The organism is Streptomyces sp. BK340 (genome assembly GCF_007827595.1).
Taxonomy (GTDB): Bacteria; Actinomycetota; Actinomycetes; order Streptomycetales; family Streptomycetaceae; genus Streptomyces.
On record NZ_VISR01000002.1, the window covers coordinates 1 to 109,487 of the forward strand.

Consider the following 109,487-nt stretch of genomic DNA (forward strand, 5'->3'; position numbering starts at 1 on the left):
GGTTGATAGGCCAGATATGGAAGCCCGGTAACGGGTGGAGTTGACTGGTACTAATAGGCCGAGGGCTTGTCCATTGATGCTCGCGTTCACTGTGTTGGTTCTGAAACCACGAACAGCCCCGCTGTGACAGGCGGTGTGGCGTTCACAGTTTCATAGTGTTTCGGTGGTCATAGCGTGAGGGAAACGCCCGGTTACATTCCGAACCCGGAAGCTAAGCCTCACAGCGCCGATGGTACTGCAGGGGGGACCCTGTGGGAGAGTAGGACGCCGCCGAACAAATTTTGAGAAAACCCCCGCATCTTCGGATGCGGGGGTTTTCTGCGTTTATGGCCGGCTAGGTTTACGGTCGGCTAGAAGGTCACCTCAGCCGCCTTGGCGGTCCCGCCCTGACGACCGGGTGCGCTGTGCCAGCTCCAGTAGAGATTGGTGTGGGCGATGACCTGTTCCGGGGCGGGAGCGCCGTACTTGGACAGGTCCTCGGTGGTGTGGGCGTCGGCGACCAGCGTCGCGTCGTACCCGCGGACGATCGCGCCGTGCAGGGTCGAGCGGATGCACACGTCCGTCTGCGCGCCCGTGACGAGGAGCCGGCCCACCTTCCGGTCGGCAAGCACCGTCTCCAGTTCGGTGTCCTCGAAGGAGTCCGGGTACTTCTTGTGGACCAGGGACTCGCCGTCCTGGCGGGTCAGCTCCGGTACGTACTGCCAGGTCTCACTGCCGTACGTCAGTTCCTCGTCGGAGTGCTGCACCCAGATGACCGGCACGTCCGCCGTGCGGGCCTTGTCGATCAGGGTGTTGATGTTCGCGATGACGCCGTCGCGGTCGTGGGAGTTCGCCACCACACCGTTCTGGACGTCGATGACGAGCACTGCGGTGTTGGGTCGATCGGGAAGTGTGGTCATGGGGTCACACTAGGACCGGCCACTGACAGCGGGGCCTGAATATCGGGTGAGGCGGGTGGGGGGTGCGGGCTACCGTGGCTCCATGAGTAGCCCGACCAGCGATGACTACGTCGTCCGAGCGATACGACCCGACGAGTGGGCCGCCGTGAAGCAGTTGCGTCTGGACGCGCTGCGGGATCCGGTCGCGTCCATCGCCTTCCTGGAGACCTACGAGGACGCCATGGAAAGGCCGGACTCCTTCTACCAGGCGAGGGCCGTCGGATCCGCCGAGGAGACCGGCTCCGCACGGCAGTTCATCGCGGAGGCGCCGGACGGGAGCTGGGCCGGCACCGTCACCGTGCTCCTGGAGGAGCCCGGGACGAAGGACTGGGCCGGGTATCCGGTCGAGCGCCGGCAGGGACACGTGGTCGGTGTGTTCGTACGGCCGGAGCACCGTGGGAACGGGCTGATCAAGACCCTGTTCGACGCGGGTGTGTCCTGGGCGTGGGAGCGGGGTGCCGAGCGGGTACGGCTGTTCGTCCACACGGACAACGCGCGGGCGCAGGGTGCGTACCGCAAGGTGGGGTTCGCGCCGAGCGGGCTGGTCGTGTCCTTCGAGAAGGACGAGGCCGAGAACGAGCTGGAGTTCGTTCTGGAGCGGTAGTTCCGGAGCGGCTCTCGGGAGCCGGGGTCAGGCCGGCAGTTCCTGGTGGGGCCAGCGGGACCTGGCCTGCTCGCGGGAGCGGAGCAGGGCGAGGGTGGGCATGCCCCGGTCGGCGCCGGTGGCCAGCAGCTCCGGCAGCTGGGGGAGCGGCGCCACGGCTCCGACGTCGTCGAGGACCAGGGTGAGTGGTGGGTCGAGCCGACCGGAGGATGACCGTGCGGCCATGCGCCGGCCGTGCTCGACCACGCTGGAGACGAGGGCCGTCAGGAGGGGCATCGCACCAGGGTTGGTCCTGGGGTCCTCGATGGATTCACCTACCAGATAAAGCGTGCCCCCTTCGTCCACGAAGGAATCCAAGGCGAGCGCATCATTTCGGTTTGGTGTGCATGCTTCGCGGATGTTGACCGTGAAGAGGGCGGCGAGGGCCCGGCTGGTCAACTCCTGGGCCATGTCTCGGCGTTCCGGGTGCGCGGTGAGCGCGGCCTCGAGTTCGCCCGCGGCGCCGGGAGCGGCCTTGGGGTTGGTACGGAGGGTTCGTACGGCGTCCTGGACCTGGGTGCCCTGGGACCAGCGGTGGACGTGGCGGATGGTGCGGGACTCGAGGGCGGCGGCGTGCAGGTAGCTCCGCAGGAGCGTCGTCGCCGTGTCGGCGACCGCCTGGTCGATCCTGGCTGTGGGCTGGACGGGGCTGAGGAGGGCGGTGGCTCTCTGCACGGCCGTCTGCTTGTCCTCGCAGCCTGTGGTGGGGGACCAGTGGAGGCGGGCCGGGGTGTCGCAGAGGTGGGCGGGGTCGTAGAGGAGGGTGGGGCCCAGTTTGGCCCGGGCGTCCTTCGTGCCCTGCCAGAGGGCGGGGTTCGAGGTGACGACCAGAGTGGGGCCGGGGGCGTCCTGGATGGCCCTGGCTGCGGCTGAGTGGCGGCTTTCCCGTGTGCCGTAGTGCACCCCGCGTTCGGCGCGGCTCGTTTCCCACCCACCCACCTGTTCGCCGTCGGCTGGGAGGTGCTCCAACGACGCTGGCTCGGGCGCGGGTTCCGGTTCCGGCTCTGTGCGGGGCACCGGGACCTCGTGACGCTGTTCCGGTGCAGGAGATGGCGTCGGAGAGGGTGTCGGCGACTGGGCTCGCCCCTTCGCCGCCCCCCGGTCGAACGCCCGCCGTACCTTCCCGGCCCGCCACCGTGCCACCGTCCCCATCACGAACAGGGCCAGGACGAAGAGGACCATCAGCTGGCCGATGAACAGGCCCCAGAAGAGGCCCCAGCCGGAGAGTTGGCCGGCGGGGGTGTCCGGCCAGGCGCCGGTGATGTCGTGGGGCCTGCCGATGAGGTGGCGCATGGCCAGGGGGGTGTGGGTGAAGGTGACGCCCTCGGGCCAGGCGCCCTTGGTGAAGAGGCCTGCCAGACCCGTGGCCGTCCACACCAGCAGGGTCATGCCGAGGAGGAAGCCGAGTATGCCGATCAGCAGGCCGTCGGGGATGCCGCCCTGGCCTTCCCGACGGCTGTCACGGCTGTCGCGACGGTCGCGGTCGTCCGGTCTCACGCTCTCCCCCTACGCCACCGTCGATTCGGAGTCGCCCAGGTGCTGCTCCACGAAGGCCGCCGCCCGCTGCTCGGCCTCCAGTTCGGCCGCGTGCAGGGCGTCGTCGGCCACCAGGTCGCTGGAGGACTCGGTCATGGCGCGGTCGGTGAAGACCAGTGGGCGTTCCGTCTCCGTGACCAGGTGTTTGACCACCTGGACGTTGCCGTTGACGTCCCAGACGGCGATGCCGGGGGTGAGGGTGGGGATGATCTCCACGGCCCAGCGCGGGAGGCCCAGAACCCGGCCCGTGGCCCTCGCCTCGTCCGCCTTCTGGGCGTAGATGGTCCGGGTCGAGGCCATCTTCAGGATCGCCGCCGCCTCCTTCGCCGCCGCGCCGTCCACCACGTCGGACAGATGGTGGACGACCGCCACGAAGGACAGGCCCAGCCGTCGGCCGAACTTCAGCAGACGCTGGAACAGCTGTGCCACGAAGGGGCTGTTGATGATGTGCCAGGCCTCTTCGACGAGGAAGATGCGCTTCTTGCGGTCCGGGCGGATCCAGGTGTGCTCCAGCCACACACCGACGATCGCCATCAGGATCGGCATGGCGATGGAGTTGCGGTCGATGTGGGACAGGTCGAAGACGATCAGCGGGGCGTCGAGGTCGATGCCGACGGTCGTCGGGCCGTCGAACATGCCGCGCAGGTCACCGTCGACCAGGCGGTCCAGGACCAGGGCCACGTCCAGGCCCCATGCCCGTACGTCGTCTATGGCGACGTTCATCGCCTCCGCCGACTCCGGCTCCGGGTGCCGCAGCTGTTCCACGATGTCGGTGAGGACCGGCTGACGGTCGAGGATCGACTCGTTGACGTAGGAGTGGGCGACCTTGAGGGCGAAGCCGGAGCGTTCGTCCAGGCCGTGGCCCATGGCGACCTCGATGATGGTGCGCAGCAGCGCCAGCTGGCCCGTCGTCGTGATCGCGGGGTCCAGGGGGTTCAGACGGATGCCGTGGTTCAGGGCCGCCGTCGGGTCCAGGCGGATGGGAGTTATCCCCAGCTCCTCGGCGATGAGGTTCCATTCGCCGACCCCGTCCTCGCCCTGGGCGTCGAGGACGACGACCTGGCGGTCACGGAAGCGCAGCTGCCGTAGGACGTACGTCTTCTCCAGGGCCGACTTGCCGTTGCCGGACTCGCCGAGGACCAGCCAGTGCGGCGCCGGCAGCTGCTGGCCGTACAGCTGGAAGGGGTCGTAGATGTAGCCCTTCCCGGAGTACACCTCGCGGCCGATGATGACGCCGGAGTCGCCGAGGCCGGGCGCGGCGGTCGGCAGGTAGACCGCCTGGGCCTGGCCCGTGGAGGTGCGGACCGGCAGACGGGTCGTCTCGACCTTGCCGAAGAGGAAGGACGTGAAGGCGTCGGTGAGGACGGACAGCGGGTCCCGCATCAGCGCATCAGCCCCTACCTTCGAATGCCGGTGGCGAAGGGAAGTGTGTTCACGAAGGCCCGGTGGTGCTCACGGTCGCACCACTCCAGTTTCAGGTACGACTTTCCGGCGGAGGCCCTTATGGTCCGCTTGTCGCGGTTGAGGGCCTCCGGGGAGCGCGAGGACACGGTGATGTAGCCGACGAGGTTCACTCCCGCCGCGCCGCTCGCCAGGTCCTCGCCGCGCTGGTCGAGGCGGTTGTGGGCGGCGATGTCGCGCGGGTCGACGGTGCGGTTCATCTTGGCGGCGCGGGAGGCCTCGGCCTCGTCGTTGGTCTTCTCGGTCAGCATGCGTTCGATGGCCACCTCGGTGGGTTCGAGATCCATCGTCACGGCGACCGTGCGGATGACGTCCGGGGTGTGGACGAGCAGGGGTGCCAGGAAGTTGACGCCGACCGGGGTCATCGGCCACTCCTTCACCCAGGCGGTGGCGTGGCACCAGGGGGCGCGGGTGGCGGACTCGCGGGTCTTGGCCTGGAGGTAGGTGGGCTCCATGGCGTCCAGCTCGGCCGGCCAGGCGTTGCGCCGGGTCATCGCCTGGATGTGGTCGATGGGGTGGTCCGGGTCGTACATGGAGTGGATGAGGGAGGCGAGCCTGCCCTGCCCGAGGGGCTGGCGGACGCGGATGTCGGCCTCCTGGAGGCGTGAGCAGATGTCGGTCAGCTCACGGGCCATGACGACGGCCAGGCCCGCGTCCCGGTCCAGCTTGCGGCCGGCCTGGGGCCGCGCGGCCCGTGCCATGGCCTGGGCCTCGGAGGCCAGTTCGCGGGTGTAGTGCATGCAGGCGACGAGGTAGGCGCGGTGCTGCTCGCTGCTGGTGGACACCATGGACTGGAGCTGGTCGTAGGACCGTGACAGCCAGTCGGGTGCCTTCTCGTCGCCGCGCAGCGTGACGTCCTTGGCGTGGGCGTCGGGGTCGGCGGGGAGCGTGCGGGCGAGCATCTGCAGGCGGGTGACGAAGCCGTCGCCGTTGGCCACGTGCTTGAGGAGCGTGCCGAAGCGGTCGACGAGGGCTTCCTGGTCCTCGGAGTCGCGCAGGCCGACGCCGGGGCCCTCGATCTCGATGGCGGCCGTGACCGTCCTGCGGTCGGCGTGCAGGAGTACGGCGATCTCGTCGGGGCCGAAGGGCGCGGCGAGCCAGCTGATCCGCCCGATGCCCGGCGGCGGCCCGATCTCGACCTCGCGCCCGTCGAGCCGGGTTCCGGCCTCGACGGCACCGGAGCGGTATGCGGCGCCGCGCTTGACGGTCCGCTTGTACGAGCGGTTGATCTCGAACCACTTGTAGAACGTGCGGCGCTTGTACGGCACGTATACCGCGGCGAGCGCGAGCAGCGGGAAGCCCGTCAGGAGCACGATCCGCAGGGACAGGACCGGGACGAGGAGGCCGCACATCATGCCGAGGAACGCACCGGCGATGATCAGCGCGATCTCGCCGGACTCACGGTTCCGGCCGACGATCGCGTTCGGCCGGGCGCGGCCGATGAGATACGTACGGCGGGGCGTGACCGGATGGGACAGGTGGGACTCGGTCGTCAACGCCCTTCACCTCCCGAGCGGTTGCTGTTGCGGGTGTTGCTGGCGTGCGGGGTGTTGGCCGGGCTGGGTGCGCGCGGCGCGGGCGCGGCGGAGGGGACTGCTCCGCCGCCGCCCTGGGGGGTACGGCTGCTGTGGGCGGCGACGCCGCCGGAGGCGGGGTTGGCGGGGCGGGCGCTGCTGGAGCCGCCTCCGCCTCCTCCGTTGTTGTCGGCGCGGGTGCTGTGGGTCTTGATGCCCTGGGCGACCAGGGTGGCGGGCGAGCTGATGACGGCCGCTGCCTTGCCCTCGGCGCCCTGCATGATGCGGTTGTTGCGGCCGTTCGCGATCTCGTCGCCGAAGCCGGGGACGAAGCGGTAGATCATCGCGCTGGCGAAGATGGCGAGCAGGATGATGGCGAGGCCGGAGACGACGGCGGAGAAGGCGTCGGGGCCGCTGTCGCCGGAGAGGGCGCCGGCGAGGCCGAGCACGATGACGATCACCGGTTTGACCAGGATGACGGCGATCATGATCCCGGCCCAGCGCCTGACGTGCCCCCACAGGTTCTTGTCGACCAGGCCCGCGTAGACGACGGTGCCGAGGAGGGCGCCGACGTAGAGCAGGGCGGCGCGGATGACCAGCTCCAGCCAGAGGACGCCGGCGGCGAGGATGCTGACCAGGGAGACGACGATCAGCATGATCGGGCCGCCGCCGATGTTGTTTCCCTTGTTGAGGGCGCCGGAGAAGGTGCCGAAGAAGGTGTCCGTCTGGTCACCGGTTGTCTTCGCGAGTACGTCCGTCACGCCGTCCGTCGCCGATACGACGGTGTAGAGGATCAGCGGGGTGAAGGCGGAGGCGAGCACCGTCAGCCACAGGAAGCCGACGGCTTCGCCGATCGCGGTGGTCAGGGGCACCCCCCGCACGGCCCTCTTGGCCACGGCCAGCAGCCACAGCAGCAGGGTGAGGACCGTGGACGCCGCGAACACCACCGCGTACTGCTGCAGGAACTTCGTGTTCGTGAAGTCGACGTTCGCCGTCTCCTTCACGGCACCACTGAGCTTCCCGATGGTCCAGGAGGCGGCATCCGCACAGCCTTTGGCCAGGGAGGCGAGGGGGTCGAGGGTGGAGCCGAGGGGGCTGTCGGAGGTGAGGCCGGAGGAGCCTCCCTTCGAGCCGCTGTCCTTCTCACAGAACTGTTTTGCAGGGCCGACGATGAGGTCGCAGTTGTTGGACGATGGTGACGGTGTGGGGGCGGCGACGGCTCGAGTGGCCAGCAGGAGGACAGCGCCCTGCAGGGCGGAGACGGCGGCAGCGATCTTGAGTACTCGGCGCGGACTACCGGGCATAAGTGAAGCCTCCGTACTCCTCTACGGCCTTGGCCATCTGGTCGGCGCTGGATGCCTTGCTGTCACCGGGGACGGGAGCGGGACCGTCCTTCTGGGAGAAGCTGTTGACCTTCCAGTCACCGTTCTCCCAGCGCAGCTGGAGGGTCATGGTGAACCAGTCGCTGGTGACCGGATTGGTCGAGTCGTCACCGGCGGTGCCGAACACACCGGTGCACCAGACTTCGATCGTGGCGGTGGAGTCCGAGTAGTTCGTGAGCTTGGTGCCGAGGGGCGCCGTGCGTGAGACATAGGTGCGTCCGGCGGGTGCGTTGCCGTTCGCGTCCAGGCCGATGCTGCTCAGGAACTGCTTGCTGTACGCCTTGTTGAACTTTTCGGCCAGGGGAGCCTGCTGATCGGTGGTGAACACCTGCTTGACGATCTCGCTCCGCTGCGAAGGCTTGAGAATGTCGGCCGAAACCAGCACCACCGCATAATTGGCCGCCGCACTCTCCGCCCCCTGCCCGCTGTGCGCGAACCCGGAGGGAATGCCTGCGTTCTTCGTCCCCACCGGCTTCGTGCCGCTTGCTGCGGTGGCGGACGTTCGGGGCCGGTCGCTCTTGTCGGACGTGTTGTCGGCGGACGAACCGTCACCGCGGTTCGCGAAGGCGATCGCCGCGATGAGGAGGACGACCACGCCGACCACCGTGACCAGGCTCCGCGAGGAGGAGCGGCCGGTTCTGCGGGGTGCGCCGCCGTACGGGTCGCCGCCGGGCAGGCGGGTTCGGGTCTGGCCCGCTTCGGGGTAATCCTGCTCGTCTGTGGGACTCATGCCGCGTACGCCCCCTCCACCTTGTATACATACGACGGTAGCCGTGCTGGTTCCCGCGCGGGCGCGGTGTGGTGACTCGACATCAGGGAAACGCAACCTCTGCCGGTGGGCACGACGGGTGGGTGGGGTGGAGGGGACGACCGGGCGCGCCCGGGAGCAGAAGGGGCGTCAGACCGCCATGCCGTACACGATCGTGAACAGCGTGCCGAGGGAGCCGATGATGAAGACCCCGGTGAGGCCGGCGATGATCAGGCCCTTGCCCTGCTCCGCGCTGAAGGTGTCGCGCAAGGCTGTCGCGCCGATCCGCTGTTTGGCCGCACCCCAGACCGCGATGCCGAGGCAGAGCAGGATGGCCACGGCCATCACCACCTCGATCATCACTTTGGCCTCGTTGCCCAGGCTGCCGAAGGGGCCCCAGTCCGGAGCGATCCCGCCGATGATGGTGTTGATGTCTCCCTTGTCGGCCGCAAAGAGCATGTAAGTCACCGCCCCTGGTGGGTAGTTCCGCTGGACCCCGCGGTGTGCAGAGGTCAGGCATCATTCTCGCTGACAACGTCGCCGTCGTATGTCGACTTGACGTCATTGACTGGCGGGTTTCGTACGAATACCTCGTACGGTCACTCTGTGTATCACGGCAGGTCACGCCGGGCAACGAGGCCTGAGCGGAACCTGTCGTGTGGTTCCGTCGTTGACCCCCTTACGGCCTGGCAGGGTTTCTGACGGCCGGTCGGACAGGCAACGGTTGGCCGCGGTCGGCCGTCATCCCCCTCGGACGGGTGAATGGGGCCTGGCCGCGTTTATGGCAAGTGCTACGAAGGTACCGCTCGCTGCGTCCGGCCGCGCGGCCCCCCGGCCCGGTGAGCGTCTCCACCCGCACAACACGCTTCAGCCCTGGGCCGGGAACACGAAGAAGCCCTTCTGTGTGCTGATGTAGCCGTACCCCGACGGCTGCGAGAAGAGCGGGATGTTCTCCTCGGGCAGGCTCTTGGCGAGCACCTTCTTGGTACGGCCGTCGACTGCGAGGAACACGCTCGGGCTGAAGTCGTCCTTCGTGTTGCCGTAGAGGATGCCGTTCGGTGAGAAGCGCAGCGGCTGCATCGCCTTCTCGCCCTCCTTCTGTGCCCAGACCTCCTTGCCGTCGGCGGGCTGCCACACGGCGGTGCCCTGCTCCGTGTGAGCGGCGGCCAGAGAGTGGTCGGGCGTGAAGACGGAAGAGCCCTCGGTGTTGACGGTGTCGGCAGGGCTGTCCTCGTACGAGTACTTCGAGGAGCCGTCGACCTGTTTGCCGCTCGCGATGTCGTACGTCGCCGTCACCCAGGTGTCGGGAGAGAAGGCGCCCGCACCCCAGGCGGTGAGGACACGGCCGTCGCGCACGTCGAGGACCCGGAGGGCGCCGCTGGTGCGCTTCCCGTCCTCGTCCAGCTCCACGCCCGCCGGCGGGGTGACGTCCGCGGTGCTCCAGGCCTTCTTGCCGGTGGTGAGGTCCGTCCTGACGAGCTGTTCGGGATCGTTCTCGTAGGTGGACGCGTTCTCCACGTGGAAGGCGTACTTGCCGGTGATCAGGGGCGCGTGGGCCTGCCCGCCGTCGATCTCGTTGGTGCGCGCGTCGAAGGAGCAGTGCGCCAGCTGTCCGGTGCAGGTGACCTTGCGGGCGGCGCCGCCGTCGATGGGTGTGAGCTTCAGGCTCTCGTCACCGTCCTGCTCGATGATGTACCCCTCGTGGGTCGTCGGTGAAGTGGAGGGTGCCGACCGAGCCGTCGGCCGGCTCCCACGCGTATCCGTGACCGATGGGGTACTTGCCCTGGGCGTCCTTGGCGAACAGGAGGGTGTCACCGAGGTCGATGGCGTCGGCGGGCGGCAGGCTCCACGCGGGCCGGGCGGCAAGGCCGGGTATCGCGGGTCCGCTGTACGCGGGGCCTGTGGGCCGCGCGCCGGCCGGGCCGGCCGGGCCGGCCGGTGTCCGGCCGAGCCCGGCCAGCAGGCTCCGGAGATCTGCACGGGCTCGGCGCACACGGGACCGAGCGGGCCTGATGCAGAGCCGTTAGCGCGTGGTGCACTTGGGGTAGCGCGAACCCTCGGCGCAGTTGCCGTAGGCGCCGCTGCTGACGTCGACCTCTTCCTCGTCGCCGCTCTTCGTACGGACCGTCAACTCGTACTCGGTATGGCAGCTGCGGGTCTTCTTCCTGCCCTTCTTCTTCGTCGAGCACTCGTGGTCCGTGTCCTTGCTGACGACAGTGCCGGTGACGGTCTTCGGCTTACTGCTGCAACCGGCCAGCGGAGCGGTGAGTACGGCGACGGTGGCCAGGACCGCGAGAGTGCGCTTCATGTGGTCTTCCCCCAGGGCATCGTGGGTCAGGCGGCGTTCTCCGATGGTGCCCTGTGCACCGTCACGCCCGGAAGGCCGGGGGTCCGCACCGGTCGAGCCGGCAACGAGAACGGAAAAACGGGCCGCGGCCGGATGCCGTGGCCCGTCTTCCTCTTCCTTGCCGCCGAAGGGACCCACGTCCCCCTCGGACGGCGGCTCCCCGCGACCCGACGGGGTGGTTCGTGTGCGTGTCAGCCGGTGAAGGCATCCGTGCCCTGCGGGGTGGTCGCTGGAGCCCGGGGTGCCGGCCAGGGCGTAGACGCCGGCGATGATCGGGGCCGAGGCGCTGGTGCCGCCGTAGGTGTTCCAGCCGGTGCCGTAGATGGTCAGTTGCTCACCTGGGCCTGAGGCCGTGCAGCAGCAGATGGACGTGTTCGTCCAGGCCGGCCAGGGCCTCCTCCGCCTCCAGGGCGCAGCTGGCGATCAGGGCGGCGAGTCCGTGCAGGCTCGCGGCGGCGACCATCGTGAGGCGCTCGGGGTCGCCCTGGATGATCTCGCCCTGCTCCTGGGCGTCCGCCATCATCCGGGCGAAGGAGCCGAGGGACTCGTCGACGGCCGCCGCGAGCTGTGCGGAGCTGTCGGGGTCGTGCTTGCGCGCGAACATCAGCTCCAGGAGTTCCGGGTTCTCGACGGCGAAGCCGAGGTAGGCGCGGGCGAGCGCGGTCATCCGCTGCTCGAAGGTGAGGCCGGGCTGCCCGGCGGCGGCGCCCAGGGACTGGTTGAGGCGCTCGTACCCGTCCAGTGCGAGAGCGTCGAGCAGGGCCTGCTTGTCCTTGAAGTGCCGTCCCGGGGCGGCGTGACTCACGCCGATGTCGCGGGCCAGCTCGCGCAGCGACAGCGTGCCGACCCCCTTCTCCCGCAGGGTGCGCTCGGCGCTCCTGAGCAGGGCGGCGCGCAGATCTCCGTGGTGGTAGGGGCGGCTCGAGGGTGACGGGGACATGCGCGACATGGGCACCATCGTATCCCGATGTAGACGGCGTCAATTTAGTTGGCATCGCCATCATTGTTGTCATTGACAGCATTGTTGTCGATGCCTACATTGAGGGTATGACTGATACGAGCAAGACCACGCGCCCTGCGCACAAGTGGAACGCGACCCACCTGCCCGACCTCTCCGGCCGTACGGCCGTGATCACCGGCGCCAACAGCGGCCTCGGCCTCGCGACCGCCGAGGCGCTGGCCCGGGCCGGGGCGCATGTGGTGTTCGCCGTACGGGACCCCGCGCGCGGCGGCGCCGCGGCGGCGAACGTGAGCGGCAGCGTCGAGGTGCGCCGCCTGGACCTGGCGGACCTGGCCTCGGTACGGGAGTTCGCCGCCGGATGGCAGGGGCCGATCGACCTGCTGATCAACAACGCGGGCGTGATGATGCTGCCGGAGCAGCGCACCAAGGACGGCTTCGAGATGCAGTTCGGCACGAACCACCTCGGGCACTTCGCGCTCACCAACCTGCTGCTGCCGTACGTCACGGACCGAGTGGTGACGGTGTCCTCGGGCCTCCACCGCAGCGGCGACGGAGTGATCCACTTCGAGGACGTGAACCTGCGGGGGCGCTACTCCCCGACCCGCGCCTACGCCCAGTCCAAGCTGGCCAACCTCCTGTTCACCCTGGAACTCCAGCGCCGGCTGACCGAGGCGGGCTCCGCCGTACGTGCCCTGGCGGCCCACCCCGGTTACGCGGCGACCAACCTGCAGAGCCACACGGCGAACCCCTTCATGCGGGCGTTCATGGCCGTCGGCAACAAGGTCCTGGCCCAGGACGACCGGTCCGGCGCCCTGCCGACGCTCTACGCGGCCGGGCAGGATCTGCCGGGGGCTGCGTACGTGGGCCCGGACGGGCTGGGCGAGATGCGGGGCGCGCCGACGCTGGTGGGCCGCAGCGCGGCGGCGAGCGATCCCGAGGCGGCGCGGAGGCTGTGGACGCTGTCGGAGGAGATGACCGGGGTCGAGTGGGGCCTCGCCGCGGTGGCGGGGCCGTCCGGGGCGGAGGGGCTGCGCCAGGGCTGAGGGAGCACGTCAGGGCCGGTCCGTACGGGCGGCGGAACCGGGTCCCACGGAGTCCTGCGGAACCGAGTCCTACGGCCCGTTGGGCCCCTGCCCCGACTGGGTCTATCGTCGGAATCCTGGGGTCAGGACGAGGAGGACGGCCGGTGATGCCGCAGGACGAGGCCGTGATCGGCTGCACGGGAAAAGTACTCATCGGAACGCGTGGATCCGCGGGCCCCGGTGAGGTCCTGGTGCGGGTCAGAGGAGGCTCCGAGACCTTCCTCGCGTGGTCGGAGCAACCCCTGCCGACGGGCGCGACGGTACTCGTGATCGAATCCCGTGGATGCCGCGAGGTCGGTGTCATCGAGTGGGTGGATCCGTTGGATGCGCTCGGCGGCGACACCGCCGGCGCCGGCTGAGGAGTACAGGATGTTCGGATACCGCGTTCCCGCACCCGACGAGGCGATGTTGATCTCGGGCGGCAGGCGGGGACTGGGGGGCGCGCCGTTCCGAGTGGTCACGGGGCACGGGAAGTTCGTGCTGCCGGTCTTCCGGAAGGTCCGGTTCCTCACGCTGTCCATGTGCGAGTCCGAGGTCACCGAGACCTGTGTGACCCGCCAGGGCATCGCGTTGCACGTCCGCGCGGTCATCGCCTTCAAGGTCGGCAACGACCACGAGAGCATCATCAACGCGGGCCAGCGGTTCCTCTCCGACCAGGAGCAGATGTCGGTGCTGACCGGCCGGATCTTCGCCGGTCACCTGCGGGCCATCATCGGCTCGATGACGGTCGAGGAGATCGTCACCGAGCGGCAGAAGCTCGCCGCGGAGGTGCTGGACACCTCGAAGACGGAGATGGCGAAGATCGGCCTGATCGTCGACTCGCTGCAGATCCAGTCGATCGACGACGGTGACACCGGCTACATCGACGCGATGTCCGCGCCGCACAAGGCGGCCATCCAGCGGCAGGCGCAGATCGCTCAGGCGCAGGCCACCCAGGCCTCGGTCGAGGCGGAGCAGGTGGCGGCCCGCAACCAGGCCGAGTACGCCCGGCAGACCGCCATCGTCAAGGCGGAGTACTCGGCCGAGGTGGACCGTGCGCAGGCACAGGCCGCGCAGGCCGGACCGCTGGCGCAGGCGCACGCCCAGCAGGAGGTGCTCGCCGCCCAGACGGAGCTGGCCCAGCGTCAGGCCAAGCTGCGCCAGCAGCAGCTGGTGGCCGAGGTCGTGAAGCCCGCCGAGGCCGAGGCCGAGCGGGTCAGGATCCTCGCCGCCGCCGAGGCACAGCGGATGAAGATCCAGGCGGAGGCGGCGGCCTCGTACGACCGGGTCGCGCTCGACCGGATGCTGATCGACCAGCTCCCGCAGATCGTGAAGGAGGCCGCCGGTGGCCTCGCCGGTGCCAACGTCAACGTCCTCAACGGCGCGGACGGTCTCGGCGAGATCGCCGCGGGCCTGGTGTCCCAGGGCCTGACCATCCTCGACTCGGTCCGGCAGAACCTGCACGGACAGGACTCCGAGGGCCAGGACCGCCGCCCCGAGGAGAACAAGCTCAAGGGCCTGATCCAGCTGCCCGCGCGGAGCGAGAAGAAGTCGGACGACGGTCCGGTGGACGTCGACTAGGAGCCCTCTCCGGACGCCCGTTGACGGTCAGCGCTCCGTCAGCGGGCTGTCAGCGCCTCCGGGCACTCTTGTACTTGTGAACGGCACGGGAAACCGGAAGCCGGTCACGGGGAGAGGTGCCCGGAGTGGTTGATCGGGGACCAGCGAGCACGCCTCGAGGTCGGGCCCCGCAGGGGCCCACGCAGGTTCGAATCCTGCCCTCTCCGCCGGTACGGATCGTCGGCTCACCTTGATGGGTCGGTCCGTCTTGAGCTGCGCACGGCCGTCCTCTCCGAACGCAGGAAGCCGCCCGCAGCCTCATCGCCGTCCGGGACACCGACCCCCAGGGCTCAGGAGGGACCACGGGGGCATGTGCGGAGCGTGACGGATAGGCGGCGGAGGGTGTTGCGCAGTACGGTGGGGTCGGCGCCGAGTGGGATGTCGGGCTGCCACCGGGATCACCGGGACGTCCCGGTCCATGGACACGCCCAGCGGCCATAGGGACGGTTCACAGGAAAATCTCAGTGAAGTCGGGACGGGTTTCTCACCTTCATGGGAGAGAGTGACGCCTGATGAAGCGCATCTCACGCATCTGGCTCACTTCGCGTCCCGCCTTGCTGTGCGGCGTGGTGACGCTCGGCCTGACGTCGGCGTCCGTGGCCTCCGCGTCCGACGGGCCGGGGCCCTTCGGGGTCACCGCCGCCACGGCCGCATCGCGGCAGAGCGCGCGGGTCGGCGCGCTGTTCGGCGCGGACCGGGTCGGCAAGCTGGCCGGCGGGCACTTCTGCACCGCCTCGGTCGTGCACAGCCGGCAGCGGTATCTCATCGTCACGGCGGCGCATTGCGTGGACGGTGATTCCGGGGACCTGGTGTTCGCGCCGGGGTACCGGGACGGGCATGCGCCGTACGGGGTGTGGAAGGTGGGGAAGCGGTTCCTGCCCGACGGGTGGGCCAAGGGGCAGAACGAGGACAGCGACATCGCCTTCGCCTACGTCGACGAGCTGGGCGGCAAGCGGGTCGAGGACGTGGTGGGCGGGAACCGGTTCGTCACCGGGACCGCCACCGGCGCCACCGCCGTGACCGTCACCGGGTATCCGGACGAGCGCGAGGTGCCGATCACCTGCACCAACAAGCCGGCCCTGCACAGCCGTAGCCAGCAGCGGATCAACTGTCCCGAGTTCACCGGAGGGACCAGTGGCAGTCCCTGGGTGAACGGGGCCAGGCAGATCGTCGGGGTGCTGGGCGGGCATGAGCACGGCGGGGCCACCGCCGACATCTCCTACAGCGTGGTGCTGGGCGCGGAGGCGGCGGAGTTGTACAAGGACGCCACTGCCGGTCCGTGAGCCCGGCGGAGGCGGCAGCCGTGTCCGTTCGCGGCGAGCCGGGTCGGCGTGCCGGTGCCACCCCGCGTCCGGCCGCCCGGGTCCGGCGCCGCCGGGTCTTCGTCTCCGCGTTCTTCGGTGCTCAGCACGTCTCGGGCGTGCTCAGCCGGCCCTCCGATCTCGCCCAGCGGTACGTCGAGTTGCCACGGCCGTGCCGGAGGGGCCGCGCGATTAGGCGGGATCCCGACTGGACAGGGGCTTGACCAGGACCGGTTGCGGCCGCCTCGGGGACTCCCGGCCGTAGACTGACCCCCGGCGTACTCCCGGTCGGCGAGGGGCGGTTGACGGTGCGTAAGGCATGGATCGCGGCGGGGGCCGGTCTCGGTGCCGGGCTCGCGTTCGTGATGCTGCTGGTCGTCGGCGTGTACATCGTCGCCGGAAACCTCGTCAACACCGTGACCACAGGCAGCCGCGGGCTCGCCAAGGGAGCCGTGCCGGCCGCCTACAAGCAGCTCGTGCAGCAGTGGGGGAACCTCTGCCCCGCGCTCAGCCCGGCGCTGCTCGCCGCCCAGCTGTACCAGGAGAGCGGCTGGAACCCGACGATCGTCAGCCCCGCCGACGCGCGCGGCATCGCCCAGTTCATCCCGAGCACCTGGGCGACGCACGGCATCGACGGCAACGGCGACGGCAAGCGCGACATCTGGGACCCGAGTGACGCGATCCCGTCGGCCGCGTCGTACGACTGCGAACTCGCCAAGTACGTCAAGGACGTTCCCGGCAACGTCTCCGACAACATGCTCGCCGCCTACAACGCGGGTGCCTACCGGGTCATCAAGGCGGGCGGCGTCCCGGGCATCAGCGAGACGCAGAACTACGTCCAGCGGATCCGCAGCCTGGAGAAGAGCTTTGCCGCGCCGGTCCGGCGGATCGACCCCACCCGGCAGGCCGCGGGCGCCATCGCCTTCGCCCAGAGCAAGCTCGGCACGCCCTACCTGTGGGGCGGCAACGGCACCGCCGACCAGGGGGGACGCTTCGACTGCTCGGGTCTGACCAAGGCCGCGTACGAGAAGGTCGGCATCACCCTGCCCCGGGTCGCCAACGACCAGTACAACGCGGGCCCGCACCCCTCGCGCGACCAACTGCTCCCCGGTGACCTCGTCTTCTTCTCCGACAACCTCACCGACTCACGGGCCATCCGGCACGTGGGAATCTATGTGGGCGGCGGGTACATGATCGACGCGCCGCGGTCGGGCGCCGTGATCCGGTTCGACCCGGTCGACACCCCCGACTACTTCGGTGCCACTCGGGTCACCGAAGATGGCGCGAAAGCGCTCCCGACCGCGGTGTGAACCGAGCGTGAACCAACCCCCTGAGCTGCGGTGATGAGTCTCTCTTCGATAACGTCTGAGTGATCATTCGGTGGAGAGTGGAACGTATCAATGGGGGCTGTGCGTTCCTGTTGACGTAGCCGAGCGGACGTCAGCTGCAGTGCAGCGGAAGCGGATCTACGAACCACGGGGGGCTGGAGCGACGCACACGAGGTGCGTCCGGGAAAACGACGAAGGGGCCGCAGCACGATGGCTGTACTCGCCGAATCCGGATCGAACCCCGACGTCGACCTGCTCTACGACATCAACGGCCTGGCCAAGGACGCGCCGCACTGGTTCGACCGGGTCATGGAGTTCGTCGGTGAGTACGGACTGCTTCTGGCCATGGTGCTGCTCGTGCTGTGGTGCTGGTGGTCGGTGCGCCGCCGGTCCGAGGAGGACGCCGCGTCCTCCGTCGCCGCGCTGGTGTGGGCGCCGCTCGCGGCCGGTATCGCGGTGCTGGTGAACGTACCGATCCGCGGCTTCGTCGAACGCCCGCGCCCCTTCGTCGACCACCGGGGCCTGGACGTCCTGGTCACCGGCAAGACCGACTTCTCCTTCGTCAGCGACCACGCGACGATCACCATGGCCCTCGGCGTCGGCCTCTTCGTGGCCAACCGCCGCTTCGGCCTCGCGGGCATCGGCCTGGCGCTGCTGGAGGGTTTCTGCCGGGTGTACATGGGCGTCCACTACCCGACCGACGTGGTCGGCGGCTTCGCCCTGGGCACGGCGGTCGTACTGCTCCTCTCCCCGCTGGCCTCGGCCCTGCTGACCCCGCTGATGAAGGCGGTCGAGCGGTCGCCGCGGGCGGGGTGGATCGTCCGCCGCCGGCCGGCGAGCGGGGCTCAGGACGATGCGCTGGTGTCCGGTGCGCGCCGACCGGTGGAGTCCGAGGAGAAGGACCTGGCCGCGTAGCCCGGTACGGCTGCCGGGCGGGCGCGGGGGCCTGCGGGCCGGCTCTCACCGGCCCGCAGGTACCCGCGATCCCTCATCGCCCCCGTTACAGCCCCTGCGCGTAGGAGAAGAACCTCTCCGGGTCGTACTGCTTCTTCACCTTGCCGAGGCGGGTCGCCGCGTCGCCGTAGTACGCCTTGCGCCAGTTCGTCAGCGTCGGGTCGGTGTAGTTCTGGTAGGCGGCGCCGGAGGCGTACGGCTTCATCGCGTCGTGCGCGGACGTGAGCCACGACTGGGCCGTGCTGCCGGAGGCACCCGCGCCCCAGGAGGCTATGTACTGGGTCAGCATGCGGGAGCGGCGGTGCACGAAGGCCGTCGCCGTGGGGCTGACCCGGTTGACCGCGCCGCCGAGGGCGGTGAAGGCGATGCTGCCCCCGCCGCCCCGGACGGAACCGATCTGCTTCAGCAGGGTCTGGATGCCCGCCGCGGACAGGGAGTGGTCGAAGAAGTCGGACCGGGCCGCGTAGGTCTCCCGGCCCAGCCGGCCCTGGGGCGAGCGGCCGGGGGTGGAGCCCGGCAGGTGGCACTGGGCGTCCGTGGAGAAGGAGGAGCAGCCGGCGTAGATCTCCATCGCCTCCTCGTAGCCGCGACGGCGCAGGGAGACGCTCCGGGCGTTCGCCCCCGCCTGGTGCGCGAGGCGGTCCACCGCGTTCTGGAGTTCGCCGTAGGTGCCGAGGGAGAAGCAGGCCACGGAGATCGTCGGCGTGCCGCCCGGGGTGTTCGACAGGTGGAGGGAGGACCAGATCTCGTCCGGCTGGCTCGGCCCCCACTCCTGCCAGGCCTTGATCACCGTGGCCGCCTTGGACCAGGACCACGTCATGTACGCGGTCACCGCCTGCGGCGCCGCGTGGGTCTTGAACTGCAGCTCGGTGACGACACCGAAGTTGCCGTTGCCCGCGCCGCGCAGTGCCCAGAAGAGGTCGGAGTGGGAGGTGGCGTTCGCGGTGACCTGGGTGCCGTCCGCCGTGATCACCGTCGCCTGGGTGAGGCTGTCGCAGGTCAGGCCGTAGGCGCGGGAGGCGACCCCGTGGCCGCCGCCGAGGACCAGGCCGGAGACGCCGACCGTGGGGCAGGAGCCCGCGGGTATGGTCACGCCCTTCGCGCCCAGCGCCCGGTAGACGTCGATCAGCTTGGAGCCGGCGCCGACCACCGCCGTCCCGCCGCTCACGCGGACGCGGTTCAGCTTGGACACGTCGAGGATCAGCCGGTTGTCGCCCGAGGAGTAGCCGGCGTAGGAGTGGCCGCCGTTGCGGATCGACACGCGTATCCCGTGGGACTGGGCGTAGGACAGGGTCGTGCGGATGTCGTCGGCGTGGGCGACATAGGCGACCGCGGCCGGCTTCAGGCCGTCGAAGCGGGTGTTGTACAGCTGGTGGGCGGTCTTCCAGGTCGCGTCCCCGGGGCGCACCAGGGGGCCGTCGAGGTCGCGGGCGAGGGCCGCCCAGTTCGCGGCGGCCGCCTGGCTGGTGGTCTTCAGTGCCGTACCGGACGATGTCAGGGTGTGGGCCGAGGACCTGGCGGAGGCGCCCGAGCCGGTGCTGCACCCGGCCAGCGCGGTCGCCGCCACAGCGGCCGCGCCGCCCGAGATGAACGTACGCCGTTCCATGTGTTCGTCGCCTTTCCTCGGCTCTCCTGGAACGAGACGACGCCATGCGCACAGGGGTTCCAGCCGACAGAGGAACGAGTCTCGAATATCCGTCCGGTTAACCTGGCTGTCGGAACCTGCGCGTGCCCTCCCCGTAAGCATTCCGTGACCTCACCGCACCGACGGCAGGGGTTCACCCGCCGTTCACTTCTGGCCATCGGCCGCTTCATCTCATCTGCCTAATTTCGGCCTTACCCGGTGCGGGGGCGGTTCAGGAATGCCTCGCGCACAAAGTGCTTCGCACGCCGCCGACTGCCTGCGGCGGCTCCTGGAAGGAACTCCCGAAAGTGATGCTTCAGCGCAAGAACCGGCTGCGCGCCCTGTCTCTCGGTGCTCTCGCCGTCTCCGGCGCCCTGGCCCTGACGGCGTGCGGCTCGGACGACAACGGCAACAACACGGGCTCCGGCAAGCCGGCCTCCTCGGCCAGCGCGGGCTCCATCAAGTGCGACAACGCCAAGGGCCAGCTGCTCGCCGACGGCTCCTCCGCGCAGAAGAACGCGATCGACGCCTGGGTCAAGAACTTCTCGCAGGCCTGTGGCGTGCAGATCAACTACAAGGGTGGCGGCTCCGGTGCCGGTGTCACCGCGTTCACCCAGGGCCAGGTGGCCTTCGCCGGTTCCGACTCGGCGCTGAAGCCCGAAGAGGTCGCCGCCTCCAAGAAGATCTGCAACGGCGGCCAGGGCATCGACCTCCCGATGGTCGGCGGCCCGATCGCGCTCGGCTACAACGTCCCGGGTGTCGACAACCTGGTTCTGGACGCCCCGACGCTCGCCAAGATCTTCGACAGCAAGATCACCAACTGGAACGACAAGGCGATCGCCAAGCTCAACCCGGGCGTCAAGCTGCCCAACCTGAAGATCCAGGCGTTCCACCGCTCGGACGAGTCCGGCACCACGGACAACTTCACCAAGTACCTGATCGCCACCACCCCGGGCAACTGGAAGTACTCCGGCGGCAAGGCCTGGCAGGCGAAGGGCGGCCAGTCCGCTCCGCAGTCCGCGGGTGTCGCCCAGCAGGTCAAGCAGACCTCCGGCGCCATCGGCTACTTCGAGCTGTCCTACGTCAAGGACGGCATCAAGGCCGTCTCCATCAACACGGGTGCCAGCAAGCCGGTCGCCCCCAGCACCGAGAGCGCCACCGCCGACATCGCCGCCGCGAAGGTCGTCGGCACCGGCAAGGACCTCACGCTCCAGCTGGACTACAAGACCAAGGCCGACGGCGCCTACCCGATCACCCTGGTCACCTACGAGATCGCCTGTGACAAGGGCAACAAGGCGGACACCCTGCCCGCCACCAAGGCGTTCCTGCGCTACATCGCCAGCGAGGACGGCCAGAAGATCCTCTCCACGATCGACTACGCGCCCGTCCCCGACGAGATCATCGCCAAGGTCCGCACCACCATCGAGGGCCTGAGCTGACCTGATCCGAGAGTGCGGCCCGGTTCTCATCGATCCGGGCCGCACCGTCCGGTGCACCGCCGCCCGGAGTCGCTCCCCGTACCTTTGGGGGAGCGTCTCCATGGAGCCGCCCACCGCGCGGCTCCGCAGACCGGAGAACCCGATGGACATATCGACGCAGACAACAGACGCATCTCCTCCCACCCCCCAGCCGAAAGCGGCCCAGCACAAGAGCAGGTCCCGCTCCGCGAACCGCGCCGGTGACCGCATCTTCCTCGGTCTGTCGCGCGGCTCGGGCATCCTGCTGCTCGCGATCATGGCTGCGATCGCGATCTTCCTCGCCTATCGCGCCTCGCTCGCGATCAGCAAGGACCACGGCAACTTCCTGACCACCTTCGAGTGGAACACCAACATCCTCCCGCCGACCTTCGGCATCGCGGTGCTGGCCTTCGGCACGATCGTCTCCTCGATCATCGCCATGGCCCTCGCGGTCCCGGTCGCGGTCTCCATCGCGCTGTTCATCACGCACTACGCACCGCGCCGGATGGCCGGCCCCGTCGCGTACGTGATCGACCTGCTCGCCGCCGTGCCCTCCATCGTGTACGGCCTGTGGGGCGCGCTGATCCTCGTGCCGCACATGAACGGCCTCTACGGCTGGCTCAACGACTTCTTCGGCTGGACCGGCCTCTTCTCCTGGGACCAGGGCGCCCCGCGCTCGATGCTCACGGTCGGCATCCTGCTCGCGATCATGATCCTGCCGATCATCACCAACGTGAGCCGTGAGGTCTTCCGTCAGGTCCCGCGGATGCACGAGGAGGCGGCCCTGGCCCTCGGCGCCACGCGCTGGGAGGTCATCCGCATGGCCGTGCTGCCCTTCGGCCGCTCCGGCGTGATCTCCGCGTCGATGCTCGGCCTCGGCCGCGCGCTCGGCGAGACGATGGCCGTGGCCACCGTGCTCTCCCCGTCCTTCGACATCCAGGCCAGCCTGCTCAACCCGGGCGGCGGCACCTTCGCCCAGAACATCGCCAGCAAGTTCAGCGAGGCGAACGAGTTCGGCCGGGACGCGCTCATCGCGTCCGGTCTCGTCCTGTTCGTCATCACACTGCTGGTCAACGGCGCGGCCCGGCTGATCATCGCCCGTCGCGCGGAGTACTCGGGGGCCAACGCATGAGCACCGCAGCCGTCACCGACAAGCGCCCCAGCACGCTGCGCGCCGCCAACCTGCCCAAGTGGTCCCCGTGGGCGATCGCCGCGGGCTCCATCGCCCTGGGCATCGGCATCTCGCTGGCCGCCGGTCTCGACAGCAAGATCCAGTGGGGTCTGATCGCCGCGGTCCTGTTCGTCCTCGGCACGTATGTGATCGCCGCGAGCGTCGAGGGCCGCCGGCAGGCCAAGGACCGCATCGCGACCAGCCTGGTCTGGGTCGCCTTCGTGATCGCCGTGGTGCCGCTGGTCTCCCTGATCTGGGTGACCGTCGCGCGCGGTGTGAAGGTCCTGAACGTCTACTTCCTGACCCACTCGATGGGCGTCGTCGCCGACACCGAGCCCGGCGGCGGCATCTACCACGCCATCATCGGCAGCCTGGAGCAGGTCGGCCTCGCCACCCTGATCGGCGCCCCGATCGGCGTGATGACCGCGATCTACCTCGTGGAGTACGGGCGGGGCAAGCTCGCCAAGTCGGTCACCTTCTTCGTCGACGTCATGACGGGCATCCCGTCGATCGTCGCGGGTCTGTTCATCCTCAGCCTGATGCTCATCTTCAAGATGCAGCCGTTCGGCTTCGCCGGTTCGCTGGCCCTGGCCATCCTGATGATGCCGGTCGTCGTCCGGTCCACCGAGGAGATGCTCAAGCTCGTTCCGAACGAGCTGCGCGAGGCGTCCCTGGCGCTCGGCGTGCCGAAGTGGCGCACCATCCTGAAGGTGGTCCTGCCGACCTCCATCGGCGGCATCACCACCGGTGTCATGCTGGCAGTGGCCCGCATCGCCGGTGAGACCGCGCCGGTGCTGCTGCTGGTGTTCGGCAACCCGTTCATCAACAACAACCCCTTCGAGGGTGCGCAGGCTTCGCTGCCGCTGTACATCTACCAGCAGTTCGCGAACAGCGCGGGTTCCGGAGCGGCGTACGACAGGGCTTGGGCGGCATCGCTCACGCTGATCGCCTTCGTGATGATCCTCAACCTGGTGGCCCGGGCGATCGCCCGCTGGAAGGCCCCGAAGACCGGTCGCTAAAGCATCGATTAGCGGCTAACGCCGCGTGGCGGCCCACACAGCGACCGAGCTTGAATTTCTGGAAGTGAAGTAGACATGGCCAAGCGAATCGACGTAAGCGGACTCACCGCCTACTACGGCTCCCACAAGGCGATCGAAGACATCTCGATGACCGTCGAGCCCCGCTCGGTGACGGCGTTCATCGGCCCCTCCGGCTGTGGCAAGTCGACGTTCCTGCGCACGCTGAACCGTATGCACGAGGTCACGCCCGGTGGCCGCGTCGAGGGCAAGGTGCTGCTCGACGACGAGGACCTGTACGGCGCCGGCGTCGACCCGGTGTCGGTGCGCCGCGAGGTCGGCATGGTCTTCCAGCGCCCGAACCCGTTCCCGACGATGTCGATCTTCGAGAACGTGGCGGCGGGGCTGCGGCTGAACGGCAGCTACAAGAAGTCCCAGCTGAACGAGATCGTCGAGAAGTCCCTCAAGGGCGCGAACCTCTGGAACGAGGTGAAGGACCGCCTGAACAAGCCGGGCTCCGGTCTGTCCGGCGGTCAGCAGCAGCGGCTCTGCATCGCCCGTGCGATCGCGGTCGAGCCGAAGGTGCTGCTCATGGACGAGCCGTGCTCGGCCCTGGACCCGATCTCGACGCTCGCGATCGAGGACCTGATCGGTGAGCTGAAGGAACGGTTCACGATCGTCATCGTGACGCACAACATGCAGCAGGCCGCGCGTGTGTCCGACCGTACGGCGTTCTTCAACCTCGCCGCGGTCGGTCAGCCGGGCCGGCTGATCGAGATCGACGACACCGAGCGGATCTTCTCGAACCCCTCGGTCCAGGCTACGGAGGACTACATCTCGGGCCGCTTCGGCTGAGCCTCCCCAGTCCCCTCGCGGTGCTGCATGGCGGTGCCACCGCGAGGATGCAAGAGGGCCCGCCCCTGGTTCCCGGGGGCGGGCCCACTGCGTTCGGCTTCGGCGGCGGTTCCGGGTGGCTCCGCCTGTCAGGCCATGGCCGTCCGGCCGGCCCGCTGCCCGCCCACCTCGAACCACAGCAGTTTGCCTGCGTGGCGGTCCAGCGGGCTGTCCCCGAGGGCCAGGCCGCCCCATGAGTCGGCGTATTCCTGTACGAGGTGCAGCCCACGCCCTTGCTCAGTGTCGACCGGCGCGGGCGGAACCCGATCCCAGGGCGGTTCTCCGAAGGGCGCGGGAATCCGCGGATGCCGGTCCCACACCCCGACCCGAAGTCGCCCGTCCGCGAGGGCGGTGAGTCGTAGGGAGGCGGGGCCGTTGGTGTGCCGATAGGTGTTGCTCACCAGCTCGGACGTCAACAACTCGACTGAGTCCAGGTCTTCGTGTCTCCCGTGACTGTTCAGCGCCGCTCGTACGGTCATACGTGCGACGCGTGCCGCGCGGGGATCATGGGGCAGACGAAGGGCGTACACCCAGGTGTCGGGCAGGGATACGGTGCCCATGAAAACCTCCGTCGAGAGAAGGGACTCGGGCTCGCTCAACTGATCACGCCGGGCGGTGGCTCTGCCTGGGAGAGGTGCGCTTCCGGCTTACTGACGTGGGGAGTTGGGCGGCTGACGCAGTTAAGGTAGCGAGGGTCTTGGTAGTTCTTCCATGGAACTGGGGAAGATCTACCAATAGCCACCCGTGTGAGTGACACAGAAGGTCCGCGTCGAGGAGAGAACCCCGCCATGCCACCCGCCCCTACCGCGACCCTGCGTCAGCAGCGCCTCGGCGCCGAGCTGCGCAAGCTCCGTGAGCGCGCCGGGCTCACGTCAACCGCGGCCGCCGCGCTGCTCGGCGCGCCACAGGCCCGACTCAGCAACATCGAGGCCGGGCGCTATGCGGTGAGTGCCGACCGTGTGCGCACGCTGGCCCGTAACTACAGTTGCGCGGACGAGCCTTACGTCGACGCCCTGGCCGGCATGACGGGCGCACGGCAACGGGGCTGGTGGGAGGAATACCGCGACAACCTTCCATCCGGTCTGCTGGACCTCGCCGAACTCGAACACCATGCCCATGCGATGCGGGTGGCTGTCACCGTCCACATGCCGGGCCTGCTCCAGACGCTGGAGCACGCCCGTGCCACCATGCGCGAAGCCGTACCGCCGCTACGTCCGCACGAGATCGAGCACCGCGTCTCCTACCGGGTGAAGCGCCAGGCCGTCCTGTTCGAGGACGCGCCGACTCCGTACACGGCCATCGTCCATGAGGCGGCCCTGCGGATGGGGTTCGGCGGCCAGGATGTCGCCCGCGCCCAGCTCCACCATCTCCTGAAAATGAGCGAGGAGCCCACGATCACCTTGCTTGCCTTGCCCTTCGGGCAGACAGGTTTTCCCGCCTCCGGCCAGCCCATCACCTACGCGACCGGGCCGGTCCCGCAACTCGACACGGTCGTCCTGGACACCGATCACGGCTGCGAATTCCTGGATGCCGAGGCGCAGTTGCACCGCTACCGCTCCGTGCTGGACCGCATGGATTCGCGCGCCTTGCCCGAACCCGCGTCCCGGGATCTCATCCACCGCATCGCCAAAGAACTCTGAGGAGCCCGTCATGCCCGAGACCAACTGGCAGAGGTCCACGTACAGCGCGGAAGCCGCCAACTGTGTCGAGATAGCGGCCAGCCCTACCGCGATCCACATCCGCGACTCGAAGATCCCTGCCAACCCCCACCTCACCGTCACACCCGCCACCTGGACGGACTTCCTCTCGTACGCGACCGAAGCCGGAGGCACTTCCGCTTCGTGTTGACGGTTTCCAGAAGCGGAAACCAGGAACTCTTGCCGACCGCGCGGCACGATCGGGACGATCAGTGGTGACGACCGGTCCACGTGTGGGAGGAGTCTGCGGTGGTAAAGCTGACGCGGCTGGTGGGTGAGTGCGACGAGGGCGAGTGCCCGACGCTGTACGCCACCGACCGGGGGACCTTAGTTGTGCAGGGAGACCTTCTGGCCGACCACGGCCGGGAAATCCCGGAGCACGAAGCCCTCGTCGAAATCCCTGTCGAACTGATCCGAAAGGCTGTCCGTGGCGACCTCATCTAGCTGGACGTTGGGGGAGTGGCTCACGGCGTTCGAGCGCGAAGCGTTCCGGCTGGAGACGTTGGACGACTACAGCCAGTCGGGGGGAACCGACGCCTATCTGGCGTTCCTGGCAGGGCGGGAGCAGCCGGAGTCGTACAAGACAGCCGCATGGCTGACGACAGTGGGCGACGCCACCAAGGCCGGGAAGCGCGTGTATCGCGTACATGTTCTGTCCCGCCCGCTCACGGACTATCTCCGGTTCGAGCTGTCCTGGGGGTATCGGCGCAACATGACCGTCGGTGAGGAGTTCTTCATCCTCGACACCACCGAGCAGGCGAACCCGATCCCTGACGCGCCCGACTTCTGGATGTTCGACGGTACGGCTGCGGCTGTGATGGCGTACGACGGTGCCGGGAAGTACCTCGGGAGCCAATTCGCAGAGGAAGGCCGGCTGGCCGAGTTCCGGGCTTACCGAGACACGGCGCTCGCGCACGCCGTGCCGTTCGCGGAATGGTGGGTACGGCACGGGGAGTGAACAAGGCTGAGCTGGGGTCCGCGTTGCGGGCGCTGCGGCAGGCATCCGGAAAGGAAGCCAAGACCGTCGCCCGCAGGGCGGCCATGTCCAGTTCGAAGCTGTCCAAAATCGAGAACGGCAGCGTCATGCCGAGCGTCGTGGACGTGGAACAGATCCTGACCGCCATAGGGGTTTCCGAAGACGTCAAGGCCGAGTACATGTCGGTCGCTCGGGCGGCGGCGACCGAGGCGACGGCCTGGCGCCTTTACCGGCGGCTCGGATACCACCGGAAACAACAGCAGATCCAGGCGATCGAATCCCGTACGACTCTGTTGCGGCTCTTTCAACCCGCGCTCGTACCCGGCCTGCTGCAGACGCCGGAATATATCCAGGCAGTCCTTGGCCGCAAGAACCTCACCGCGGACCAACTCGCACGAGCAGTAGGTGCCCGGCTTGCGAGGCAGAGCATCCTGTACGAGCCGGGGCGGCAGCTTCGCTTCATTGTTACTGAGCCAGTGCTGCGGTGGAGAATCGTCCCGCCTCTTGTGATGGCCGGGCAACTCGACAAGCTCATTTCTGTTTCCCGGCTTCCTGGCGTCGACCTCCGCGTTGTTCCGTTGTCGGTTCGGCAGGCCGATTTTCCCAGTCATTCATTCTCGATCAAGGATGATCGCATGGTGACGGTAGAAACCGTTCACGCAGAGCTGGCAGTGACCGATCCGCGAGATGTCGCCCTTTACGTCGAAAAATTTGAAGGGTTTGCGGACGTTTCCGTTTCCGGAGATGTCATGCGAGGCATGGTCGAGGAAATCCGGGATGAATTCTTGCTGGAACAGGAAACCGGCTAGATCGGCATCTGTGGTCTTCCGAAGATAGGGCCTTGGAGGATTTCAATGTGCTGCTGCGCCGACCCCAGGCACAGGCGCACTGGCGGACCTGAGAGGACTTCCGAATGACTGTGGCACCTGAAACGCCGGCCATCGCACTGCGGCACGGCCGGGACCTCATGTCGCCCGAGCTGTTCGCGCGGCTGGCGGACTTCTGCGCCGAGGAGTACGGGCACGAGCGGTCCATGGCCGAGCGGATCATGAACGAGGCCATCACCCTGTGCTACGTGATGGGCAGCACCAACGCGGGCGACGTGATGGCCCCGAGCAAGGCTGTGGACCCCGGTTGGCACACGTTCATGCTCCACACCGAGGACTACGCCAAGTGGTGCACCGAGAACTTCGGCTACTTCCTGCATCACCGGCCGAACAGCAAGGTCCGTACGCAGGGCCTCATGGTCGACGTCGTCGGGCGCATCAGGGCCGAGGGCTTCGAGATCGACGAGCGTCTCTGGGGCACCGCGGCGGAGTGCAACGCGCCGACGTGCTGCGGCGACGGTCCTTGCTGCTGATACCGGCCACTGTCAGTGCCAGCCGCTAGAGTCCCGGCCCTCACGGTCCGGGACTCTAGGCGCAAAAGGGAGTTTTCATGGCAACTGCCGAAGGAACCAAGGGGCGGGGGCGGGTAACCGTCTTCTCCCGTGTTCGGGCCCGTCTTCGGCTACGCAACCACTCTCGTGGATGATCAGCAGCTTGCCCACGTGGGGCCGCTGACTCCCGGTGTCGGGTGGCGCCTGCTCTGGAAGATGGCGGAGAGGTGCCACAACGACGGGGCGACGGAAGCCAGAAAGGCCGAGTGGATCGTCTCGCAGGCATCCCGAGCGTTCATCTGTGGCAGCGGCGTTGTCGTGAAGCTCTCCGACGCTGATTGGGAGATGGAACCTGGTGGCTGGCTCGTGGAGCTTGGCGGCTCCTGGTGCAACCAAGACGTGTTGGTCACTGGCAACCTCACGGTGCCGGCACTCACGGCCGAGCAGACGGGCCCGAAGCACACCTACTACCCGCAGTACGCGGACTGACGACCCACTCGATCGGCCGGGCTCACTCCCGGCGGCCAAGCAACGAGGGAGCCAACAGAACACGCCGCGCTGAGCTGAGCGGCGCCGATCCGGCCCCGGCCACCTCCCCTGCTGAAGATGGCCGGGGTCTCGCCGCGCTCCCGGGAGACCGGGCCGTTGGCCGGAGGCGGGGTGGTGGGGCGGGGAGGGCTCGCTTGTCGGCGAGCCGAGGCGGGTGGGCGGAACGGGGCTACAGCGCCACCAGCTTGACGACGCCGAAAGCGAGCGCCGCGACCAGTGCGGCTGCCGGCATCGTGATGAACCAGCCCATGACGATGTTCTTGGCCACGCCCCAGCGGACGGCGTTCACACGCTTTGTCGCGCCGACACCCATGATCGCCGAGGTGATCACGTGAGTGGTCGAGATCGGCGCCTTGAAGAGGTACGCCGTCGCGAACATGATCGACGCGCCGGTCGTCTCGGCGGCGAAACCCTGCGGGGGATCGAGTTCGATGATCTTGCGGCCCAGCGTGCGCATGATGCGCCAGCCGCCCGCGTAGGTGCCGAGGGACAGCATCACCGCCGACACGATCTTCACCCACACCGGGATCGGCTCGCCGAACGTCTCGTGGCCGGAAATCACCAGGGCCATGACCACCACGCCCATGGTCTTCTGGGCGTCCTGGAGGCCGTGGCCCAGTGCCATGCCCGCCGCCGAGACCGTCTGCGCTATACGGAAGCCCCGCTTGGCCTTGTGCGGGTTGGCCCGGCGGAAGATCCACATGATCGCCAGCATGACCAGGTAGCCGACGATCAGGCCCACGACCGGCGACAGGAACATCGGGATGACGACCTTGTCGAGGACGCCGTTCCAGAGGACGTCCGTACCGCCCGCCAGCGCCGCCCCTACCAGGCCGCCGAACAGTGCATGGGAGGAGGAAGAGGGCAGACCGAAGTACCAGGTGATCAGGTTCCAGGTGATCGCGCCAGTCAGGGCCGCGAAGAGGATCCCCATCCCGGTCGACCCCGAGGGCGTCTCGATCAGGCCCTCACTGACGGTCTTGGCGACCCCGGTTCCGAAGAACGCGCCGGCCATGTTCATGACCGCGGCCATGGCGAGCGCCGCCCGCGGGGTCAGCGCCCGCGTCGACACCGACGTCGCGATCGCGTTCGCGGAGTCGTGGAAACCGTTCGTGTACGTGAAGAAGAGCGCGACCGCGATGGTCACGATGAGAGCGAGGGTGTCCATCGACGCCTCAGGACTCCTTGACGGCGATGGTCTCCACCGTGTTCGCCACGTGCTCGAACGCGTCCGCGGCCTCTTCCAGGACGTCCACGATCTGCTTGAGCTTGAGCACCTCGATCGCGTCGTACTTGCCGTTGAAGAGGTGGGCCAGCAGCTTGCGGTGGATCTGGTCCGCCTGGTTCTCCAGACGGTTCACCTCGATCCAGTACTCGGTGAGGTTGTCCATCGTGCGCAGGTTGGGCATCGCTTCGGCCGTCAGCTCGGCAGCACGCGCCAGCACCTCGATCTGCTGCTCGACACCCTTCGGCAGCTCTTCGACGTTGTAGAGGACGACGAGGTCGACGGCCTCCTCCATGAAGTCCATGATGTCGTCCAGGGACCCGGCGAGGGCGTAGATGTCCTCGCGGTCGAACGGCGTGATGAACGAGGAGTTCAGCTGGTGGAAGATCGCGTGCGTGGCGTCGTCACCTGCGTGTTCCGCGGCCCGCATACGCTCTGCGATCTCGGCCCGGGCAGACGCGTCCGCCCCGAGCAGTTCCATCAGGAGTTTCGAGCCGGTGACGATGTTGTCCGCGGATGCGGCGAACATGTCGTAGAAGCTCGTCTCCCTGGGGGTCAGACGAAAGCGCACGTGTGGTCCTCGGGGTGCTTCGGTTTCGGTCAGGCTGATGCTAGGCGCAACATCCGGCCACGGCTATCGGGTCGTCCCCCAGTGTCACCCATCGGGCATGGTGATCAGCACCGGGGCGTACCAAGGGCCCTCTACCCAGCAAAATTCGTTACCATATACCCACCAGGGGTATATTTCCTCAGTTCGTCCCGAGATGGAGGCCCGCGATGACGACGACCGAGGCCGGCGCCACGCACGGTTACCACAAGCAGAAGGACGAGCACCTCAAGCGGCTGCGCCGGATCGAGGGGCAGATCCGCGGTCTGCAGCGCATGGTCGACGAGGACACCTACTGCATCGACATACTCACCCAGGTGTCCGCCTCCACCAAGGCCCTGCAGTCCTTCGCCCTGCAGCTGCTGGAGGAGCACCTGCGGCACTGTGTCGCGGACGCGGCCCTCAAGGGCGGGGACGAGATCGACGCGAAGGTGGACGAGGCCACGAAGGCGATCGGCCGGCTCCTGCGCACCTGACCCGAGCCGGCGGGGCGTGATCAGGTCCGGCAGGACCCGATCAGACTTCGGCGGACTCCCGTTCCTCGGCCACCCGCAGCACCTCGTCGATGCTCGCCAGGCTCAGCCGGTCCTCGGCGGCCGAGGCAGCGATGATCAGCTCTCCGCACAGCTCGATCTCGGCGAGGGCCACGTGGTCCTGAACTGCCGTACCGCCGACCGGAGCCACGTGCATCACCTCTTCTCAACCGTCACCGACTTCCTAGAGTAGGGAGCGGTCTACACACCGCGCATGGCACGGACGGGCTAGTTCGTGGGTGGCGACCCGGACTAGTGCGCCGGCCGGTTTTCGGCCGCGCTGTCGGCGATGCGGCCCGCGTAGATGTCCTTCGGGCTCGGCAGGCGCACGTCCACGGGGGCGCCGAAGTCGTACAGCAGGGTCGTCGAGGCGACCGCCACGGCGGTCTTCTCGCGGCCGTTGACGAAGCTGAAGTGCTGGCGCAGCTTGCGGATGCGGCCCGCGTCGTCCAGATAGGCGTCGAACGGAACCTCGGCCGTGGCGAACCCTTTCGCTGCCGCCGCCAGGGACGCCCGGTCGTCGGCCGAGGCGTGCTTCGACGCGTGGGACAGATCGGCCGTCCCGCGGTAGTGCCGCACCTGTGTGCCGCCGACCTCGGTCCGCCCCATGTACGTCGCCGTACGCGTCCCGCGCAGCACCTCCGCGGCGGCGTACGGGTCCGTCGCGCCGCCCGTGACGAGGTTGCCGTCGGACAGGCTCGCGGTGTCCACCCGCACCCACTTGTCGGTGGGCACCCCCGCGCCCCGGTTCTTCATGAAGAGGGCGCCGGGGGCGAGGAGTTCGGTGATGGGCCGGTGCTCGGAGGTGCCCGCGGGGTCCTCCGGCAGGATCACGGTCAGCTGTCCGAGCCGGTGCCGGTAGTCGTAGACGCCCCTGCCGCGGATGGTGACCCGGGTGCCGCCGGTCGCCATCTCCATGGATGTGGTGGCCTTGGAGCTGCCCGCGCCGCGCAGGGTGTCGGCGGCCCGCTGCAGGGTGGTCACGGGGTCGCCGCCCGCGCCGTTCACGCCCTCGGCCGCGGCCCCGCTGCTGGAGCACCCCGCGGCACCCGCGCCGAGCCCGATCATGATCCCCACCGTGACGGCCGTCCTGCCCGCGCGCCTCTGCTGCCGCCGATCCATCGCCTGCCTACCCCCAGCCGGTACGTCCGTCACGGGCCCCCTGTCGTTCCGGTTAACGACGAGTAGGGAGTGCCGTCACGCACTGCGGAAGGCTGGGAAAGGGCATACAAACGTTTTAACCGGGATGTCGGTAACGTTGTCGGCGTGGCGCAGCAGGAGGGGTCGGAGCGATTCCGGCAGGGGCAGGAGCACCTCACGACGACGATGGAGCAGGGGCGCTTCTGCGTGGCCCGCTGCACCTGCGGCTGGCGCGGCCCGGCCCGACGCGCGCGCAGCCAGGCCAGAACGGACGCGGAGGGCCACTCGGCGGCCGTGTGAGGGCCCGGCCGCTACCTGTGCTCGAACTCCCGCACGAGGGTGTCCACGAGGTCGCGGTCGCGGGGCTGGGTCAGCCGGCCCCGGGCCGCGGTGGGGGAGAGCCACAGGATGCGGTCCACCTCGTTGTTCGGGGCGAACCGCCCGGTGACCGCCTCGGCCGCCCAGTAACGCACCTGCTTGGGGCGGCCGTTGGCCAGGTAGTGCAGGGTCGGCAGTTCGTTGCCGGGCTCGGCGGCGTAACCCGTCTCCTCGGCGACCTCGCGCAGGGCACCCGCGAGCGCGTCCTCACCCCGCTTGAGCTTGCCCTTCGGGTGGGACCAGTCGTCGTACTTCGGCCGGTGGACCAGACAGACCTCCAGCTCGTCGTCCACCGGTGAGCGGCGCCACAGCACGCAGCCCGCGGCCAGGACCAAGGTGTCGTTCACACCGTCTCCTCCGGAGGGTTCAGGGTGCGTTGACCGTCTGCTTCTGCCACGCCTGCTGGAAGGCGAACCGGGCCGCCTCGACCTCGTGCCGCTGGTCGGCGTGGAGCACGCCGAGCGCGTACGCGGTCGCCGGTGCGATGCGGGGCGTACGGGCCGCCTGCGCGGCCGCGGCCGCCGCCTCCGAGGCGTCCCGGTGCCGGTTCAGGGCCTGGCCCGCCGCCAGCAGACGTACGTCCACGGGGATGCTGCCTCCGCACAGCACCTCGACGGCGTAGCGGTGCAGGCGCAGCAGCAGGCGGACCTGGTGCCAGGGGCCGTCCTGGGGGTGCGGGGACGGGTCCGGGGACAGGCCGTGGACGAGGGCCTCCGCGTTGTAGGGGTGGCCTGCGGTGAGCAGGGGGAGGGCGGCGACGGCGTCCGAGAGGCGTTCCTCGGCGGCGGCCGCGAGGGGGCGCAGCCCGGTGGTGGGGGCGGCCGGGGTGAGGGGGACCTCGCTGGCGAGTACGGCGACCTTGTCGGCGACGGCGTGGAAGCGGCTCGATCCCAGGGCCTGGAGGGCCGTGGAGTGGGCGCGGGTCCGGGCCAGGGTCAGCTGGCGGTCCAGCAGGGCGCCCGCCTTTGCCGCGCCGACCGTGAGGTTGCCGCGTTCCACGGTGGGCGCCGGGCGGGCCGGACCACCGGCGTTGGACGGCGCCGTCACCCGTGCCGCCCCGCCGGCTCGACCGCCCGCAGCCACGTCGACGGCGCCCACCGACGTCACCTGCGCGGGCAGCGCCGTGGAGCCGGACAATCGCTGCAGCGCCTGCAACAGCCGTTCCAGCCGGGACTCGTAGGCGTGTTCAAGGCCCAACGTGCCGGACAGCCAGGCCAGTTCGGGGCGCATCTCCTCCGACCAGCCGGCGTCGAGGAGAGGGCGGAACGTGTGCAGGCTGCCGCTGATGCGGCGGGCCGAGCGGCGCAGCGCCCGGGCCGCGTCGACGGACTCCTCCGCGCCGCCTGCCGCGCCCCCGTTCTCCCGCTGCAGGCGCAGCGCGCGGAGGAACTCCGTCGCCTGGGCGCGCAGATAGCCCGCCAGGGCGTCCCCCGTCACCTCCGTGGCGGTGGGGTCCGTCGGGTCAAGGTGTTGCTGTGCCACGCCGGCGCCTCCGGGCGTCTATGAGCATCTCCTGAACGTTGCGCAGGGGCTGTCCGTCCGCGTCGGTCGCGTGCCGGGTCCACTCGCCGTCGGGGCCGAGGTGCCAGGAGGCGGTGGTGTCGGACATGCCGGTGTCGAGCAGCCGGTTGAGGGCTGCCCGGTGGCCGGGGTCGGTGACCCGGACCAGGGCCTCTATCCGGCGGTCGAGGTTGCGGTGCATCATGTCGGCGCTGCCGATCCACACCTCGGGCTCGCCGCCGTTGCCGAAGGCGAACACCCGGGAGTGTTCGAGGAACCGGCCGAGGATCGAGCGGACCCGGACGTTCTCCGACAGACCCGCGACGCCGGGGCGGACGGCACAGATGCCACGCACCCAGATGTCGACCGGCACGCCCGCCTGGGACGCCCGGTAGCAGGCGTCGATGAGCGCCTCGTCGACTATCGAGTTGACCTTTATGCGGACGAAGGCCGGACGGCCCGCCCGGTGGTGCTGGACCTCCTTGTCGATCCGCGAGATCAGGCCGTCCCGCAGGGACTTGGGGGCGACCAGCAGCCGGCGGTACGTCTCGCGGCGGGAGTAGCCGGAGAGACGGTTGAAGAGGTCGGAGAGGTCCGCGCCGACCTGCGGGTCGGCGGTGAGCAGGCCGAGGTCCTCGTACAGGCGTGCCGTCTTCGGGTGGTAGTTGCCCGTGCCGACATGGCTGTAGCGCCGCAGTGTCTCGCCCTCCTGGCGGACCACCAGGGACAGCTTGCAGTGGGTCTTCAGACCGACCAGGCCGTACACGACGTGGCAGCCGGCCTCCTCCAGCCGCTTCGCCCACTTGATGTTGGCGTGCTCGTCGAAGCGGGCCTTGATCTCGACCAGGACCAGGACCTGCTTGCCGGCCTCGGCGGCGTCGATGAGCGCGTTGACTATCGGGGAGTCGCCGGAGGTCCGGTAGAGGGTCTGCTTGATCGCGAGGACGTCCGGGTCCTCGGCCGCCTGCTCGACGAAGGCCTGCACGGACGTCGAGAAGGAGTCGTACGGGTGGTGCAGCAGGACGTCCCGGCTGCGCAGGGCCGCGAAGATGTCGGGCGCGGACGCCGACTCGACCTCGGCGAGGTCACGGTGGGTGCCCGCGATGAACTTCGGGTACTTCAGCTCGGGACGGTCGATGCCGGCGATGCGGAAGAGACCGGTGAGGTCCAGGGGACCCGGCAGCGGGTACACCTCGGCCTCGCTGATCTTCAGCTCGCGCACCAGCAGGTCCAGCACCTCGCGGTCGATGGACTCCTCGACCTCCAGGCGCACCGGCGGCCCGAAGCGGCGCCGCATGAGCTCCTTCTCCAGGGCCTGGAGCAGGTTCTCGGCGTCGTCCTCCTCGACCTCCAGGTCCTCGTTCCTGGTCAGCCGGAAGGCGTGGTGCTCCACCACCTCCATGCCCGGGAACAGCTCCTCAAGGTGCGCGGCGATGACGTCCTCCAGCGGGACGTACCGGCCGGGCGCGGCCTCCAGGAAGCGGGACAGCAGCGGCGGCACCTTCACCCGGGCGAAGTGCTTGTGGCCGCTGACCGGGTTGCGTACGACGACGGCCAGGTTCAGGGAGAGGCCGGAGATGTACGGGAACGGGTGCGCGGGGTCCACGGCCAGCGGGGTGAGGACCGGGAAGATCTGGTGCCGGAAGAGCGTGAAGAGGCGCGCCTGCTCCTTCTCGGTCAGCTCGTTCCAGCGGACCAGGTGGATGCCCTCCTCCGCGAGCGCGGGGGCGACGTCCTCGTGGTAACAGGCGGCGTGCCGGGCCATCAGCTCGCGGGAGCGGGCCCAGATCATCTCCAGGACCTCGCGCGGCTGCAGTCCGGAGGCCGAACGGGTGGCGACGCCCGTCGCGATCCGGCGCTTCAGACCGGCCACCCGGACCATGAAGAACTCGTCCAGGTTGCTGGCGAAGATCGCGAGGAAGTTGGCGCGCTCCAGCAGGGGTGTGTTCGGGTCCTCGGCCAGCTCCAGGACGCGCTCGTTGAACGCGAGCCAGCTGCGCTCCCGGTCGAGGAAACGCCCCTGCGGCAGAGGTGCCCCCTCACCCGGTGCCTCCTCGTACGCGTCGAGGTCCGCATCGATGTCGGGCTCGAGGTCGGATACGTTCGCCGCCACGGTGTGTGGCCGGTGCGCGGCGATGGAGCCCACGGAGGGCTGGACGTGCTGGACCTCTGCCTGGGTGTCTTGCTGACTCATGAACCCATTCTTCCGCGCCAGGGGCGAGACAGGCGCGTCGGAACGTGCGGGAGGGAGCTTCACGGTCCCGTTTCCCGCGAGCCCCTCGGGGGGCGGCGAAGGCTCTGGCACGGCGGGGTTCATTGACTGAGCGTCGCAAGACCGTCTGAATCGATGGTTACGGAGACATGACGTGCGGGATATCGGGGGGCGGCTCGAAGGGGTCCGCGGTGGGCAGATGATGATCCGGTGGGCATGAGATCGACGTTTTGCCGGCGAGAACGACGGTCCCGTGCCGGCGAGAACGACGGTCCCGTACGTCACTCCCCCCGTGGAAGGGACGTACGGGACCGAAGGGGCGTACGGAGCCCCGGTTCGTCCCGGTGTCAGGCCGCCCGGCGGCGCAGTACCGCGTACGCGGCGGCGGTGGTCAGCGCCGCCGCGGTCAGGACGATGCCGGTCTCCACCCACTGGAGTGCCCAGAAGTGGGACGCGGGGTGGTAGACGGTGAAATAGCCGTCGGCGTTCCGTCCCCAGTTCACGCGCCAGACGTTGTAGGCCAGGTCCGGCTCGCTCGGCGAGGTGCGGGTGACCGCCGGCCACAGGTCGGCGCGGTAGCGGGTGAGCAGGAAGTTGAGCAGCCACATCGCGGCGAAGGCGGCGCCGAGCGCGGCCAGGGTGCGGCGCAGCAGCAGCGCGGCGAGCGCGCCGACGGCGAGGGCGCACAGGCCGTACGCCACCGTGAGCGGGCCGCGGGCCACGATGATGTCGCTCTGGTACCAGGTGGTGATGGGGATCAGGTCCTCGTTGGCCGACCAGCTCCAGCGGAACGCGAGGACCAGGGTCAGTCCCCCGGCGGCGACGGCAACGGCCGACAGGGCCAGTTTGGCGGTCAGCCAGCGCACCGGGGTGACGCCCTGCGTCCAGGCCAGCCGCGCCGTACCGGACTCCAGTTCGCGGCCGACGAGCGCGCCGCCCGCGAAGGCGGCGACGGCGAGGAAGGTGTAGCAGATGAGGGTGCCGATCCAGCCGACCGTGTTGCCGTAGTCGAAGCTGTCGAAGGCGTCGATGCACACGTCCGCGTGGGCGCAGGCCCGCTCGGCCCTGCGGGTGGCGGGCGCGGTGACCTCGTTGAGGTACACCAGCCAGCCGATCAGGCCGGCGACGACGGCGGCCCAGGCCAGCAGGGCGGTGCGGTGCAGCCGCAGCACGGTGCGGGGCAGGCCCTGGACGGCGGCGCTCATGCGGCGGCCTCCGGGGCGAGCCGGAGTGCGCCGGTGAGGCGGCGGAGCGCGAGGAACGCGGCCACCGTGAACAGTCCGGCGAGGGCCAGGACCAGGGCGCTGGTGGTCAGCTGGAGCGGCCAGTAGTGCGTGTCGGGGTGGTAGGTGTAGTAGAAGCCGACGCCACCCCGCTTCTCGAAGAGCCTCCGGCAGCCCTCCCACGTGTTCGCGTGGCAGCGGGGCTCGGGGATGTGGCCTCCGGTGCGCGTGACCAGGCCCTGGTCGACGCCCAGGCCGCCGGAGGAGTCGCCGAAGGCGTGCCCGAAGCCCGTCACGCGGGTGACGGTCGGCCACAGGTACGGCATGACCCACTGGGCGAGCCCCCACAGGCCCGCGACGGCGACGACGGCGGTGGCCAGCGCGGGCAGGGCGCGGCGCAGGACAAGGCCCGCCAGGGCGCCCACGGTCAGGGCGGCCAGCGCCAGGGCGACGATGGTGGGGCCGTTGGTCTGGAAGGTCCACACGTCCCACTGGCTCTTGACCGTGTCGACGCGGCCGCGAGCGGCCACCCACGCCCGGTCGTGCAGGAACGCCAGCAGGCCCGTCCCCGCGGTGACCGCGGCGGCCGGCAGCGCCAGCCTGGTCGCCAGCCAGCGGGCCGGGGTGACGCCCTGGGCCCAGGCCAGCTGCGCAGTGCCGGACTCCAGCTCGCGGCCGGTGAGGGCGGCGCCCGCCCAGGCCGCGACCAGGAGCGGCAGCGCGGCGAGGGAGAACGTGAGGTAGTTGTACACGTCCTTGTAGCGCAGGATCGCGTCCTGGTCGTAGGCGCACTTCTCGGACCAGTGGCAGGCCTTGTACTGCCGCCAGCCGTCCGCCGCCGCGTCGGTGAGCGGTCCCCCGAGCCACAGCAGCAGGGCGGCGCCGAGGACGGCCAGGCCTGCCCAGACGAGCAGCTCCGGCCGGTGCAGGCGCAGGACCCAGCGGGCGAGGTGCGGGCGGCGGACGGCCGCCGGTGTCGTCGCGGCGGTCACGCGGCACTCTCCTGGGTGACGGCCGGTGCGGCGCCGAGCGCGGGCGCCCCGGGGTTGCGCAGGTGGGCGAGGACCAGTTCCTCCAGCGAGGGCGTCGAGGTGCGCAGGTCGCCGGGGAGCGGTCCGGCCGGGCGGACCAGCGCGGTCAGCTGGCGGCCGGTGACCCGGGACTCGACCACGGTGTGCCCGCTCAGATCGGTGGACTCGGCGGCCCCGCTGACCCTCAGGTGGGCGGCGAGCAGGTCGTCGATCTCGCCGGCGAGGCGGATGCGGCCGCCGCCGACCAGCAGCAGGTGGTCGCAGGAGTCCTCCAGCTCGGCCACCACGTGCGAGGACATGACAATGGTGGTGCCGTGCTGCGCGGCCTCGGCCATCAGGGTGCCCATCAGCTCGTGCCGGGCCAGCGGGTCGAGATCGGCCATCGGCTCGTCCAGCAGCAGCAGTTCGGGCCGCTTGCCGAGCGCGAGGGCGAGCGCGACGCGGGTGCGCTGCCCGCCGGACAGGGATCGTATGCGGGACCTCGGGTTCAGGTCGCCGTCGGTCACGATCTGCTCGGCGGTGGCCGCGTCCCAGCGCTCGGGGTTGAGGTCGGCGCCCATCCGCAGCGTCTCGGCGACGGTGAGCTGCGGGTACAGCGGCTTGTCCTGGGCGACGAAGCCGACCCGGGCGCGGGCCCCGGCGGGCGTGCTGCCCAGTACCGTCAGCCGGCCCTCGGTGGGCGGGAGCAGTCCGGCGGCGAGGGCGAGCAGCGTCGACTTGCCGGCGCCGTTGGGTCCGACGAGGGCGCACACCCGCCCGGCGGGCAGCCGGAACGCGAACTCGCGCAGCGCCCAGCCTCCCCTGCGCCCGAAGCGCTTGCCGAGGCCGGTGGCCTCGAGAGCCGTGTCGCTCATGAACGTTCTCCCTGGAAGTGCGTGTCGAGTACGGCGGTGAAGAGGGCCGCCACGTCGTCCCGGTCCAGCCCCGCCTCGACGGCCCGCGCCGCCCACCCCTCCAGCTCCGCCCGCAGGGGGGAGTCGGCCGGGGCGGCGCCCAGGGACCGTCGGACGAAGGTGCCGAGCCCGCGCCGCGCCTCGACCAGACCCTCCCGCTCCAGCTCGCGGTAGGCCTTGAGGACGGTGTTGGGGTTGATGGCGGTGGCCTCGACGACCTCGCGGGCCGTCGGCAGCCGGTCGCCGGGCTGCAGCAGGCCCAGGCGGAGGGCCTGTTTGGTCTGCTGGACGATCTGGACGTAGGTGGCGACACCGCTGTGCCGGTCGATGCGGAATTCGACCACGCGCTGAACCACCCTTTCACTAATTGAGTAGTGAAAGGGTGATGCAAGAGAGGGGCGGCCGTCAAGACGGCCGCCCCTCGTGTGGGGTCATGTCACGTTTCTGCGCGGTACATCAGGTCGGTCTCGTGCGTGCCGAACCCCAGCCGCTCGTACACCGACACCGCGGCCTTGTTGTCCGCGTCGACGTACAGCATCGCCGTCGGCAGTCCCTGGGCGGCCAGATGGCGCAGGCCGATCGTGGTCAGGGCCTTGCCGAGGCCGCCGCCCTGCTCGCCCGGGCGGACCCCGAGCACGTACACCTCGCCGAGCCCCTCCTCGGCGTGCACCTTGGTCCAGTGGAAGCCGACCAGCTCCCCGGCCCGCTCGGCGAGGAAGAACCCGGCCGGGTCGAACCACGGTTCGGCCTTGCGGTCGTCCAGGTCGCGCTGGGTCAGCGAGCCCTGCTCCGGGTGGTGCGCGAAGGCGGCCGCGTTGACGGCGAGCCAGGCCGCGTCGTCCTTGCCGGACTCGAAGGCGCGCACGCTCACGCCCGGCGGCAGCACCGGATCGGGCAGTTCCAGATCGGTCAACGACCGCCGCATCTGCCGCAGTTCGCGGAAGAGGGTCAGTCCGAGCACCTGGGCGAGATGCCGGGCGGCGGAGTGCCCGCCGTGCGCCCACACCCGCAGCCGCTTGCCCGAGGCGGCGAGCAGGGCCGAGCCCAGCGCCCGCCCGTGCCCGTGCCCGCGATGCGCGGGGTGGACGACCAGTTCGGCGGCCGGTGCCTCGACCGGGTCGGTGTCCTCCAGCTGGGCGTAGCCGACGAGTTCGTCCCCGACGGTCAGCAGCAGATGCGACACTCCGGGGCGGGCGCCCCCGCGCAGCTGCAACCGCCCCTGCTCGGACACGGGCTGCTGTCCGTCGACACGGGCGGCCTCGGAGAGCAGCCCGAGCACGGCCTCGGCCCGGTCCGGGTCGAGTGCGGAGAAGGTCTCGATGGAGCGGGAGGGGAAGGGCCGTACGGCGTCGTCGCTGCTCATGCGTACGAGGGTACGGGGCGGGCGGGCCGAAGTGCCGACAGCGAAGCACGTAAAGGAATCACCAAAGGGAAACCAGGACGTAACCACGAACCCCCTGTCGCGCTACGCGCGTTGACCCTAGGCTGCGCCGGAACGGCCACTCGCCACAGCCGACCCACAGGGGGCCCCATGCCAGCCGCGCCCCGGCGCACCAGACGTCGTACCTACGCCTTCCTCGGCGCGACCGCGGCTCTCGCCACGGCCGCCGCCCTGGCCGCCGCGCTGCCCGCGCAGGCCCACGGTGGCAGGGGTCATCACCCGCTGCCGAGCCGCTACCAGGACGTTCAGCTCCTGTCCTTCAACGACCTGCACGGCAACCTCGAACCCCCGTCGGGCTCCTCCGGCCGGGTCACCGAACTCCAGCCGGACGGTACGACGAAGACGGTCGACGCGGGGGGCGTCGAGTACCTCGCCACGCACCTGCGCAAGGCCCGCCAGGGGCACCCGTACTCCATCACCGCGGCCGGCGGCGACATGGTCGGTGCCTCCCCGTTGCTGTCCGGTCTCTTCCACGACGAGCCCACCGTCGAGGCCCTCAACAAGCTGGACCTGGACGTCACCTCGGTCGGCAACCACGAGTTCGACGAGGGCGCACGGGAACTGGCCCGCCTGCAGAACGGCGGCTGCCACCCCACGGACGGCTGTTACAACGACGAGGAGTTCGAGGGCGCGGACTTCCCGTACCTGGCCGCGAACGTCCAGGACGAGAAGACCGGCAAGCCGATCCTGAAGCCGTACTGGGTCTGGAAGAAGAAGGACGTACGGATCGGCTTCATCGGCGTCACGCTCGAGGGCACCCCGGACATCGTCTCCGCCGACGGCGTCAAGGGGCTCGCCTTCAAGGACGAGGTCGAGACGATCAACAAGTACGCCAAGGTGCTGCAGCGCCAGGGCGTCCAGTCGATCGTGGCCCTGATCCACGAGGGCGGCTTCCCGGCCTCGGGCGCGTACAACTACGACTGTGACTCCGCGGGTGCGGGCTCGGGCATCTCGGGCCCGATCGTCGACATCGCGAAGAACGTGACCCCGGCGGTCGACGCCCTGGTCACCGGCCACACCCACCAGGCCTACGTCTGCACGGTCCCTGACCCGTCGGGCAAGCCCCGCACGGTCACCTCGGCGGCCTCCTTCGGCCGTCTGTACACCGACACCACGCTGACGTACGACCGCTTCACCGGCGACATCGCGCGTACGGCCGTGAAGTCCGCGAACCACGTGGTCACCCGGGACGTCCCGAAGGCCCCGGACATGACGGACCTGATCTCCCGCTGGAACACCCTGGCGGCCCCCATCGGCAACCGCGCCATCGGCTACATCTCGGCCGACATCAACAACACCGGCACCGAGTCCCCGATGGGCGACCTGATCGCCGACGCGCAGCTCGCCCACGGCCGGGAGCTGGACCCGAGGACCAGCCTCGCCCTGATGAACCCGGGCGGCGTGCGGGCGGGTCTGACCTACCAGGCCAAGGGCGCCGAGGGCGACGGGGTCGTCACCTACGCCGAGGGCTTCACCGTCCAGCCCTTCGCCAACACCGTGAACCTCCAGGACTTCACCGGCGCCCAGCTGATCCAGGTGCTCAAGGAGCAGGTGAGCGGGGCGAACGCGGCGGTCCCGAAGATCCTGCAGCCGTCGGCGGGTCTGACGTACACGCTGGACATGACGAAGACCGGCGCCGACCGCGTGGTCACCGGCTCCATCCGGCTGAACGGCGCGCCGGTCGACCCGGCGGCCACCTACCGCGTCGCCACCAACAGCTTCCTGGCGGGCGGCGGCGACGGCTTCCCGACCCTCGGTCAGGGCACCGACGACCTGGTGGGCGGGGACGACCTGGCCGCGCTGGAGAAGTACCTGACGGCGCACTCGTCGGCCGGCTCGCCCCTCGCGCCTCCGGCCGCGGACCGGATCACCGTCGTGCAGTAAAACCTGTGCGAATGGCACCGCGGTTCCGGAACAGCCCTGAGAATTTCTCTCAGGGCTGTTGCTGCGCCTCGGGGACCTGGGACTCCCAGCGCCAGTTCAGCAGTGCGGCGAGCACCGCGAACGTGCCCAGCGGAAGCCACAGGAACAGCAGGAACGTGGGCGGGTGGTCCGTGGTGAACAGGAACGCCACCCACAGCAGGAAGCCGCAGAAAAGGGCGACCATGCCGCCGATGGACGCCCGCTCCCACGCCTTGCGGTGCCCGGCCCGCCGCCGGATCAGCGCCTCCACCTGCGGCCGTCGCTCCCAGCCGGCGCCGCGGTGCAGGGCTGCGGCCTCGCGCAGCGCGGCGACCTCGGCGGGCACGTCGTCCAGCTGCCAGTCGTCCAGATGCGGCAGCACGAACCGGCGGCCTTCGGTGTCGTACAGGTACGTGAGCCACTTGCGGGCGGACGCGGGGGCCTTCGGAATCGGCTCGGCCCGGATGTCGTAGATCTCGTGCCAGGCCCGGCCGCGCTCGGTCACCGCCCGCCGTGCGGTGATCCCCCGGGCCCCGACGAGTGTGCGGCCGCGCCGCAGGTACAGGCCCATCTTGACGAACAGCACGACGTACAGCACGGCGAACGACACCGGAACCCAAGAGGGCGTGCTGTGCTGCCGCGCCATATGGAAGACGCTGGTCAGACCCAGCACCCCCATGCCGAGGGCGAAGGAGCGCGGTGTCTTCCTCCGCTTGCGGTACTCGCGTTCGATCCCGCCGCCGTACGTGTCCACGCCCCGCCCGCCTTCGTGTGCCGCCTCAGGTCCGCTTCCGCCGGTCGAACCAGATCGTGGCCGCCGTCGGCACCAGCCCCGCCCAGAAGATGATCTGCGGCACGGCCCGGTCCGTCCATGGGATCTGCGTGAGAAGCAGGGCACAGAACATCGCCCAGGCGGCCTGGCCCAGGACGATGCGGGGCCAGCGGCGGCGGTTGATCAGGGAGCGGAGGTGGTAGCGGACTCCCCTGCGCAGCCGGCGGCAGCGCAGCAGGGCACCCAGAGGTCGAGTCCGGCGGCGGCGAGGCAGACGCACAGCCCGGCGAGCCAGCGCACTCCGCGCAGCAGCCGGTACGAGGCGTCGTCCAGGCCCTGCAGTTCGGCCGACTCCTGGAGGAAGCGGTCCATGGCCTCCCGGGTGACCTCCCCGCCGTTGGCCTGCGGCGGGCCGGGCGGTGGCGGACGCCTTCGGCCGGGTGCCGGCACCGGAAGAGGCCGCAGGTCTTACCGGGCGGCGGTTTCCGGCGGAGCCGTGGGCGCGCCCGGCAGCCGCACCGTCGCCACCGTGCCGCCGCCGTCCGCCCGGGCGAGGGTGACCTCGCCGCCGGCCTGCTGGACCGTGCGGGCCACGATGGACAGGCCCAGGCCCGAGCCCGGCAGGGCCCGCGCGCTCGGCGAGCGCCAGAACCGGTCGAAGACGTGCGGCAGTTCGTCGGCGGGGATGCCGGGGCCGTGGTCGCGGACGGTCAGGACGCCGTCGGTCAGCTGGACGTCGATCGCACCGCCGTCCGGGCTGAACTTCACCGCGTTGTCGAGGACGTTGACGATCGCCCGCTCCAGGGCGGAGGGCTCCGCGCGTACGAACCAGGGCTTCAGGTCCGCCGTGATCGTCAGCTCCGGTCCGCGCAGCCGGGCCCGGTGCAGGGCGGCCTCGACGGTGTCCTGGAAGGCGACGACCTGGACGCGTTCGCCGCGCTGGCCCTCCGAGCGGGACAGCTCCTGCAGGTCGCCGATCAGGGCGGCCAGCTCCGTCATCTGCGCCTTCACCGAGGCGAGGAGCGCCTTGCGGTCCTCCGGCGGGATCGGGCGGCCCGTCTCCTCGCTGCGGGTGAGCAGTTCGATGTTGGTGCGCAGGGAGGTGAGGGGGGTGCGCAGTTCATGGCCGGCGTCCGCGATGAGCTGCTGCTGCAGGTCGCGGGAGCCGGCCAGGGCGGTGGTCATCGAGTTGAAGGACCGGGAGAGCCGGGCGACCTCGTCCTCGCTGTCGTCCTCCACGGGGATGCGGACACTCAGGTCCTCGGTCCGTGCGACGTGCTCGACGGCCTCGGTGAGCTTGTCGACCGGCCGCAGTCCCGCACGGGCCACCGCGAGACCCGCCGCACCGGCCCCGACCACTCCGATGCCGGAGACGGCGAGGAGGATCAGGGCGAGGTCGTTGAGCGTGTTCTGGGTGTTCTTCAGCGGTATCGCGACCTGGAGAGCAGTGTCCGGAACCAGCGTCGGCGGAGAGCCCAGACCGCTGGTGACGGTCAGGGGCTGGGTCAGCACGCGTACGGCGTTGCCCTCGGCGTCGGTGCCGTTGCGCATGAGCAACTTCTGGTGCAGGAGGCCGTCGTGGGCGGCCGCGTCGGTGATGACGGTGATGTCGGAAGCGGTGGTCCGCACCCGGCCCGCGGAGTTCGCGAACACACAGGCGGTGCCGTCGCGCTTCATGAGCTGGTAGTAGCTGCTGTGGATGTGGAAGCCGCCGAGGTCGGACCCGCTCGGCTTCTGCGGGCACGACTCCAGCGTGGACATCGCGTCCCCCGGCCGCTGCGGCGAGGAGGCCTTCTGCAGGTCGCTGTCGACCTGGTCGTAGAGCTTGCGCTCCACGATGAACCAGCACGTGACCGAGACCGCGGCCACCGCGAACGCCACCGCCGACGCCACCAGCATCGCCAGTCGCGCCCGGATCGGCAGGGCCCGGTACCTGCGGACCAGCTTGTTCACTCCGCGCCGCCCTGACGAAGGACGTACCCCACGCCCCGGACCGTGTGCACGAGCCGCGGCTCGCCGTCGGCCTCCGTCTTGCGGCGCAGGTACATGACATAGACGTCCAGGGAGTTGGACGACGGCTCGAAGTCGAAGCCCCACACCGCCTTGAGGATCTGCTCGCGGGTGAGGACCTGGCGCGGGTGGGCCATGAACATCTCCAGCAGGGTGAACTCCGTGCGGGTCAGTCCGACCTGGCGGCCGCCCCGGGTGACCTCGCGCGTCGCGAGGTCCATGCGCAGGTCGGCGAAGGTCAGCGCCTCGTCCTCCTGGGCCTCGGCGGACACGGACGACGCATAGGTGCTGCGGCGCAGCAGGGCGCGGATGCGGGCGAAGAGTTCGTCCAGCTCGAAGGGCTTGACCAGGTAGTCGTCGGCCCCGGCGTCCAGGCCCGTCACCCGGTCGCCGACCGTGTCGCGGGCCGTGAGCATGAGGATCGGGGTCGTGTCGCCGGCGCCCCGGATGCGGCGGGCGGCGGTCAGGCCGTCCATGCGGGGCATCTGGATGTCCAGGACGACCAGGTCGGGCCGGTAGGCCTGGGCCTTGTCCAGCGCGTCCGCGCCGTCGACGGCGACCTGCGTGTCGTACCCCTCGAACGCGAGGCTGCGCTGGAGTGCCTCGCGGACGGCGGGCTCGTCGTCGACGATCAGGATGCGCTGGGGGTCACGGTCGCCTTCGGCGGGGCTCATCGCTCGCGTTCCTCGGGGTGCGGTGGGTCGTGGACGGGTGTCTCTCAGCCTCGCACGAGTCGGGGCCGCCGGGCAGGTGCGCCGGGCTCAGACGCCCAGCGTGCTCAGCTCGCTGATCGCGGTGAGGCGGCGCAGCGGCACCTTGTGGCGGTGCGGGCGGCCGGCCGAGGTGCGCAGGCCCATCAGCTGGGGGACGGGCGGTACCTCCGGGGCGCGCGGGGCCGGCGTGTGCGGGGCCGGCGTGTGCAGTGCGTGCGCGACCGAGAGGGCCAGGACGAGGTCGGCCGGACCGGTGCTGGCGGCCTGGTGGGAAACCTGCTTGATCATGACGTACTCCCTCGTGCCCCGCGGGGGCTCAGCTGGTGGAGCCCGCCCGCAGCTTGGCCAGGTCGGACTTGACGGTGTTGACGGGGATCGCGAAGCCCAGGCCGATGCTGCCCGCGTCCGAGGACGACGAGGACTGCGAACTCGACGAGTACATCGCGGAGTTGATGCCGATGATGTGGCCGCTCGCGTCGATCAGCGCGCCACCGGAGTTGCCGGGGTTCAGCGAGGCGTCCGTCTGGATCGCCTTGTAGGTGGTCGTGGACGAGCCGGTGTCGCCGTTGAACTGGCGGCCGCCGAACTGGAACGGCCACTGTCCGTCGCCGCCCTGGTTCTGGCCCTGGTTCTCGTCCGTGGAGACGGTCACGTCACGGGCGAGCGCGGAGACGATGCCGCTGGTGACGGTGCCGGTCAGGCCCTCGGGGGAGCCGATCGCCACGACCGAGTCGCCGACCTGGACGCCGGAGGAGTCGCCGAGCGAGGCGGCCTTCAGACCGGAGGCGCCCTTCAGCTTGATCAGGGCGAGGTCCTTGGAGCTGTCGGTGCCGACGATCTCGGCGGTGTAGCTCTCGCCGTCGCTGGTGCGCACCTTGACGGAGGTGGCGCCGGAGACGACGTGGTTGTTGGTGACGATCTCGCCGTCACCGGTGATGACCACGCCGGAGCCGGTGGACGAGCCGCTGCCCAGCGTCGCCTGGATCTCGACCACGCTCGGGCTGACCGCGGCGGCGATCGCGGCGACGTCGCCCTTCTTGCTGGAGGGGACCACCGTGGTGGTCGTACCGGTGGAGGCGACCGTGTCCTTGCCGGTCAGCTCCTGGAAGGCGTAGGCCGTGCCGCCGCCGACCGCGGCGGCGACGATCGCCACCGCCGCGAGCAGCCCCATCGGGCCTCGGGTGCGCTTGCGCCTCGGCGCGGGGCCGGGCTCGGGAGCCGGCATCGTGGCCGTCGGGGGCTCGTACGGCGGCGGGGGCGGCCATTCGGGGTTCACGGGAGCGGAGTAGCTGTGCTGCTGCGGGCTGTACGCGCCCTGGCTCTCGGTCATGACAAGAGGATGTCCCGCAACCATGAGAGCTTCCTGAGTGCTCCCTGAGAAGCCCGGCAGAACCTCGTTTGCCCGATATAAAGAGACCTCTCGTGCCTGGGCCGGGCTCTCATGAGCCCTTCATGAAGGGCTCAGGCGCAGCCGCAGCTCGTGCGGACCACCAGCCGGGACGGGAAGGTCTTCAGCCGCTCGCGCCGCGAGCCCGGCACCCTGAGCCCGTCGTCCAGGACCAGGTCCACCGCGGCCCGGGCCATCGCCGAGCGGTCCGAGGCGATCGTCGTCAGCGGCGGGTCGGCGAGTGCCGCCTCCTTGATGTCGTCGAACCCGGCCACCGCCAGCTCGCCGGGCACGTCGATGCGCAGCTCGCGGGCGGCCCGCAGCAGGCCGATCGCCTGGTCGTCGGTGGAGCAGAAGACCGCGGGCGGGCGGTTCGGACCGGACAGGACCTCCAGGGCCACGCGGTAGGCGTCGTAGCGGTTGTACGGCGCCTCGAACAGCCGGCCCTCGGTGGAGATGCCCGCCTCGGCCATGGCCCGCTTCCAGCCCTCGACGTGGTCGGAGACCGGGTCGCCCACGGCCGGTGTCTCGGCCATGCCGCCCATACAGGCGACGTACTCGTAGCCGTGCTCCAGCAGGTGCCGTACGGCGAGCTGGGCGCCGCCCAGGTCGTCGGTGACGACGGCGACGTCGTCGATGGCCTCCGGGCGCTCGTGCAGCAGCACCACCCGGGCGTCCCAGGCCTCGATCTCGGCGGCCGCGAGGTCGTTCAGCGCGTGGCTGACCAGGATCAGGCCCGACACCCGCATACCGAGGAACGCGCGCAGGTAGTGCACCTCGCGTTCGCCGATGTAATCGGTGTTGCCGACGAGCACCATCTTTCCGCGCTCGGACGCGGCCTGCTCGACCGCGTGCGCCATCTCGCCGAAGAAGGGCTGGCGGGCGTCCGGGATGATCAGGCCTATGAGGTCGGTGCGCCTGGACGCCATCGCCTGGGCGACCCGGTCGGGCCGGTACCCCAGCTCCTTGATCGCGGCGAGGACACGCTCGCGCGTGGCCGGGGCGACCGGCCGGGGTCCGTTGTTGATGACATAACTGACGACGGCGGTGGAGGTCCCAGCCAGCCGTGCCACATCATCCCGAGTCACCTTGGCCACGCGCGGAGTCTACGCGGATGGACCCGCTCTGGGCAGGGCGTATCGCATGCCGACTGTGCGGTAGCAATGCCCTGCACAAGCGGTTCCCGTGCCTCCGCTATGCGTCCGCGTGGACCTCGGAGCCGTCCAGGACGGCGGATGCGCCCGCATCTTCCGCCTTTGCCCGGTCCGCCTTGGCCTTCGAGTCGTCACCGGACCGGTCGCCTTTTTCAGGCGTAACGAATCGATAACCGACGTTCCGGACGGTCCCGATCAGCGACTCGTGCTCGGGGCCGAGCTTGGCGCGCAGCCGCCGTACGTGCACGTCGACGGTCCGGGTGCCACCGAAGTAGTCGTAGCCCCACACCTCCTGCAGCAGCTGGGCGCGGGTGAAGACCCGGCCCGGGTGCTGGGCGAGGTACTTGAGGAGTTCGAACTCCTTGAAGGTGAGGTCCAGGACCCGGCCCTTGAGCTTGGCCGAGTAGGTCGCCTCGTCCACGGACAGGTCGCCGTTGCGGATCTCCATCGGGGAGTCGTCGTTGACGATCTGCTGCCGGCCCATCGCGAGCCGGAGCCGGGCCTCGACCTCGGCCGGGCCCGCGGTGTCGAGCAGCACGTCGTCGATGCCCCAGTCGGCGGTGACGGCGGCCAGGCCGCCCTCGGTGACGACGAGGAGAAGGGGGCAGCCGGGGCCGGTCGAGCGCAGCAGCTGACAGAGGCTGCGCACCTGTGGCAGGTCGCGGCGGCCGTCGATGAGGATGACGTCGGCGCCCGGGGTGTCGACCAGGGCGGGGCCCTCGGCCGGGGCGACCCGCACGTTGTGCAGGAGCAGACCGAGCGCGGGCAGCACCTCCGTCGACGGCTGGAGGGCGTTGGTCAGGAGCAGCAGAGAACTCATACGTCTGGTTCCTCCTCGGTCCCTGCGAGGACGTGTGCGGTACGGCACTGCGTCTGCGATCCCGAAGGCCCGTACACCCACGGTCACCTGAGGTTTCCCGCTTCGTATACAACGCTTCCGAAAGCACAAAAGGACCCGGGGGCTACGCTGCCCGAGTCCTCTGCCCAGCAGAATAGCCCACATGAGCAACCGTCCGGCAGGTCATACGGCACGTTCCACCGATCGTCCGAATCCCGAGACAGGCACACGGGGCTCTAACAGGACGTTTCTGCACACGGCCGACGGAGTTCCGGTCGATTCCGTATACAACCCGGCCGCGGTCGTATACGAAGCGGCGCCCGACACCTCATGTCCACCCTCCCGCGACCTGGTGTTCGTGATCGCCCACGGCTTCACCGGGGACGTGGACCGGCCGCATGTACGAAGGGTGGCGGGCGTGCTCGCCCGTTACGGCGCCGTCGTCACCTTCTCCTTCCGGGGCCACGGCGCCTCGGGCGGCCGGTCCACGGTCGGCGACAAGGAGGTGCTGGACCTGGCCGCCGCGGTGGAGTGGGCGCGCGGCCACGGGCACGCGCGCCTGGTGACCGTCGGCTTCTCCATGGGCGGCTCGGTGGTGCTGCGGCACGCGGCCCTGTACCCGGGCGCGGCCGACGCGGTGGTCTCGGTCAGTGCCCCCGCGCGCTGGTACTACCGGGGCACCGCCCCCATGCGCCGGCTGCACTGGCTGGTCACCCGCCCCGAGGGCCGCCTGGTCGGCCGCTACGGCCTGCGCACCCGCATCCACCACCGCGAGTGGGACCCGGTCCCGCTCTCCCCGGTGCAGGCGGTCCCGCGGATCGCGCCCACCCCGCTGCTCATCGTGCACGGCGACCGCGACGGCTACTTCCCGCTCGACCACCCCCGGATGCTCGCCGAGGCCGCCGGGGACCACGCCGAACTCTGGCTGGAGCCCGGCATGGGCCACGCCGAGCACGCGACGGGCGAGGCCCTGCTGGCCCGGATCGGCGACTGGGCCGTCGGGCACGCGCGTTCCGGCGCCGCCGGGGTGCCTTAGCCTGACACCGTCCGTCCCCAGTCTCTTGTCAGTTCTCCTGCCGTCGAGTGAGGAACCAGATGCCCAAGGTCACGGTCCGCTACTGGGCCGCTGCCAAGGCCGCGGCCCAGGTCGCCGAGGAGCCGTACGACGCGGCCACCCTCGCCGACGCGCTCGCCGCGGTGCGTGAGCAACACCCCGGTGAACTCACGCGCGTCCTGCAGCGATGCTCCTTCATCGTCGACGGTCACCCCGTGGGAACCCGCGCACATGAGACGGTACGGCTGGCCGAGGGCGGCACGGTCGAGGTGCTCCCGCCGTTCGCAGGAGGATGAGGCGTTGAGCGACCAGCCGTATCAGGGCGGGCCGTACGAGGGGTACGAGGGTTACGACCCGTACGGACAGCACCAGAACCAGAACCAGCAGCACCAGGCGGCTGCGCAGGCCTGGCCCGGGCAGCAGCCCCAGGCCGGGTACGACCAGTACGGCAACGGGCAGTACGGCGACGGGCAGGGCCAGTACGCCGACGCGTACCCGCACACGGGGTACGACCCGCAGGACACCCAGCAGTGGCAGGGCCAGACCTGGGAGACGCAGACGCACGGACACGTGCACGCGGCGGAGACGGCGTACCTGCCGGCGCAGGAGCCGCTCGCCTCGCAGGCACCGGCCGCCGAGCCCCGGCAGTACCAGCAGCAGCCCGCGCAGCAGCAGTACCAGCAGCAGCCCGCGCAGCAGCAGCAGCCCACGCCCACGCCCACGCCTGGGCCCGAGGCCGAGGCGGATCCCGCCTACGGCCCCGCCACCCTCGCCGGGAACTCCCGCATCACCGACGCGCAGCGGGCCCGTCTGGAGGGCCGCTCCCCGGTCATCGAGCCCGGTATGCAGCCGGCGCTGCTCACCGCCGGGCTCGGCCTGCTCCTGGCCGCGACGGCCCCCGTCGCCCCGTACGCCCTCGTCGTACCGCTGGTGCTGCTTCAGGCCGTGACGGCGGCGGGCTGGTTCCGGCTGAACGGCATGTGGCCCGCCCGCCAGGGCATCGCGCTGGCCTTCCTGGGCGCGCTCACCGCGGACGTGGCGGTCCTGGCCGCGGGCCGCGAGAACGCGCCGGCGGCGATCCTCGGCCCCCTCGGCCTCTGGGTCCTGCTGTCCCTGGTCCTCCAGCTGCGCTCGCACGCCTCGCCGGACGAGCGGATGTACGGCCTGATGGCGACCGTCGCCTCCTCGTCCCTCGCGGTCCTGGCGACGGGTTATCTCGCTGCCGACCCGCACGCGGTCTCGGTGGGCGCGGCGTCGGTCGCCGTGGCGATCCTGGCCCGCGCGCTGCCGCTGCCGACCCCGGCGTCCGTCGTGGTCTCGGTGCTGGCCGCAGCCGGCGCGGGCATCGCGGTGGGCGGTATGACGGGCCTCGGCGCGAAGGGCTCCGCCCTGGGAGCGGCGGCCGCGGTCTGCGCCCTGATCGGCCACAGGGTCGCCGGCTACGACTACCCGTCCCGCTTCGTCCACTTCACGGCGGGCGTGGCGCTTCCCCTGTCGGCGGCGGCGCCGGTGGTGTGGGTGCTGGGGCGCGCCCTGGGCTAGGCGCCGTTGGGTGTGGGAACCGTCGCCCGGCCGCGAGTGCGTGGGGGTTGCTCGCGCAGTTCCCCGCGCCCCTCAAGGTCGGTCAGCGCAAGCTACCTGAGGGGCGCGGGGAAGTGCGCGACCAGCCACAACGCACCCGTACCCGGCATGGAACCCCGACTCCCACGGCGCAACTCCGCACCCAGCCCCACCCCAGGGTGCCTGTCACAAGTGATCCACAATCCGGACCGGCCGAGCCCCGCAGGGTTACCGTGGCGTAGCTGGACACCGTCGCCGACCCGGGGGAACCTCCACATGCGCGCCCTGCGAATAATCCTGATCCTCGTCGTGATCCTGGGCGGGCTCTTCGTGATCGCCGACCGCGTCGCCGTGCACTTCGCCGAGGGGGAGGCCGCGGACAAGCTGAGGGCGACCGAGAACCTGACGTCGACCCCGGACGTGGACATCAAGGGCTTCCCCTTCCTCACCCAGGTCGCGGGCGGCTCCCTGGACGACGTCGAGGTCGGCATCAAGGACTACGAGGCGGCCACCGGCACCAACGGCAAGACCATCCGCATCGACGACCTCAAGGCCGACATGAAGGGCGTGGACTTCTCCGGCGACTACAGCTCCGCCACCGCGGCGACCGCCACCGGTACCGCGACGATCTCGTACGACGAGCTGCTGAAGACCGCCAAGTCCGAGCCCACCGAGGTCGCCCCGGGGATCACCGCCCGGGTCGTGGGCCTCTCCGACGGCGGCAACGGCAAGATCAAGGTCATGGTGGAGGGGACCGTCGCGTCGGTCGGGCTCAAGCAGACGGTGCCCGTCCTCAGCTCGGTGACCGTCGAGAACGACAAGGTCCGGGTGCACGCGGACAGCCTGCCCAAGCTGGGCGCCGCCGCGATCGCCGAGAACCGCATCCGCCAGATCACCGACTTCCAGCAGGCCGTCGACCAGCTGCCCGGCGGCATCAAGCTGGACAAGGTGCAGGCCGCCGAGGACGGCGTGGAGATCAGCGTGAAGGGTTCGAACGTCCGGCTGGCTGGGTAGTACGACAGCCGACCGAACGACGGGGTGTCCGACAGGCGAGACGCCCCCGTCCGCACCGTAGATGCACTGACCGGGACAAGCGCCCGGAGGCCGTCCCACGACGCCCCGGGCGCTTTCCATATCCCAACATCCGGACGATCTCGTCTCACAGTCCGACACGCCGGTGACACGCCCGCCCGTACGTCCCTACGATCGGGGCCATGAAGCGACAGGCGGATCTCACGAAGCGGCGGGCAGTCGACCTGTGCCGCGTTGCCGCCATGCTCTGTCGCCCCTTCTGAGCGAAAGTCCCCGACTTCCGCATCTCACCCCTGCCCTGCTGGAAGGGCACCCGTGCGCCTCCGGACGAACCGGAGCCGTACCCGTACGCACTCGCACGCCTCGCCGTAACTGCCCCGGAGGAGAGAAGAGCATGAGCCGCAGCGACGTCCTCGTCGACGCCGACTGGGTCCAGGACAACCTGGACAACCCCGGCATCGCGATCGTGGAGGTGGACGAGGACACGTCCGCCTACGAGAAGAACCACATCAAGAACGCGATCCGCATCGACTGGACCAAGGATCTGCAGGACCCGGTCCGCCGCGACTTCATCGACCAGGAGGGCTTCGAGAAGCTCCTGTCGAAGAAGGGCATCGCCAACGACACGCTGGTGATCCTCTACGGCGGCAACAACAACTGGTTCGCGTCGTACGCCTACTGGTACTTCAAGCTCTACGGCCACGAGAACGTCAAGCTCCTCGACGGCGGCCGCAAGAAGTGGGAGCTGGACGCCCGCGAGCTGGTCGACGGCGCCGACGTGCCCGAGCGCGCCGCGACCGACTACCGGGCCAAGGCCCAGGACACCTCGATCCGCGCCTTCCGCGACGACGTCGTGGCGGCCATCGGCTCGCAGAACCTCGTCGACGTCCGCTCGCCCGACGAGTTCTCCGGCAAGCTGCTCGCCCCGGCCCACCTCCCGCAGGAGCAGTCGCAGCGCCCGGGCCACGTCCCGACCGCCCGCAACATCCCGTGGTCGAAGAACGCCAACGACGACGGCACCTTCAAGTCGGACGACGCGCTCAAGGAGCTCTACGCCGCCGAGCAGGTGGACCTCGCCAAGGACACGATCGCCTACTGCCGTATCGGTGAGCGCTCGGCCCTGACCTGGTTCGTGCTGCACGAGCTGCTCGGCGTCCAGAACGTCAAGAACTACGACGGCTCCTGGACCGAGTACGGCTCCCTCGTCGGCGTGCCGATCGAGCTCGGCGCCAACAAGTAACCCACCGACCGACCTTCTGGTCAGACCCCTCTGGAGAAAGACATGTGTGGAGCGAAGGCCGGCGGCCCGGACGCCTCGACGATCAAGCCCGGTGAGACCACGATCCAGGGTCAGGTGACCCGCGACGGCGAGCCGGTGACCGGCTACGTCCGTCTGCTGGACTCGACCGGCGAGTTCACCGCGGAGGTCCCCACCTCCGCCACGGGACAGTTCCGCTTCTACGCGGCCGAGGGCACCTGGACCCTGCGTGCCCTCGTCCCCGGCGCCACCGCCGACCGCACGGTCGTGGCCCAGAAGGGCGGCCTCGCGGAGGTCGCGATCGCGGTCTGAGCAACCTCAGAACCGGCCGAAGGGCCGCACCCCCGGGTTGGACGCCTGGGGTGCGGCCCTTCGGCCTGTCCGGACCTACCCTGGAACCGTGCTCTCGAGGCGACGTCATCTGTACTTCGCCATGATGGGGACCTGCATCGGTCTCTTCGTCCTGGCGTGGGCGGTCGTGCGCCTCTGGTCGATCCCCGCGGCGGTCGGCATGTGCGTGGTCGCCATGGTCATCCCGCCCGTGGCCGCGATGGTGGCCAACCGGCGCGGCCCCGAGGACCGCTGGTGGGACGACCCCTCGGGGGACCCGCAGTCCGACGAGTGGTGGGACGAGCTGGACGGGAAGAAGCGGCCCAGGTCGTGAGACGGGCTGCTCAGTAGACGAGCGCCTGCGTCTCGTCCCCCAGCGCCTCCTGCACGAAGACCTGCGCGCCCGCGATCCGTACGCCCTCCAGGACGTCCTTCTCGGTGATCTCGCGCCGGGCGGCGCACTGCGTGCACAGCGTGATGCGGCCGGCCGCGAGGATCGAGTCGATCAGGTCCGGCAACGGCGCCGCGTGCGGCAGCTCGAACTCGGCGGCCCGCCCCGGCAGTGCGAACCAGGACGACTCCCCGGTCAGCCACAACGAGACCTCGACCCCGCTGGCCACGGCCACCGCCGCCACCGTGAACGCCTGTGAGCAGCGCTCGGGTGCGTCGGCCCCGGCGGTCACCTTGATCACGAGCTTCTTCGCCATGGCCGAATCGTAATCCTTTCCCCTGCAACTACATGCGCATGCCATGAGTCTCCTGTGCGCGCGGATGACGGAATCCACGCTTCCCGTGATCAGGGAGACGTCTTGGAAGCAACAGAAGAGAGATCCGACGCGCCGGTCGTGCCGGATGCGTCCGACCCGTCCCGGCCCCGCCGGCGCGGCCGTACGCCCCGGCTGGCCGGTGCCGCCGCCCTGCTCGGTGTGGTCGCCGGCACCTGCGCGGGGTATCTCGTGCAGGCCGACCGCGAGCCCACGAAGCTGCCGTCGCTCTCCCAGTCGGTGATCGAGCAGGCCAAGGGCGAGGTCGAACCGCTCTCGGCCGCGCAGGACCGCAAGGTCAGGACCGACGGCGACCTGCGCAAGCTGCTGCTGGCGAAGCCGCGCGGCACCCGGACGGCGGACTGGCTGCCCCGGGACGGCTGGATGGACCTGGCCGCGTACGCCGGCGACTACACCGACGCGGGCGCGGAGTTCAGCTCGCTCGTCACGGACCAGTTCCGCCGGGCGGCCGTCACCGGCTGGCGGGTCGGCCACGCGTACAGCGTGGAGATCCGGCTGGTCCAGTTCCGCCAGGAGGACTCCATGGCGGCCACCGACTCCAGCCACAACCTCCAGGACGACGCGGAGTCCGTGTCGCCGACCGACAGCTGGAGCATTCCCGGCACCGGGGACGGCAGGGCGTACGTGCACAACCACGCGCCGCTCTACAACGCCGAGGCGCATGCCTGGCGCGGGGACATAGCGATGGAGATCTGGGCCTACAGCTCCAAGCCGATCACCAGGAAGACGATCACGGACCTGGCCGAGCGGCAGATGGAGCGGCTGTGACCGAGAACCGGAACGAGCCCCGCCGCCGGGGCCGGGTCGCCGCCGTCGTCGGTTCCGTGCTGCTGGCCGGGGCCGTCGTCGCCGGGGTCGGCTACACCGTCGTGACCGTGCAGGGCGCCGACCGCGACGCGGGTGCTCCCGCGTGGAAGTTCCCCAGGGCCAAGGTCGACCAGGGCCGGGCGGAGTCGCGCAAGGGGCTCGCCGGCCTGCTCGTGCCGTACGGGACCGACAACTGGACCCGCGGCCCCGACATCGGACAGTTCGGTGCCGACGCACAGCTGAGCGGCGCGCAGGCCACGGCCCTGCGGAAGGAGTCGGTGAGCAGCCTGCCGCGGTCCCTGCGCAAGCGGATGGAGCAGCAGATCGACCGGCAGCACCTCAAGGGCATGGCGATGCGCAGCTACTACAGCGACCAGTCCAAGGCCTACCTGTGGAACGAGCAGATCTACTCGGTGAACATCGTGCTGGCCGAGATGGAGGACACGGCCGCGGTGCGCTCCGCCTCCAGGCTCCAGAACACGTTCCTCGACACCCTGGGCGTCCTGCGCGCGGGCCCGGGGATCAAGGGCCACGAGAACGCCAAGTGCTTCCGCTCGCCCAAGGCCTCCGACGAGGACCTCGGCATGATGCTGTGCTCCGGCTATGTCGGCGACATCCTGGTCAACGCCACCGCGTACGGCCCGAAGTCGCTCGACGCCGACGGAGTCGCGAAGCTCATGACCACCCAACTCGACCGCATCGCCGAACCGGGGAAGGCCGTATGAGCGAGCAGGAGACAACCGTCCCCCCGGAGCAGCCCGTGGCACAGGTCTTCTCCCCGGCCGCCGCCGGGGCCGAGGGCGGGCTCCAGACTCCGGCCCCCGGCAAGGACCGCCGCGCCCTGCGGGCCGTGCTGCGCTGGACCGCGGCCGTCGCGGTCTTCGCGGTGGCCGGGGCGGGAACGGCGTACGGGATCACCCGGATGGACCGGACGGACGTCCCCGGACTGGCCACCGCCTCGGACGGCCGCTGGGAGTACCCGGAGCTGACCAGGCCGCCGCTGCCCTCGGGCAGCCCCGGTCCGTTCGCCGACGGGAACCCGGCCGGCGCCCACTACGCCGACCTGCGCGCCCTGCTCCTGCCCGCGCCCGGGGGCGCGAGGGAGGACAAGGCGTTGCGCGGCTCGGACGGCTGGCTGGCGACGGAGGACTACCTGGCGGAGTACGCCGTCGAGGAGGAGCGGGACGAACTGCGGCAGAAGCTGGTCGACAACGGCCTGCGGCACATCGCGGCCCGCGGCTGGACCACCCCGGACGGCACCCGGACCCGTGTCTACCTGCTGCAGTTCGGCACGGCGAACGTCGTGGACAACCAGTTCGCGAGCGACAACGTCGCCTACGGCACCCCGGCCTACCAGGTGCGCGGCTCCGGCGCGGCCGTCTACGACGAGGGCTTCCCCGAGCGGGCCGCCGTCTCCGGGGTCGAGCGCACCGCCTACGTCGAGTCGAAGCCGTACGGCGCCGAGCAGGTCCGGCAGGCCTACGTCGCCGCCGGGGACGTCTTCGCGGTGATCCTGCAGTCCCGGAGGGGGACCGCCCCCGCCGTTCCCTTCCAGCAGACGGTCGTCCTGCAGAGCCAGCTGCTCGGCTGATCCCGAAGGGACGCCGGAGGGCGTACCTGACCGGGAGCTCCGGGCCCCGGACGCGTAAGCTGGGGCCCGGCTCTGTCGTACGCCCACCCTCGCTCAAGGAGCACCCGTGGAGATCTTCTTCGAAACCCTGCTGGTCCTGGTCTGCGTCGGCGTCCTCGCCTTCGCCGGGCTGACCGTGAAGAAGCTGTACCAGGGCCAGCGCTGACCCCCACCTAGGAACTGCCGCTCATGATCGAGATCCCGTCCGACCTCCACAAGGACCTGGTTCCCCTCGCCTTCCTGCTCGGGAACTGGGCCGGTGCGGGCGTCCACGACTTCCCCGGCTCGGAGAAGTGCAACTTCGGCCAGGAGGTCACCTTCACCCACGACGGCCGGGACTTCCTGGAGTACCGCTCCCACACCTGGGTGCTGGACAACGACGGGAACAAGGTCCGTCCGCTGGAGTCGGAGTCCGGCTTCTGGCGGATCGACGCGGGCCGCAAGGTCGAGGTCACGATGACCCGCGACGACGGTGTCATCGAGATCTGGTACGGCGAGCTGGCCGACAAGAAGCCCCAGATCGACCTGGTCACGGACGCCGTGGCGCGTACGGCCGCCTCGCAGCCCTACACCGGCGGCAAGCGCCTGTACGGCTACGTCAAGAGCGACCTCATGTGGGTCGGCGAGAAGCAGACCCCCGAGGTCGAGCTGCGCCCCTACATGTCGGCGCACCTGAAGAAGGTCGTCACCCCGGAGGAGGTCGAGCGCTGGGCCAAGGCCCTCCCGGACGACCTGCCCGACGACGGCATCGCGTTCTTCAAGTAGGCCTTCCACCGGGTGGCTCTAGACTTTCCAGTGTGGTGAGCACCGACTGGAAGAGCGACCTCAGGCAGCGCGGCTACCGGCTGACGCCGCAGCGGCAACTCGTGCTCGAAGCCGTGGACACCCTTGAGCACGCGACCCCCGACGACATCCTCGGTGAAGTGAGGAAGACCGCGTCGGGGGTCAACATTTCCACCGTGTACCGCACGCTGGAGCTGCTGGAGGAGCTGGGCCTGGTCAGCCACGCCCACCTCGGCCACGGTGCGCCCACGTACCACCTCGCCGACCGCCACCACCATCTGCACCTGGTGTGCCGCGACTGCGAGAACGTCATCGAGGCGGACGTGGACGTGGCCGCGGAGTTCACGGCCAAACTGCGGGGGCAGTTCGGCTTCGACACCGACATGAAGCACTTCGCGATCTTCGGGCGCTGCCAGGACTGTTCGCTCAAGGGTTCAAGTACCAAGTCGTAGGCTTACCCGTATGAAGAGCCCTCTGCTGTCCCTGCCCGGCGCCGTCCCCGCCGAGGGTGTGGACGAAGACGTCGCCGCCCACTACGGCGACCTGTTCCGCGAGCAGCGCGCCCTCGCCGACGGCACCGGATTCGTCGACCTCTCCCACCGCGGGGTCCTCACCGTGACCGGTGAGGACCGCCTCAGCTGGCTGCATCTCCTGCTCACCCAGCACGTCAGCGATCTGCCCGCGGGCGAGGCCACCGAGGCACTGATCCTCTCCGCGCACGGCCACATCGAGCACGCGCTGTATCTGGTGGACGACGGGACGACGGTCTGGGCCCATGTGGAGCCCGGCACCCAGGAGGCGCTGCTCGCGTACCTGGAGTCGATGAAGTTCTTCTACCGGGTCGACGTCGCCGACCGCACCGACGACTTCGCGGTCGTCAGCCTGCCGGCCGGCTCGATCGCCGAGGTGCCGGAGGGTGTCGTCGTACGCGAGACGGCGTACGGCCGTGACCTCTTCCTGCCCCGTGCCGACCTGGAGCCCTTCGCCGCCGCTGCCGGCCCCGCCGCCGGTCTGCTGGCCCACGAGGCGCTGCGCGTCGAGCACCACCGGCCCCGCGTCGGCTTCGAGACCGACCACCGCACGATCCCGCACGAGCTGGGCTGGATCGGCACCGCGGTCCACCTCCAGAAGGGCTGCTACCGAGGCCAGGAGACGGTGGCCCGCGTGCAGAACCTGGGCAAGCCGCCGCGCCGTCTGGTCTTCCTGCACCTGGACGGCAGCGACGTCCACCTGCCGGTCCACGGCACCGAGATCCACCTCGCGGACGAGGGCCCCGACGGCCGCAAGATCGGCTTCGTGACGACGTCGGTACGCCACCACGAACTGGGCCCGATCGCCCTGGCCCTGGTGAAGCGCAACGTCCCGACCGACGCGAGGCTCCTGGCCGGAGACACGGCCGCCGCGCAGGAGGTCGTGGTCAAGCCGTAGCTCACGGCCCCTGTGAAGGTGCGGCGCCGTCGGTTTTCGCGGCGCTAGATCTCCACCAGCACCGTGAACGGCCCGTCATTTGTCAACGACACCCGCATCCGGGCCCCGAACCGGCCCGTCGCCACCGTCGCGCCCAGGGCACGCAGCTGGGCGACGACCTCGTCGACCAGGGGCTCGGCGACGTCGCCGGGGGCCGCCGCGTTCCAGGTGGGGCGGCGGCCCTTGCGGGCGTCGCCGTAGAGGGTGAACTGGCTGATGACGAGCAGCGGGGCGTCGATGTCCGAGCAGGACTTCTCGTCGTGCAGCATGCGGATCGACCAGAGCTTGCGGGCCAGTTGGGCCGCCTTCTCCTTGGTGTCCTCGTGGGTCACCCCCACCAGGACGCACAGGCCCTCGCCCTCGATCGCGCCCACCGTCTCGCCGTCCACGACGACACTCGCGCCGTCCACTCTCTGCACCACCGCACGCATGCGCACCATCATGCCGGGTGCCCGGGACCCGGTCACAGGCGGTCCATTATTGCTCCTTAAGCCCCCATCTGGGGCCGTTCGGGGGCACTCGGTCACATAGTGGCCACTTGGGGTGGCACGATGCTTCCACACGCCGGTCGAGGGGACGGTCACACGCACATGAGCACACCGATTACCGGGTGGCTGGAGACGCACCGGCCGCCCGTGCAGCGCGGCGACGGCCCGTCCGGCCCGTCGCTGCCCGCGGAACCGCCCGAGCACGACCTGGCCCGGCTGAGCCTGCCCGAACTGCGCGTCCTGCGCCGTGACGCGCAGCGCGACGAGGCGGACCTCAGCTATGTGCGGCGGCTGCTGCAGGGCCGGATCGACATCCTGCGCGCGGAACTGGCCCGGCGCGGCCGGGCGTCCGTGCCGGCGCCCGCGGACGCCTCCGTGGTGGAGCGGCTCCCGGAGATCCTCACCGACGCCCCGGCCCGGCAGCGCTCCTCGGCCCGCCATGTCACACTCGGCACCCCGCACAACGAGGAGTACCGGCTGCTGGCCGCGGAGATGCTCGGCGAGGTCGAGCTGTCGGACCTCAAGGCCCGCACCGATCTGGAGCTGACCACCGCCATGGGCCGCCTGGTCCGCTACGAGCAGGAGGTCTCCCGGCGCCGCCAGCGCCTGCAGCGGGTCACCGACGACTGCAGCGGGGAGATCGCCCGCCGCTACCGGGTGGGCGAGGCGCAGGTGGACGATCTCCTGACCTGACGGGACCGGCCTTGCCGACCCCACGGGACCCGAGGGGGAGGCGGGCGAAATCCGGGCGACACGGCTCGGGAGGCGCGCCTACCGTGACCCCATGACCAACGACGTCCGCACCGTGACCGAGGCCGACTTCGCGGACTGGCACCGCGCTCTGAGAACCGGTTTCCTGAATGAGCCGGTGCTGACGGCCGAGCAGTTGGAGGCGCGCCGCCGGCAGTTCGTCGAGGGCCGGCTGCTGGGCGCCTTCGACAACGGCCGCTGTGTGGCGACGTACCGCTCCTTCGCCCAGGAGGTCACCGCGGTGGGCGGCGCCCCCGTCCCCGCGAACGCCGTCTCCAACGTCACCGTCACCCCCACGCACCGCCGCCGCGGCCTGCTGACCCGCATGATGAACCGGGACCTGGCGGCGGCCAGGGAACGCGGCGACGTCGTCGCGACCCTGATCGCCGCCGAGTACCCGATCTACGGCCGCTACGGCTTCGGCCCGGCGACCTGGACGACCCGGTGGACCGTCGAGGTGCCCCGCGCGGGTCTCGATCCGCGCTGGTCCGGTCCGCAGGACGGCGGCCGGATCGATCTCGTGGACGGCGAGGACGTCCGCAAGCTCGGCCCCGAGCTGTACGAGCGCATCCGCCGCGCCCAGCCCGGCGCCGTCAGCCGGGACGAGCTGTACTGGCAGGCGAACACCGGCGTCGTCCGCTTCGGCGGCGAGTGGACCGAGCCGTTCTACGGGGTCTACCGCTCCGCCTCCGGCGAGGTGGAGGGCCTGGTGTCGTACGAGTCCGACGACAACTGGCACGACAAGCAGCCGCACAACACCGCCGACGTCAACTGGCTGATCGCCGCGACCCCGGCGGCCGAGGGCGCCCTGTGGCGGTACCTGTGCTCGATCGACTGGATCACCAGGGTCAAGAGCGGCTGGCGCGGCCCGGACGACCTGCTGCCGTTCTTCCTGCCCGACCCGCGCGCCGCCAGGGTCACCGATCACGCGGACTGGCTGTGGGTACGGATCCTGGACGTCGTACGGGCCCTGGAGGCGCGGACGTACGAGGGGACCGGCTCGCTGGTGCTGGAGGTCGTGGACCCGGGAGGACCGGCCGGGGGCCGGTTCCGGCTGGAGGCCTCGCCGGAGGGTGCGTCCTGCACTCCGGCGGGCGGCACCGCCGTCGATCTCACGCTGCCGGTGGCCGAGTTGGCCACGGTCTGGCTCGGGGACGAGTCCCTGGTGCGGCTCACGGCGCTCGGCCGGGTCCGGGAAGAACGAGAGGGCGCCGCCCGGAAGGCCGACGCCCTGTTTCGCACGTCCGGGCGACCGTGGTGCCCGGACATCTTCTGAGGCTCCCCTCGTCCGGCCGACGCTGACTGTGCATCCGTAGCTAACTGTTCAGTTGTGGCTGTGCCATGACCTTGTTCAGTTGTGGCTGTGCCGGCTGTTCAGTTGTGACTGTGCGCTCCGGTGGCCGCCCCCTGCCCGGGCTCCCGGCTCCCCTCCGGAAGGGAGCCCGGTCGGCCAACCACTGGGGAAGCTCGACCATGTTGTTCAAGTTGGCTACCAACTTCACTTTACTTATCTCCGCCTGGATGCGGCTCATAACCACCTTTCCGTGAACTGCCGCAAGATGGCGGGAAGTTGTAGTGTTTGTTCGTGGACCCGGAACACGCCTCCGCCAGTGAACGGAAGAGGCCACAGCGGTCACGCACGTCACATCGCGAGGTGGCCGACGAACTGCGCGCCCGGATCCGTTCCGGTGTGCTGCGACCGGGCCAGCGCATGCCCACCCAGGCCAAGCTGGCGGACGAGTTCGGCGTGGAGCGCGGTGCCGTACGGGAGGCCCTGCGCATCCTGCACTCGGAGCGCCTGCTCACCAATGTGTCCAAGGGCAGCCCCGCCACCGTGGCCGCGCCCGGGGGGCACGTCCGCCCCGTGACCGTCCCGGCGGTGCCGCAGCCCACCATGGTGGGCCTCGCCCCGCGCATCGCGGCCGCCTTCGCCGCCCCGCACGTCGAGATAGACGCCCTCTGCCTGACCTCGGTCTCGCTCACGCTGGCCCTGGGCGTCGCGCTGCGCCAGATCCATGCCGGCAAGCTGAAACCGGCCAAGATCGACGTCCGGGTGCTGCTGCCCAGCCGGGACATCGACCTCGCCTTCCCGGCGCCGGTGGACGCCGCCGACGGCGCCCTGCTGCACCGGCGCTGGCTGTCCCAGCGCAACGCCCAGGGCCAGGTGCTGCGGCACAACCTGGAGGCATTGCGCACCACGCACCGCATCGACGTGCGTGTCTCCTTCCGCGCGCTGCCGTTCACGCCGCCGGTCAAGCTGTATCTGCTCAACGGGTCCGAGGCGCTGTTCGCGTACTACACGCTCAGCCGCCGCGAGCGGGAGATCGACCACGAGCAGCTGCAGCTCTACGACGCGGAGGGCACGCGGTCGCTGCTGTTCGCCTTCGAACAGGGCGGCGAGCCGCGCGACACCACGTTCGTGGAGCAGTCCCAGCTGTGGTTCAACGCGCTGTGGGAGACGATCAGTTCGGAGCTGGTGCTGACGTAGCCAAGGCTCGTGATCAGAGGGCGGGACCCGCGAGGAGCACCGCGAGCAGCACGGCTCCGGCGGAGCTGACCGCCGGGCTCTTGGCCTTGATGCCGACGGAGAGCAGGAGCAGGCCGACGATGCCGGCGGCGCCGTACTTCCACTGGACGAGCTGCTCGAAGCCGACGACGAAGGCGGCGCAGAGGAGTGCGAGGACGGGCATGGTGGTTCCCCCTTTCGGCCTGCCAACTCGACCAAGTTGGCAACCAACTCTAATTAGGTTGTCCCCACTTGGTCGCTACTCGCAAACAACTTCGGAACAACTCCCCTTAGATGGATCAGGGTTGTAGCGTTTGGTTGTGACCCAGGAGAACGTGGCAGCGAACGGCAGCAGAAGGCTCACGCCCCGCGAGATCGCCGACGTCCTGCGGGAACGCATCCGCGCCGGCGACCTGAAGACGGGCGAGCGCCTGCCCACCCAGGCCGAGCTGGCCGAGGAGTTCGGGGTGGAGCGCGGTGCCGTACGTCAGGCCATCCGGGCACTGGCGGAGGACGGTCTGCTCAGCAACGTCAGCAAGGGCAGCCCCCCGCGCATCGCCGAGCCGGCCCCCGCCCACGACGAGCCCCAGCCGACGATGGTGGGCCTCGCTCCCCGGCTGACCGAGGCGTTCTCCGCGCCGCACGTGCGGATCGACGCGGCCTGCCTGACCGCGCAGTCCCTGATCCCCGCCCTGGGCGAGCCGCTGCGCCTGATCCACGAGGGCCGCCTGCGCCCCGACCGGATCGACGTCCGCATCCTGCTGCCGTCCCGGGACATCAATCTCGCCTTCCCGGTCTCCGTCGACGCCCGCCCCGACGACGACACCGTGCACCAGCGCTGGCTGGCGATGCGCAACGCCCAGGGGCAGGTCCTGCAGTACAACCTCCAGGCCCTGCGCTCCACCCACGACATCGACGTGCACGTCACCTTCCGCGCCCTGCCGTTCACCCCGCCGGCCAAGCTGTACCTGCTCAACGGGTCCGAGGCGCTGTACGCGTACTACATGATCACGCGCCGGGAGGAGCCGACGGAGGGGGGAATGCTGGAGATGTACGACACCGTCGGCTCCGAGTCCCTCCTCTTCTCCTTCGAGAAGCGGGCCGGTCAGCGGGACGCGGCGTTCGTCGCGCAATCCCAGAAGTGGTTCGACGCCCTCTGGGAAACCATCACGACGGACCTGACACTCTCCTAGTGACTTCTGATGCGACTCCTGATGCGAACGAGATCGAGAAGCTACGAGAACTGATCACAGCTGCGCGGGTCGTCCTGTGGGACTTCGACGGGCCGATCTGCCGCCTGTTCGCCAGGCACAAGGCGGCGCGCGTGGCTGCCGAGCTGGTGGAGTGGCTCGAGCTGCAGGGCCTGCGCGGGCTGCTCACCGACACCGAGCGGGACACGCTGGACCCGCAGGTCGTGCTGCGCGCCGTGGACCGCAGGCACCCGGGCAGCGACCTCGTCGCCGAAGTGGAGGAACGGCTCACCCAGGAGGAGCTGCGGGCCGCCGCCTCCGCCCTGCCGACCGCCTACGCCGACCCGCTGATCCGTACCTGGACGGCCGTCGGATCCCGTCTGGCCATCACCACCAACAACTCGCCCCGGGTGGTCCGGGCCTACCTCGAGAAACGCGGTCTCGACGGCTGCTTCGCCCCGCACGTCTACGGCCGCACCCAGGACCTGCACCTCCTCAAGCCGGACCCGCACTGCCTCAACCGCGCCCTGAGCGGGACGGGCGCCCCGCCCGCCAAGGCCCTGATGATCGGCGACACCCCCTCCGACCTGCTGGCGGCCCGTGAGGCGGGCGTTCCGTTCCTGGGCTACGCGCGTAATGAGGGGAAGGAGAAACTCCTGAGGGCGGCGGGGGCCGAGCGTGTCGTGCGGTCGCTGGAGCCCTTGCTGCTGTTGCTCCGGAGGGTGCGGTCGGTGCGCTAGCATGCCGAACCATCTGTGGGGAGTTAGCGTTTCCCCGACCCGTTCGTCCCCCTCCAGCGCAGCGCGATCGAACCCCGGAGCGGCCCGTGGGCGCACCACCCGTCCCCCGCGACATGACCGGGAGGCGCGCCGGCCGAGTTCTGCCCCGCTCCGTGTGCCAGGAGCTCCTGGCGCGGGCCGTCGCGACCGGGCGGGTGAGCGGAGGTTTCCACCACCAGAACTACGTGCTGTCGCTGGACGGGCCGATGGCCCGGCTGATCGGACGTCAGCCGGGGACCACCGTGACCGTGCGGGTGCGGCGCGCGGGCGCCCTGCCCGTGGTGATCCGGACCTGGCAGAACGAGGCGGCGGTCCTGCGCGCCGTCCGGGGTGTCCTGCCCGGCGTGCCCGAGTGCCTGGCCGAGGGAGACGGCTTCGCCGTCCACAGCCATGTGGACGGCGTGCCGCTCTCCAGCGTCTGCGGAGACGGGAAGCCTGTCGACGGCCTGCTGGTCCGGTCCCTGGCGGGCCTGCTCGCCGAGACGGCCCAGGTGCGCAGCAGCGCCGCGCTGCCGCCCCTGCCCGCGCTGTGGCCCCGGAACTTCAGCGACAGCCAGGGCTTTCTGCGGGCCCTGGCCGGCATGGCCGACCTGCAGATCCGACAGCCCAACCGGGCCTGCTTCGGCGGCCTGTTCGCCGCCCTGGGCATCCCCGAGGACGCCCTGGCCCGGCTGGCCGAGCGGGTCCCGGTCATGACCCGCCGGCCCTACAGCCTGCTCCACGCCGACCTGCACCGGGACAACGTGATCATGCCCAGCGGCGGCACCTCGCCCCTGGTCCGCGTCGACTGGGAGCTGGCGAGTTACGGCGACCCGCTGCACGACCTCGCCACCCATCTGGTCCGGATGCGCTACCCGGACCACCAGCGGGACGAGGTGGTCGAGGCGTGGGCGTGCGCCATGCGCGAGGTCCGTCCCGCGGCCGTCAACGGTGTGACCAGGGACCTGCGTCACTACGTCGCCTTCGAGCAGGCCCAGTCGGTGTACCCGGACGTGATGCGGGCCGCGATGTCCCTGGACGAGTGCTTCGACCAGGAGGGCCTGGACGGGGCGACGGCCCGGGTCCGGCGCGCCCTGGAGGCGGCGGCCGCGCCGCTGCGCCTCGCCCATGTGCCCGGGGAGCGGGAGATCGAGCGGATCCTGTTCCGCTGGCGGGCGTCCGTGCGGCCCGGCGTGCGGACGGCGACCGGCGGCGGGGCGCCGCACGTGCCCGCGGTCCGGGCGATCGACTGGACGCCGGACCGGCGGGTCCCCGAGCACCCCGACTTTCCCCACCGGGCCGTCGCCGACGCCCTGTTGCTGGAGGGCGCTGCCCCGGCCGACCGGGTCTTCAAGGGCACCGCGCACCTCAACACGGTGCTCCGGGTGCCCGGCACCCCGTTCCCCGTCGTGGTCCGCCGCAAGGCCGTGAACGTGACCCGGCGCGAACGCAGTTTCCTCAGCGAGCACGCCGTGCTCAGGGCGATCGAGCGCTCCGGGGCGGCAGTGGCCGCGCCCCGGGTGCTGGCGCTGGGCGAGAGCCACTCGATGGACCGCTCCGGCATCCGGACGTACTCCGGGGACCGCTTCGCCATCCACACCTACGAGGGTCCGAGCGACCCCGGCCGGGGGCCCGTCCACCCGGTGGGCGGCCTGCTCCCGCACGAGGCGGACGATCTCGTCGACCAGCTGGCCGCGCTCACCGGGGTCGACTACACCGAGATCGACCCGGTCGCGGGCCGGGGCGGCTTCTACGGCTGGCTCAGCGAGCAGCTGGTGGCGCTGGTCGCCGGCCTGCCCAAGGCGTCCCAGCAGTTGGCCCGCTTCCTCGGCCTGCCCGACGCGCCGAGGCTGCGCGAGATCCTCGCCCGGCACCAGGTCACCGCCCGCGCCCCGGCCCTGCTGCACGGCGACCTCAACCCGTGGAACCTGGTGCGCCGTGACGACCGCCCGGCCCTGACCGTCATCGACTGGGAGATGGCCCTGGTCGGCGACCCGCTGTACGAGCTGGTCCGGCACATGCACCTCACCCCCACCCGGCCGGAGATCCGGGACCGTATGTTCCGCCGCTGGGAGACCCGTCTGCCCGCGCGGTACACCCACGAGTGGCGGCGGGACTGGCGGGTGTACCGGTGGGTCGAGATCGTCCGCTCGGCCTACGTCGACCTCGACCGCCTGGTCACCGGCGCGAGTCTGGACGCCCCCAACGTCCGCCGCGCGGTGGAGTCGTACGCGATGACCCTGGCGGCGGCCACCGCCTCCCTGGGCCTGTCGTCCCGGCACCGGACCAGCCCTTGTCTCACCGGCGCCCTGGCCTGGCCGACCCTCCCGGACGGTGCTGCGTAGGCTCGTCCCATGGAAGAGATGGGCCTGCGCGAGCGCAAGAAGCGGCGGATGTACCAGGACGTGTCGGACACCGCCGTGGCGCTGTTCCTGGAGCGCGGCTTCGACGCCGTGTCGGTCGCGGAGGTGGCCGCCGCGGCCGGGATCTCCAAGCCGACCCTCTTCCGGTACTTCCCGGCCAAGGAGGACCTGGTCCTGCACCGGATCGCGGACCACGAGGCGGAGGCCGCGCGGGTGGTCGCCGGGACGGCCGACCCGCTGGGTGCGCTGCGCCGCAACTTCCTGGACGGGCTGGAGCGCTCCGATCCGGTCACGGGGCTGAACGACCATCCCGCGGTGCTCGCCTTCCACCGGCTGCTGTACGGGACTCCCGCCCTGGTGGCGCGGGTGTACGGCTATCAGGAGCGGGCGGAGGCGGCGCTCGCCGAAGCGCTCGGGGGCGGTCTCGACGCCCGGCTCGCCGCCGGGCAGATCATCGCCGTCCAGCGGATCCTCGCGCTGGAGAACTGGCGGCGGATCGCGGCGGGCGAGGGTGTGGAGCAGGTGCGGCCGGATGCGGTACGGGCCGCCGAGCGGGCCTTCGGGCGGCTGGCGGCAGGGCTGGGCGGGCTGACCGCCCAATCCGTCGAGACTCGGTAACATATTTAACCCGGTTGCATTTTCTGGGTACGGTGGAGTCATGACGTCACTCCACCCCGCCCCCGAGGACATCGAGGCCACCCTCCACCGCGAACGCGCCTACCACGACACCTGCCGCGCCGCCCTCGCCGCCATGGTGGACGGTGCCGCCGAACAGGTCGTCATCGGCGAGGACGTCTCCGCCTCCGGTGCCGACGCCGAGGTCCTCGGTTTCCAGCTGCGCAGCCATGCCAAGGCGCTGCGCGAACTGCCCCGGGGCCCGCTCTTCTTCGGCCGGCTGGACTTCGCCGCGACCGACCCCGGGCACGGCGGGCGGAGCCCGCGGCCGCAGGCCGCTGGTCAAGCACTGCACGTGGGCCGGCTGCGGATCACCGAGCACCCGGCCGCCCCGCCCCTCGTCGTCGACTGGCGGGCGCCCGTAGCCCGCGCCTTCTACCAGGCCGGAGCGCGCGATCCGCAGGGCGTCCAGGTGCGCCGCAGGTTCGGCTGGGCCCCGGGCAGTCGGGGCGACTCCGCCGACCTCACCGGGCTGGAGGACGAGTACCTGGGCCGGGGCGAGAGCCAGGCCAGCGACATCGTGGCGCGGGAGATCGAGCGGCCCCGGGTCGGCCCGATGCGGGACATCGTCGCCACCATCCAGCCCGAGCAGGACGACCTGGTGCGCGGCGACCTCACCGCCTCCGTGTGCGTGCAGGGCGCCCCGGGTACCGGCAAGACCGCCGTCGGCCTGCACCGCGCCGCCTACCTGCTCTACACCCACGCCAGGCGTGTCCAGCGCTCCGGCCTGCTGATCCTCGGCCCCAACCGCACCTTCCTCTCCTACATCGCCGAGGTGCTGCCCTCCCTCGGCGAGAGCGGGGTCCGCCAGGCCACCCTCCAGGACGAGATCGCCCGCCACCCGGCAACCGGCACCGACCCCACCCCCACGGCCGCGCTCAAGCACGACCCCCGCATGGCCGCGGTACTGCGCCGGGCGCTGTACGCGCGGGTGTCCGCCGAGGGGGTGACCGACCTCGCCGTACGGGACGGCTCCTACTGGCTGCGGGTCACCGCCGGGCAGCTGGCCGCCGTCGTCGACGAGGTGCGCGCGGAGGAGCCGCCGTACGCGATCGGGCGCGAGCGGGTCCGGGCCCGGGTGGTACGCCTGCTGCTGGAGCAGGTGGAGCGGCGCTCGGGGCCGCCGCCGAACGCCTGGCTGCGCAGGGTCGAGCGGATGCGGCCGCTCACCGCCCGGCTCGACGTGGTGTGGCCGAAGGCCCGCCCCGAGGAGGTCCTCGCCGGACTGCTCACCGACGGCGAGGCGTTGGCGGCGGCCGCCGACGGGCTGCTGGACCCCGACGAGCGGGCGGCACTGCTGTGGCCGCGCCCGCCGCGCTCGTACAGGTCCGCCCGCTGGTCGGCCGCCGACCTCGTCCTCCTGGACGAGCTGGCGGGGCTGATCGAGCACCCCGAGGGGTACGGCCACATCGTCGTCGACGAGGCGCAGGACCTCTCGCCGATGGAGTGCCGGGCGATCGCCCGCCGGGCCGTGTTCGGCTCGCTGACCGTCCTCGGCGACCTCGCCCAGGGCACCACGCCGTGGGCGGCCCGCGACTGGGACGTCCAACTGCGCCACCTCGGCAAGCCGGACGCCGTCGTGGTGCCGCTGACCACCGGGTTCCGGGTGCCCGCCGCCGTCGTCGAACTGGCCAACCGGCTGCTGGACCGGCTGGACGTGGCCGTACCCGCCGCACGGTCGCTGCGCACGGACGGCGAGCTGACCCTCCGGCCGACCGACGACGTGACCGGCACGACCGTGAGAGCCGTGCACGAGGCCCTGGCCCACGCGGGATCGGTCGGCGTCGTGGCGGCCGACACGGACGTGGCCCGCCTGTGCGCCGCGCTCACCGAGGCCGGACTCACCCCGGCCGGCCCCGACGAACTCGGCGCCCGGCTGACCGTGGTGCCCGCGAGCCTGGTCAAGGGCCTGGAGTACGACCACGTCGTCGCCGTCGAACCGGCCGCCGTCGCCGAGGCGGAGGAGCGCGGCGCACACCGGCTGTACGTGGTGCTCACACGGGCGGTGTCCCGGCTGGACGTCGTACACGCGCGGCCGCTGCCGTTCTAGTGCCCCAACAGGCAACGTTCGCCCCGTCGCGACGCCCGGCACGCACTCTCGCCGCACCGGCCGAAAGCCCAAGTACGTCCAGTACGAGGACTTCCGGCCGGCACGCCGAGAGCACGCACCGGACGCCGCTCCTTTACGGGCAAACGTTGCCTGCCGGGGCACTAGCCGCCGAGCACGGGCAGCAACTGCTCCTCCTCGTAGGCCAGATGCGCCTCCAGCGCGGCCGTCAGCCGGTCCACCTCGGCACGGGCCGCGGCCGGGTCGGCACGCTCGCCGGAGACCACCCGGCGCAACTGCTCCACGAGGTCCGCGATACGCACGTGCTCCCGCTCCAGCCGCTCCAGGACGGGCGCGAGGTGCGGGTGACGGCCGGCGAGGAACGGGAACAGGGCCGTGCCCTCGCCGGTGTGGTGGTTGTGCAGCCCCGCGCACAGGGTGAGGCAGTTGACGCGTAGCTGGGCGCCGAGCATGGCGCCGTCGCCCGCGGCCGTCTCCTTCCGGATCAGGGCGAGTTCACGCCGGAACATGTCGTGGACGAGCCGCATCGCCTCGCCGGGGGAGTCCGCGGCGATCTCCGGCGGACCGCCCTGCGCGATCCGGTGCAGCGCGACGACGGGTATCACCCGGCCGCCCGCCTTCTCCTGGTACGCCTGCCAGCCCGGGTCGGCCTCCACCGCCCGCGCGAAGGCCCGGTCGCGCTCCTCGCCGGTGAGTACCTCGGCACGGGCCCGGTAGGTGAACACCCCGCTCTCGACGGTCGCTTCGGGACGGGCGAGCAGGTTGCGGTACCAGTCGGGGTGGCGGGGCGAGCCCCCGGCCGAGGCGATGACGAGAATCCGCTCGCCGCCGTCGGCGAGACAGCCGACCGGAGTGGTGTGCGGGGTGCCGGTGCGGGCACCGGTGGTGGTGAGCAGGACGAGCCGGGCGCCTTCGAAGTGGCCGCTCATGCGGCCGTGATGGGCGCGGAACTCATCGATGATGTTCTGGTTGAAAGGGTTGGGCACTCGGGTTTCCTTCTCTGCGGCTGACGACTGGTCTCAGTGCGCAGAGAAAGCGGCGGGCTCCTGGCCCGCGCGGACCTCACTCAGAGGCCGGGCACCCAACTCGCTCACGGCACAAGGCCGACCCGGCAGTCATGGCAGGGACGCTACCGTCCCTCTCATGACGGACGCCACCGAGTTCCAGGACATCCCCACCACGACCCTGGCCGACCTGCTCGGCCACGACCAGGTCATGGACATCGGCATACGGTCGCTCTGGGCGCCGGTGCCGCGGATCGCCGGGCCGGCGTTCACCGTGAGCTGCCCGCCCGGCGACAACCTGATGCTGCACGCCGCGATCCACCGCGCTGAGCCCGGCTCGGTGATCGTCGTGGAGTCCGGGGACCTGGACTGGGCGCTGGCCGGCGGAAACGTCTGCGCGGTGGCCCGCCGGCGCGGAGTCGCGGCCCTCGTCGCCGACGGTCTGATCCGCGACCTCGCCGAAGTGCGCGAGCTGGGCTTCCCGGTCTTCGCCCGGGGCGTGATCCCGATCCCGGGCGCCAAGAAGGCCGTACGGCCGCTGAACGAGCCCGTGCGCTGCGGGGGCGTACGGATCGAGGCCGGGGACGTGGTCGTGGCCGACGAGGAGGGCGTGGTCGCCGTACCGGCAGCCCGCCGGGCGGAGATCCTTCGGGCCGCGCGGGCGAAGCTGGCCGCGGAGGCGGCGGAGAGCCTGGACGACTGGGAGAAGGCGCACCGTGCCCGGATCGACGCCCTTCTCGCCGAGCGGGGCTTCGAGGGCTGATCCTGGTCGGTGATGCTGCTCTTCCTCGACGTCGACGGTCCGCTCATCCCGTTCGGGGCGGCCGACCGCACCTACCCGGTGTACGACAGCGGCCGGTGCCTGCCGCCGGACGCCGCCGGGCATCCGCTGCTGAACCGCGTCGACCCCGCGCTCGGCGGCCGGCTCGCGGGGCTGGGCTGCGAGCTGGTGTGGGCCACGACCTGGATGGACGACGCCAACACCTGCCTGGCCCCCTGGCTGGGCCTGCCCCCGCTGCCGGTCGTGGAGTGGCCCGACGAGGGCGAGCCGTCAACCCTGCTGCACTGGAAGACCCGCCCCCTGGTCGCCTGGGCGGCCGGCCGGCCCTTCGTCTGGATCGACGACGAACTCACCGAGGCCGACCGCTCCTGGGTCGCCGTCCGTCACCCCGGTCCGGCCCTCCTCCACCGCGTCGACCACCGCTACGGCCTGACGGAGGCCGACTTCGAGGCGGTACGGGAGTGGCTCGGCAGCACCTGAAGGCCCGCGGCCGTCCGTCAGTGATCGGAGCCCTGCCCGGCAGTGCCGCCCGAGGCAGGCTCGGGCTTCGCGTGCTCGGGCTTCGGGTGCTCGGGCTTCGCGTAGAGGATGTCGCGGGCCTGCTCCGCGGCGCGGATCATGCTCTCGGCGACGAAGTCGACGAAGCGGGCGATGTTCTCGAGGCGGACGGCCGCCGGGGTGTCGCGGCCGACGATGCCGACACCCTGCCGTGCGGTCTCGGCGAGCTGGGCGTTGGACCGGGCAGCGGCGACCATCCCCTGGTAGAAGACGTCGGTGTCGACGACGTAGCGCTCGCGGCGGCGTTCGTCGCGTTCCCGGCGGATGAGGCCCTGGCCCGCGAGGAACGTGACCGCCTTGGAGACGGACGCCGGGCTGACCTGGAGGCGCTGGACGAGCTCGGACGCGGTGAGGCTCCCCTCGTCGGTGGTGTAGAGGCAGGTCAGTACCCGGGACATCATCTTGGGCAGGCCCTGTTGCATGAGGAGGGTGGTGAACGCCTCCTCGTACTCGCGCACCGCCTCGGCGTCGCGTCCGTGGGCCTGCGGGGGTGTCTTCGAGTTCCGGGGAGTGGACTGCCTGCGGCGGTGGGCGCGGTGTTCGGTGGCGCGGTGGGCGAGGTCGGCGCGGTAGGCGGTGGGGCCGCCGTTGCGCATGACCTCACGCGTGACGGTCGAGGTCGGGCGGTCGAGGCCTCTGGCGATCTCCGCGTAGGCGAGGCCGTCGGCCAGTCCCAGCGCGATCTGCTGGCGTTCCTGCTGGGTGAGCCTGCCTCCCGGCATCGCGGTCTCCTCTGCGGTCTCTCGTGGTTCCCGGCGCCTCCAGCATAGCGTTCGCAGTCAATCCATTGCAACGAACCCAAGGTGCTCTGTTGCGTTAGATTCAGAGTCGTTGCAACGATTTTATGTATTCTACCTGCACTAATGGCAGAAGCGCGCAACGAGTATGTTGTCGAATCATTGAACGCAACGTAGCTTTTCTGTCATCGGAAACAACGAGTCGAAGGAGAGCACGATGCAGAAGTTCGACACCGCCACCCCGGTGACCGCCGTCCTCGACATCCCCGCCGGACGCATCCAGTTCATCGGCGCCGACCGGGCCGACACCACGGTCGAGGTCCTGCCGGCCGACGCCGCCAGGAGCCGCGACGTGAAGGCGGCGGAGCAGATCGAGGTCACCTACGGCGACGGGGTCCTGCGGATCGCGGCCCGGGAGGCGAAGAACCAGCTCTTCGGCCCCTCCGGATCCGTCGAGGTGACGGTCCGGCTGCCCGCCGGCTCCCGTGTGGAGGCCAGGGCCGCCAGTGCCGAGCTCCGCGGCGTCGGCCGCCTCGGCGACGTCGCCTTCGAAGGCGCATACCGCCAGATCAAGATCGACGAGGCCGCGAGCGTCCGCCTCACCGCGGTCGACGGCGATGTCGAGATCGGCCGGCTGGGCGGCTCCGCGGAGATCAGCACCGCAAGGGGCGACATCCGGATCGCCGAGGCCGTGCGCGGCACGGTCGTGCTCCGCACCCAGTCCGGTGACATCGCGGTCGGCGCCGCCGCCGGCGTCTCGGCCGCCCTGGACGCCGACACCGCCCACGGCCGCATCAGCAACTCCCTCAAGAACGACGGCACCACCGAACTCGACATCCGGGCCACGACCTCCCACGGCGACATCACGGCCCGCAGCCTGTAGGTCTCCAACTCCGCTGTTACCGTGGGCTCGTGCCGGAATCAGACAGGGTGCGCCGTCGCTGAGAGCGACGGCGCACAACCCCAGGTCTCGCCGTCGCTCCTGACCCCTTGGCCAGGAGCGCCTTCGTGGCGCTCGGATCTCCCTGTTCCGGAGCGCACCCATGTACCCCTTGTCTGTTCGTCAGCGTCGCCGGGTCCTAGTGGCCGACCTCGTCTCCACGGCCGTGTTCCCCCTCGCCATCACCGGCGCGACGGCCGCCGTCCCCGATGCGACGGCCCAGCTGCCGGGTGGGGCGGCCCTGGGTCCGTGGCTCGTCCTCGCCTACAACGGGCTGTTCGCCGCGGCCCTGTTGCTGGCGGGAGCGGCGGCCGACCGCAGCGCCCGCACCCGCTTCTTCGCCGTCGGCAACCTGGTCGTCGCGGCCACCGGGGGCCTCTCAGCCTTCGCTCCCGACCTGCCGTCCCTGGTGGCACTGCGCGCGGTCGGCGGCGTCGGGGCGGCGATGTGTGCCGCCGGCGGATCGTCGATGGTCCTGGCCGTGTACCCGCCCGAGGAGCGGCGCCGGGTGTACGGCTGTGCGGGCGCCGTGCTGGGCAGCAGCCTGGCGCTGGGGCCGGTCGTCGCCCAGGGGCTCATGGCCGTCGGAGGCTGGCGGCTCGTCTTCGTCGTGCCGGGTGCGCTCGCCGCCGTCGCGGCCCTGGCCACGTCCGGACTGCCGGGCCTGCGCGACCCCGAGCCGTCCGAGAGCTTCGACCGGGCAGGCGCCGTCCTGTTCGGGGCGACCGTCGCCGCCGCGGTGACCGCGCTCGGGCTGGGCTTCGGGTCCGGTGTCCCGTGGTGGGGGCCGGCCGTCCTCGTCCTGGTCGCGGCGGCCTGTGCCACCGGACTCGTCCGCGTGGAGCGGCGCGCTCTCGATCCCGCGATACCCGTTGACCTGCTGCGCATCCCCGCCTATCGCGCGTACGCCGTGGCGACGGGCGCCTTCATGGGGATGCTCGTGGTGGGACTGACCGTGCTTCCTCGGCTCGGCTCCGCCCAGCACATGGGCCGGGGCGAGGCAGCGGCCATGCTCAGCCTGCTGACCGTGCCGTCGACGGTCCTTCCGCTGCTCGCCGCGCGGCTCGCGCGCCGACTGGTCCGGCCGCTGGTGACCACCGCCCTGTTCGCCTGTGCGGTCACCGCGGCCGTCCTCCAGACGACCGACCGTCCCGCGGCCCTTCTCGCCGCGGCCGCGGTGGTCGGCCTGTGCCTCGGGCTGACCGAGGGGGTCCCGGACGGGCAGGCGCTCAGGTACGTGCCCGCCCGGCGCGGAGGGGCCGGAGCCGCACTGTTCAGCACGACGCGGATGAGCCTGGAGACCCTCACCCTGGCGGCTGCCAACGGGGTGATGGCGGCTCTCGGCCCCGCCTGCGGCCTGGCGGTCGCCGGAGCCGTGTGCCTGACCGCCGCCCTCGTCGTCCGGCGGTCCGTCCCCGTGCGCGGCGACGGCGTCTCCGTCAGCGCAGGGTCAGCGGGGTCTCGGACTCGACGCGGGTCAGCTTCTCCGGATTGCGCACGTAGTAGAGGCCGGTGATGCGGGCGTCCTCCATGTGGATCGCCATGACACCGTCGATCTCGCCGTCGAGCCGGAGGACGAGTGCCGGGCTGCCGTTGACCACCGTGAGCTCGGTGGTGATCGTGGCCGTGTGCTTGCCGGCGCCGCCGACGATGAAGCGGGCCACCTTGTCCGCGCCGACGACCGGCCGCACCGCGGCCCGCTTGATGCCGCCGCCGTCGCTCACCAGGACGACCTCGGGAGCGAGCACGTCGAGGAAGCCCTGCAGGTCCCCGGTGTCCAGCGCGCGCCGGAACGACTCCAGAGCAGCCCGGGTCCGGCTCGCGGAGACCACCTCGCGCGGGCGGCGGGCGTCGACGTGCCGGCGGGCGCGGTGCGCGATCTGGCGGACGGCCGAGGGGGTCTTTTCGACGGCGGCCGCGATCTCGTCGTAGCCGACGTCGAAGACCTCGCGCAGCACGAACACGGCGCGTTCCGTCGGCGACAGTGTCTCCAGGACGAGCATCAGCGCCATCGACACGCTCTCGGCCAACTCGACGTCCTGGGCCACGTCCGGCGCGGTGAGCAGCGGCTCCGGCAGCCACGGGCCGACGTACGCCTCCTTGCGGCGCGACATGGCGCGCAGCCGGTTGAGCGACTGCCGGGTCGTGATGCGGACGAGATAGGCGCGCTGGTCGCGCACCTGCTCCAGGTCGACCTCGACCCAGCGCAGCCAGGTCTCCTGGAGGACGTCCTCCGCGTCGGCGGCCGATCCGAGCATCTCGTAGGCGACGGTGAAGAGCAGGTTGCGGTGGGCGGCGAAAGCCTCGGTCGCCGGGTCCGTGGCGTGGTCGCTCATGTCTCGATCCCCCTCGTTCGGCTGGCTAGACAGTCTGTCCGGAGGTGGCCGGCGCCTCGCCGCGCCCGGCCCGCAGCAGCTGCCCGCGCTTGTCGTCCCTGACCCACGTGAGCGAGCCGGGCTTGCGTGCCTCGTCCGCCAGATGTTTGACGGTGGCCCGGCAGACGAACTCCTTGAGCTTCGAGCCAGGTCGTCCACCGAGGCAGAGCCTTGTGGCGGTGTCGTCCTTGGAGGCGAACTGGAAGATACCGGCGCGACGCCCCAGGCTGAGGCACTGACCGAAGAACCCCAGGTTGATGGGCACGGGTCGGCCGCCCGCGATCCGGCTGAGCACCGTGTCGGCGGCATGTGCGCCGATCCTCGTGGCGGCCTGACAGCTCATCCGGAACGGCAGGTCCGACGGTGCCGCCGCATCCCCGGCCGCGACGATCCGCACATCGTCCACGCTCGTCAGGGTCTCGTCGGTGAGCAGGCGGCCCAGGGCGTCGGTGCTCAGGCCGCTGCGCGCGGCCAGGTCCGGAACGCCGAATCCAGCGGTCCAGACGGTCACCTCGCTCGGCAGCTCACGGCCGTCACCGAGCCGCACGGCATCGCGTGTCACGGCCGTCACCTTCGCGTCGGGACCTTCGAGCACGGTCACACCCAGCCCGGCCAGCCGCCCGGCGACCGAGCGCCGGCCCCGCGGGTGCAGGTACGGGCCGAGCACCCCGCCGCAGACCAGGGTCACGCCGTGGCCCCGCTCCGCCAGCTCGGCGGCGGTCTCTATGCCGCTCGGACCGGCTCCGACCACGGTCACGGCGGCCTTCGCGGACGCGGAGTCGAGAACCGGCCGCAGCCGCTGCGCCTCCTCCAGGCTGGCGACCGGGTAGGCGAACTCGGCCGCTCCGGGCACCTGCGGGTCGGCGCTGCCACTGCCCACGGCGTAGATCAGGTAGTCGTAGCCGACCGTGCCGCCGGCAGCCAGCGCCACCCCCCGCCCGACCGCGTCGATCCGGGTCACGGTGTCGACCACCAGCCGGACGCCCTTGGCCAGCACCTGGCTGTAGTCGACGACCGCGGTGTGGGTCCCGGCCGCCAGCTGGTGCAGGCGGATCCGCTCGACGAAGGACGGGCGCGGGTTGACCAGGGTCACGGACACGTCGGCGCGCTGCGTCAGGCGGTTGGCCGCCAGGACTCCGGCGTAACCGCCGCCGATCACGACCACTTCGGTGTTCTCGGGCATGGTCTCTTCCTTCGCTTCGGTGGTTCGCTTTGGAGGTTCGGTACGGGAGTTCGGTACGGGAGTTCGGCCTCAAGACACCGCAGGTCGGCTCGCTGTGACAGACTGTGACCCAGATCACTTCACGGGAGGGGACGGGGTGCCCTTGCGGCGACCGGGTGAAGTCCGGGCGTGGCGTGGCGCACTATTGCAAGCAGGTGCTTGCAATAGTTAGCGCGACTGGTGCAAGGTGGGGACATGGCATCGCTCAACGTCGGCAATCTCGGTGAGTACCTGCGCGAGCAGCGGCGCAACGCCCAGCTCTCGCTGCGGCAGCTCGCCGACGCCGCCGGGGTGTCCAATCCGTACCTGAGCCAGATCGAGCGCGGGCTGCGCAAGCCCAGCGCGGAGGTGCTCCAGCAGGTCGCCAAGGCGCTGCGCATCTCCGCCGAGACGCTGTACGTCCGCGCCGGCATCCTCGACGCCGAACGGGACCGGGACGACGTGGAGACCCGCGCCGTCATCCTCGCCGATCCCTCGCTCAACGAGCGGCAGAAGCAGGTGCTGCTCCAGATCTACGAGTCCTTCCGCAAGGAGAACGGATTCGGGGTCGGCGCAGCGGTGGAGGACCTCGGCGAAGGGGCGACGGAGGAAGCGCCCGGCGGCAGCGACGACCCGAGCGACACCGGCGTACGCGGCACCCGCACGGCCGGCGGCAGTGATGCCGGTCCGCGGCGGACGGCCGGATAGCGAGACCCTGACAAGCCAGCCTCCGGGCGCCACACCGCGGACCACACCAACCCTCAGCCGAACGCGAATCCGGGAGGACCATCACCATGGCCATCACCGACGACCTGCGCAAGACCCTCAGCGACCCGACCCCGCTCTACTTCGCCGCCGGCACCGCCGACCTCGCCCTCCAGCAGGCCAAGAAGGTGCCCGGCCTGGTCGAGCAGCTGCGTGCCGAGGCCCCGACCCGGATCGACGCCGTGCGCAACACGGACCCGAAGGCCGTGCAGGAGAAGGCCGCCGCCCGGGCCAAGGAGGCGCAGGCGACCCTGCAGACCAAGGTCAACGAGTTCATCGGCACCCTCGACGTCGACCTCAAGAAGTTCGGCGAGAGCGCCCAGGACCTCGCCCTGCGCGGTGTCGGCGTCGCCGCCGAGTACGCCGTCAAGGCCCGCGAGACCTATGAGCGGGTCGCCGAGCACGGCGAGCAGGCCGTGAAGAACTGGCGTGGCGAGGCCGCCGACGAGATCGAGGAGTTGGCCATCGTCGTCGAGGGCAAGCCCGAGCCGGCCGCTGCCGAGGAGGAGCCGAAGCCGGCCGAGGCCAGGACCGAGCCCGCCGCGGCGAAGAAGCCCGCGGCCCGGAAGGCCCCGGCCCCCCGCAAGGCCGCCACCGCGAAGAAGACGACGCCGCCGGCGAAGTGAGCATGACCGACGAGGCGTGGACGGGCCGGGCACCATGGGGGTGCCCGGCCCGTTCTATGGGTACGGTGGCGTGGTACGGATCGGGAGACGGCGGGCGGTGGACGGCATGCTGATGTTGGGCTTCGCGGGGTTCATGGGGATCTTGAAGATCATCCTGATGGCCCTCGCCGCGTTCGGGCTCGTCGACGCCGCGATCCGGCGCGAGGACGCCTTCCGTGCGGCCGACAAGCAGAACAAGGTCTTCTGGCTGATCATCCTCGGCATCGCGCTGGTGGTCAGCTACCTGTTCTCGATCCTCGGCATTCTGCCGATCGCCGGCCTGGTGGCCAGCATCGTCTACATCGTCGACGTGCGCCCCGCGCTCAAGCAGGTCTCCGGCGGCAGCGGTTGGGGCCGCCGCCGCGGCGGAAGCAGCAGCGACGGCCCGTACGGCCCGTACAACGGCGGCCGTTGACCCCCGGCGGGGGGCTTACGGCGTGCGGTCCAGCAGGACCACTGCCACGTCGTCCGTCAGCTCCCCGCCGTTGAGGTCGCGGACCTCACTCACCGCCGCCCGCAGCAGACCCTCGCCCCGCAGGCCCTCGGAGAGCTGGCGGCGGATCATCTCCACCATCCCGTCCTGGCCCAGGCGTTCTCCGCCGCTGCCCACCCGGCCCTCGATCAGACCGTCGGTGTAGAGCATCAGGCTCCACTCGGCACCCAGCTCCACCTGCATCCGCGGCCAGCGGGCGCCGGGCAGCAGACCGAGGGCAGGGCCGTTCTTGTCGTACGGCAGCAGCTTCGCGGTGCGGCCGGGGCGGGCGAGCAGCGGGGCCGGATGTCCGGCCAGGCACAGGCCCGCCGAGCGTCCGTCCGGCGCTATGTCCACCGTGCACACCGTCGCGAAGATCTCCTCGTCCGAGCGCTCGTGCTCCAGCACCTGCTGGAGCGTGCCCAGCAGGTCGTCGCCGGACAGCCCGGCCAGTGTCAGCGCCCGCCAGGCGATGCGCAGCTCCACGCCGAGCGCGGCCTCGTCCGGGCCGTGGCCGCAGACGTCGCCGATCATGGCGTGCACGGTGCCGTCCGGGGTGCGGACGGCGTCGTAGAAGTCGCCCCCGAGCAGGGCCCGGGAGCGGCCGGGGCGGTAGCGGGCGGCGAACCGCAGCGAGGAACCGTCCAGCAGCGGCGTGGGCAGCAGCCCGCGCTCCAGCCGCCGGTTCTCCTGGGCGCGCAGCCGGCCCTCCGCCAGGCGCCGCTCGGCCGTATCGGAACGTTTCCGCTCCACCGCGTAACGGATGGCGCGGCTGAGCAGGCGGCCGTCCAGTTCGTCCCGGAACAGGTAGTCCTGGGCGCCGACGCGCACGGCCTCGGCGGCGCGCTCGGCGTCGCCGGAGGCGGTCAGCGCGAGCACGGCGTGCCGGGGCGCCAGCTCCAGCACGTGCTTGAGCACGGCCAGCTCGTCGGCGTCCTCGTCGCCGGCCCGGCCGGGCGCCGCGAGCGCCAGGTCCAGCAGGATGCAGTGGACGTCGTCGGTGAGCAGTCGCCCGGCCTCGGTGAGGTTGCGGGCGGTGCGGACGCGGATCGGCTTGCCGGAGGCGTCCAGCAGTTCGGGCACGATCGGCGAGCCCGCCGGATCGTCCTCGATCAGCAGCAGGGTGAGAGGGGCGCCGGTGGCGCCGCCGGCCGTGGCGCTGCGCTGAGCCTCTTCCTTGAGGGGACCGCCATGGGGGGCGGTCTGCGCCTGACCACTCTCCACGGCCGGGATCGCTCTCTGCCGCGGTACGGGTACGGGCATCTTCTTGGTTCCTTCCCTCCCCCCGAGGGCAGGCGGGGCGAGGGACCTCGACCCACCGTCGGGTGACCATAGCGGTACCGCCCGCCCTGATGGAATGGTGTGAGCCGCGTCGCTCGGGTGCAGTCCCCCGTCATATGCCGCGATCCGTAGCGCAGTTGGACAGGACGGTCGCCGAGCTGGGATGACGAAGCTCACGTACCGCCCGGGTTTGGGCGGCCGTTGGGCGTGCGGTGGGTCACAGGGGAGGGTTCGCGGGGCGCGTGGGAGCCGTCACATGACCTGGCTCACGCGTCCGGTCGGACGGCGCTCACGCGTCCGGTCGTACGACTCCCAGGATCGGCATCGAACCCGCGCCCGCGATCGTCACCGTACGTCCCGGCCGCGGGGAGTGGATGATCGCGCCGTCGCCGACGTACATCGCGACGTGGCTGGCGTCGTCGAAGTAGATGATGAGGTCGCCGGGGCGCATGTCCTTGATGTCCACGTGCGGGAGCTGTTTCCACTGCTCCTGCGAGGTGCGCGGGATGGGGTGGCCGGCGTTCAGCCAGGCCTGGGAGGTCAGGCCCGAGCAGTCGTAGGACTTGGGGCCCTCGGCGCCCCACACGTACGGCTTGCCCAGCTGGGCGGTGGCGAACTCGACGGCCTTCTTGCCCTGCGCCGAGGCCTTGCCGTTGATCTCGTCGAGGATGCCGGTGTCCAGCCACTTGGTCTGGGCCTGGGAGGCGGCCTGCTGCTCCAGCTCGGCGAGTCGTTCCTTCTCCTTCTTCTCCAGCCGGGACTCGAGCTGCTCCGCCTCGGAGATCTGCTGCTTGATCTTCTTCTTGGCGGCCGCCTTGGCCTTGCGGTTGGACTCCAGCTTCCGCCACTGGGCGGAGGCGTCGTCGGCGTAGCCCTGCAAGTCCTTCTGGGTGCGGGTCATTTCCGCGATCAGTTTGTTGGTCGCGCGCTGGCCGTTCAGCACCGTGCCGGCCCCGTCGATGAACTCCTGCGGGTCGTCGCTGAGCAGGAACTGGGCGGTGGGCGGCAGTCCGCCGGTGCGGTACTGGGCCCGGGCCGACGCGCCGGCCTGGTTCTTGAGCCGCTCCAGTTTCTGCTGTCCCTCGACGATCTTCTTCGCCAGCTCGACGATGAGGGCGGACTGTTCCTTCGTCCGCTCCTCGGCCGCGTTGTAGGCGTCGGTGGCGACGGCGGCGTCGTGGTAGAGCTTGTCGAGCTTCTCGCGGACCTTCTCAAGGTCCTTGCTCGGCGGGGGAGTCGGGGAGGCGCTCGGGGACGCGCTCGGGGTGGGGGTCGGGGCGGCGAACGCCGTGCCGGGTGCCGCCAGTACGGTCACCGCGCAGACCACCGTGACGGCGGCCGTGAGCAGACCGCGCTTGCCCGTGCCCATATGCTCCCCCAAACTGATTTACCGTCAGTAACTTATGGTCGCCCGACGGATCGTGCCACGGCGACGCGCAAAACGACAGAGGTCACGGGAAGTCGGATTTTCGCCCCGCCCATCCGGCGCACTTCCCCCTGCCCGCGCCGATCACGACGATCGGCGCGACGATGTGACGAACGGCGCACGGAGATCGTTCCCCAGGGTGCTCAACACCCTCGCGGCGCCAACGCCTCCCAGGCCACCGTCACTTCACCCTGGCGCCAGCGCGCCGGTGTGTCCGTCACGGGCCAGTCGGCGCACAGGTCCTGGACCGTGCGGATCCAGCGCTGGCGGGCGCCGTAGGAGGCGTAGGGGGCGGCGGCCGCCCAGGCGCGGTCGAAGTCGCGCAGGAAGGCGTGCACGGGCTCGCCGGGCACATTGCGGTGGATCAGGGCTTTCGGCAGCCGCTCGGCGAGGTCCGAGGGACGCTCCAGGGAGCCGAGCCGGGTCGCGAAGGTCACCGTCCGCGGGCCCTCGGGGCCGAGCGCCACCCACACGTGCCGGCGCCCGATCTCGTCACAGGTCCCCTCGACCAGCAGCCCGCCCCGTGAGCCCCCGCCCGCCGGCGCGAGCCGTGCGCACAGCCGCTCCCACACGGCGGCGACCTGGGCCTCGTCGTACTGGCGCAGCACGTTGGCGGCCCGCACGAGCACCGGCCGCCCGGGCACCGGGACCTCGAAGCCGCCGTGCCGGAAGACCAGGCCCTCCCGCTCGTACGGCTTCGCCGCCGCGACCCGCTCCGGCTCGATCTCGACGCCGACCACACGCGCGCGGGGTGCGGCGGTCCGCAGCCGGCCGAGCAGCTCCACCGCGGTCCACGGCGCCGCGCCGTACCCGAGGTCCACCGCCACCGGATCCGCGGCACGCCGCAGCTCGGCGCCGTGCGTGGCCGCTATCCAGCGGTCCATGCGCCGCAACCGGTTGGGGTTGGTCGTCCCGCGCGTCACCGCCCCCACGACGGAGGTCCCCCCGGTCGGGCGAAGCCGAGAGCGGGGGAGGGGCGTCGCGCGGGCTGTCATACCTACGAGGGTAGGCGGACCTGCGGGGCCGGTTTCCGGCGCCGGCAGGGGCGGCCGTCGCGTGCCTGGCCCGGGGTGCGCGGTGACTGTCGAACGGTTGAGCGGGCGATGGTAATGATTCGGTAAAGGCTGCCGTGAGGGAATTCGAGCCGCCCCCGCCGCTGTTGCACCCCCTTGGAGGGCGCGGTCGGTCCTCCGGCAGGCATGCCCGCAGCGAGGAGGAACGCCACGTGAGCCAGTACGTCAGCAGGCTCGGGCGGCGCTCCCCGGCGGCCCCCTCGCGGCTCAGGCTCCACCGCAGGCCCCGCCGCGTCGCCATGCTCTCCGTGCACACCTCACCGCTCCACCAGCCCGGGACCGGTGACGCCGGCGGCATGAACGTCTACATCGTGGAACTGGCCCAGCGCCTCGCCGCGATCAACATCGAGGTCGAGATCTTCACCCGGGCCACGGCCGGCGGCCTCGAACCCACGGTCCAGCTCGCGCCCGGCGTCCTCGTCCGGCACGTCGACGCGGGCCCCTACGAGGGCCTGGCCAAGGAGGACCTGCCCGCCCAGATGTGCGCCTTCACGCACGGCGTGATGCAGGCCTGGGCCGGCCACCGCCCCGGCCACTACGACCTCGTCCACTCCCACTACTGGCTCTCCGGCCACGTCGGCTGGCTCGCCGCCCAGCGCTGGGGCGTCCCCCTGGTGCACGCCATGCACACCATGGCCAAGGTCAAGAACGCCAACCTGGCCGACGGCGACACCCCCGAGCCCGCCGCCCGGGTCATCGGCGAGACCCAGATCGTCGCCGCCGCGGACCGGCTCATCGCCAACACCTCCGAGGAGGCCGACGAGCTGGTGCGGCACTACGCCGCCGACCCGGCGAAGGTCGCCGTCGTGTACCCCGGCGTCAACCTCGACCGCTTCCGCCTCGCCGACGGCCGGGCCGCCGCCCGCGCCCGCCTCGGCCTGCCCCAGGACGCGCTGATCCCGCTCTTCGCGGGCCGCATACAGCCCCTGAAGGCCCCCGACGTGCTGCTCCGGGCGGTCGCCGTCCTGCTGGAGGAGCGCCCGGAACTGCGCTCCCGGCTCGTCGTGCCCATCGTCGGCGGCCCGAGCGGCAGTGGTCTGGCCAAACCCGAGGGGCTGCAGAAGCTCGCCGCCCGGCTCGGCATCGCCGATGTCGTACGGTTCCGCCCGCCGGTCGGCCAGGAGCAGCTCGCGGACTGGTTCCGGGCCGCCTCCGTACTCGTCATGCCGTCCTACAGCGAGTCCTTCGGCCTGGTGGCGATAGAGGCGCAGGCCGCCGGTACCCCGGTGCTCGCGGCCGCGGTCGGCGGGCTCCCGGTGGCCGTGCGCGACGGCGTCACCGGCTTCCTGGTCAAGGGCCACCACCCGGCCGAGTACGCGCGCGTGCTGCGCCGTTTCGCCGACGAGGCGTCCCTGCCCGCCGAGATGGGCGCGGCCTCCGCCCGGCACGCGCAGTCCTTCGGCTGGGACATCGCAGCGGCCGCCACCGCCGACGTGTACATGGCCGCGACCCAGTCCCACCGCCGTCGCGTACGCTCCCAGCATGGGTGATGCGGAGAAGGCGGCGCAGGTCGTCGAGGGGGCCTTGAAGGACGCCGAACTGGAGTGGGAGAGCCCGGAGCCCGGCACCTACGTCGTCAAGCTCCCCGGCACCCGCAAGCTCTCCACCACGGTCTCCCTCCTGGTGGGCCGCCACACCCTCTCCCTCAACGCCTTCGTCGTCCGCCACCCCGACGAGAACGAGGCGGGCGTCCACCGCTGGCTGCTGGAGCGCAACCTCAAGCTGTACGGCGTGAGTTACGCCGTCGACCGGCTCGGCGACGTCTACGTCACCGCCCGGCTGTCCCTGGCCGCCGTCACCGCCGAGGAGATCGACCGTCTGCTCGGCCAGGTCCTGGAGGCGGCGGACGGCGCCTTCAACACCCTGCTGGAGCTGGGCTTCGCCTCCGCGATCCGCCGGGAGTACGAGTGGCGGGTGTCCCGCGGCGAGCCGACGCGGAACCTGGACGCGTTCAAGCATCTGATCGAACGCCCGGCTGACTGACCTTTCCTCGACCGCAGCCCACCGCCTGCCGGAAAAGCTCTCCTGTGACGACCCCTTCCCCGCACCGGGCCTCCGTGGCATGCTCACCGCCAACGCATTCCTGAACGTCGTTCATATCCATGAATATGAAGGGGCGGCCGGACATGAACCACGGGCACGTCAGCAGACGGACACTCCTCGCCGGAGCCACCGCCGTGGCCCTGGCCGCGGCAACCGGCACGGCGACCGCCGCACCGGGTCAGGTCCCCGCCCTCTGGCGGGAGTTCACCCGCACCCCCTTCACCCACCCGCAGATCCCGTACGTCGGCCGGGCGGGCCGGCGCGCCGGATCGCGCCGCCTCCCCCGCCCCCGTCCCTTCGCCGACGTCACCGACTACGGCGCCGTACCCGACGGCACCACGGACTGCGCCCCCGCGATCAACCGTGCCCTCGCCGCAGCCGGACGGGCCGGCGGGGGCACGGTGACCATCCCGCCCGGCACCTTCCGCATCGACGACGTGATCCGCGTCGCCGACCCGAACGTGGTCCTGCGCGGCGCCGGCAGCGGCCGTACCACCCTGTACGCCACGAAGAACCTCACCGAACTGATCGGCGTCTACGGCTCCCGCTACGGCGGCGACAAGTCCTCCTGGTCCTGGGCGGGAGGCCAGGGGGCCCAAGCCTCCCCTGGCCCCGAGGGCCCGTTGGGACTCCTTGTCTTTTAGCTTCTGTTCACTCGATCAGGTGCTGCACAGCCATTTCGTCTGATGGTTTGCATGTCGCTCGTATGGTCGACCATGTGAAGCTCGTGGTGCAGGTGAAGCTGCTGCCGACGCCCGCGCAGGCGTCGGCGCTCGAGGCTACGCTGCGCAACTGCAACCGGGCCGCCACCTATGCCTCGCACGTTGCCTTCACCAAGAAGTTGAAGGACCGTAACGGCCTGCAGAAGGCGGTGTATGCGGACCTGAAGGCCCTCTTCGGGCTATCGGCCCAGCCAGCGGTGCGAGCGGTGAAGAAGGTCGTCGACGCCTACGCGACGCTCAAGGCCAACCTGCAGGCTGGGAACCTGGGGTCGCCGACGTCCAAGCGGCACCGAACGGCCGTCGGTAACCCCATCGGTTTCCGTCCGGAGGCGGCTCAGCCGTTCGACGACCGCTGCCTGTCCTGGCAGTACGACGCGCGCACCGTGTCGATCTGGACCGTGGCTGGGCGGATGAAGGACGTCCGGTTCGCCTGCTCACCCGATCAGCTCAAAACTCTCGTGCAGTACCGCAAGGGTGAGAGCGACCTGGTGCGGCGGGGCGGGACATGGTTCCTGATCGCCACCTGCGATATCCCGGAGCCCGAGCCGTATCAGCCAGCTGACTGGATCGGCGTGGACCGGGGGATCGTGAACCTGGCCACCACGTCCGACGGTACCAACCACCAGGGTCGGCGTCTGGGCCGCTACCGGCGCTGGCAGGCCCGCAAGCGAGCCGAACTTCAGGCCAAGCAGACTCGTTCGGCCACCCGCCGTCTTGCGCGCCGAGCGCGGAAGGAGAAGCGTCATGCCACCCAGGTGAACCATCGCATCAGCAAGAAGATCGTGTCCGTCGCGCAACGCACCGGCCGCGGGATCGCCATCGAGGAACTCGGCGGGATCCGCGAACGGGTACGGCTTCGCCGCGACCAGCGGGGCACCCTCTCCTCCTGGCCTTTCCACCAGCTCGGACAGCACCTGGCCTACAAAGCACGCAAGGCAGGGGTGCCCTTCCTTGAGGTGGATGCGGCCCACACCTCGCAGCGCTGCCCACGCTGCGGCCACACAGAGCGGGCCAACCGGCCCACCAGGGACCATTTCCGCTGTCGTCGGTGCGGGCTCGCTGGCCCGGCCGACGTCGTCGCCGGGGTCAACGTGCGCAACCGCGCACGCTCGGTGTGGGCATTCGTCACCATGCCCGTCCCCGCACCTGCTGAATAACGGCCCGGTGAAGGGAGATGCGACCCGTGACCGTCCTGTCGTAGGGGACAGTCGGGAGCGCGACAAGGTGTGAACACCTCCGAGTTGTACAGGCTCGGCTGTTCACGGCCGAGACGGTGACCCACTGGAACATCCGCGTGGCAGAGAGGGCCTGATGAAACCTCCCGCCTGGAGCTGTACGGCACCACGGACGCGGTGCGCCCGCGCAACCTGTACGACGCTCAGCGCGAACTGAGCCGGTAGCGCCCCGGGGTGACCCCCACCAGCCTCTTGAAGTGCCGGGTGAGATGGGCCTGGTCGCAGAACCCGGTCGCCACCGCCACCTCGCCCGGCGCCAGCCCGTCCAGCAGCAGCCGGCGCGCGCGGCCGACGCGGCGGGACATCAGGTACTGGTGCGGGGGGATGCCGTAAGCGGTGCTGAACGCCCTTACGAGATGCGCGGGGTGGGCGTGCAGCACCCGAGCGGCCCCGGCGAGGGCGAGCCCCTCGACGACGTGCTCGTCGAGCAGCTCCCGCAGCGAACGGGCGAGGGCGGGGTCGGGACGGCCGGCGCCGCTCTCCCGCCGTCGCAGATGGTCCCGCAACCGCTCGCCGACGAGCGCCAGCCTGCTTTCCGCCTCCAGCTCGTCACCGGCCCGCCCGAGCGCGCCGTGCAACTGCCCGACCCGCAGCCGCAGTACGGGATCCCGGAGATCGGGCCCGTCGACGGCCGCACCGATCAGCTCGTCCCCGAGGTGGCTGGCGTCCAGGTAGAGAACCCGCTTGCGGAAGCCGTGCGGGGTGGCCGGGGAACCGTTGTGCGGCACGTGCGGCGGCAGCAGCGAGACGGTGTCGTGCGGGGTTCCGTGCTCATGCCGGTCGAGGTCGTACCGCACGGCTCCGTCGTCCACGATGAGCAGCGTCCAGGCGTCGTGGACGTGCATCGGGTAGGCGTACTCGGTGAAGTGGGCGTGGAAGACCTCCACGACACCCGGGATGCGGGGGCGCCAGGCGGAGACCTCGGGCTGGGCTGTGGCGGCCACGCAAAAAACGTACAAGACGGTGCCGTACGACGATCGGCAGTCTCATTCCATGAACACCGGACAGCGTCCCGACGCCCCCGCCGAGCCGATCCGCTTCGACACCAAGATCGCCGTGCTGCTCCGCGCGGACCTGGAGCCCTGGCAGCGCCTGAACGTCACCGCGTTCCTGGTCAGCGGCCTGGGCGGCCGGGTCCCCGAGGTGACCGGGGACCCGTACGAGGACGCGGACGGGGTGTCGTACCTGCCGATGTTCCGCCAGCCGGTGCTGGTCTTCGAGGGCTCCAAGGAGACCCTGCGGGCGGCGCACGCCCGGACCCTCGCGCGCGCCCTGCCGTGCGCGGTGTTCACGGCCGACCTCTTCACTACGGGCAACGACCGGGACAACCGCGCGGCGGTACGGGCCGTGCGGACGGCGGACCTGGACCTGGTCGGCCTGGCGGTGTACGGCCCGCGGAACGGGGTGGACAAGGTGCTGAAGGGGGCGCGGATGCATCCGTGACGGCGACGGCCGCGCCTCCCTTCACGACTTGGACGGCGGCCGCTCAGTGTGCGTGGCGTGCCGGGGCCGGCCCTTGGACGAGATCTGGCCGACGAGTTCCCAGAAGCACACCAGCGCGGTGACCGGCGGAATTCCGAAGATGACTAACGACAGCAGCGCATGTGACGAGTGACTGACACACAGCGCCACGGCCATCGCGGAGGCGGCCACCACGACGCACCAGGACCGCCGCGCACTCCGCCGTTGAGCGGTGGCCCGAATCACCGAAAGAGCTGCCACGAACCACGGCCCGTACACCGTCAGCGGCCAGCATTGCGCCAGTCCCGTCGGCAGAACCGACGAGGCGATTCCGCGCAGTTGGTCATAGGAATAGCAGACGGACCAGGCCAGCATCGCCACCGCGCACAGCGAGACCGTCGCGATCAGGAACGAGATGTGGGTGACACGCCGACCGCCGTCGAGGAAATGGGATTCGTGGCGGGGGCGTCGACGACTGCTCCTGCGCGGGGACGGGATGTTCAGCGGGGTGGTGGGAGCGGGGGGCACGACGGCCGCCGTGGACAGCATCTGGGCCAGCTCCTCGACCGGGTCCCAGTCGTTCGGCGCGATGTCCCGTTCCGGGACGCTCCAGGCGTCGTCGTAGAGGCCGGCGTCGTCGTAGAGACCGGCTTCGTCGTGAATCCTGTCCATCGATAATCCTCCGGCCCCTGCCTCAGGAAGATCCGTACAGATCCGCCATCGCTCGCAGATATTCGGTTTCCATTCTGTTGATATTGTTCAGGAAATCATCGAGCAGGTCCGAGCACGACTTGAGGCCCGCGTCGCTGTCCCAGCGGAGCATGGTCGCCGGATGATCTTCACTCACGTACCAGTTGAATCGCGTCACGACCACCTAACGACGCTCACTGGAGGCGGGGTTGTGAGGCGTTCGGGGGATACGGGTCCCCCGAAAGGGGAGTTTTTGAGCGCCTGTCAATATATGGTTGAAGGAAATGTGAATACTCGGGCAATTACATTCCCTGAGTACTGGAATTAAAAATGGTCGGTGCCGGTCGGGGGCTTGCGGCCCGGCCTATGCGCGCGCCCCCTCCGGCAGGGGTGCCGGAGGGGGCGTGGAGGTCCGTGAGGTGCTGGTCGTTCAGCCGAACATGCCGGGCTCGTAGTCGCCCGCGGGCTGCTGGACGACGACGTTCAGGCGGTTGTAGGCGTTGATCAGGGCGATGAGGGAGACCAGGGCGGCCAGCTGGTCCTCGTCGTAGTGCTTGGCGGCGTCGGCCCAGGCCTCGTCCGTGACGCCACCGGCCGCGTCGGCGATCCGGGTGCCCTGCTCGACCAGCTCGAGGGCGGCGCGCTCGGCGTCGGTGAAGACCTTGGCCTCCCGCCAGGCCGCGACCAGGTGGAGGCGCTGGGCGGTCTCCCCGGCGTGCGCGGCATCCTTGGTGTGCATGTCGGTGCAGAAGCCGCAGCCGTTGATCTGGCTGGCGCGGATCTTCACCAGTTCCTGGGTCGCGGCCGGCAGGGTCGAGTCAGAGATCGCCTTGCCCGCCGAGTTGATGTACCGCATGAACTTGCCGGCGACCGGGTTGGCGAAGAGGTTCAGGCGAGCTTCCATCGTGGGCTCCTGTGTCGTTGCTGTTGGCTACACCTGCTTGACGGAACGACCCGGTGAGATGTGACAGAACTGAATGTGACCCGCGTCACTCGACTGCCGGGGTTCAGGCCGCCTGCTCGGACGCCTGCGGCCGCTGCTGGAGCCCGGGTGCCATCGCGTCCTCCTGTGCGGGAAGCCGCCGCATGAGCACGCCGTACCCCACCCCCGCCACCGTCCCGACGGCCGCGCACATGGCCCACAGCCACTCCGCGCCGAAGCGGTCGATGACGGCGCCGGACATGAGCGGCGCGATCAGGGCGGCGACGGACCACGAGAGCGTGTACATGCCCTGGTAGCGCCCACGGCCGTGCACCGGTGACAGCCGGACCACGAGCCCGGTCTGGGTCGGCGCGCTGACGATCTCGGCGAGCGTCCACACGCACACCGTGAGCGCGAAGACCCCGACCGACCCGGCGAAGGCGGTGAGCCCGAAGCCGTACCCGGCGAGGACCGAGGAGACGACCAGCAGCGTGCGGGGATCGCGGTGCTCGATGAAGCGGGTGACCGGGATCTGCAGGGCGACGATCAGGATGCCGTTGACGGCGATGGCCAGGCCGTAGTCGGCGGGCGAGAACCCGGCCCGCCCCATGGCCACCGGCAGTCCGACCGAGCCCTGCTGGAAGACGAGGGCGACGAGGAAGGACAGCCCGACGACGGCCATGTACCGCCCGTCGCGGAGCACCGTCATGAGGCTGACGTCGGCGTCGGCCTGCTTGGCCGTGGCGGTGGGCCGGGACTCGGGCACCTTCAGGAACACGACGAGCGCGCATGCCAGGGTCATCCCGGCCTCGATCAGGAACCCGGCGAGATAGCTGAACTCGGCGATGAACCCCGCGCCCATGGAGGAGACGGCGAAGCCGAGGTTGATGGCCCAGTAGTTGAGCGAGAAGGCCCGCACCCGGTCCTCGGGCCGCACGATGTCGGCCATCATCGCCTGCACCGCGGGGCGGGAGGCGTTGGAGGCCATGCCGACGAGGAAGGCGACGGCGGCGATGGCGGCGGGGTCCCGCATGAAGCCGAGCAGCGCGACGGAGCCGGCGGTGGCGGTCTGCGCGATCAGCAGCGTGGGCCGCCTGCCGAGCCGGTCGGCCATCACCCCGCCGCCCAGCGAGGAGACGACCCCGCCGAGGCCGTGCAGCGAGGCCACGAGACCGGCGTACGAGGCCGAGTACCCGCGGTCGAGGGTCAGGTAGAGCGCCATGAAGGTGGCGACGAAGGCGCCCAGCCGGTTGACGAGGGTGCTGGTCCACAGCCACCAGAACTCGCGGGGGAGCCCGGAGACTGTCTCCCGGGCGGCTCGTCTCAGACGGACGACGGACATGACGGAACCCCCACGATGCCTGCTGATGTAAGTGGCCACAACCAAGAGCGCAACTTACATGCGGCGGCTGGATCTCGGCCACTCAATTAACAGATGCCGTCAACTGTCCGGCTGCTGGGCGTGGACCATGGCGGGCCGAAAGCGTGGATTACGCTCTGAGGCATGGCCGACGCACCGTACAAGCTGATCCTCCTCCGTCACGGCGAGAGCGAGTGGAACGCGAAGAACCTGTTCACCGGCTGGGTGGACGTCAACCTCAACGAGAAGGGCGAGAAGGAGGCGGTCCGCGGCGGTGAGCTGCTCAAGGACGCCGGCCTGCTGCCCGACGTGGTCCACACGTCCCTCCAGAAGCGCGCGATCCGCACCGCGCAGCTGGCGCTGGAGTCCGCGGACCGCCACTGGATCCCGGTCCACCGCTCCTGGCGCCTGAACGAGCGCCACTACGGCGCCCTGCAGGGCAAGGACAAGGCGCAGACGCTCGCCGAGTTCGGCGAGGAGCAGTTCATGCTCTGGCGCCGCTCGTACGACACCCCGCCGCCCGCGCTCTCGGACGACTCCGAGTTCTCCCAGGCGAACGACGCGCGCTACGCCTCCATCCCGCCGGAGCTGCGCCCGAAGACGGAGTGCCTGAAGGACGTCGTCGTCCGCATGCTCCCGTACTGGTACGACGGCATCGTCCCCGACCTGCTCGACGGCCACACCGTCCTGGTCGCGGCCCACGGCAACAGCCTCCGCGCCCTGGTCAAGCACCTGGACGGCATCTCGGACGCGGACATCGCGGGCCTGAACATCCCGACGGGCATCCCCCTCTTCTACGAGCTGGACGCCGACTTCAAGCCGGTCACCCCGGGCGGCAGGTACCTCGACCCCGAGGCGGCCGCGGCGGCGATCGAGGCGGTCAAGAACCAGGGCAAGAAGAAGTAGCTTTCCTGATCATGCCCCTGATCTGTGCTTTCGGTGCGGAGCAGGGGCATTTTCACGGTCCGGGACCTCTCTGGGCCCTCAGCCCGTGAGATCGCTCCGGGCGGAGAGCCTTCCGGGCCGGCTCGGACCTGGCGGGCCCGACGGGTCGGCAAAGCCCCTGCGACTTTCCCGGCAGCGCTCGCGCGGCAGCGCCCCGCGGCGCGTGGCTGCGGGGCGCCTTGTGGGGTTCAGTCGATCTTCTGCCCGTCGTACGTACCGCCCTTGCAGGTGTTGTCCGTCAGATCGGCCGTTCCGCCGCCCTGCTGGCACTGCGAAGGGGTGACGTAGGTTGGGGCGCCCTGTGCGGCGGCTGCGCCTGTGAGGCCGAGTCCGGCGAGGGCTGCCGTGGCGATGACGGCGGCGAGGATTCGTCGAATGCGCATGTGGTCTCCCTTTCACGGATTGCCTCGGCTGGGGCACTAGTCAGCTTGATCTTCACCCATGTGGGTGGCACGTTGCGTTGCGCCATTCGGGTGATAGTGCTGTGGAGTGCGGGGTCGGTGACGCGACCCGTTGCGCCAGGATCCAGGCAAAGGGTGATCAACCAGCGGGCTGCCCGACGCCTTCGTGTGCGCCGGCCGCGACGAAGGACACGCCACCGTGACCGGAGACCACCGGGGCGGGCCGACCACACCTGACGAGGGGGCCGCCCACCCCGTAGTCGCTCGTCTCCGGACGAGTCGTTCGCCTTTCAGGTTCTCCCGGGCCGGCCGGCCGCTAACTGACGATGACGATCACGAAGGATCCGTTGCCGAAGCCGTGATCGAAGCCGTGATCGAAGCGGTTGTGGCCGAAGCAGAACCCGGGGTTGTTGAAGCAGAAGCCACGGTGGCCGAAGCCGAATCCGCGGTGGTCGAAGCGGAATCCGCCGTGGCCGAAGCAGCGACCTTCGTCGTGGCCGAAGCACGAGTCGGTGGCCACATGGGTGTGCGCAGCGGGGGCTGCCGCCACGGCCGTGCCCCCTGTACCGATCGCGGCGCCGCCGGCCAGCAGAATGCCGGCCGCGGCCGCCGCGAGCAGACGTCCCGCGTCATGTGCTCGCATGATGGATGCACTCTTCCTTCCGGAACGAGCCGACCAGGGACGTGCCCCCAGGTTGCGGCCCTGTTTCGGATACGTCCGAGGCGCCTTTTCGGATTGCCGCCCGGCCGGCCCGACGCGTCGAGCACTAGCTCCGCTCAACCGGGGAACCCGGCAGGCACGGATCCGCTCACCGCACGCCGTGCCGGGGTGATGACCATGCAGTACGGGCAGTCCCAGCAGTCGGCCGGGGGCGGTGTGCCCTCGGAGGCTGAGGGGCGGTCGCGGGTCGGCGCGGCGCTCGCCGCGGCAGCGCGGGGGGCCGGGGATCCGTGGCGGGTTCCCGACGCGCTCTGCAGGGCGTGCGTACGGCTGCTGCCCGTCACCGGCGCCTCCGTGTCGCTGTCCGGCGGGCGCGGGATCCGGGTGACCTGGTGCGCCAGCGACCAGGTCGCCGCACGGCTCGCCGAGCTGCAGTACACCGTGGGGGAGGGGCCCTGCCAGACCGCCCTCGACCAGGGCGCCCCGGTCTTCGCGGCCGACCTCGCCGGTCGGCGCGACACCTGCCGCTGGCCGGTCTTCGCGCACGAGGCCGTCGGGCTCGGCGCGGCCGCCGTGTTCTCCCTGCCGCTGGGCGTCACCGGCATCGCCATCGGCACCCTCGACCTGTACTGCGACCGGCCCGGCGCACTGTCCGAGCCGGATCTGCGGACCGCGCTGTGGGTGCGGGAAGCGATGACGGACGCCCTGACGGAGCTGCGGCCCAGGGAAGAGGACTGGGACACGACGTCCTGGGTGAGCGCCTCGCAGGCCGATCACACCGAGGTGCAGCAGGCCGTCGGCATGCTGATGGTGCAGCTGGACCTGGACCCCGAGCAGGCCCTGGACCGGATCCGTGCCCGCGCCTTCGCCGAGGGCCGCACGGTCAGCCAGCTCGCCCGGAGGGTCCTGGCCTGCGGACCCGGCCTCCGGTAGCCGGTGGCCGGCGGACGAAGTGAGGGGCCCCGGAGTCACCGGAGCCCCTCACAGGTCGTACGTCGTCAGCCGCACTGGCAGGGAGCGCCCGACTGGCAGCCGCAGCCGCAGCCGGAACCGCAGCCGCACGCGGCCACGAGCGGCAGGCTCCTCATCTCGGCGGGCTGGTCGGTCTCGCGCTCCTGGGTGGGGTCGGGCGTGGTGCTGGGGGATTCGGCCATGGGTCCCTCCTCGACACTGGGGCCAGGTGCCCTCGCCCATTCCATGCCCGTTTCTCTGGGCGCATCAACGGCGCACAGAGGCGTCCGCGCGCCCTGCCCGACGGCCTTCGAGCCCCCGGGCAGCGCGGGCGTCAGGCTTCGTCGGCCCCGGTGACGGGCTGGATGTCGGGCTGCAGCTCGTCCGCGTGCTCGCCCGTGACCAGGAAGACGACGCGCTTGGCGACGGCCACCGCGTGGTCGGCGTACCGCTCGTAGTAGCGGCCCAGCAGGGTCACGTCGACAGCCGTCTCGATGCCGTGCTTCCAGCGCTCGTCGATCAGGTGCTGGAAGAGCGTGCGGTGCAGCTGGTCCATCTCGTCGTCGTCGTGCTCCAGCTGGAGGGCGAGGTCGACGTCCTTCGTCACGATCACCTCGGCGGCCTTCGCCATCAGGCGCTGCGCGAGCTGGCCCATCTCCAGGATGGTGGCGTGCAGGTCGTGCGGGACCGCGCGCGCGGGGAAGCGCAGCCGGGCCAGCTTCGCCACGTGCTGGGCGAGGTCGCCGGAGCGCTCCAGGTCGGCGGACATGCGCAGCGACGTGACGACGATCCGGAGGTCGGTCGCCACCGGCTGCTGGCGGGCGAGCAGGGCTATCGCCCGCGCCTCCAGGTCGTGCTGGAGCTCGTCCACCTTCTGGTCGGCCTCGATGACGCTCTCGGCCAGCTTCAGGTCGGCGTCGAGGATGGCCGTCGTGGCGCGCCCGATGGCCGACCCGACCAGCCGGGCCATCTCCACCAGACCGTCGCCGATCGAGTCAAGTTCCTCGTGGTACGCGTCCCGCATCAGGGTTCCCTCTCGTATGTTCTCTTTCGGGGCTTCCGGGGGCCGTGACACCAGGCGCCCCGTGGCGAAACCGGCGGTGCGAACCCCACGCTCCCACGTTCCGGCCCGCACGCGTCCGTTTCTGCCACCCCAAATGAACCACTACTGGCTCCAAGGTGAACTCTGGGCGACGAGTGGCCGAGGTCGCACTCCGACGGCTGTGGTCATGTCGTACGCCATGCCTAACCTGGACGCATGGACGTGAACGCGGCGGTCGCCGCAGCGGCAGCGATCGCCGGGGTGCTCACCGGTGTCATCGCCATGCTGGCGTTCCGCTGGAGCGAACGCGACCAGAAGCGACCGACCAGGACTTCTTTGCACACCGATCCCGTACTCCCGCCCGGCGTGGACACCGTTCTGTCGGTGCTCCGCTCCTCGGCCGTCGTCCTCGACGAGGCCGACGGCGTCGTCAAGGCGAGCTCCGCCGCGTACGCCCTCGGGCTGGTCCGCGGCGGCAAGCTCGCCATCGAGCCCATGCTCCTGATGGCCCGGGACACCCGCCGGGACGGGGAGATACGCCAGGTCGAGCTGGACCTGCCCCGGCGCGGCACCGGACGGGGCGAGGCCCTCGCCGTCTCCGCGCGCGTGGCCCCGCTCGGCTCCCGCCTGGTCCTGCTGCTGGTCGAGGACCTCACCGAGGCCCGCCGGATCGAGGCCGTACGGCGCGACTTCGTGGCCAACGTGAGCCATGAGCTGAAGACGCCCGTCGGCGCGCTCTCCCTGCTCTCCGAGGCCGTCATGGACGCCTCGGACGACCCCGAGGCCGTGCAGCGCTTCGCGGGCCGCATGCAGATCGAGGCGACCCGGCTGACCAACCTGGTCCAGGAACTGATCGACCTCTCGCGGGTCCAGAACGACGACCCCCTCGAGGACGCCGAACCCGTCCACGTGGACGATCTCGTCGCCGAGGCCATCGACCGCTGCCGCCACCAGGCGGGCACCAAGCAGATCACGATGGCCGCCGGCGGCACCGCCGACCTGCACGTCTGGGGCAACCGCGGCCAGCTCGCCGCCGCCCTCGGCAACCTCGTCGAGAACGCCGTCAACTACTCCCCGGCCCGCACCCGCGTCGGCATCGCAGCCCGCCGGGTCAACGCCCCGGGCGGCGACATGATCGAACTCGCCGTCACGGACCAGGGCATCGGCATCTCCGACAAGGACAAGGAGCGCATCTTCGAGCGCTTCTACCGCGTGGACCCGGCCCGCTCCCGGCAGACCGGAGGCACCGGTCTGGGTCTCGCGATCGTGAAGCACGTGGCCGCCTCGCACGGCGGGGAGGTCACGGTCTGGAGCGCCGAGAACCAGGGCTCCACCTTCACCCTCAGGCTGCCGGAGGCGGGTGCGGCCCGCGACCGTGCACAGCAGCACCCCGACCTCGACGACGAGGCCGGCGGCACCGCCGACTCACCCCAGTACGAACCGCTTCCCGCCCCGGAGGTCCTTCCGTGACCCGTGTGCTCGTCGTCGAGGACGAGGAGTCCTTCTCCGACGCCCTGTCGTACATGCTCCGCAAGGAGGGCTTCGAGGTCGCCGTGGCGGCCACGGGCCCCGACGGACTCGACGAGTTCGAGCGCAACGGCGCCGACCTCGTCCTCCTCGACCTGATGCTGCCGGGGCTGCCCGGCACGGAGGTGTGCCGGCAGCTGCGCGGCCGCTCCAACGTTCCCGTGATCATGGTGACCGCCAAGGACAGCGAGATCGACAAGGTCGTGGGTCTCGAAATAGGAGCCGACGACTACGTCACCAAGCCGTTCTCCTCGCGCGAGCTGGTGGCCCGCATCCGTGCCGTCCTGCGCCGTCGCGGCGAGCCGGAGGAGGTCACCCCGGCCGCCCTTGAGGCGGGCCCGGTCCGCATGGACGTCGACCGCCACGTCGTGACGGTGTCGGGCTCGAAGGTCGACCTCCCGCTGAAGGAGTTCGACCTCCTGGAGATGCTCCTGCGCAACGCCGGCCGCGTCCTGACCCGCATGCAGCTCATCGACCGGGTCTGGGGCGCCGACTACGTGGGCGACACCAAGACCCTCGACGTCCACGTCAAGCGCCTGCGCGCGAAGATCGAGCCGGACCCGGGTGCGCCGCGGTACCTGGTGACGGTGCGGGGCCTGGGCTACAAGTTCGAGCCCTAAGCCGTACGGCAGCGCTGCGCCGTACGGCAGTCGTACGAGGCGCACCGCGCACATGAGAAGGGCGGCACCCCACAGTGGGGTGCCGCCCTTCTCATGTCTCGGCTGTTGCTCAGTTGCCCGCGGCCGACTGCGACGCCGAGTCGCTCGGGGTCGCGCCCGTGGTCGCGGTGTCCGTGGCGGTCGCCGACGGGCTGCTCTTGCCGCCCTTGCCGCCCTTGCCCGGCTTGCCGTTGCCGGACGCGGTCGCGCCCGGCGCGGCGGTGGCGGTCGCCGGGGCGGTCGGGATCTCGCTCGGGCCCCAGCCGGTGAAGTAGCTGGTGGCCGGGACCACGAACGCGCGCAGGCTCACCGGACCGGTCTTGCTGAGGGTGAAGGTCACCTTCTGCGCGTTGCCGTCCTGGACCGCCTCACGGCCGCTGGCGATCACGGCGGACGCGTTGTCCTTGCCGCCGAGCACCAGAGAGCCGTGCGCCGGGACCGTCAGGCTCTGGCCCTTGGCGGCGGACAGCTTGACCGGCTGGCTGCTGCCCTCGACGGAGATCGACTGCAGGGTCTGGTTCGTGTTGCCCCTGTTGAAGACGGTCGCGGAGATGACGGCCGGGCCGGACGCCTTCAGGTCGGGCTGGGTGATGATCGCGGCGTTCTGGATCATGATGTCGCCGACGCTGGTCGCCGCGTTGTCCGGCTTGATCTGCAGGGTCTGCGAGTTGTTGCCGGCGCCACAGGCGGCGAGCGAGGCGATCGAGAAGACGATGGCGGATGCGGCGAGGGCGCCGCGTCGAAGGCTGCTGCTCACGGCGGCGGCAACTCCTTGAACGCAGGGGCGGCTCCCCTTATAAAGCCACCCTAAGTGTCTGTCAGCGGCCTTAGGTTACCGAGCCGTTCCCACGCGGCCGCACCCGACCCTCCCCCGAGCACCGGGCTTCCCTCCGGGTGGGGGTACCTCACTGCCCACAAGTGACTCACGAGTCACTTCGCCGAGACGCTCGTCCGCCATTCACATAACGCGCCCGCAAGACCGCGGTCCGCATCCCCGCAACACGCTTCGAAAATTTTCCGTGAAGGAATGCATGGCCACCTCGGATATTGATCATCCGGTGCCCGTCGGGCCTCCTGTGATCAATTCCGGATTCGTCTCGTACCCGGCTCCTGCGGCCGAACGGAGTAGCGGAAGTCGTACGCTTGGAAGTGGACAAATCGGGATGTTCAACCTCTTGGGCGGGACTCCGCGAGGTTGTGACGTACGCGTTTCGCCTCGCCCGGAGAGCTGCTCCGACCTGCGAATACCTGTTGCATCTCGGCTCGGCGGGTGCCGTCGCAGCACGTTCCTGTTGCTGTTGTCAAGCCCCGAGATATGCCCTGACCTGCGAAAACGCCATTCAGAACACGCTGTATCCGTGTTACCCTGGATAGCCACGGAAGGGGTACCTGTCACATGACGTTCAAGGTTGGCGACACCGTGGTCTATCCCCATCACGGGGCCGCGCTGATCGAGGCCATCGAAACTCGCCAGATCAAAGGCGTGGACAAGACCTACTTGGTGCTGAAGGTCGCCCAGGGTGACCTGACAGTGCGTGTGCCAGCGGACAATGCTGAGTTCGTGGGCGTGCGTGATGTGGTCGGTCAGGACGGGCTGGACCGGGTCTTCGAGGTGCTGCGCGCGCCGTACGCCGAGGAGCCCACGAACTGGTCCCGTCGCTACAAGGCAAACCTGGAGAAGCTCGCCTCCGGCGATGTCATCAAGGTCGCGGAAGTCGTGCGTGACCTGTGGCGTCGTGAGCGCGAGCGCGGTCTCTCCGCCGGCGAGAAGCGCATGCTCGCCAAGGCTCGCCAGATCCTGGTGAGCGAGCTCGCCCTCGCGGAGAACACGAACGAGGACAAGGCCGAGGCCCTGCTCGACGAGGTGCTCGCCTCCTGACGCGCCACTGGCGGCTCCGGCTGCCCGCAGCCCGATCAGCACAGTGAAATGCCGCGGTGCCCGATGACACTGATCCTGTCGCCGGGCGCTGCGGCATGTTCGTCCCCGCACCGGTCCGACCGTCGTGAGACCGTCGGACCGCCTGTCGTTCATCTCGGGGGAAGCCCCCCGATACTTGGTGTGCCGGGCCCGGGCAGATGGCTCGACCAGGGTCACGGAAGGGTCCGGTCAAGGCTTCGCGCCCGGCACTCCTCCAGGCCATACCCACCTAGGTCGAGCACACAAACCTGACAGGAACCGATGTCTGACGATTCGCGCCCCGCACCCGCGCAGATCCCCGTCGCCGCCGTGATTCCCGCCGCCGGCCGGGGCGTACGGCTCGGCCCGGGCGCCCCCAAGGCGCTCCGCGCGCTGAACGGCACGCCGATGCTGATCCACGCGGTCCGCGCCCTCGCCGCGTCCCGCCATGTCTCCCTGGTGATCGTCGTCGCCCCGCCGGAGGGCGCCGCCGAGGTCAAGTCCCTGCTCGACGCGCACGCGCTGCCCGAGCGCACCGACTTCCTCGTCGTCCCCGGCGGTGACAGCCGCCAGGAGTCGGTCCGGCTCGGCCTCGACGCCCTGCCGCCCGAGTACGGCGTCGTCCTCGTCCACGACGCGGCCCGCCCGCTCGTCCCCGTCGACACCGTCGACGCGGTCATCGAGGCCGTGCGCGACGGTGCCCCGGCCGTGGTCCCCGCGCTGCCGCTCGCCGACACCGTCAAGGAGGTCGAGCCCGCGGCCGTCGCCGGCGCCCCCGAGCCGGTCGTGGCCACGCCCGAGCGGGCCCGGCTGCGGGCCGTGCAGACGCCCCAGGGCTTCGACCGGGAGACCCTGGTCCGCGCCCACGAGACCGTCACCGAGGACGTCACCGACGACGCGAGCATGGTCGAGCAGCTCGGCCTCGGGGTCGTGACCGTCCCCGGCCACGAGGAGGCCTTCAAGGTCACCCGCCCCCTCGACCTCGTCCTCGCCGAGGCGGTCCTGGCCCGCAGGAGGCTGAACGATGGCTTCTGAGGCATCTGGCCTGCGGCAGCCGCCGGGCGGGCTGCCCGGGCTCCCCCAGGTCGGCATCGGCACCGACATCCACGCCTTCGAGGAAGGCCGTGAGCTGTGGTGCGCCGGCCTGAAGTGGGAGGGCGAGGGTCCCGGCCTGGCCGGGCACTCCGACGCCGACGTCGTCGCCCACGCCGCCTGCAACGCGCTCTTCTCCGCCGCCGGGCTCGGCGACCTCGGCCAGCACTTCGGCACCGGCCGGCCCGAGTGGTCCGGCGCGTCCGGGATCACGCTGCTGACCGAGGCCGCCCGGATCGTCCGCGAGGCCGGGTTCGCCGTCGGCAACATCGCCGTCCAGGTCGTGGGCCCCCGCCCGAAGATCGGCAAGCGCCGCGACGAGGCCCAGAAGATCCTCTCCGAGGCGGCGGGCGCACCGGTGTCGGTGTCCGGCGCGACGACGGACGGCCTCGGCTTCCCCGGCCGCGAGGAGGGGCTGATGGCGGTGGCCACGGCGCTCGTGGTGCGGGTGGGCTGAGGGCGTGCGAGGGTGCCTGCAGAGCGACCGGTGACCCGCCCCTAGGTCCGGAGGTACCCCCATGTCCACCGCCCTGTCCGACCGGCTCAAGTCCCTGCTCGACGGTCCCGTCTTCATCGTGGTCGGCACGGTCCAGCCCGACGGCAGCCCCCAGCTGTCCCCGGTGTGGGTGAAACGGGACGGCGACCAGATCCTGTTCTCCACGACCGTCGACCGCCGCAAGAAGAAGAACCTCGACCGCGACCCCCGGGTGAGCGTCGTCGTCCAGGACCCCGCGATGCCGTACGTCTACGGCGAGATCCGGGGCACCGCGGAAATGACCACGCAGGGCGGCGAAGAACTGATCGACGAACTGTCGGTGAAATACACCGGCAAGAAGTACGCGGAGTTCAATCCGGCTTCGGCCGATGACGCGGAGCGGGTGGTCGTGCGGATCACTCCCCGGAAGGTCGTCGGGATGATGTGAGGCAAGCGGCACGAGGCACCACTCCCGGCCCACTACCCTGGAGTGGTGACCATTCGCCTGTACGACACCAGCGCCCGGCAGATCCGTGACTTCACCCCGCTCCAGCCGGGTTGTGTCTCGATCTACCTGTGTGGCGCCACCGTGCAGGCGGCACCGCACATCGGGCACGTCCGCTCGTACCTCAACTTCGACATCATGCGCCGCTGGTTCCAGTACCGCGGCTACGACGTGACGTTCATCAGGAACGTCACGGACATCGACGACAAGATCATCGCCAAGGCTGCCGACCAGGGCCGCCCCTGGTGGTCGATCGGGTACGAGAACGAGCGCGCCTTCAACGACGGCTACGACGCCCTCGGCTGCCTCCCCCCGACCTACGAGCCGCGCGCCACCGGGCACGTGACCGAGATGGTCGAGATGATGCGCACCCTCATCGAGCGCGGCCACGCCTACGAGGCCGACGGCAGCGTCTACTTCGACGTCCGCTCCTGGCCCTCCTACCTGGAGCTGTCCAAGCAGGACCTGGACGAGATGCGGCAGCCCGCAGAGGAGGGCATCACCGGCAAGCGCGACCCGCGCGACTTCGCCATGTGGAAGGCCTCCAAGCCGGGCGAGCCCGACTGGGAGACGCCGTGGGGCCGCGGGCGCCCCGGCTGGCACCTGGAGTGCTCCGCCATGGCGCACAAGTACCTCGGCTCCGCCTTCGACATCCACGGCGGCGGCCTCGACCTGATCTTCCCGCACCACGAGAACGAGATCGCCCAGGCCAAGGCGTTCGGCGACGACTTCGCCCAGTACTGGGTGCACAACGCCTGGGTCACCATGAGCGGCGAGAAGATGTCCAAGTCGCTGGGCAACTCGGTCCTCGTGAGCGAGATGGTCAAGGTGTGGCGCCCGATCGTCCTGCGCTACTACCTGGGCACCCCGCACTACCGCTCGATGATCGAGTACAGCGAGGAGGCGCTGCGCGAGGCCGAGTCGGCGTTCGCGCGGATCGAGGGCTTCGTGCAGCGGGTCATCGAGCTGGCCGGGAAGACGGTCGAGCCGGCCGCCGAGGTCCCGCCCGCTTTCGCCGAGGCGATGGACGACGACCTGGGCGTCCCGCAGGCCCTGGCGATCGTGCACACCACGGTCCGGCAGGGCAACAGCGCGCTGGCCGCCGACGACAAGGAAGCGGCCGTGGCCCGGCTCGCCGAGGTGCGGGCCATGCTCGGCGTCCTCGGCCTCGACCCGTTGGACGCGCAGTGGGCCGGCGAGGGCGCCGACCGGGGCGAAGACCTGCACGGCGTGGTGGACAGCCTCGTCCGGCTCGTCCTCGACCAGCGCGAGTCCGCCCGCGCCCGCAAGGACTGGGGCACCGCCGACGCCATCCGTGACCAGCTCAACCAGTCCGGTCTGGTCATCGAGGACAGCCCGCAGGGCCCGCGCTGGAGCCTCGGCCCGCGCTAGCCCGCTGCTTGATCGACTGTGCCGCCCGGCCCTCCGGGCGGCACACTGCATAAGACGTACGTACGAAGCTCACGGAGACGGGTAACTCATGGCCGCGAACAACCGCCGCATGTCCGGCAAGAAGGGCGCGCAGGTCGGCAGTGGCGGCCAGCGGCGCAAGGGCCTGGAGGGCAAGGGTCCGACCCCGCCCGCCGAGATGCGCAAGGGCCACAAGAAGAACCGCATCGCCAACGCCAAGGCCAAGCAGGCGGTGCGCCGCCCGGTGCCCAGGGGCCGGGGCGGCAGGTCGTCGTCCGAGCTGGTCGTCGGCCGCAACCCGGTCGTCGAGGCGCTGCGCGAGGGCGTACCGGCCTCCACCCTCTACGTCCAGCAGTTCATCGACAACGACGAGCGCGTCCGCGAGGCCCTCCAGCTCGCCGCCGAGCGCGGTGGCATCAACCTCATGGAGGCCCCGCGCCCCGAGCTGGACCGCATGACCAACGGCCTGAACCACCAGGGTCTGGTCCTGCAGGTCCCGCCGTACGAGTACGCGCACCCGGAGGACCTCGCCGAGGCCGCCTACGACGAGGGCGAGGACCCGCTGATCGTGGCGCTCGACGGCGTCACCGACCCGCGCAACCTCGGCGCGGTCGTCCGCTCCGTCTCCGCCTTCGGCGGCCACGGCGTCGTCGTCCCCGAGCGCCGTGCGGCCGGCATGACCGCCGGCGCCTGGAAGACCTCCGCCGGTACGGCCGCCCGCACGCCGGTCGCCCGTGCCACCAACCTGACCCGCGCCCTGGAGGCCTACAAGAAGGCCGGCATCACGGTCGTCGGCCTGGCCGCCGACGGCGAGGTCGAACTCGGCGAGCTGGAGGCTCTCGGGGGCCCGGTCGTGATCGTGGTCGGCAGCGAGGGCAAGGGCCTGTCCCGTCTGGTCGGCGAAACCTGCGACCACCGCGTCCGGATCCCGATGCCGGGTGGTGCGGAGTCCCTCAACGCCGGTGTGGCGGCGGGAATCGTCCTGTACGAGGCGGCTCGCCGACGCGACTGAACAAGCGTCCGTCGCCTCACTCGTACGGGGTAATTCAGGCAGCCATATGGTGTTCCGGGCCGCTTTGACGCGGTCCGGACACATCCGCCCGGCCAAGGCAGTGTCCTAACTCCACGTCACTCGGTTAGATGAGTGTGGACACCAGAACACCCCGCACACCCACGGGGGACCGCTCGTCGGGATTCGACGACGCTCCCGCGCTGAGCATGGTGAAGGTGCTGAGCGATCCGGCGCAGGTCATCGTCAATCACGCCAGCTTCCGCGTGCAGCTGGGCGCGTCGGCGAAACGCAGCCAATCCCCGCGGATCGCCGGGCACCTGAGCGCCACCCAGGACACCGCCCGTATGCCGGCCATGGGCACGGGGGGCCGGGCCGGCGCCGCGGTCGGCCGCCGCCGCCCCGTCGTGTGGAGCGGCAGGTCGGCCCCCGACGACACCGGCGCCCACCGGCTGCTCCAGGCTGTGCGGGGCAGCAGCGTCCGTCATGCCGACGAGCCCGTCGAGGCCGGCGCCACCCAGGTCATCCCGCGCGTCGGGACCGGCTACGGCGACCGCTACGACGAGTTCGACCAGACCGTCGAGACCCCCGTCGTCGGCCATCAGCGCACCGCCCCCGAGGACGGCACCCGGCTCCTGCCGCACATGCGCACGGCCGGCAGCGCCTACGACGAACCGGTCTACGCCGACGACGAGTTCGACCACTACGACGAGTTCGACCGCTACGAGGAGAGCGCCGGGGAGGGCGAACGCCCCGCCAAGCGGCACGGCGACGACCCGGCCCGGCACGCCTACTACCCCGGCCGCCGGATGAACCTCGGCGTGGTCCTGCTCCCCCTGCGCATCTTCCTCGGCTTCATCTCCATCTACGCCGGCATGGGCAAGCTGTGCGACCCCGTCTACTTCGACGGCGGCAAGCGCGGCTCCATGGTCAAGTGGCTCAACACCCTGCACCCCTGGGAAGTCGCCGAGCCGCTGCGGCAGTTCGCCCTGCACCACCCGGTCGGCTCCGGCCTGGTCATCGCCTTCCTCCAGGTGGTCGTGGGCGTCCTGACCATCCTCGGCTGCTGGCAGCGCGTCGCCGCCGTGGTCGGCGCCCTGCTCTCCGCCGCCCTGATCGTCACCGTCAGCTGGAAGACGGTCCCCGTCTACGACACCCCCGACATCATCTACCTCGCCGCCTGGTCCCCGCTGATCATCGCCGGCGCCCCCGTCTACTCCGTCGACGGCCGCCTCGCCGGCAGCGCCTGGCGCCGGCTCGGCCCCCGCTCCGACATCTGGGAGCTGCGCCGCTACGTCCTGCGCCGCGGCTCGCTCGTCACGGCGGTCACCGTCGGCCTCACCCTGCTCGCCGGCTCCCTGCTGGGCGGCGCCGTACGCGACTCCAGCCGCGTGGTCGTCCCCGGCCCCGGCGAGGCCCCGCGCAACAACATGCCGGGCTCCCCGCTGCCCGAGGAGCCCACTCGGCGGCAGCGGACGAGCCCGTCGGCCTCCACCTCACCCACGGGCGGTGCCACGGCCGGTGCGAGCCCCTCCGGGGCGTCCGCGACCCCGGGCGCCAGCCAGAGCGCGGGCGCGACCACCACGACGCCCACCCAGACCCAGGGCACCACGGGTCAGGTCCCGCCCCGCCAGTCCTCCCCGACGGGCGGCGCCCCCAGCACCACGGCGGGCCCGACCACCACGGGCGGCACCTCGACGGGCGGCAGCACCTCCACAGGCGGCACCGGCACCTCCGGCGGCACCACGTCCACCGGCCAGCCGGGCCTGGTGGGCGGCATCCTGGGCTGACAGAACAGGACAGCAAGGGGCCCCGTACCACCGAAGGTACGGGGCCCCTTCGCCATGTGGAGGGCGAGCCCGTCAGCGACCCAGCGCGGCCAGTTCCTTGGCCGCCTCGGTCAGGTCCTTGGCCGTGTCGATGGCCCGCCAGTAGGCCCCCTGCGGAATCGGGAACCCGAACAGCTTCCGTTCCCGCGCCAGCCGGGGAAACGTCGTCCGCTCGTGGTCCCCCCGCTCGGGCAGCAGCTTCCCGAACTCGGGCGAGAACACGTACACACCCGCGTTGATCTCGAACGGCGACGGCGGTGCCTCGATGAAGTCGGTGATGTGCCCGAAGCCGTCGGTCTTCACCGCACCCCAGGGAATCCGGGGCCGGGCCAGCGCCAGCGTGGCGACGGCGTCCCGCTCGGTGTGGAAGTCGGCCATGTCCCGCAGGGAGAAGCGGGTCCAGATGTCGCCGTTGGTGGCGTACCAGGGCCGGTCGGGGTGGGGGAGGTGCGCGGCGGCGTACTTGAGGCCGCCGCCGCGGCCCAGGGGCTCCGTCTCGACGACAGTGGTGACGGAGACGGGCAGGTCGGCCGTGTCCAGCCACTTCTGCAGGACCTCGGCGAGGTGGCCGCAGGAGACCACCACGTCCGTCACGCCCTCTTCGGCGAGCCAGGCCAGCTGGTGGCCGATGATCGGGGTGCCCGTACCGGGGATCTCGACCATCGGCTTGGGTCGGTCGTCGGTGTAGGGACGCAGCCGTGAGCCCTGGCCACCGGCCAGGACGACGGCTTGAGTGGGGCGCAACGCGGCGCTCGGGTGGGTCATGTCCCGAACTGTACGTGGCGCCCCGGCCGGAATTCCGCCGGCAACGTGCTCCTTAAGGAGCCGTTACCGAGTTCCGAACCGGCACTCAGCTGTGCGCGGCCAGGACCCCCGTGGCGAAGGCCGTGTCGCAGACCGGGCGGGCGTACGACTGGGCGCGCGAGGCGCCGTAGATGCGCACCGCCGCCCTGCCCAGGGCGCGGGCGATGGAGGTGCAGTGCTTCGCCAGCGCGGGGTGCCCGTTGACCGCCTGCTGGAGGTGGGTGAGGACCACGCCCGGGTTCTTGTCCTGCAGCTCGGTCATCAGCTGGTCGCGGAGCACGTCCTGCGGGGCGCGGGAGACCGCCTTGCCGGAGACCTCCGCAGAGGAGACGTCCGAGGCGGTGAGCACCGAGCTGGAGGGGCTCCCCGTCCAGTTGACCCGGGTGACCGCGAGGGTTCCGGAGAGCACCAGGACGACGGGCAGGACGAGGGCGAGAGTGCGGCCGATCCGGCGGGCAGGGCCGCCCCGATGGCCGCGTCGTGTCTGAGGGTTGGTGGAGTGCTTCACGCGTGTGAGGGTAGCGCTCGGTACTGATTTGGCGACATTTAGTCACCCTTACGGGGGATGAAGTGGCGCCAGTTTCTGGGTAAAGCGTTGACGCGCGGTGCCCGAAATGATCGCTGTGCCGGGGTATTTCATGGCAATGAGCAGGGCCCCGCGGGGTTCCGCGGGGCCCTGCTCGTCAACCTGCGTGAAAACGCCCTGCTCAGGGCGGTCAGTCGGAGAGGCGCTCGCCCGTCGAGGTCGAGAACACGTGGGTCTCGCCCGGACGCGGCACGACGTGCAGGGTGGCGCCCTTCTCCGGCACCTGGCGGCCGCCCACGCGGACGACCAGGTCCTTGACCTCGCCGCCGACCTCGGCGGTGCCGTAGACGTAGCCGTCGGCGCCCAGCTCCTCGACGACGTTCACGGAGACGGCGAGACCGGCAGGTGCGTCCTCGGTGTCCTTGGACAGGGAGGCGGCGGCACCGCCGCCCAGCTCGACCACCTCGAAGTGCTCGGGCCGGACACCGACGGTCACCGTGCGGTCACCCTTGTCGGCGGCGGCCTTCAGGGCCTCCCGGTTGACGGGCACGACGCTGTTGCCGAACTTCACGCCGCCGTCGGTGATCGGGACCTCGACCAGGTTCATGGCGGGGGAGCCGATGAAGCCGGCGACGAAGAGGTTCGCGGGCTTGTCGTACATGTTCCGCGGCGAGTCGACCTGCTGGAGCAGACCGTCCTTGAGGACCGCCACGCGGTCGCCCATCGTCATGGCCTCGACCTGGTCGTGGGTGACGTAGACGGTGGTGATGCCGAGGCGGCGCTGCAGGGACGCGATCTGCGTACGGGTCGAGACGCGGAGCTTGGCGTCCAGGTTGGACAGCGGCTCGTCCATGAGGAAGACCTGCGGCTCACGGACGATGGCGCGGCCCATGGCGACACGCTGGCGCTGACCGCCGGAGAGCGCCTTCGGCTTGCGGTCCAGGTACTCGGTGAGGTCGAGGATCTTCGCGGCCTCCTCGACCTTCTGCCGGATCTCCGCCTTGTTGACGCCGGCGATCTTGAG

At 70.7% G+C, this 109,487-nt stretch carries 120 protein-coding genes, 2 rRNA genes and 2 pseudogenes (1 of these 124 running past the window's edge); 69 read left to right on the top strand and 55 right to left on the bottom strand.

The genetic code is table 11. The annotated features are described in order from the left end of the window. Both FB157_RS03225 and rrf read left to right on the top strand, forming a co-directional pair. Positions 1 to 74, top strand: a 23S ribosomal RNA gene (locus FB157_RS03225); the annotation flags it as partial. A gap of 85 nt (positions 75 to 159) precedes the next feature. Beyond that, positions 160 to 276: ribosomal RNA gene (gene rrf, locus FB157_RS03230) — 5S ribosomal RNA — on the top strand. Between the two features lie 74 nt (positions 277 to 350). Here rrf and FB157_RS03235 read toward each other — a convergent pair. Beyond that, on the bottom strand, positions 351 to 899 hold the full coding sequence (locus FB157_RS03235; protein WP_145875765.1) for a cysteine hydrolase family protein: 549 nt from the start codon (positions 897 to 899) through the stop codon (positions 351 to 353). Positions 900 to 981: 82 nt separating this feature from the next. On the opposite strand from FB157_RS03235, the gene FB157_RS03240 reads away from it, so the two are divergent. After that, entirely contained in the window at positions 982 to 1,542 is a 561-nt protein-coding gene (locus FB157_RS03240) for a GNAT family N-acetyltransferase (protein WP_186581323.1), read from the top strand. A 27-nt stretch (positions 1,543 to 1,569) separates the two neighbouring features. On the opposite strand, the gene FB157_RS03245 is transcribed toward FB157_RS03240, so the two are convergent. The 9 genes from FB157_RS03245 to FB157_RS03285 all read right to left on the bottom strand — a co-directional run bounded on the left by FB157_RS03245 (position 1,570) and on the right by FB157_RS03285 (position 11,518). Further along, positions 1,570 to 3,078, bottom strand: coding sequence for a type IV secretory system conjugative DNA transfer family protein (locus FB157_RS03245; protein WP_145875767.1), 1,509 nt, complete (start codon positions 3,076 to 3,078; stop codon positions 1,570 to 1,572). A 9-nt stretch (positions 3,079 to 3,087) separates the two neighbouring features. Continuing rightward, positions 3,088 to 4,500: an ATP-binding protein gene (locus FB157_RS03250; RefSeq protein ID WP_145875769.1), complete on the bottom strand. Its 1,413-nt coding sequence runs from the start codon at positions 4,498 to 4,500 to the stop codon at positions 3,088 to 3,090. A 14-nt stretch (positions 4,501 to 4,514) separates the two neighbouring features. Then, on the bottom strand, positions 4,515 to 6,074 hold the full coding sequence (locus FB157_RS03255) for an SCO6880 family protein (RefSeq protein WP_145875771.1): 1,560 nt from the start codon (positions 6,072 to 6,074) through the stop codon (positions 4,515 to 4,517). Then, positions 6,071 to 7,396: a hypothetical protein gene (locus tag FB157_RS03260; RefSeq protein ID WP_145875773.1), complete on the bottom strand. Its 1,326-nt coding sequence runs from the start codon at positions 7,394 to 7,396 to the stop codon at positions 6,071 to 6,073. The genes FB157_RS03255 and FB157_RS03260 overlap by 4 nt, the downstream gene beginning before the upstream one ends. Then, positions 7,386 to 8,204, bottom strand: a complete 819-nt coding sequence (locus FB157_RS03265; protein ID WP_145875775.1) for a hypothetical protein — start codon at positions 8,202 to 8,204, stop codon at positions 7,386 to 7,388. Before FB157_RS03265 ends, FB157_RS03260 begins: the two co-directional genes overlap by 11 nt. Before the next feature lie 168 nt (positions 8,205 to 8,372). Further along, positions 8,373 to 8,681: a hypothetical protein gene (locus FB157_RS03270; RefSeq protein ID WP_014673544.1), complete on the bottom strand. Its 309-nt coding sequence runs from the start codon at positions 8,679 to 8,681 to the stop codon at positions 8,373 to 8,375. Between the two features lie 408 nt (positions 8,682 to 9,089). Continuing rightward, positions 9,090 to 10,037 carry a hypothetical protein gene (locus FB157_RS03275; protein WP_145875777.1) on the bottom strand — a complete coding sequence of 316 codons (948 nt, stop codon included), beginning with the start codon at positions 10,035 to 10,037 and terminating at the stop codon, positions 9,090 to 9,092. Between the two features lie 208 nt (positions 10,038 to 10,245). Continuing rightward, a complete protein-coding gene (locus FB157_RS03280) occupies positions 10,246 to 10,530 on the bottom strand; it encodes a DUF2500 family protein (RefSeq protein WP_145875779.1) in 285 nt (94 codons plus the stop codon). Between the two features lie 373 nt (positions 10,531 to 10,903). After that, entirely contained in the window at positions 10,904 to 11,518 is a 615-nt protein-coding gene (locus FB157_RS03285) for a TetR/AcrR family transcriptional regulator (RefSeq protein ID WP_145875781.1), read from the bottom strand. 98 nt (positions 11,519 to 11,616) lie between these two features. On the opposite strand from FB157_RS03285, the gene FB157_RS03290 reads away from it, so the two are divergent. The 7 genes and pseudogenes from FB157_RS03290 to FB157_RS03320 all read left to right on the top strand — a co-directional run bounded on the left by FB157_RS03290 (position 11,617) and on the right by FB157_RS03320 (position 17,755). Continuing rightward, positions 11,617 to 12,573 carry an oxidoreductase gene (locus FB157_RS03290; RefSeq protein WP_145875783.1) on the top strand — a complete coding sequence of 319 codons (957 nt, stop codon included), beginning with the start codon at positions 11,617 to 11,619 and terminating at the stop codon, positions 12,571 to 12,573. A gap of 146 nt (positions 12,574 to 12,719) precedes the next feature. Further along, entirely contained in the window at positions 12,720 to 12,971 is a 252-nt protein-coding gene (locus tag FB157_RS03295) for a hypothetical protein (RefSeq protein WP_145875785.1), read from the top strand. A 10-nt stretch (positions 12,972 to 12,981) separates the two neighbouring features. After that, the gene (locus FB157_RS03300; RefSeq protein WP_145875786.1) at positions 12,982 to 14,172 is read left to right on the top strand and encodes a flotillin family protein; all 1,191 of its coding nucleotides are present in this window, start codon (positions 12,982 to 12,984) and stop codon (positions 14,170 to 14,172) included. A 110-nt stretch (positions 14,173 to 14,282) separates the two neighbouring features. Then, positions 14,283 to 14,378 (top strand): annotated as a pseudogene (locus tag FB157_RS47090). 345 nt (positions 14,379 to 14,723) lie between these two features. Beyond that, positions 14,724 to 15,494: a trypsin-like peptidase domain-containing protein gene (locus FB157_RS03305; protein WP_145875788.1), complete on the top strand. Its 771-nt coding sequence runs from the start codon at positions 14,724 to 14,726 to the stop codon at positions 15,492 to 15,494. Positions 15,495 to 15,820: 326 nt separating this feature from the next. Continuing rightward, entirely contained in the window at positions 15,821 to 16,822 is a 1,002-nt protein-coding gene (locus FB157_RS03315; protein ID WP_145875792.1) for a bifunctional lytic transglycosylase/C40 family peptidase, read from the top strand. Between the two features lie 228 nt (positions 16,823 to 17,050). Continuing rightward, positions 17,051 to 17,755: a phosphatase PAP2 family protein gene (locus FB157_RS03320; RefSeq protein ID WP_145875794.1), complete on the top strand. Its 705-nt coding sequence runs from the start codon at positions 17,051 to 17,053 to the stop codon at positions 17,753 to 17,755. Positions 17,756 to 17,840: 85 nt separating this feature from the next. Here the strand turns inward: FB157_RS03320 and FB157_RS03325 are convergent, their stop codons facing one another. Further along, the gene (locus FB157_RS03325; RefSeq protein WP_145875796.1) at positions 17,841 to 19,400 is read right to left on the bottom strand and encodes an FAD-binding oxidoreductase; all 1,560 of its coding nucleotides are present in this window, start codon (positions 19,398 to 19,400) and stop codon (positions 17,841 to 17,843) included. Positions 19,401 to 19,726: 326 nt separating this feature from the next. On the opposite strand from FB157_RS03325, the gene pstS reads away from it, so the two are divergent. From pstS to pstB, 4 genes are all read left to right on the top strand, one after another. Further along, on the top strand, positions 19,727 to 20,857 hold the full coding sequence (gene pstS, locus FB157_RS03330; RefSeq protein ID WP_145875798.1) for a phosphate ABC transporter substrate-binding protein PstS: 1,131 nt from the start codon (positions 19,727 to 19,729) through the stop codon (positions 20,855 to 20,857). A gap of 142 nt (positions 20,858 to 20,999) precedes the next feature. Beyond that, positions 21,000 to 22,007: a phosphate ABC transporter permease subunit PstC gene (pstC, locus tag FB157_RS03335; protein WP_145876747.1), complete on the top strand. Its 1,008-nt coding sequence runs from the start codon at positions 21,000 to 21,002 to the stop codon at positions 22,005 to 22,007. Beyond that, complete coding sequence (gene pstA, locus FB157_RS03340) at positions 22,004 to 23,065, top strand: phosphate ABC transporter permease PstA (RefSeq protein ID WP_145875800.1); 1,062 nt, start codon at positions 22,004 to 22,006, stop codon at positions 23,063 to 23,065. Before pstC ends, pstA begins: the two co-directional genes overlap by 4 nt. Before the next feature lie 75 nt (positions 23,066 to 23,140). Then, positions 23,141 to 23,917 carry a phosphate ABC transporter ATP-binding protein PstB gene (pstB, locus tag FB157_RS03345; protein WP_145875801.1) on the top strand — a complete coding sequence of 259 codons (777 nt, stop codon included), beginning with the start codon at positions 23,141 to 23,143 and terminating at the stop codon, positions 23,915 to 23,917. A 128-nt stretch (positions 23,918 to 24,045) separates the two neighbouring features. Here pstB and FB157_RS03350 read toward each other — a convergent pair whose 3' ends face one another. Beyond that, entirely contained in the window at positions 24,046 to 24,516 is a 471-nt protein-coding gene (locus FB157_RS03350) for an ATP-binding protein (RefSeq protein ID WP_145875803.1), read from the bottom strand. Between the two features lie 228 nt (positions 24,517 to 24,744). On the opposite strand from FB157_RS03350, the gene FB157_RS03355 reads away from it, so the two are divergent. From FB157_RS03355 to FB157_RS03385, 7 genes are all read left to right on the top strand, one after another. Next, a complete protein-coding gene (locus tag FB157_RS03355) occupies positions 24,745 to 25,596 on the top strand; it encodes a helix-turn-helix transcriptional regulator (RefSeq protein WP_145875805.1) in 852 nt (283 codons plus the stop codon). 10 nt (positions 25,597 to 25,606) lie between these two features. Continuing rightward, entirely contained in the window at positions 25,607 to 25,804 is a 198-nt protein-coding gene (locus FB157_RS03360) for a DUF397 domain-containing protein (RefSeq protein ID WP_145875807.1), read from the top strand. A 98-nt stretch (positions 25,805 to 25,902) separates the two neighbouring features. Continuing rightward, entirely contained in the window at positions 25,903 to 26,097 is a 195-nt protein-coding gene (locus tag FB157_RS03365; RefSeq protein WP_145875809.1) for a hypothetical protein, read from the top strand. After that, the gene (locus tag FB157_RS03370; protein WP_145875810.1) at positions 26,081 to 26,611 is read left to right on the top strand and encodes a DUF6879 family protein; all 531 of its coding nucleotides are present in this window, start codon (positions 26,081 to 26,083) and stop codon (positions 26,609 to 26,611) included. The genes FB157_RS03365 and FB157_RS03370 overlap by 17 nt, the downstream gene beginning before the upstream one ends. After that, positions 26,608 to 27,438, top strand: coding sequence for a helix-turn-helix transcriptional regulator (locus FB157_RS03375; protein WP_145875812.1), 831 nt, complete (start codon positions 26,608 to 26,610; stop codon positions 27,436 to 27,438). The genes FB157_RS03370 and FB157_RS03375 overlap by 4 nt, the downstream gene beginning before the upstream one ends. Positions 27,439 to 27,542: 104 nt before the next feature. Then, positions 27,543 to 27,989, top strand: coding sequence for a hypothetical protein (locus FB157_RS03380; protein WP_145875814.1), 447 nt, complete (start codon positions 27,543 to 27,545; stop codon positions 27,987 to 27,989). Positions 27,990 to 28,118: 129 nt separating this feature from the next. Then, a complete protein-coding gene (locus tag FB157_RS03385) occupies positions 28,119 to 28,496 on the top strand; it encodes a hypothetical protein (RefSeq protein WP_145875815.1) in 378 nt (125 codons plus the stop codon). A gap of 229 nt (positions 28,497 to 28,725) precedes the next feature. Here the strand turns inward: FB157_RS03385 and FB157_RS03390 are convergent, their stop codons facing one another. Together FB157_RS03390 and FB157_RS03395 are read right to left on the bottom strand one after the other, a co-directional pair. Then, positions 28,726 to 29,724 (bottom strand): inorganic phosphate transporter, encoded by a 999-nt coding sequence (locus FB157_RS03390; RefSeq protein ID WP_145875817.1) that lies wholly within the window; start codon positions 29,722 to 29,724, stop codon positions 28,726 to 28,728. A 7-nt stretch (positions 29,725 to 29,731) separates the two neighbouring features. After that, the gene (locus FB157_RS03395; RefSeq protein WP_030744448.1) at positions 29,732 to 30,352 is read right to left on the bottom strand and encodes a DUF47 domain-containing protein; all 621 of its coding nucleotides are present in this window, start codon (positions 30,350 to 30,352) and stop codon (positions 29,732 to 29,734) included. A 206-nt stretch (positions 30,353 to 30,558) separates the two neighbouring features. Between FB157_RS03395 and FB157_RS03400 the strand changes: the two genes are divergently transcribed. Next, entirely contained in the window at positions 30,559 to 30,864 is a 306-nt protein-coding gene (locus tag FB157_RS03400; protein ID WP_020940900.1) for a metal-sensitive transcriptional regulator, read from the top strand. Positions 30,865 to 30,904: 40 nt separating this feature from the next. Here the strand turns inward: FB157_RS03400 and FB157_RS47095 are convergent, their stop codons facing one another. After that, positions 30,905 to 31,078: a hypothetical protein gene (locus FB157_RS47095; protein ID WP_186581325.1), complete on the bottom strand. Its 174-nt coding sequence runs from the start codon at positions 31,076 to 31,078 to the stop codon at positions 30,905 to 30,907. A gap of 95 nt (positions 31,079 to 31,173) precedes the next feature. Then, positions 31,174 to 32,043: a hypothetical protein gene (locus tag FB157_RS03405; protein WP_145875819.1), complete on the bottom strand. Its 870-nt coding sequence runs from the start codon at positions 32,041 to 32,043 to the stop codon at positions 31,174 to 31,176. A gap of 144 nt (positions 32,044 to 32,187) precedes the next feature. Between FB157_RS03405 and FB157_RS47100 the strand changes: the two genes are divergently transcribed. Next, positions 32,188 to 32,361, top strand: a complete 174-nt coding sequence (locus tag FB157_RS47100) for a hypothetical protein (RefSeq protein ID WP_186581378.1) — start codon at positions 32,188 to 32,190, stop codon at positions 32,359 to 32,361. Positions 32,362 to 32,372: 11 nt separating this feature from the next. Here FB157_RS47100 and FB157_RS03410 read toward each other — a convergent pair whose 3' ends face one another. From FB157_RS03410 to mshD, 8 genes are all read right to left on the bottom strand, one after another. Then, positions 32,373 to 32,786, bottom strand: a complete 414-nt coding sequence (locus FB157_RS03410; protein ID WP_145875820.1) for an NUDIX hydrolase — start codon at positions 32,784 to 32,786, stop codon at positions 32,373 to 32,375. A gap of 19 nt (positions 32,787 to 32,805) precedes the next feature. Continuing rightward, a complete protein-coding gene (locus FB157_RS03415; protein WP_145875823.1) occupies positions 32,806 to 33,921 on the bottom strand; it encodes a CHAD domain-containing protein in 1,116 nt (371 codons plus the stop codon). Then, positions 33,902 to 36,256, bottom strand: coding sequence for an RNA degradosome polyphosphate kinase (locus FB157_RS03420; protein ID WP_145875824.1), 2,355 nt, complete (start codon positions 36,254 to 36,256; stop codon positions 33,902 to 33,904). Before FB157_RS03420 ends, FB157_RS03415 begins: the two co-directional genes overlap by 20 nt. A gap of 242 nt (positions 36,257 to 36,498) precedes the next feature. Then, positions 36,499 to 37,356 carry a hypothetical protein gene (locus FB157_RS03425; RefSeq protein ID WP_145875826.1) on the bottom strand — a complete coding sequence of 286 codons (858 nt, stop codon included), beginning with the start codon at positions 37,354 to 37,356 and terminating at the stop codon, positions 36,499 to 36,501. After that, a complete protein-coding gene (locus FB157_RS03430; RefSeq protein WP_145875828.1) occupies positions 37,353 to 38,366 on the bottom strand; it encodes an ABC transporter permease in 1,014 nt (337 codons plus the stop codon). The genes FB157_RS03425 and FB157_RS03430 overlap by 4 nt, the downstream gene beginning before the upstream one ends. After that, complete coding sequence (locus tag FB157_RS03435) at positions 38,363 to 39,259, bottom strand: ABC transporter ATP-binding protein (protein WP_145875829.1); 897 nt, start codon at positions 39,257 to 39,259, stop codon at positions 38,363 to 38,365. Before FB157_RS03435 ends, FB157_RS03430 begins: the two co-directional genes overlap by 4 nt. After that, on the bottom strand, positions 39,256 to 39,642 hold the full coding sequence (locus FB157_RS03440; RefSeq protein ID WP_145875831.1) for a GntR family transcriptional regulator: 387 nt from the start codon (positions 39,640 to 39,642) through the stop codon (positions 39,256 to 39,258). The genes FB157_RS03435 and FB157_RS03440 overlap by 4 nt, the downstream gene beginning before the upstream one ends. Before the next feature lie 92 nt (positions 39,643 to 39,734). Beyond that, complete coding sequence (gene mshD, locus FB157_RS03445) at positions 39,735 to 40,661, bottom strand: mycothiol synthase (protein ID WP_145875833.1); 927 nt, start codon at positions 40,659 to 40,661, stop codon at positions 39,735 to 39,737. Positions 40,662 to 40,829: 168 nt separating this feature from the next. Here mshD and FB157_RS03450 point away from each other — a divergent pair, with 168 nt between their 5' ends. Further along, positions 40,830 to 42,623 (top strand): bifunctional UDP-sugar hydrolase/5'-nucleotidase, encoded by a 1,794-nt coding sequence (locus FB157_RS03450; protein WP_145875836.1) that lies wholly within the window; start codon positions 40,830 to 40,832, stop codon positions 42,621 to 42,623. Between the two features lie 49 nt (positions 42,624 to 42,672). On the opposite strand, the gene FB157_RS03455 is transcribed toward FB157_RS03450, so the two are convergent. The 8 genes from FB157_RS03455 to FB157_RS03490 all read right to left on the bottom strand — a co-directional run bounded on the left by FB157_RS03455 (position 42,673) and on the right by FB157_RS03490 (position 49,497). After that, positions 42,673 to 43,395 carry a hypothetical protein gene (locus tag FB157_RS03455; protein WP_145875838.1) on the bottom strand — a complete coding sequence of 241 codons (723 nt, stop codon included), beginning with the start codon at positions 43,393 to 43,395 and terminating at the stop codon, positions 42,673 to 42,675. A 201-nt stretch (positions 43,396 to 43,596) separates the two neighbouring features. Next, complete coding sequence (locus tag FB157_RS47105) at positions 43,597 to 43,785, bottom strand: hypothetical protein (RefSeq protein ID WP_186581326.1); 189 nt, start codon at positions 43,783 to 43,785, stop codon at positions 43,597 to 43,599. A 96-nt stretch (positions 43,786 to 43,881) separates the two neighbouring features. Further along, positions 43,882 to 45,366: a cell wall metabolism sensor histidine kinase WalK gene (locus tag FB157_RS03465; RefSeq protein ID WP_145875840.1), complete on the bottom strand. Its 1,485-nt coding sequence runs from the start codon at positions 45,364 to 45,366 to the stop codon at positions 43,882 to 43,884. Continuing rightward, positions 45,363 to 46,097 (bottom strand): response regulator transcription factor, encoded by a 735-nt coding sequence (locus FB157_RS03470; protein ID WP_145875841.1) that lies wholly within the window; start codon positions 46,095 to 46,097, stop codon positions 45,363 to 45,365. Before FB157_RS03470 ends, FB157_RS03465 begins: the two co-directional genes overlap by 4 nt. Positions 46,098 to 46,184: 87 nt before the next feature. Then, positions 46,185 to 46,424 carry a hypothetical protein gene (locus tag FB157_RS03475; RefSeq protein WP_145875844.1) on the bottom strand — a complete coding sequence of 80 codons (240 nt, stop codon included), beginning with the start codon at positions 46,422 to 46,424 and terminating at the stop codon, positions 46,185 to 46,187. Positions 46,425 to 46,452: 28 nt separating this feature from the next. Next, on the bottom strand, positions 46,453 to 47,466 hold the full coding sequence (locus FB157_RS03480; protein ID WP_145875846.1) for a S1C family serine protease: 1,014 nt from the start codon (positions 47,464 to 47,466) through the stop codon (positions 46,453 to 46,455). 131 nt (positions 47,467 to 47,597) lie between these two features. Continuing rightward, on the bottom strand, positions 47,598 to 48,620 hold the full coding sequence (locus FB157_RS03485; RefSeq protein ID WP_145875848.1) for a LacI family DNA-binding transcriptional regulator: 1,023 nt from the start codon (positions 48,618 to 48,620) through the stop codon (positions 47,598 to 47,600). A gap of 97 nt (positions 48,621 to 48,717) precedes the next feature. Next, positions 48,718 to 49,497, bottom strand: a complete 780-nt coding sequence (locus FB157_RS03490) for a response regulator transcription factor (RefSeq protein WP_145875850.1) — start codon at positions 49,495 to 49,497, stop codon at positions 48,718 to 48,720. A gap of 181 nt (positions 49,498 to 49,678) precedes the next feature. Here FB157_RS03490 and FB157_RS03495 point away from each other — a divergent pair, with 181 nt between their 5' ends. The 8 genes from FB157_RS03495 (at position 49,679) to FB157_RS03530 (ending at position 55,083) form a co-directional block, all read left to right on the top strand. Continuing rightward, the gene (locus tag FB157_RS03495) at positions 49,679 to 50,551 is read left to right on the top strand and encodes an alpha/beta hydrolase (protein ID WP_145875852.1); all 873 of its coding nucleotides are present in this window, start codon (positions 49,679 to 49,681) and stop codon (positions 50,549 to 50,551) included. Between the two features lie 59 nt (positions 50,552 to 50,610). Then, complete coding sequence (locus FB157_RS03500) at positions 50,611 to 50,865, top strand: MoaD/ThiS family protein (protein WP_145875854.1); 255 nt, start codon at positions 50,611 to 50,613, stop codon at positions 50,863 to 50,865. A 4-nt stretch (positions 50,866 to 50,869) separates the two neighbouring features. Further along, positions 50,870 to 52,111 (top strand): hypothetical protein, encoded by a 1,242-nt coding sequence (locus FB157_RS03505; protein ID WP_145875856.1) that lies wholly within the window; start codon positions 50,870 to 50,872, stop codon positions 52,109 to 52,111. 294 nt (positions 52,112 to 52,405) lie between these two features. After that, positions 52,406 to 53,143: a DUF2993 domain-containing protein gene (locus FB157_RS03510; protein ID WP_145875857.1), complete on the top strand. Its 738-nt coding sequence runs from the start codon at positions 52,406 to 52,408 to the stop codon at positions 53,141 to 53,143. Between the two features lie 200 nt (positions 53,144 to 53,343). Beyond that, entirely contained in the window at positions 53,344 to 53,424 is an 81-nt protein-coding gene (locus tag FB157_RS49585; protein ID WP_350751515.1) for an Ms5788A family Cys-rich leader peptide, read from the top strand. A gap of 131 nt (positions 53,425 to 53,555) precedes the next feature. Then, positions 53,556 to 54,401: a sulfurtransferase gene (locus FB157_RS03520; protein WP_145875859.1), complete on the top strand. Its 846-nt coding sequence runs from the start codon at positions 53,556 to 53,558 to the stop codon at positions 54,399 to 54,401. Between the two features lie 42 nt (positions 54,402 to 54,443). After that, complete coding sequence (locus tag FB157_RS03525; protein ID WP_145875861.1) at positions 54,444 to 54,731, top strand: DUF1416 domain-containing protein; 288 nt, start codon at positions 54,444 to 54,446, stop codon at positions 54,729 to 54,731. Between the two features lie 88 nt (positions 54,732 to 54,819). Next, entirely contained in the window at positions 54,820 to 55,083 is a 264-nt protein-coding gene (locus tag FB157_RS03530) for a DUF3099 domain-containing protein (RefSeq protein ID WP_145875863.1), read from the top strand. Positions 55,084 to 55,093: 10 nt separating this feature from the next. On the opposite strand, the gene FB157_RS03535 is transcribed toward FB157_RS03530, so the two are convergent. Next, on the bottom strand, positions 55,094 to 55,456 hold the full coding sequence (locus FB157_RS03535) for a DsrE family protein (protein ID WP_094217032.1): 363 nt from the start codon (positions 55,454 to 55,456) through the stop codon (positions 55,094 to 55,096). A gap of 102 nt (positions 55,457 to 55,558) precedes the next feature. On the opposite strand from FB157_RS03535, the gene FB157_RS03540 reads away from it, so the two are divergent. From FB157_RS03540 to FB157_RS03570, 6 genes are all read left to right on the top strand, one after another. Continuing rightward, positions 55,559 to 56,302, top strand: a complete 744-nt coding sequence (locus FB157_RS03540) for a hypothetical protein (RefSeq protein ID WP_261386148.1) — start codon at positions 55,559 to 55,561, stop codon at positions 56,300 to 56,302. Further along, positions 56,299 to 57,066: a hypothetical protein gene (locus tag FB157_RS03545; RefSeq protein ID WP_145875865.1), complete on the top strand. Its 768-nt coding sequence runs from the start codon at positions 56,299 to 56,301 to the stop codon at positions 57,064 to 57,066. Before FB157_RS03540 ends, FB157_RS03545 begins: the two co-directional genes overlap by 4 nt. Further along, positions 57,063 to 57,932, top strand: coding sequence for a hypothetical protein (locus FB157_RS03550; RefSeq protein ID WP_145875867.1), 870 nt, complete (start codon positions 57,063 to 57,065; stop codon positions 57,930 to 57,932). Before FB157_RS03545 ends, FB157_RS03550 begins: the two co-directional genes overlap by 4 nt. Before the next feature lie 228 nt (positions 57,933 to 58,160). Further along, positions 58,161 to 58,736, top strand: a complete 576-nt coding sequence (locus FB157_RS03560; RefSeq protein ID WP_145875869.1) for an FABP family protein — start codon at positions 58,161 to 58,163, stop codon at positions 58,734 to 58,736. A gap of 32 nt (positions 58,737 to 58,768) precedes the next feature. Continuing rightward, on the top strand, positions 58,769 to 59,206 hold the full coding sequence (locus tag FB157_RS03565) for a Fur family transcriptional regulator (RefSeq protein ID WP_145875871.1): 438 nt from the start codon (positions 58,769 to 58,771) through the stop codon (positions 59,204 to 59,206). Between the two features lie 10 nt (positions 59,207 to 59,216). Further along, positions 59,217 to 60,182, top strand: a complete 966-nt coding sequence (locus FB157_RS03570; protein WP_145875873.1) for a folate-binding protein YgfZ — start codon at positions 59,217 to 59,219, stop codon at positions 60,180 to 60,182. 44 nt (positions 60,183 to 60,226) lie between these two features. Here the strand turns inward: FB157_RS03570 and dtd are convergent, their stop codons facing one another. Next, positions 60,227 to 60,652 carry a D-aminoacyl-tRNA deacylase gene (dtd, locus tag FB157_RS03575; protein WP_145875875.1) on the bottom strand — a complete coding sequence of 142 codons (426 nt, stop codon included), beginning with the start codon at positions 60,650 to 60,652 and terminating at the stop codon, positions 60,227 to 60,229. Positions 60,653 to 60,811: 159 nt separating this feature from the next. On the opposite strand from dtd, the gene FB157_RS03580 reads away from it, so the two are divergent. From FB157_RS03580 to FB157_RS03590, 3 genes are all read left to right on the top strand, one after another. Next, positions 60,812 to 61,402, top strand: coding sequence for an aerial mycelium formation protein (locus FB157_RS03580; RefSeq protein WP_145875876.1), 591 nt, complete (start codon positions 60,812 to 60,814; stop codon positions 61,400 to 61,402). Between the two features lie 91 nt (positions 61,403 to 61,493). Continuing rightward, positions 61,494 to 62,735 carry a GNAT family N-acetyltransferase gene (locus FB157_RS03585; protein ID WP_145875878.1) on the top strand — a complete coding sequence of 414 codons (1,242 nt, stop codon included), beginning with the start codon at positions 61,494 to 61,496 and terminating at the stop codon, positions 62,733 to 62,735. 303 nt (positions 62,736 to 63,038) lie between these two features. After that, entirely contained in the window at positions 63,039 to 63,947 is a 909-nt protein-coding gene (locus FB157_RS03590) for a FadR/GntR family transcriptional regulator (RefSeq protein ID WP_145875880.1), read from the top strand. A 13-nt stretch (positions 63,948 to 63,960) separates the two neighbouring features. Here FB157_RS03590 and FB157_RS03595 read toward each other — a convergent pair whose 3' ends face one another. Beyond that, positions 63,961 to 64,149: a hypothetical protein gene (locus tag FB157_RS03595; RefSeq protein ID WP_145875882.1), complete on the bottom strand. Its 189-nt coding sequence runs from the start codon at positions 64,147 to 64,149 to the stop codon at positions 63,961 to 63,963. A 130-nt stretch (positions 64,150 to 64,279) separates the two neighbouring features. Here FB157_RS03595 and FB157_RS03600 point away from each other — a divergent pair, with 130 nt between their 5' ends. From FB157_RS03600 to FB157_RS03620, 5 genes are all read left to right on the top strand, one after another. Beyond that, entirely contained in the window at positions 64,280 to 65,158 is an 879-nt protein-coding gene (locus tag FB157_RS03600; RefSeq protein ID WP_145875884.1) for a winged helix-turn-helix domain-containing protein, read from the top strand. Further along, positions 65,158 to 65,895 (top strand): HAD family hydrolase, encoded by a 738-nt coding sequence (locus FB157_RS03605; protein WP_145875886.1) that lies wholly within the window; start codon positions 65,158 to 65,160, stop codon positions 65,893 to 65,895. Before FB157_RS03600 ends, FB157_RS03605 begins: the two co-directional genes overlap by 1 nt. 86 nt (positions 65,896 to 65,981) lie before the next feature. Beyond that, positions 65,982 to 68,258, top strand: a complete 2,277-nt coding sequence (locus tag FB157_RS03610) for a phosphotransferase family protein (RefSeq protein WP_145875888.1) — start codon at positions 65,982 to 65,984, stop codon at positions 68,256 to 68,258. Between the two features lie 9 nt (positions 68,259 to 68,267). Continuing rightward, positions 68,268 to 68,894 carry a TetR family transcriptional regulator gene (locus tag FB157_RS03615; RefSeq protein ID WP_145875890.1) on the top strand — a complete coding sequence of 209 codons (627 nt, stop codon included), beginning with the start codon at positions 68,268 to 68,270 and terminating at the stop codon, positions 68,892 to 68,894. Positions 68,895 to 68,934: 40 nt separating this feature from the next. Next, on the top strand, positions 68,935 to 71,001 hold the full coding sequence (locus FB157_RS03620; RefSeq protein WP_145875892.1) for an AAA family ATPase: 2,067 nt from the start codon (positions 68,935 to 68,937) through the stop codon (positions 70,999 to 71,001). 161 nt (positions 71,002 to 71,162) lie between these two features. On the opposite strand, the gene FB157_RS03625 is transcribed toward FB157_RS03620, so the two are convergent. Then, on the bottom strand, positions 71,163 to 72,005 hold the full coding sequence (locus tag FB157_RS03625) for a nitroreductase family deazaflavin-dependent oxidoreductase (RefSeq protein WP_145875894.1): 843 nt from the start codon (positions 72,003 to 72,005) through the stop codon (positions 71,163 to 71,165). Between the two features lie 157 nt (positions 72,006 to 72,162). On the opposite strand from FB157_RS03625, the gene FB157_RS03630 reads away from it, so the two are divergent. Both FB157_RS03630 and FB157_RS03635 read left to right on the top strand, forming a co-directional pair. Next, the gene (locus tag FB157_RS03630) at positions 72,163 to 72,786 is read left to right on the top strand and encodes an RraA family protein (RefSeq protein ID WP_145875896.1); all 624 of its coding nucleotides are present in this window, start codon (positions 72,163 to 72,165) and stop codon (positions 72,784 to 72,786) included. Between the two features lie 12 nt (positions 72,787 to 72,798). Further along, the gene (locus FB157_RS03635) at positions 72,799 to 73,284 is read left to right on the top strand and encodes an HAD domain-containing protein (RefSeq protein WP_145875898.1); all 486 of its coding nucleotides are present in this window, start codon (positions 72,799 to 72,801) and stop codon (positions 73,282 to 73,284) included. 17 nt (positions 73,285 to 73,301) lie between these two features. Here the strand turns inward: FB157_RS03635 and FB157_RS03640 are convergent, their stop codons facing one another. Continuing rightward, the gene (locus FB157_RS03640) at positions 73,302 to 74,084 is read right to left on the bottom strand and encodes a helix-turn-helix domain-containing protein (protein ID WP_145875900.1); all 783 of its coding nucleotides are present in this window, start codon (positions 74,082 to 74,084) and stop codon (positions 73,302 to 73,304) included. Between the two features lie 232 nt (positions 74,085 to 74,316). Here FB157_RS03640 and FB157_RS03645 point away from each other — a divergent pair, with 232 nt between their 5' ends. Continuing rightward, positions 74,317 to 74,982: a DUF4097 family beta strand repeat-containing protein gene (locus FB157_RS03645; RefSeq protein WP_145875901.1), complete on the top strand. Its 666-nt coding sequence runs from the start codon at positions 74,317 to 74,319 to the stop codon at positions 74,980 to 74,982. Positions 74,983 to 75,181: 199 nt separating this feature from the next. Next, positions 75,182 to 76,555: an MFS transporter gene (locus FB157_RS03650; protein WP_261386149.1), complete on the top strand. Its 1,374-nt coding sequence runs from the start codon at positions 75,182 to 75,184 to the stop codon at positions 76,553 to 76,555. Here the strand turns inward: FB157_RS03650 and FB157_RS03655 are convergent. Further along, entirely contained in the window at positions 76,479 to 77,375 is an 897-nt protein-coding gene (locus tag FB157_RS03655; RefSeq protein WP_145875906.1) for an RNA polymerase sigma-70 factor, read from the bottom strand. The two genes, FB157_RS03650 and FB157_RS03655, sit on opposite strands and share 77 nt — an antisense overlap. A gap of 25 nt (positions 77,376 to 77,400) precedes the next feature. Then, the gene (locus tag FB157_RS03660) at positions 77,401 to 78,597 is read right to left on the bottom strand and encodes an NAD(P)/FAD-dependent oxidoreductase (RefSeq protein ID WP_145875908.1); all 1,197 of its coding nucleotides are present in this window, start codon (positions 78,595 to 78,597) and stop codon (positions 77,401 to 77,403) included. Positions 78,598 to 78,831: 234 nt separating this feature from the next. On the opposite strand from FB157_RS03660, the gene FB157_RS03665 reads away from it, so the two are divergent. The 3 genes from FB157_RS03665 to FB157_RS03675 all read left to right on the top strand — a co-directional run bounded on the left by FB157_RS03665 (position 78,832) and on the right by FB157_RS03675 (position 80,460). After that, positions 78,832 to 79,323: a helix-turn-helix domain-containing protein gene (locus FB157_RS03665; RefSeq protein WP_145875910.1), complete on the top strand. Its 492-nt coding sequence runs from the start codon at positions 78,832 to 78,834 to the stop codon at positions 79,321 to 79,323. 86 nt (positions 79,324 to 79,409) lie between these two features. Beyond that, positions 79,410 to 80,006, top strand: coding sequence for a hypothetical protein (locus FB157_RS03670; protein WP_145875912.1), 597 nt, complete (start codon positions 79,410 to 79,412; stop codon positions 80,004 to 80,006). A gap of 106 nt (positions 80,007 to 80,112) precedes the next feature. After that, positions 80,113 to 80,460: a DUF2516 family protein gene (locus tag FB157_RS03675; RefSeq protein WP_186581367.1), complete on the top strand. Its 348-nt coding sequence runs from the start codon at positions 80,113 to 80,115 to the stop codon at positions 80,458 to 80,460. 15 nt (positions 80,461 to 80,475) lie between these two features. On the opposite strand, the gene FB157_RS03680 is transcribed toward FB157_RS03675, so the two are convergent. The 3 genes from FB157_RS03680 to FB157_RS03690 all read right to left on the bottom strand — a co-directional run bounded on the left by FB157_RS03680 (position 80,476) and on the right by FB157_RS03690 (position 84,156). After that, the gene (locus FB157_RS03680; RefSeq protein WP_145875916.1) at positions 80,476 to 81,780 is read right to left on the bottom strand and encodes a PP2C family protein-serine/threonine phosphatase; all 1,305 of its coding nucleotides are present in this window, start codon (positions 81,778 to 81,780) and stop codon (positions 80,476 to 80,478) included. 307 nt (positions 81,781 to 82,087) lie between these two features. Then, the gene (locus tag FB157_RS03685; protein ID WP_145875917.1) at positions 82,088 to 83,167 is read right to left on the bottom strand and encodes an NlpC/P60 family protein; all 1,080 of its coding nucleotides are present in this window, start codon (positions 83,165 to 83,167) and stop codon (positions 82,088 to 82,090) included. Between the two features lie 200 nt (positions 83,168 to 83,367). Then, positions 83,368 to 84,156, bottom strand: a complete 789-nt coding sequence (locus tag FB157_RS03690) for a class I SAM-dependent methyltransferase (RefSeq protein WP_186581328.1) — start codon at positions 84,154 to 84,156, stop codon at positions 83,368 to 83,370. Between the two features lie 293 nt (positions 84,157 to 84,449). Here FB157_RS03690 and mshA point away from each other — a divergent pair, with 293 nt between their 5' ends. The 4 genes and pseudogenes from mshA (at position 84,450) to FB157_RS03710 (ending at position 88,219) form a co-directional block, all read left to right on the top strand. Beyond that, positions 84,450 to 85,787, top strand: coding sequence for a D-inositol-3-phosphate glycosyltransferase (mshA, locus tag FB157_RS03695; RefSeq protein WP_186581329.1), 1,338 nt, complete (start codon positions 84,450 to 84,452; stop codon positions 85,785 to 85,787). Then, a complete protein-coding gene (locus FB157_RS03700; RefSeq protein WP_145875921.1) occupies positions 85,780 to 86,280 on the top strand; it encodes a YbjN domain-containing protein in 501 nt (166 codons plus the stop codon). Before mshA ends, FB157_RS03700 begins: the two co-directional genes overlap by 8 nt. Before the next feature lie 143 nt (positions 86,281 to 86,423). After that, positions 86,424 to 86,976 (top strand): annotated as a pseudogene (locus FB157_RS03705) (glycosyl hydrolase family 28-related protein); the annotation flags it as partial. Positions 86,977 to 87,058: 82 nt separating this feature from the next. Next, on the top strand, positions 87,059 to 88,219 hold the full coding sequence (locus FB157_RS03710) for a transposase (protein ID WP_261386150.1): 1,161 nt from the start codon (positions 87,059 to 87,061) through the stop codon (positions 88,217 to 88,219). A 221-nt stretch (positions 88,220 to 88,440) separates the two neighbouring features. Here the strand turns inward: FB157_RS03710 and FB157_RS03715 are convergent, their stop codons facing one another. Continuing rightward, positions 88,441 to 89,241, bottom strand: coding sequence for an AraC family transcriptional regulator (locus FB157_RS03715; protein WP_145875922.1), 801 nt, complete (start codon positions 89,239 to 89,241; stop codon positions 88,441 to 88,443). A 49-nt stretch (positions 89,242 to 89,290) separates the two neighbouring features. Here FB157_RS03715 and FB157_RS03720 point away from each other — a divergent pair, with 49 nt between their 5' ends. Then, the gene (locus FB157_RS03720; protein ID WP_145875924.1) at positions 89,291 to 89,740 is read left to right on the top strand and encodes a DUF2000 domain-containing protein; all 450 of its coding nucleotides are present in this window, start codon (positions 89,291 to 89,293) and stop codon (positions 89,738 to 89,740) included. Positions 89,741 to 89,761: 21 nt separating this feature from the next. Here the strand turns inward: FB157_RS03720 and FB157_RS03725 are convergent, their stop codons facing one another. From FB157_RS03725 to FB157_RS03740, 4 genes are all read right to left on the bottom strand, one after another. Further along, positions 89,762 to 90,430 (bottom strand): DUF2637 domain-containing protein, encoded by a 669-nt coding sequence (locus tag FB157_RS03725; protein WP_145875926.1) that lies wholly within the window; start codon positions 90,428 to 90,430, stop codon positions 89,762 to 89,764. A 22-nt stretch (positions 90,431 to 90,452) separates the two neighbouring features. Further along, positions 90,453 to 90,632 carry a hypothetical protein gene (locus FB157_RS03730; protein ID WP_145875928.1) on the bottom strand — a complete coding sequence of 60 codons (180 nt, stop codon included), beginning with the start codon at positions 90,630 to 90,632 and terminating at the stop codon, positions 90,453 to 90,455. 246 nt (positions 90,633 to 90,878) lie between these two features. Beyond that, positions 90,879 to 91,352, bottom strand: a complete 474-nt coding sequence (locus FB157_RS03735) for a carboxymuconolactone decarboxylase family protein (RefSeq protein WP_145875930.1) — start codon at positions 91,350 to 91,352, stop codon at positions 90,879 to 90,881. Between the two features lie 103 nt (positions 91,353 to 91,455). Beyond that, on the bottom strand, positions 91,456 to 92,712 hold the full coding sequence (locus FB157_RS03740) for an MFS transporter (RefSeq protein WP_145875932.1): 1,257 nt from the start codon (positions 92,710 to 92,712) through the stop codon (positions 91,456 to 91,458). A 162-nt stretch (positions 92,713 to 92,874) separates the two neighbouring features. On the opposite strand from FB157_RS03740, the gene FB157_RS03745 reads away from it, so the two are divergent. Further along, on the top strand, positions 92,875 to 93,636 hold the full coding sequence (locus FB157_RS03745) for a phosphoglyceromutase (protein ID WP_145875934.1): 762 nt from the start codon (positions 92,875 to 92,877) through the stop codon (positions 93,634 to 93,636). Positions 93,637 to 93,863: 227 nt separating this feature from the next. Here the strand turns inward: FB157_RS03745 and FB157_RS03750 are convergent, their stop codons facing one another. Together FB157_RS03750 and FB157_RS03755 are read right to left on the bottom strand one after the other, a co-directional pair. Beyond that, on the bottom strand, positions 93,864 to 94,058 hold the full coding sequence (locus FB157_RS03750) for a hypothetical protein (protein ID WP_145875935.1): 195 nt from the start codon (positions 94,056 to 94,058) through the stop codon (positions 93,864 to 93,866). A gap of 334 nt (positions 94,059 to 94,392) precedes the next feature. Beyond that, entirely contained in the window at positions 94,393 to 94,719 is a 327-nt protein-coding gene (locus FB157_RS03755; RefSeq protein WP_145875937.1) for a hypothetical protein, read from the bottom strand. A 195-nt stretch (positions 94,720 to 94,914) separates the two neighbouring features. Between FB157_RS03755 and FB157_RS03760 the strand changes: the two genes are divergently transcribed. Then, entirely contained in the window at positions 94,915 to 95,670 is a 756-nt protein-coding gene (locus tag FB157_RS03760) for a GAF and ANTAR domain-containing protein (RefSeq protein WP_145875939.1), read from the top strand. 65 nt (positions 95,671 to 95,735) lie between these two features. Here the strand turns inward: FB157_RS03760 and FB157_RS47110 are convergent, their stop codons facing one another. Together FB157_RS47110 and phoU are read right to left on the bottom strand one after the other, a co-directional pair. Further along, a complete protein-coding gene (locus FB157_RS47110) occupies positions 95,736 to 95,891 on the bottom strand; it encodes a hypothetical protein (protein WP_179851626.1) in 156 nt (51 codons plus the stop codon). Positions 95,892 to 96,022: 131 nt separating this feature from the next. Next, positions 96,023 to 96,712, bottom strand: coding sequence for a phosphate signaling complex protein PhoU (gene phoU / locus FB157_RS03765; protein ID WP_145875941.1), 690 nt, complete (start codon positions 96,710 to 96,712; stop codon positions 96,023 to 96,025). A 234-nt stretch (positions 96,713 to 96,946) separates the two neighbouring features. Between phoU and FB157_RS03770 the strand changes: the two genes are divergently transcribed. Further along, positions 96,947 to 98,200: a cell wall metabolism sensor histidine kinase WalK gene (locus FB157_RS03770; RefSeq protein ID WP_145875943.1), complete on the top strand. Its 1,254-nt coding sequence runs from the start codon at positions 96,947 to 96,949 to the stop codon at positions 98,198 to 98,200. Beyond that, entirely contained in the window at positions 98,197 to 98,877 is a 681-nt protein-coding gene (locus tag FB157_RS03775) for a response regulator transcription factor (protein WP_010358452.1), read from the top strand. Before FB157_RS03770 ends, FB157_RS03775 begins: the two co-directional genes overlap by 4 nt. 109 nt (positions 98,878 to 98,986) lie before the next feature. On the opposite strand, the gene FB157_RS03780 is transcribed toward FB157_RS03775, so the two are convergent. Continuing rightward, positions 98,987 to 99,673: a DUF461 domain-containing protein gene (locus tag FB157_RS03780; protein ID WP_145875945.1), complete on the bottom strand. Its 687-nt coding sequence runs from the start codon at positions 99,671 to 99,673 to the stop codon at positions 98,987 to 98,989. 639 nt (positions 99,674 to 100,312) lie between these two features. Between FB157_RS03780 and FB157_RS03790 the strand changes: the two genes are divergently transcribed. The 7 genes from FB157_RS03790 to FB157_RS03825 all read left to right on the top strand — a co-directional run bounded on the left by FB157_RS03790 (position 100,313) and on the right by FB157_RS03825 (position 107,094). Beyond that, positions 100,313 to 100,795, top strand: coding sequence for a CarD family transcriptional regulator (locus FB157_RS03790; RefSeq protein WP_003953493.1), 483 nt, complete (start codon positions 100,313 to 100,315; stop codon positions 100,793 to 100,795). A 300-nt stretch (positions 100,796 to 101,095) separates the two neighbouring features. Then, the gene (gene ispD, locus FB157_RS03800) at positions 101,096 to 101,848 is read left to right on the top strand and encodes a 2-C-methyl-D-erythritol 4-phosphate cytidylyltransferase (protein WP_145875947.1); all 753 of its coding nucleotides are present in this window, start codon (positions 101,096 to 101,098) and stop codon (positions 101,846 to 101,848) included. Further along, positions 101,838 to 102,362, top strand: a complete 525-nt coding sequence (gene ispF, locus FB157_RS03805; protein WP_145875949.1) for a 2-C-methyl-D-erythritol 2,4-cyclodiphosphate synthase — start codon at positions 101,838 to 101,840, stop codon at positions 102,360 to 102,362. Before ispD ends, ispF begins: the two co-directional genes overlap by 11 nt. Positions 102,363 to 102,423: 61 nt before the next feature. Further along, complete coding sequence (locus FB157_RS03810) at positions 102,424 to 102,828, top strand: PPOX class F420-dependent oxidoreductase (RefSeq protein ID WP_145875951.1); 405 nt, start codon at positions 102,424 to 102,426, stop codon at positions 102,826 to 102,828. Positions 102,829 to 102,873: 45 nt separating this feature from the next. Then, complete coding sequence (cysS, locus tag FB157_RS03815) at positions 102,874 to 104,277, top strand: cysteine--tRNA ligase (protein ID WP_145875953.1); 1,404 nt, start codon at positions 102,874 to 102,876, stop codon at positions 104,275 to 104,277. A gap of 88 nt (positions 104,278 to 104,365) precedes the next feature. Beyond that, positions 104,366 to 105,307 carry a 23S rRNA (guanosine(2251)-2'-O)-methyltransferase RlmB gene (rlmB, locus tag FB157_RS03820; RefSeq protein WP_145875955.1) on the top strand — a complete coding sequence of 314 codons (942 nt, stop codon included), beginning with the start codon at positions 104,366 to 104,368 and terminating at the stop codon, positions 105,305 to 105,307. Positions 105,308 to 105,435: 128 nt separating this feature from the next. After that, on the top strand, positions 105,436 to 107,094 hold the full coding sequence (locus tag FB157_RS03825; RefSeq protein ID WP_186581332.1) for a DoxX family protein: 1,659 nt from the start codon (positions 105,436 to 105,438) through the stop codon (positions 107,092 to 107,094). Positions 107,095 to 107,166: 72 nt separating this feature from the next. Here FB157_RS03825 and FB157_RS03830 read toward each other — a convergent pair whose 3' ends face one another. The 3 genes from FB157_RS03830 to FB157_RS03840 form a co-directional block, all read right to left on the bottom strand. Then, positions 107,167 to 107,898 (bottom strand): nucleotidyltransferase family protein, encoded by a 732-nt coding sequence (locus tag FB157_RS03830; protein ID WP_145875957.1) that lies wholly within the window; start codon positions 107,896 to 107,898, stop codon positions 107,167 to 107,169. 85 nt (positions 107,899 to 107,983) lie between these two features. Next, on the bottom strand, positions 107,984 to 108,445 hold the full coding sequence (locus tag FB157_RS03835) for a hypothetical protein (RefSeq protein ID WP_145875959.1): 462 nt from the start codon (positions 108,443 to 108,445) through the stop codon (positions 107,984 to 107,986). Between the two features lie 208 nt (positions 108,446 to 108,653). Next, positions 108,654 to 109,487, bottom strand: partial view of an ABC transporter ATP-binding protein gene (locus tag FB157_RS03840; RefSeq protein WP_145875961.1) — the 3' portion only. It continues 303 nt past the right edge of the window; the window shows 834 of its 1,137 coding nt (coding positions 304-1,137); the start codon falls outside the window, past its right edge — the gene reads right to left on this strand; the stop codon is at positions 108,654 to 108,656.

Excerpts from the sequence above, each read along its gene's own strand:
- FB157_RS03235 (WP_145875765.1), bottom strand. The coding sequence starts at position 899 with ATGACCACACTTCCCGATCGACCCAACACCGCAGTGCTCGTCATCGAC.
- FB157_RS03240 (WP_186581323.1), top strand. The coding sequence starts at position 982 with ATGAGTAGCCCGACCAGCGATGACTACGTCGTCCGAGCGATACGACCC.
- FB157_RS03250 (WP_145875769.1), bottom strand. The coding sequence starts at position 4,500 with ATGCGGGACCCGCTGTCCGTCCTCACCGACGCCTTCACGTCCTTCCTC.
- FB157_RS03260 (WP_145875773.1), bottom strand. The coding sequence starts at position 7,396 with ATGCCCGGTAGTCCGCGCCGAGTACTCAAGATCGCTGCCGCCGTCTCC.
- FB157_RS03265 (WP_145875775.1), bottom strand. The coding sequence starts at position 8,204 with ATGAGTCCCACAGACGAGCAGGATTACCCCGAAGCGGGCCAGACCCGA.
- FB157_RS03270 (WP_014673544.1), bottom strand. The coding sequence starts at position 8,681 with ATGCTCTTTGCGGCCGACAAGGGAGACATCAACACCATCATCGGCGGG.
- FB157_RS03280 (WP_145875779.1), bottom strand. The coding sequence starts at position 10,530 with ATGAAGCGCACTCTCGCGGTCCTGGCCACCGTCGCCGTACTCACCGCT.
- FB157_RS03285 (WP_145875781.1), bottom strand. The coding sequence starts at position 11,518 with ATGTCGCGCATGTCCCCGTCACCCTCGAGCCGCCCCTACCACCACGGA.
- FB157_RS03290 (WP_145875783.1), top strand. The coding sequence starts at position 11,617 with ATGACTGATACGAGCAAGACCACGCGCCCTGCGCACAAGTGGAACGCG.
- FB157_RS03295 (WP_145875785.1), top strand. The coding sequence starts at position 12,720 with ATGCCGCAGGACGAGGCCGTGATCGGCTGCACGGGAAAAGTACTCATC.
- FB157_RS03300 (WP_145875786.1), top strand. The coding sequence starts at position 12,982 with ATGTTCGGATACCGCGTTCCCGCACCCGACGAGGCGATGTTGATCTCG.
- FB157_RS03305 (WP_145875788.1), top strand. The coding sequence starts at position 14,724 with ATGAAGCGCATCTCACGCATCTGGCTCACTTCGCGTCCCGCCTTGCTG.
- FB157_RS03320 (WP_145875794.1), top strand. The coding sequence starts at position 17,051 with ATGGCTGTACTCGCCGAATCCGGATCGAACCCCGACGTCGACCTGCTC.
- FB157_RS03325 (WP_145875796.1), bottom strand. The coding sequence starts at position 19,400 with ATGGAACGGCGTACGTTCATCTCGGGCGGCGCGGCCGCTGTGGCGGCG.
- pstC (WP_145876747.1), top strand. The coding sequence starts at position 21,000 with ATGGACATATCGACGCAGACAACAGACGCATCTCCTCCCACCCCCCAG.
- pstA (WP_145875800.1), top strand. The coding sequence starts at position 22,004 with ATGAGCACCGCAGCCGTCACCGACAAGCGCCCCAGCACGCTGCGCGCC.
- pstB (WP_145875801.1), top strand. The coding sequence starts at position 23,141 with ATGGCCAAGCGAATCGACGTAAGCGGACTCACCGCCTACTACGGCTCC.
- FB157_RS03350 (WP_145875803.1), bottom strand. The coding sequence starts at position 24,516 with ATGGGCACCGTATCCCTGCCCGACACCTGGGTGTACGCCCTTCGTCTG.
- FB157_RS03355 (WP_145875805.1), top strand. The coding sequence starts at position 24,745 with ATGCCACCCGCCCCTACCGCGACCCTGCGTCAGCAGCGCCTCGGCGCC.
- FB157_RS03360 (WP_145875807.1), top strand. The coding sequence starts at position 25,607 with ATGCCCGAGACCAACTGGCAGAGGTCCACGTACAGCGCGGAAGCCGCC.
- FB157_RS03380 (WP_145875814.1), top strand. The coding sequence starts at position 27,543 with ATGACTGTGGCACCTGAAACGCCGGCCATCGCACTGCGGCACGGCCGG.
- FB157_RS03390 (WP_145875817.1), bottom strand. The coding sequence starts at position 29,724 with ATGGACACCCTCGCTCTCATCGTGACCATCGCGGTCGCGCTCTTCTTC.
- FB157_RS03400 (WP_020940900.1), top strand. The coding sequence starts at position 30,559 with ATGACGACGACCGAGGCCGGCGCCACGCACGGTTACCACAAGCAGAAG.
- FB157_RS47095 (WP_186581325.1), bottom strand. The coding sequence starts at position 31,078 with ATGCACGTGGCTCCGGTCGGCGGTACGGCAGTTCAGGACCACGTGGCC.
- FB157_RS03405 (WP_145875819.1), bottom strand. The coding sequence starts at position 32,043 with ATGGATCGGCGGCAGCAGAGGCGCGCGGGCAGGACGGCCGTCACGGTG.
- FB157_RS03420 (WP_145875824.1), bottom strand. The coding sequence starts at position 36,256 with ATGAACCCCGCCGTGCCAGAGCCTTCGCCGCCCCCCGAGGGGCTCGCG.
- FB157_RS03425 (WP_145875826.1), bottom strand. The coding sequence starts at position 37,356 with ATGAGCGCCGCCGTCCAGGGCCTGCCCCGCACCGTGCTGCGGCTGCAC.
- FB157_RS03435 (WP_145875829.1), bottom strand. The coding sequence starts at position 39,259 with ATGAGCGACACGGCTCTCGAGGCCACCGGCCTCGGCAAGCGCTTCGGG.
- mshD (WP_145875833.1), bottom strand. The coding sequence starts at position 40,661 with ATGAGCAGCGACGACGCCGTACGGCCCTTCCCCTCCCGCTCCATCGAG.
- FB157_RS03450 (WP_145875836.1), top strand. The coding sequence starts at position 40,830 with ATGCCAGCCGCGCCCCGGCGCACCAGACGTCGTACCTACGCCTTCCTC.
- FB157_RS47105 (WP_186581326.1), bottom strand. The coding sequence starts at position 43,785 with ATGGACCGCTTCCTCCAGGAGTCGGCCGAACTGCAGGGCCTGGACGAC.
- FB157_RS03470 (WP_145875841.1), bottom strand. The coding sequence starts at position 46,097 with ATGAGCCCCGCCGAAGGCGACCGTGACCCCCAGCGCATCCTGATCGTC.
- FB157_RS03475 (WP_145875844.1), bottom strand. The coding sequence starts at position 46,424 with ATGATCAAGCAGGTTTCCCACCAGGCCGCCAGCACCGGTCCGGCCGAC.
- FB157_RS03480 (WP_145875846.1), bottom strand. The coding sequence starts at position 47,466 with ATGACCGAGAGCCAGGGCGCGTACAGCCCGCAGCAGCACAGCTACTCC.
- FB157_RS03490 (WP_145875850.1), bottom strand. The coding sequence starts at position 49,497 with ATGAGTTCTCTGCTGCTCCTGACCAACGCCCTCCAGCCGTCGACGGAG.
- FB157_RS03495 (WP_145875852.1), top strand. The coding sequence starts at position 49,679 with ATGAGCAACCGTCCGGCAGGTCATACGGCACGTTCCACCGATCGTCCG.
- FB157_RS03500 (WP_145875854.1), top strand. The coding sequence starts at position 50,611 with ATGCCCAAGGTCACGGTCCGCTACTGGGCCGCTGCCAAGGCCGCGGCC.
- FB157_RS03510 (WP_145875857.1), top strand. The coding sequence starts at position 52,406 with ATGCGCGCCCTGCGAATAATCCTGATCCTCGTCGTGATCCTGGGCGGG.
- FB157_RS49585 (WP_350751515.1), top strand. The coding sequence starts at position 53,344 with ATGAAGCGACAGGCGGATCTCACGAAGCGGCGGGCAGTCGACCTGTGC.
- FB157_RS03520 (WP_145875859.1), top strand. The coding sequence starts at position 53,556 with ATGAGCCGCAGCGACGTCCTCGTCGACGCCGACTGGGTCCAGGACAAC.
- FB157_RS03525 (WP_145875861.1), top strand. The coding sequence starts at position 54,444 with ATGTGTGGAGCGAAGGCCGGCGGCCCGGACGCCTCGACGATCAAGCCC.
- FB157_RS03535 (WP_094217032.1), bottom strand. The coding sequence starts at position 55,456 with ATGGCGAAGAAGCTCGTGATCAAGGTGACCGCCGGGGCCGACGCACCC.
- FB157_RS03550 (WP_145875867.1), top strand. The coding sequence starts at position 57,063 with ATGAGCGAGCAGGAGACAACCGTCCCCCCGGAGCAGCCCGTGGCACAG.
- FB157_RS03560 (WP_145875869.1), top strand. The coding sequence starts at position 58,161 with ATGATCGAGATCCCGTCCGACCTCCACAAGGACCTGGTTCCCCTCGCC.
- FB157_RS03570 (WP_145875873.1), top strand. The coding sequence starts at position 59,217 with ATGAAGAGCCCTCTGCTGTCCCTGCCCGGCGCCGTCCCCGCCGAGGGT.
- dtd (WP_145875875.1), bottom strand. The coding sequence starts at position 60,652 with ATGCGTGCGGTGGTGCAGAGAGTGGACGGCGCGAGTGTCGTCGTGGAC.
- FB157_RS03580 (WP_145875876.1), top strand. The coding sequence starts at position 60,812 with ATGAGCACACCGATTACCGGGTGGCTGGAGACGCACCGGCCGCCCGTG.
- FB157_RS03585 (WP_145875878.1), top strand. The coding sequence starts at position 61,494 with ATGACCAACGACGTCCGCACCGTGACCGAGGCCGACTTCGCGGACTGG.
- FB157_RS03595 (WP_145875882.1), bottom strand. The coding sequence starts at position 64,149 with ATGCCCGTCCTCGCACTCCTCTGCGCCGCCTTCGTCGTCGGCTTCGAG.
- FB157_RS03615 (WP_145875890.1), top strand. The coding sequence starts at position 68,268 with ATGGAAGAGATGGGCCTGCGCGAGCGCAAGAAGCGGCGGATGTACCAG.
- FB157_RS03620 (WP_145875892.1), top strand. The coding sequence starts at position 68,935 with ATGACGTCACTCCACCCCGCCCCCGAGGACATCGAGGCCACCCTCCAC.
- FB157_RS03630 (WP_145875896.1), top strand. The coding sequence starts at position 72,163 with ATGACGGACGCCACCGAGTTCCAGGACATCCCCACCACGACCCTGGCC.
- FB157_RS03635 (WP_145875898.1), top strand. The coding sequence starts at position 72,799 with ATGCTGCTCTTCCTCGACGTCGACGGTCCGCTCATCCCGTTCGGGGCG.
- FB157_RS03640 (WP_145875900.1), bottom strand. The coding sequence starts at position 74,084 with ATGCCGGGAGGCAGGCTCACCCAGCAGGAACGCCAGCAGATCGCGCTG.
- FB157_RS03645 (WP_145875901.1), top strand. The coding sequence starts at position 74,317 with ATGCAGAAGTTCGACACCGCCACCCCGGTGACCGCCGTCCTCGACATC.
- FB157_RS03655 (WP_145875906.1), bottom strand. The coding sequence starts at position 77,375 with ATGAGCGACCACGCCACGGACCCGGCGACCGAGGCTTTCGCCGCCCAC.
- FB157_RS03660 (WP_145875908.1), bottom strand. The coding sequence starts at position 78,597 with ATGCCCGAGAACACCGAAGTGGTCGTGATCGGCGGCGGTTACGCCGGA.
- FB157_RS03665 (WP_145875910.1), top strand. The coding sequence starts at position 78,832 with ATGGCATCGCTCAACGTCGGCAATCTCGGTGAGTACCTGCGCGAGCAG.
- FB157_RS03670 (WP_145875912.1), top strand. The coding sequence starts at position 79,410 with ATGGCCATCACCGACGACCTGCGCAAGACCCTCAGCGACCCGACCCCG.
- FB157_RS03675 (WP_186581367.1), top strand. The coding sequence starts at position 80,113 with ATGCTGATGTTGGGCTTCGCGGGGTTCATGGGGATCTTGAAGATCATC.
- FB157_RS03680 (WP_145875916.1), bottom strand. The coding sequence starts at position 81,780 with ATGCCCGTACCCGTACCGCGGCAGAGAGCGATCCCGGCCGTGGAGAGT.
- FB157_RS03685 (WP_145875917.1), bottom strand. The coding sequence starts at position 83,167 with ATGGGCACGGGCAAGCGCGGTCTGCTCACGGCCGCCGTCACGGTGGTC.
- FB157_RS03700 (WP_145875921.1), top strand. The coding sequence starts at position 85,780 with ATGGGTGATGCGGAGAAGGCGGCGCAGGTCGTCGAGGGGGCCTTGAAG.
- FB157_RS03720 (WP_145875924.1), top strand. The coding sequence starts at position 89,291 with ATGAACACCGGACAGCGTCCCGACGCCCCCGCCGAGCCGATCCGCTTC.
- FB157_RS03725 (WP_145875926.1), bottom strand. The coding sequence starts at position 90,430 with ATGGACAGGATTCACGACGAAGCCGGTCTCTACGACGACGCCGGCCTC.
- FB157_RS03735 (WP_145875930.1), bottom strand. The coding sequence starts at position 91,352 with ATGGAAGCTCGCCTGAACCTCTTCGCCAACCCGGTCGCCGGCAAGTTC.
- FB157_RS03740 (WP_145875932.1), bottom strand. The coding sequence starts at position 92,712 with ATGTCCGTCGTCCGTCTGAGACGAGCCGCCCGGGAGACAGTCTCCGGG.
- FB157_RS03745 (WP_145875934.1), top strand. The coding sequence starts at position 92,875 with ATGGCCGACGCACCGTACAAGCTGATCCTCCTCCGTCACGGCGAGAGC.
- FB157_RS03750 (WP_145875935.1), bottom strand. The coding sequence starts at position 94,058 with ATGCGCATTCGACGAATCCTCGCCGCCGTCATCGCCACGGCAGCCCTC.
- FB157_RS03755 (WP_145875937.1), bottom strand. The coding sequence starts at position 94,719 with ATGCGAGCACATGACGCGGGACGTCTGCTCGCGGCGGCCGCGGCCGGC.
- FB157_RS03760 (WP_145875939.1), top strand. The coding sequence starts at position 94,915 with ATGCAGTACGGGCAGTCCCAGCAGTCGGCCGGGGGCGGTGTGCCCTCG.
- FB157_RS47110 (WP_179851626.1), bottom strand. The coding sequence starts at position 95,891 with ATGGCCGAATCCCCCAGCACCACGCCCGACCCCACCCAGGAGCGCGAG.
- phoU (WP_145875941.1), bottom strand. The coding sequence starts at position 96,712 with ATGCGGGACGCGTACCACGAGGAACTTGACTCGATCGGCGACGGTCTG.
- FB157_RS03770 (WP_145875943.1), top strand. The coding sequence starts at position 96,947 with ATGGACGTGAACGCGGCGGTCGCCGCAGCGGCAGCGATCGCCGGGGTG.
- FB157_RS03790 (WP_003953493.1), top strand. The coding sequence starts at position 100,313 with ATGACGTTCAAGGTTGGCGACACCGTGGTCTATCCCCATCACGGGGCC.
- ispD (WP_145875947.1), top strand. The coding sequence starts at position 101,096 with ATGTCTGACGATTCGCGCCCCGCACCCGCGCAGATCCCCGTCGCCGCC.
- ispF (WP_145875949.1), top strand. The coding sequence starts at position 101,838 with ATGGCTTCTGAGGCATCTGGCCTGCGGCAGCCGCCGGGCGGGCTGCCC.
- FB157_RS03810 (WP_145875951.1), top strand. The coding sequence starts at position 102,424 with ATGTCCACCGCCCTGTCCGACCGGCTCAAGTCCCTGCTCGACGGTCCC.
- rlmB (WP_145875955.1), top strand. The coding sequence starts at position 104,366 with ATGGCCGCGAACAACCGCCGCATGTCCGGCAAGAAGGGCGCGCAGGTC.
- FB157_RS03825 (WP_186581332.1), top strand. The coding sequence starts at position 105,436 with ATGAGTGTGGACACCAGAACACCCCGCACACCCACGGGGGACCGCTCG.
- FB157_RS03830 (WP_145875957.1), bottom strand. The coding sequence starts at position 107,898 with ATGACCCACCCGAGCGCCGCGTTGCGCCCCACTCAAGCCGTCGTCCTG.